Origin of the sequence: Cupriavidus pinatubonensis (assembly GCF_019602855.1) — a bacterium.
Classification (GTDB): Bacteria; Pseudomonadota; Gammaproteobacteria; order Burkholderiales; family Burkholderiaceae; genus Cupriavidus; species Cupriavidus pinatubonensis.
The window spans coordinates 229,461-344,803 of the sequence record NZ_CP080769.1; the positions used below are offsets into that span (position 1 = coordinate 229,461).

Genomic DNA, 115,343 nt, shown 5'->3' on the forward strand with positions numbered 1-115,343 from the left:
ACGATATTGCCAAATGTACAGACCTCAGTAGGTGCATTCGCAATCATGGCATGGATGATTTCCGTCAAGCCCACAACCTGCGAAGGGAAACCCCTTCTCGCATTCATCAAGCTTGATAGCGAATGTCGAAGAAAAATTTCTGCCGTCAATGCAAATCCGAACATACTGAGCCCGAAGCGAGGATCCAGGCGAGTAGCCTGACCAGTGTCTTACCGAACTGCCCGAGCGGCCTGGGGCGGGGTGAGCATTCATGCGAAAATGTCTCACCGCTCCGGTGATCGGACTAGCCGTCGCGACCCTGGCATCCGGTCCGTTCGAGATGACACTGGAGGCGGCGCCATACATTGACGCCGATGAACGCAGCGTACTCAGGACGAGCATTGTTTCGACCTCGGAGATGTCTTGCTTGATGCCGCTGCCCTTGTAGGTCAGACGCGCATAGGCCAGAAAGTCGTCCGGCAAACTCCCGGGCCGGTCAGGGCCTCTGGCTCCAGAGTCCGCCTTCCTCGCTGGGGGCTGCGCCAGCACGGTATGAGGCACCGCATGCATTCGCCGCGGACGAACCGCGACGAACGCCGACCGCTGTGGCGGACCGACGCGGCCTCGCACATCGATGCAGCATGCTGCCGCACAGCCGCGATCTGCTGCCGATTGCCCGATAACGCCATAAACAGACCACCGGCACACGCACAGATGCCGGCCACCAGCGCGTAGAGTGTGGCGAGTTGGGTTGAAAACAACGGTCGGGTCATCAAGGCCGTCCGCGATACCGCACTTGCCGTTCCGGCACATCCCGGCAGGTGCGCGCCTATCTTTACTCTGGCAGCCCCGTCGCACAGGGTGGAGATGAGATCAGGGGCCTCACATTACGACTTATGTACGCAATGACCGCTGCGTTGCTGATTTGACTGCGCAGCGCGCACGAAGCAATTCATCTCCCGCGCGTCAGAACGGCGTCCGGAACAAGATCGCCCGGTTCCGGACCGTTCTGACGCATTGGTGATCTTGCGGCCCACTCGGCGGCCGGGATGAGCCCCTGCCCTGCTGAGTTTGGTCGGAACAACAGGATAACCGTCGGTGACAGAACCCTTGATCGGTTGGAGCTGATGCTGGTTTGCGGAGGAGACGCAGGCCGGCTGACTGAATGCTGGCATTTTGCACGTTCAGTCCACTTTGATCGTCGGTCATTGCGTGCAGGAAAGTTGCCACGGCTGCGCAATTTTCAGTGCAGGCTTGATTTCCTTTGCCAAAGTTCTGAGCAATACTTTCGTGATAACAAGACGACGTACGCCACGCCGCCACTGCTGCTGCGCATACGCCGTGGACTGATACACCGGGGGTCTTATGGAAAGTTTCCTGACGCAACATGCCACGCGTAAACAGACGGTAACGGCTGGGATCACCGCATTGCTCATCCTGCTCGTCTTTGCCATTGCCGTTCCCCGCGCGACCATGACGCTACCGGCCGTCGGCCCCTTCATGCCGATGTGCGCGTTGACCGTATTCACCACAGCCGGCATCGCGACTTTCCTGCTCACCGCCCAGTTCACCGCGACCCGGCAGCCGCTCCTTGGCGCACTTGGTGGCGCTTACGCTTTCACGGCGCTGGCCGTGGCTGTGCAGCTGTTGACCTTTCCAGGTGTTTTCACGCCGACCGGCCTCTTGGGCGCCGGTCCGCACAGTTCCGCCTGGATGTGGGTATTCTGGCACGGTGGGTTTCCGTTCTTCATTATTCTCGCCGCATTCACGCGCTATCGATTGGAGCAGGCGCCAATCGGCGCTGCACGTGTCGGCTTTTGGGCGTGGTTGCTGATCGGCGGCCCTACCGTGGTTGGTGCAGCACTTTGCGTGCTCGCCATTTACGGCAATCTGCCTCCCGCCCTCAAGCCGGCGACCGGAATCAGCCCATTCCCCAACGACACGACGGCCTGGGTCACGTGGTCGCTCAACATCGCCGCAATCATCATTGTCCTGCTGACAGGCCGTCTGCGATCTGTGCTTGACCAGTGGCTGCTGATCGCCGTGCTGGCCTGTTTCGTCGATACCACCTTGAATTTTGTGAGTATGGCGCGATTCAGCGTGGGGTGGTATGTCGCCCGGATTTTCAGCATGTTCGCGCCGGGTGTGGTGGTTTGCATGCTCATCTGGGAAGTCAACCTGCTTTACCGCAGACTCTTCGATGCCCATACGTCGTTGCTACGGATATCCGTCAGTGATGGACTGACGGGGATCTACAACCGAGCCTATTTCGACGCTCAGTATCACAAGGAGTTTGAACGCGCCAGACGTACGCACGCGCTCCTGTCGCTTATTCTCATCGACATCGATCATTTCAAACAATACAACGATGCGTTTGGACATCTCCGGGGTGATGCATGTCTGGTCGCCGTGGCCAGCGCGCTTGCTCGAGTCGTCCGGCGCCCGGCCGATTTCGTCGCCCGTTATGGTGGTGAGGAATTCGTGATTGTCCTTCCCGACACAGACCTGCGCGGCGCTTCCGAGATCGCGGAACAAGCCCGCGAAGCAGTCATGCAACTGAGCCTTGAGACGCCTGCTCTCATCGGTTACGTCACGATCAGCGCCGGGTGTGCCGTGATTGGACCGGACAGCCTGCTCGCGCCCGATGATCTCGTTAGAACCGCTGATGCGGCGTTGTATCGGGCAAAGTCCGAGGGGCGGAATCAGGTTCAGCTCGCAGTGGACCGATAATCGTATTGAGAGCCGCTAATAAACCGTGTCATCGCCACATGACAGTTCCATGTGTCATGGCATGGAAGAAGTGTTCGGCGACATGGGGGTGACCGCATACGAGCGGGCACCGGCCGCGGCTAAGCGACGCTGCGCCTGCCGCGGCATCCGACGATTAGGCAGACGAGGAGCGGAAGCTGCATTGTCAACCGTTGATTCCGAATCTGGCCGCACGACTGACCCAGTCCGGCGCGAAATGGGCGCCAGTGAACTGCTGACTCGCGCTGGTGAAAACGAGATCGCAAAACGCATCGAAGGTGGCTTGCAGGACATGATTAAGGCGATCGCGGTGTGCCCGTCAGTGGTCAAGATGCTTGCAGATGTGGACCGCATCGTTACCGGCGAACTGAGTATCGATGAACCGGTCCCGATGGTATCAGCGACGACGTGAACCAAAGCGACATAACTGGAGCGTCGGATGAAGCTCAAGTGGAAGCAGACGCCTCCGACGGCGACCCGGACCGTGATGATGCTGAAATGGACGCTGGGGATTCAGAGAATGCGAAGGCAGCTTGCGTCGAACAACGCACAGCATCGGGGTCGACCCCCGGCCAGAGGACTCACGGGATGGGGAATTTGGCGCATTCAATAGTGAAAATGCCTTGGCCAATGTTGCCGCAGGAAACCCACCTTCACAAGTCTGGCAACGCATGTCGGCGGGCCATGGCATAACCGGGATGTCGAGCGGGTCGACACTTACATCGAAACCGAAGACCGCCGCATTGCCCGGCCTGAAGCTGGACGAAAGCCGACAGCGTCACGGCTTTCGACGACTTCAGCTATGACGAAGCGAACTGAGGGGAAGCAGCTGCTCAATGGCCGCCTTCAAAGAGAAAGCAAGATCCCACGGGCTTGCGCGATGCCCATACGCAATCAGGCCGGTATGCTCGCGAAACCCAGGTGCATCCGTCCAGTTCTACCCGGCCTCAGTGTTTCTGGGTATGTTTGGTAGTGTTGCGATGCATGCGATTATCTTTGGCCTTTTCGTGATTTGACCCTTCCGAACTCCTTCGGTCTTCAGCACGCTGTAAGCCTTTGTCGCGGTCGTTGGAAAATGAGCCATTGGAATTTATCGCAGCCTCATTGCTAGCGTGACCGGACGCCGCTCCGCCGAAATTGCCACCATTGCCACCCCCTCCGCCACCGCCACGCGCAGAGGCACCAAAACTTAGACCAATTAGCAGACTTCCGAGCGCAACTACCAGTGTCTTCTTCATGACATCCCCTGGGAGGTATCGAGGCAGATCCTCGTTTCGCCCCTAATATATCCTGTTGCGACGTCGCCCAGCGTAACAAACGGTAAGGGTACGTTAGCCAGCTGCAAAAGCACTTCATTGGCTGCAACGTAAGGTCCTGGGCATTGCAACTCTTTCCACGTTTTGCTTATCCCGCCTCGCGTGGGGTACGATTAATGCTGCTATGCAGCACAATTGCAAACGGCAAATCCCCGTTGCCTTTGATGGGTGTAGGCGCGGCTGTTGCAGCGCCTGCACCCTCCTTCTTTGCCGCAAAGATAACCGCGTTGAGCGGCGACTGAAGCGCACCATGAAGCAGTCATCGATCATGCCCCGTGGCTGTGAGCTGACTGCTGGGCATCGACAATGATGGGATTGCTATTAATTCGTACGCCGGACACCCAAGTAAGCTATGCGTTGTAGCGGAAGACTGATCCGATCTCCTTTCCGTCGATACCGCGCTGATCCGCCGTATCCCTCTCCCCTTATCAACACGTTGGAGACCCAGATGTCCGCAAGAACCGAGATAGCCAAAGCCCTCAAGCCATGGCTAATTCATAGCTCCTGGAGCAGTGAGCACACTCTCGATGCAAGCCGGTTTTACCGCGCAATGGCTCAGGTGATCGCGAATGCAGGTACAGTCTGGACAGAATCTGAATTCCAGAACGCAGTCTTTGACGTCATCGGTTGGGAACAGAAGGCAACCTTCGAAGAACTTGTCAACGAGTATACGAGCGTCGCCATGAACATTCGGGACTACGAAGCGGTGAGGCCTGAACTGTTGTTTCCTGATGCGCTCTGTGGGTCATACGTGCGACGCCCGTGACCGCTGCTAGACAGGTCGGCGACAAATAATCAGCGGGTGCATGCCATGGAAGCATGGGCCCAAAAAAAAGGTTCTTCACCGATTTCCGGGGAAGGCCGCCCGGATCTTCAGGAAGAAGTAATGGTCATCACGGAAGCCATAGGCCATCCGTTTGATGACCTTGATCCGGTTATTAATGCCCTCTACCAGATTGGTTCCCAACGGCCAGCGGCTATGAGCCAGGATGCCTGGCAGGTATGGCTTGAGGCGTTTGGCGAACAGGCACAGAGGTACGATGCCGCTGGCCATTGCGCGCTCGTACCACCCTTGCCAGAAGCGCCGGGCGTAGCCGGGATGCCGGTATGTCCAAAGCGTCTTGAGATCGTCCTTGAGCACGTAGACGGTCATCAGCGCCTGGTTGGCAGCCAGTATTTCATCAAGCCGGATCTGATCGGCCTCACGGGTGACGTTCTCCCGATTGCGCAGCAGTAACCAGCGAGAAGACTTCACCACCTTACGGGCGGCCTTGTCGCCGCGCAGCCGATTAGCCTCGTCCACCCTAACCCGGTCGATGACTTCACGGCCGTACTTGGCCACCACATGGAAGAGGTCATAGACGACCTGTGCTTGTGGGCAATGCATCTGCACTTCAAGGTCGTAAGCGGTATTCATGTCCATCACCGCGGCGCGAAGCTGGGCGCAGCCTTCGGGACCAAGCAGCTTGAAGAAGGGTCGGATTTCCTCTCGCGAACGTCCGCGCCCAACCCAGAGTACCCGCTTGCTCGACGGCTCGACGATGACCGTGGCATAGCGATGGCCCTTCTGGATAGCAAACTCGTCCATCGCGATCACGGTGACGCCTTTCAGGTCGACCGGCCCCAGTTCCCGCTCCAGATAGCGCAGGTCGATGCGCTTGACGGTAGTCCAGGCCAATTGGTAGAAGCGCGCGACATGGCGCAACGACATGACTTTGCACAGTCGCGCTACGCTGGCGGCTAGCCGCGTTGTCACCCGCGCATAGGGTGCGAGCCAGTCCAGGCGCTCCAGCTTCGGGCCACATCGCCGGCAAGCCAGACGAAGTCGCGGCACGACCAACTCCACCGGAATCTCGAACATTGGCAGATCCCGCACGCGCCGCTCTACCCGATCGTGGATGCTGCTAACGCCCCGACCACAGCCATCGCAGCACCGTCTCCGGCGCCCCTTAGGTTCCAGCCGGACGATGCAAATGCGCTGCCCATTACGGGTCTCCTCCCAACTATCGCGCAGGCGATAGCCTTCCCAGCAGCCGAGCTGGGCCATACAATCGCGCAGGGCCAACCTCCACCTTCCTGATTCTTGTTGTGTCGCAACTCCAAGATAACAGTGGTGGGCGTGTTGGCCCTTTTTGTTTCTAAACGGTCACGCAGATCGGCGAAGAACCAAAAAAAAGCACCGCGAACGGTGCCTCAATGGGAAAAGTGAATAAAGAAGAGAAATTATTTTCACCGATATTTTTAATTGGTGACATTGAAAGAATTTAAGATCAGCTTTTTGTGCAACTAGTGTTCTGTCCCAAAAATAACTTTCTCTAAATTCAGATTGCTCTATGATCGAATCTGTTCAGATAGGAGGCGATCATGGGGCGCAAGGGAATCGAGGTCGTGGTGTCGGAACGGGAGCGTGAACAGCTAGCGTCGATGAGCCGCTCGCGCTCTTTGCCTCATTCCCTGGTGCGCCGGGCAAAGATTGTCCTGATGGCTGCCGATGGACATAGCAACCAGGAAATTGCCCTGCAATGCGAAGTGACGTCACCGGCGATCACACATTGGAAGAAGAGGTTTGTCGCACAAGGGCTTGCAGGTCTGCATGACGAAGCTCGCCCGGGCCGGCCCCGCACGCATGACGATGAGACGGTGGCAGAGTTGCTAGCCAAGGTCCTGCATGAGAAGCCGGATGGAGCCACGCACTGGAGCGTGCGCTCAGTTGCCACGCACACAGGAATTTCCAAGAGTTCGGTGGCCCGGTATCTGTCGCTGTTCGGTGTGCAGCCCCATCGCTCGAAGAGCTTTAAATTGTCCACCGATCCGTATTTCATCGAGAAGGTGCGCGACATTGTCGGGCTGTACCTGAGCCCGCCCACCAATGCGCTGGTGCTGTGCGTTGACGAGAAGAGCCAGTGCCAGGCGCTGGAGCGCACGCAGCCTGTATTGCCGATGGGTCTGGGTTATCTCGAAGGTGTGACGCATGATTACATCCGGCATGGCACAACGACCCTGTTCGCGGCGCTGGATGCCGCAACGGGTGAAGTCATTGCGCAGTGCAAGCCCCGTCATCGGCATCAGGAGTTTCTGGCTTTCCTCAAGCACATCGAGCAGGCCGTGCCCGCTGACCTGGATGTGCACCTGATCGTCGACAACTATGCGACGCACAAGCATCCGAAGGTCAAGGCATGGCTCGTTAAACATCCGCGTTACCACATGCACTTCACGCCGACCTATTCGAGCTGGCTCAATCAGGTCGAGCGATGGTTCGGCCTTATCACTCAACAGACTATCCGACGCGGATCATTCAGCAGTGTGCGTCAACTCATTGGCAGCATCGAACGCTACGTCGAGCACTACAACGTGCACAAGCGTCCGTTCGTATGGACCGCGACCGCCGATTCCATCATCCAGAAAGTAGCCCGGATATGCAAAGTTATTTCCGGGACAGAACACTAGAATGACGCTTAACAAGCGTCCGCCCGAGTGCTTTCACCTCCGGCGAAACCGAGTCAAGCACGTTGCTCCGGTATGGGAATCACCCGTGTGGCACACCAGATTTTTCCTACGGATAGACCAAACGTTCTGGCTAAGCCGCGGGACCGTTGTCGACGGCGTTGAGGTCACGGCAGTGTCCGAAATCGCTCGCTGTCAGGCGCTTGCCTAGAAATTTCCCAAACGCATCGAGCTGAACCCGCGAAGTGAGCCCTGCGCTGCCGCCAATCGTTGGGCAGAAGATCCACGTCGTGTTCTCCTTGGAAAAGATGCGCAAGCGCCTGACTTGGTCGGCTGCCTGGAGCGCGTGCTCTTCGCTGGCGATCCCGCGTAGCGAAAAGGCTTCGACGTACTCGTCGGTATGGCGATGGCTCAGGCATACGACCACCTTCGGACGCCAGCGGGCGCAGAGGTGTGCGAGGAACCGGAAGCGTTCGCCATGCCGGCACAGGTCCAGGTAGCGCGACTGAGGGGTAAGCTCTGGTTGACCCCGAAACGCCTTGGACCAAGTCGTTCGTCCTTTGAATTGGGTCGGCAAGGGAAACAGGCTGAGCCTGAACTCGGCGCCCTCTGGTGCGTAGAGATGTCGCCAGTAGTACTGTTCCCAGTCGTTGTCCGCGGGCCGGACGCTCAGCGCTTCAGCTCGCGCGGCGGCCATAATGCGGGCAACGTATTGATGGCCGAGCCACTTGCCCATGCTTTCCCGGTGCCGGTGACGGAACACGGCGTCCCAGGCGGGCGGCGCCACACGCGGCTGCAGCGGTGCAACGAGGGGGTCCAATGTCGGTTGAGGACTTCTATCGCAAATCCAAACGGCAGCCCTTGGGTTACCTCCCTCCATCCCCGAGTACGACGCAAAATAGCGATCCAGTTCCTGACGCGCGAATACTCCTGAATACTCCATAATTTCTATCCCTTACTGCCTGGCGGGACCCCAATACAATCCAATGCCGCAGCATACCGACGCCTTTGAGGCGTGCGTGTCACTGCGGTCGTTTAGTATTCTTTTTTATGCAAACGGGAGGCGAACGGGACCGGTGCGCCGTATCTGTCACTATAGACGATTCTTAGATGGCTTTTATTTCTGACAAGTTTAAATTGTTGTCAGTGATCGTTTATCGATGTAAGCCGATAAGAAGGGAAAGAATCTGAATTTTTCAGAATGCGTCATCGATGGCGTTCGTTGCCAGCCGCAGCTCGATCCTCACGTCCCGCTTCAATTCAGCCGCCACTTTAACCAAACCTTCAGGAAATAGGAATTTCAATATTTCGATATCTGAAATAAGTGGATTTGCTGCAGTGCGGCAAACCTGGAGGTTGGTTGCTGCTTTCAATCCACGGATGGGACTGAAATGTCCGGGGCTGAGCGTGGATCGGCGGGAGATCCCTGACGATCCCCGGAAGAGGGAGGATGACTATACCAGGCCCGTCTTTGGACTAGGCATCGGGAGGGGGACCCACAGTCGTTTTCCTTCACCCAATCACGATTCAATACAAAGGGAAGGCGGATCCCGCTCTACTTTGGCAGCTGCTTCGGAGACATTCCGACTCTGCAGGCGGCGGTGCATAGCCTCGCATTGTTTCAACATCGTGGCAGTCGGGTCCTCTGCAGGGCTGGCAATGCCAGCCTCAGTAGTATCACGTAGATGTGCTTGCCGGAAGACTAGTGCCGTGACAACGATGAGGGTACCGATGCCCAGGGCTCGAGCTCCACGCTGGATGTATCGCGACATGGCAAATTGGGCATGTTGGTAAATGCTCTACGTCCGTGGAATGAGAAGAGCCGTGCCTGTATCTCAAACTCAGAACCCAGAGAAGCGAATGCCGATCGAGCCATAGCCGTAGTACCGGTCCAGCTTGCCTGCAGTCGCCGCGTTATAGAGGAACGGGATGGTGCCGACGAAGTTGTACAGCGACGCCTGCCCGCGCAGGAACACCTCAACGTTCTTCACTACTGCATACGATAGCTCCAGCCCCAGGGTATGGTTTGAGCGGATCGGAGAGTAGCCATAGGTTTGTACGCGGCTATCGACATTGCTGCGCAACAGGTATTGGAACTGGTAGCCCAGCCGCGCGCTGAAGCTCTCGTACTTCCAGCGCCATGAACCGCCCAAGTTCAGGTAGCCTGCCGTGTAGTTGAAATCGTCGTTGAAATCCAGCCCAAACTGGCTGGCATCGACAGCGAACGAAGCCGAGTTGAGGGTCACGTTGCCCGCGCGGCACGGCGCAGCCAGCGCGCCATTGGCGATGTTGTCGGAGCCAATGGCGACGTTGAAGCTGCAGTTACCTCGCTGTAGGCGCGTGTTGATGCTGCCGATGGTCACACGACTGAGTCCGAGCCCGACAAAGCCAGTAAGCTGGTTACGCTCGGTCAGCTCGCCCGAGAAGATGACGTCGGCTTGGGCCTGAACATCATTCGCGTTCTTTACCGTGAGGCTGTTGAAGGTCGTGTTGTGAACCGTGATCGGCGACGAGCGGTTGAGGCTGCCGGAGTGATCTCCCCATACCGAGAAGCGAACCATAATGCGATCGCGCGCGCCGGGCTCGGCCAGCGGGTCGTAGTGCATCGCCAGCATCCAGCTGTCAATCTGGTTGTGGTCTTGTGAGTAATCGATGCCGCGACGCCAGTAGGTAGCCGAACCCGACCAGTGTGGCGAGAACTTGTAGCCCAGCATCAGCTTGCCGCCGCTATAGTCGCCGGCGTTATCCGACACAGGGCCCTGCACCCCGCGCAGGTTGAAGACGTCTACGTTCTTGTTGACCATATCGTAGCTGGCCTCCACCCGCACCGAGCTGAACTCGCCCGTGGCGGGCTCGGCCAGCATGAACACATCGTCCGGGGCGGCACTGGCCGCGCCTGCACAGGAAAGACCCAGCACCAGGGCGCAGGCCCGGTCCAGCCGGCGCTTGCAAAACAGCTGCATAGAAGACTCCGAGGCCACTGGACAAGCCTCATGCGTGACGCGCTCCAAGGGGCCCGACGCGGACACAAAAAGAGCCCGGTCACCCGCCCCTCCCTTAAGGCGGTCGGATGACCGGGGCATGGCCTTCCCCATCCAGGCAAAAGGCAGCACTACGCGCCGGTCACGGGTTGAGCGTAACCGTAGTCTTAAGGCCTTCGCCGGTCACCTTCGCGGCGTCAGTCCGTACCGTCGCCGTCTTGGCATTCTCCACGCCGCCGTCTACCAGCACACCTACCACGACATTCTTGCCACTGATACCCGTTGCCGCAAATGTCACAGGGAATGTGCTGACCGACTTCGGCGTGAGCGCGTCAACCTGCGCCTGGCTCAGCGTGCCGGCAGACTTGAGCTTGCCGAGGAATACCGTGAACGGCAGGTTCAGCGAGCCACCGTTGGCGCTGTCGAACAGATTGTCCGCCACGCCATTGGAAAGGCTTGCCGCAGCCGACAGATTGCCGCTGATGCGGAACGAGTAGGACGTGTTCGCCGGTACCACCGCATTCGTCAATTGCGAGCCGTTGAACGTCAGCGTCACGTTCTCGATGATGACGTCGACCTGGTTGCCGCCGTAGGTATAGCTCAGGCCGGCGCGAACTTGGGACGCACCGCCCTTGAAGGCATCACCGTTCTGCGTCAACGCGACCTTGATTGAGCCCAGCGTGCCACCGGTGACGGAGATCGCGTCGGTGATCGGGTACGACAAGCCGTTGATCGTCAGGTTTGCGAGCTGCAGGTAGTCGGTCAGCTTGACTGCGTTCGCCACACTGTCGATCTTGCCGCTGTCCACTGCGCTGCCCAGGTTGCTAGCGGCGTCCTGGATCGTCGTTGTATTACCCGTCGACACGGCATCACCGAGCGCGCCCAGCTTGGTCGTGTTCGATGCGTCAGTCAACGCGGTTGGCGTCACGGCCTGGACCAGCGCCGTGGTCGTCGTGGCCTGGGCGCTCTTGGTCACGGCATTGATCGAGCCGCTTGCCTTCAGAGCAGCCAATGTATCGGCCGGGTTGCTGCTTAGCACGATCTCGTCCAGCGCTGCGTCCACGCTCGCCACCTGACTCGTGATCACCGGGCCAGCAAGTGCGGCCACGTTGGCGGCCACGGCGTCAATGTTCGCCTGCAGCGTTGCCGACAAGCCGGATTTGGCGTTCACCACGGCGGAAGACACCACACTCGTTACCAGCGTGGCGCTGGTCAGGTCAGCCGTGCCCGACGCGCCGGCCACGGTGCTCGCCACCGCCTTGGCAGCTGCTGCGGCCGCAGCGTCCGCGGTCAGCGTGCCGCCGGTGGCCAGACCCGTCAGCGTCTTGGCGACTTGGTCGATCAGTTGCTGTACCACGACTGCCGCCTGCAACACAGCCGCATCCTGCATCGGGTCGAGCGTGGCCAGGTCTTTGCCGCCCAGGCCGAGCTTCGTCGCCAGAGCCGCGGCCTGATCCGGACCGAGTTGCGCGACCAGCGTGGTCAGCGGCGAGATCACCGGTGTCACGCCCGCCTTGTAGTCCACTGCCGGTGCTTGCAGCACACCGCTGAACGGCTGGCCAGTACCGATATCGGTGCCGCCGGTCACCTTCAGCGCGCTCCTGGTGCAACCGGCCGGGAAGGTGAAGTCGCCGGTTGCGTTCGTCGTCACCGTCTTGCTGCCGCAATCGAGGAAGGTGACCGTGGCACCGGAAAGGTAAAAGTCCACCGCTTTGCCACTCACGGTGGCAGAAGGCTGGGAAGGCGTGGAGGAATCATCGCCGCCTCCGCAGGCAACCAGCGTTGCCGCGGCGGCTGCCATGAGGCCGAGGGTGAAAATGTAACGGGTATTGGTTTGCACGCTGCTCTCTCCTGTGATCGATACTTCGATACGTCGGTACATGGTGGGGAAGCCTGCGACGGATTGCTGCCGCACACAGTCTTCGGCGCCCTTCGCTGCCCTGTTGTGTCACGCTCCAACCTGCAAGCCGATCCAGCTGCAGCAGCTTGCAGCTGGCGCCAGCACACAGATAAACAAATCCCTAAAACGGTGTCACCCCTACTTGGCGGGGGAAATGTCGCGCTTGCGCAGCCGCACTACGGCATCGCTCACTCACGCACGCCGACACGCATTACGTTCTCCCTAGCAGATCTCTACGCTCGAGCAGAGCGCAGGAAAATCGGCCGGCTCCAACCAACCAGCAATGTATTGCCCCATGGCGTCAAGCAACACGTCAGACGTCAGTCCCGCCGCGCCGGCCAATGCGGGGCAGATGATCCAAGTAGTGCCGTCGTGCTTCAGCACGCGCAGGGTCTTGGGCAAGTCAGCGGGCTGCAGGATATGGTCAGTGCCGCGCGCATGTTCGAGGTCGAACGCCTGCACGAAATCGTCGATATGCCGTTCGCCCAGGCATACCACCACCTTCGGTTTCCAGTGTCGGCGGATCCCGGCGATGAAGGCGAATCGCCGACCACCTCGGCAAAGGTCGAGGTAACGTTGCTTGGGCACAAGCTCCGGCTGGCCGCGAAATGCCTTCGACCACGGCGTCTGGTTGATCAGGCGCGCCGGCAGTGGAAACAGGCTGAGCTTGAACTCAGCGCCGTTCGGCGCGTAGAGATGATGATCGAAGTATTCCTTCCAGTCCCGCTCGCCCATGGGTTCATTGAGTATGTGCGCGCGCGCTGCGCACATGATCCTTGCGATCTTCTGGTGCGACTGCCAGCGCTCCATGTGGTGGCGGTGCTTGTGGCGGTACGCATCGTCCCACGCACCAGCCTGCGCGTGCGGAACCAGCGGAGCCACCAGCGACTCGGCCCTCGGATGCGGTGAGCTGTCACAGAACCATACTCCTGCGTCCGGATTACCCCCGTCCATCCCTACGTACGACGCAAAATACAGATCCAGTTGCTCACGCGTAAATACGGTATTTAGTTCTGCTTTTTTCTTCATAACTTACCGCGTGATTGAGTCACGGGTGCACAAAATGCTGAATCACATTGGCTCTTTTTTGTGCACCACAACAAGCTATACGGCCCCGGATTTTCCGCGCGATTCCGGATGTTTTCTCCCCCCATTCGTGGGATAGGTTGTCATTACCGATCCCTTCTTGAGCGGGGTAACGCTCAATGCGTGATCACTCCATTCGCGCGCGAGCGAGAGCGACGTCAATGACCTCGTAGCGCACCGAGTGACAAGCGAGCCGGCATGTCACACGCACCTCGTACTCTTTACGCGCAAATTCTGTCGCACACCTGTCATCTCACCGGGCGACCTGCGGGCCTGGTCCTGTTCCAGTCACTCGCATTTGCCAACGCGTCTAGCAAAAAATGGTAGGCCGCGATGCAAAAGGGCCATCGAATTCGCTGCCAGGCTTTCCCTTCCGACGCAGGGTACCGACGCATCTCGCTGCACCGCACTATTCGCCCCTGAATACACGAAGCACACCGGCGCCATCTGCGCACCGGCAGTAAGAGAGCGTTGCGGCTCCATGGATGGTCTTCAAAGAAGACACCGGTAGCTAGGCGTCAGTTGACCGCTGCCACACCATGGGACCGACTGCCGCAAAGCAGTCGCGCACGACTCTGCTTCGTCCGCACCATGAGCATGCACAACCAAGATGCATGCCATGACACGAGCCTGGCCGCCACTGTGCGCGGACTGCAAGTTCGGAGGAGACAACAAGGGCATGGGCACTCGCTTGAGCGCCCATTACTCGACCGCTTTCGGGGGAAAGCATGGGTATCTATCGCGATATGTTTGCCAGGCACCACGATCAGCTTGCGTTGATGGTCCGCCTGCTCGACGCCGGCGCCATCTGGCTTGCTGCAATCCTGGCCAGCGAAGTGCGCTTTGCCACCGCGCATGCGCCCATCCACCTGTTCGTCCAGTACTTTGGCTGTGCGATCGCGTTCATCGTGTTGCCCGGGTTCGACCTCTACAGCTCGTGGCGCGGCCGCAGCCTGTTCTCCCTCGCCACGCGCCTGCTGTCGGCCTGGAGCCTGGTCTGGCTGATCAGCCTGCTGCTGACCTACCTACTGCACCAGGCCGACAACCTCTCCCGCCTGTGGATGGCGTACTGGTACGTCTTCTCCCTAGCTGGCCTGCTGGCCCTGCGTGTGGCCAGCCGCGCGGTGCTCAACCTGGTGCGCATCACCGGCGGCAACAGCAAGCGCGTGCTCATCGTTGGCTTTGGCCGTACCGGCCAGGAAATGTACCGCCGCGCGACCGCCAGCTACGCCACCGGATATAAGGTCAGCGGCATCTACGCCCCCGAGGGCGAGCCCACACCAGAAGGACGCCCGCGCATCACCGACAGCGCCCAAATCGCCGATTTCGCGCGCGACCATGAAGTGGATGAGATCTGGCTCACCCTGCCCATGAGCGAGTACCGCCTGATGCAGGAGATCAATTTCGCGCTGCGCAATGACTTCATCGACATTAAATGGATGCCGAGCGTGCTCGACTTTGACCTGCTCAACCACAACGTTGGCAACTTCCTCGGCATGCCGGCGGTGGAAATGAACAAGCCGCCCGCGCTCGGCGTGCGCGGCACCATCAAGGCCATCTTCGACCGCACCTTCGCTGCCGTCGTACTTATCGCCCTGTCGCCGCTGTTCCTGATCATTGCCGTCCTGATCAAGCGTGGCTCCCCGGGGCCAGTCTTCTTCAAGCAGGAACGCCTCGGCATGGATGGCCGCGTCATCCATGTCTATAAGTTCCGCAGCATGAAGGTCCATGCCGAGCATGGCACCGTTACGCAGGCCACCAAAGGCGATAGCCGCATTACGCCGATCGGCGCCTTTCTGCGCCGCACGAGCCTGGATGAGCTGCCGCAGTTCATCAATGTGCTCAGGGGCGAGATGAGTGTGGTAGGCCCACGCCCGCACGCCATGGCGCATAACAATATGTACAAAGAGCAGTTGGACTTCTACATGCTGCGCCACCGCGTCAAGCCTGGCATCACGGGGTGGGCGCAGATCAATGGCTATCGTGGTGAGACCGACACGCTGGACAAGATGGCCAAGCGGGTGGAGCACGACATCTTCTATATTCGGAACTGGTCGTTCTGGATGGATGTGAGGATTATTTTCTGGACGGCGTTTAAGGGGTGGACGGGGCGGAATGCGTATTGAACCGTCGCGCCCAACCCACGAAGCTACAGCGCTGGTTACGCCCCGCGGCAGGCTATGTCTGGCGGCCGCCATCGTGCTCTTTCTGACGATGCTCGCGGTGGGTAGCATCCCCGGAAAAGCGCAGGCGCTCAACCGGGAGTTTGGCGACAAGCTGATGCACCTGGTCGCGTATGGCTGCCTGGCTGGCGCTATTTTCCTGGCTTTCTCGCGGCACCGCGCGGTCATCACGCTGGCAAGCATTGCCATGCTAGGCGGCATGGATGAACTGTTTCAATCGTTGTTTCCGTACCGCTCGGCCGACCTTTCAGACCTGCTGACCGATCTGCTGGCGGCCGCCCTCGTCATTGGCGCCGTCACGGTGGTATCCGCCTTAATTGCCCATAAGACGGTGAGCCGCCAATGCACCGGCCCGGAGTTACCTGCCAGCGAAAAACCGCCTCTATCACTCGAACCTTCCGTAGATCCTGGCCATGATCCTCACGCTTATCGGGACATTACTCACATGAAGATCCTCATGTACTGCCTCAACTACGCGCCCGAACTGACCGGTATTGGTAAATACACGTCGGAACAGGCCGAATGGCTGGCGGCGCGGGGGCATGAGGTGCGAGTCATCACCGCACCGCCTTACTATCCCGAATGGAGAATTGCCGAAGGCTTTAGCGCGTCTTCGTATACCCGGGAAATGCGCAACGGCGTCACGGTGCTGCGCGCGCCCCTCTGGGTACCACGCAAGCCCTCCGGGCTCAAGCGCCTGGTTCACCTCGCGACCTTCGCCGCCAGTACCCTGCCCTTGCTCTTCTGGCAGGCGCGTTGGAAGCCCGATGCCGTCTTCGTTGTCGAACCTCCGCTGTTCTGTTCCCCGGCGACCCTGCTCTTAGGCAAGGTGTTCGGGAGCAAAACCTGGCTGCATATCCAGGACTTTGAAGTCGACGCGGCCTTCGCTCTGGGCCTGCTAAAGAGCCAGCGCGCACGACAACTTGTAGAGCGGGTCGAACGTTGGCTGCTGCGCAAATTCGACCGCGTGTCGACGATTTCGCAAGCCATGAAACGTCTTGCGCAAGCCAAGGGCATCGACGCAAACCGGCTGGTCCATTTTCCCAACTGGGTCGATGTCGCATCCATCCATCCGGGCGTGGATGGTCAAAGCATTCGAGAGGCGCTCGGCATCCCGAAAAACGCGATTGTCGCGCTCTACTCGGGAAACATGGGGCGAAAGCAAGGCCTGGAAATGCTTGGCGAAGCCGCCGGCATCCTCCGCCACTCGGAAAAGGTCCACTTCATACTCTGTGGCCATGGGCCTGGCAAGGCCGAACTGGAGGAGGCATGCGAGCAACTTCCCCGCACTCACTTCCTGCCCCTGCAACCTGTGGAGCGCCTCCCGTTGCTTCTCGCGAGCGCAGATATCCATCTATTGCCGCAACGCGCCGACGCGGCAGACCTTGTCATGCCATCAAAACTAACGGGCATGCTCGCCAGCGGAAAGGCAATCGTCGCCACGGCCGGCAATGACACCGAGGTGGCCCACGTCGTCAATGGGCGCGGTATCGTGGTAGCACCAGGCAATTCATTGGCGCTGGCGACAGCGATCCAGACCCTCGCAGACAACGATGCGCTTCGCACCACCTATGGTGCCGCCGCTCGCCAATACGCGGAAACCAACTTGGCACTGGACAGCCTGCTGGGCCGTTTCGAGGAAAACCTGACGGCAGTCATTCACGAAGGCGCCGTTGGCGGACGCCCGGCAGCTCGTAGGTCATAGGCGGAAATGAGACCGATGAGCGTATCACCTACCAGCCCGAATACCATGATCATCGAAGGCAACGACCCGACAGTCGAGCCTTCTTTCACGCTGCGCAATCGCCTGACGCGCCAGCTTTGGAACTGGGTATGGCTGTTCCTGTTCCGCCCAAGCCCGCGCCCGCTCCACGCGTGGCGCGCCTTTTTGCTGCGCGTCTTCGGTGCAAGGCTGGGTACCGACGTACACGTGTACCCGGCGGTGAAAATCTGGGCGCCTTGGAATCTCGATATAGGTAACAACGTCGGAATTGCCGATGGCGTCACCCTCTACAACATGAGCTTTCTGAGAATCGGCGACTACGCAGTCATTTCTCAGGGAGCCCATCTTTGCGGCGGATCACATGACTACAACTCGCCGAATTTCCAATTGATTGCTGAGCCGATCTCCGTGGAGAAGCATGTCTGGATTTGCGCTGAAGCCTTCATCTCGCAAGGCGTAACGCTTCCACCCGGAGCCGTCATCGCCGCGCGCTCGGTCGTTAGCAAGCCTTTGGAACATTCGTGGACGGTCTATGCCGGCGTGCCGGCTAAGCCCATTGGCAAGAGAACTCCGCATGACAAATAGCAAGCACGGCATTTCAATTCTTATCCTCACCAAGAATGAAGAACAGGATCTTCCGGGATGCCTACAGAGCGTTGCGTGGTCCGACGACATTCATGTGTTCGATTCAGGTAGTACCGACCAAACTGTTGACGTCGCCCAGCAGTTCGGTGCAACGGTAAGCCGCCGAACCTATAACTCGCCGATCGCATTTGGTGGTGATGAAGCCTCACATAGAAACTGGGGCCTACAGAATCTACCTTTCAAGCATCCCTGGGTGTTCTGCATTGATGCAGATGAGCGAATGACTGCAGCACTGGTGCAGAACCTCATCCATGCAGTTGAGTCTGCAACCGTGGAAGTCGCGTTCAGCGTAAGGCGACGTGATTTCTATATGGGTACTTGGCTCAGACACGTTCAGGCCTCGCCATACTACCTGCGCCTATTCCGGCCCGAGAAGATGCGCTATGAGCGACTCATCAATCCCATTTTGATCCCAGACGGACCCACGGCCGAGATCCCTGGCTACCTCGATCACTTCCCGTTCAGCAAGGGCTTGTATCACTGGATAAGCCGGCACAATAACTACAGCACTCTGGAAGCGAAGCAAATCATCGAGAATCGGCGACGTCAACCAACCTTCAGAATTTCAAAGGCGTTCACATGCCTCGATTTCCATCAAAGGAGATTCCACCAGAAGGAAATCTTCTACCGACTGCCGATGCGACCGCTTATGAAATTCTTAATTCTGTATTTCGGAAAGCGTGGATTTCTAGACGGTCGCGCCGGATTCACTTACGCTACACTTCAATCGATTTATGAGTACTTTATTGCCCTGAAGACTCAGGAGCTTTCATCTGAAAAGCTGGCGCAACATCCGACGGAGATCATGGTACGAGAATAACATCAGATCGCCAAATCGAAGCGCTGGATATCTGCAACGAAACACTCGCTACCTGATGCAATCCGTGGTTGTTTCGTTGCGCATTCTCAAAACTCTCCAAGTTCTCCACGCCGCTCAACCGGAGGCCCCGCTTTTCATGTTGCTAGCCGGCCAGTTGCAACCCTGTATGCGAGCGGATACCTCGAATGACATTCCGCTTGAAGAGCTCTCGAGGCAGCTCTAATTTTCGATTAACCGCCAGGTAGCTATCCTCAAATTCTTGATTTTTCACTGTGCCGCCAAAGAGGGGCTTTCCATCCCCAAAATCGCATTGCCTGATGGTATTTTTCCCCTGAACTGCCACCATTCTTCCACACTCTCCGGAAGAAACAGTTCCCACAAACTTACTTTCCATTATCTTGTTTCCGACAACGTTATTAGGGTCATCGCTCCCAGAGAAGCTGTAATAGCGAGCGCAGCGAACCCCATCATACTGCACTTGCGTGGTATTATTGGCGCAGGCAACTCTTCCAGCCCTCGTCGCATCTGAATACTGCACCACGGCGTTCTCATGAGCACCGCGGTGGGCAAGTTCGAGGCCAAGGACACTGCACTCCTCTGCATTAATATAGTTAATTAATGCCGCCCCAAGCCTCACCGATCCGAAATCGACCTTTCCGTTGCTGTAGACAATCTTCCGGCCATTCTCCTGGATACTTATACCTGTTTGCGGCCTGTCCCCGCTGCCTTTACTCATCTCGAATTTAAAATTCTCAATTCGCGTCATGAGAGAGCAAAGTGATGTCTCGCCAACTCCGTCAGCCACTTTTCCGGATATATTGGAAAATACCGTTCTTTGATATGCGTTTCCGTAAATTCCATATTTTGCAGAATCTATTCGAATGTTGTCGAATCTGCAATTTAGCGTCGCAGAGTCGGAAATATAGAAGCCGTTAGTGTGGACCCTAAAATTCCTAATCTCCCCGTTGCGCCAGAAAAAAAGAGGGACACCGTCTCGGCCGATCTGCGTTCCATCCAATCTGACAATCCCTCCCTCAAATTCCCGGTCCATACTATACTTCAATTGAACCAGATTGCCATCCACGGAGACGATTTCATTTAAAAAAATATATTTCTGAATTTTGAACTCGGAGGACATATAATATTCATCCGACATGATTATCACGCAATCATCTTGGATCAATGCGGCAGCATCGTGTGATTTTTGCAAGATTACGAAATTTCCCACCTTGATTCGATCGCACGGAATCGGCCTCAACTTCCCGACATACTCCGGGTGAAAATTCCCCGGGGAAAAAATGGAGGACATCCTAAACGAATATTCTTTATTGACATTCTTCAGTGTTGGCAGTCGTTCGTTCCCAACTAACGAAATATTTGCTCGATTTATAATAGGCTCTGTGATTCCGTAGCCACCATACGGAAAATACACCTGGCCGCCACCCATGGCTTGAAGATAGTCTTGAGCCCTTTCTATTGCTCGCAACTGGTCAACACCAAAATCGAAATTCACTACGGCGGTTCGCTGCGATTCAGACATAAAATCAAATACACTGACTGACTGTCGGGAGCCAACCAGCTCGTTTGCCTTAGAATCTACGATCCGCAGAAATGGCCCCAACGTGGTTGCGCCAAGTGTCGCACCACTCCATCGCGTTACTATTGCTCGCCTCATTCGATTCATCATAATTCAACTCCAAACGAGTTGCGCTCCACATCAATACCCGTGCGTACCTCTTCATTTTCACTAGGTGAACCGCAGATCGTTGAGTACATGCTCGTACAGGTCATGCACCTTCGAGGATACGGAATCCGTGGAGAATCGTTCCTTAATGAGATTTCTAGAGGCAGAAGACATACGATCAATATCATCCTGCGACCAACTATCCGCAATACGAAGTCCCGCCAAGATCTCCTCGCTGCTTTCCCCGATCTCCAAGGCAACTCCTTCGTCAAATCCGATCGACAAGTTGCAGGCAGCTGTCATGAGAACTGGAATACCAGCCGCCCATGCTTCTAGTACCCCCATCGGTAGCCCTTCGCTTTTTGATGGCAAGACAAATACTGTCGCGGCTTGTATTGAAGATGCCTTGTCGCCTCCGAACTGCGGGCCCGCATAGCATGCATTTTCATGAGCGAGTCGTAATGCCTCAACACGCATGCGGAAATCTTCTGACCCGTCAAGCCATCCACAAAATACCAGTTGTGAGCGCGTGGCGAACCCAGAATCCGTTCTACACAGATTATCCCAGGCCTCGCAAAGTTCCCGCCATCCCTTCTTTTCGTGAATTCTTCCGAAGAACAAATAAATTCTCTTATTCTGAAACCCGTCTTCCCACCATTGAGGTTTTTCTGATGTCAGTGTCGCCAGCGGTAGAAAATTAGGAATCACCATCGACGCGCTGTTCTGCACCATTGAGTCGACGTCAGCCCTCTCTTTCTTCGTGAGAATGTGGAAGGCGGATGCTCTCTTTAGGAAGCGGGTCTGATACATCTTCGATACCATCCATTTTTTGACTGGCGACCGTGCCACTATCCAGTGCTCCATGGTCCCATGGGGAGTTACGACATAGGGTTTCCCACGAAGCTTTGACCATAACAATATGACAAAACAGTGAAACATCCACAATCCGTGAACATGGGATAGGTCGAAATTCGCCCGAAGCATGTGGATCAGCAGTCCAGGCGAAAAGCCATAGTTACTGGGTCCAAAATAACGAAATGAAGTAACTTTGATTCCAGACCAATCTGCTATATCCGTATCAAAGTGCTCATCCTTCAAAGTAAGCACCTCAACCGAGATACGCGGGTGCTCCTTTACCGCTTTAGCCAAAAGCTTAACTGCCTCGGCAACGCCTCCGCCTTTTCGCGAAATGGATGCGACCACAAATGCTGCCCGGATCATTATTTATGCCTCACATTCAATGTTTATTGAGCGCATAATATCCTGCAGCCTCGAAAAATCCCTCTGATAAGCATCAACGGCTGAAGATATTTCCAATTCTGCCTGCGCGATGTCATTTAGATCGGCTGACAACTTCTCAACCACGCGATCCACGTCGACGTCGTCGATTGGGGTTGATCTGTTAGTCAGATGAAGGTCGCTCATAATATATTCTGTCTTCGGCAGATACGAAATGGCAAATGTGGGGCGACCCGCCATCATCGAAAAAATACAAGAATGAAATCGAGTCCCTAGAAAAATCGTAGAGCGTCTTATGAGAGCGCGAAGTATCCATGGCTCATGGCTTTTCTCATCGACAACGATTTGACTCTTAGCGCGTTTTTTTACCAACAACGCAGTCGGAAGATCATCTGAAACCTGATTAAAAATAACAGGCAGCACACCATTCTTTAATGCCATTCTGTCGGCGATTTCCGCGACCGCCGCAACATATGAATCGTAAGCGGCACTAGGCTGCGCATGTCGTGGAAACGTCCAGCCGACAACTGTAATTCCTAGAATTGGCTTCCCCTCATCGAGGCCAAGTCTCAGCAACTCAGACGTTACAGCGGCGCTATCTCCTTCCACCCTGTCATTCCAGAACGCACTGTCGCCTGTTCGGTAGACTTGCCGCTCGGGAATACCAAGGTCACGAACCAGGAAATTAGCTGAATAGCTTTCGCGTGGGCAAAGATAGGAAACCCGTGCCAGGACACGGCTGGCCAGCCATCTTGCAAAGCGGCCATGCAAGGGCCCAATACTTTGAGGACCGAGCACAACAGCCTTCCGCAGCCTTGTCGCCAGCTCAATATGGAACAGAGCGATGATGTATGCGAAGTTCGTATCGTGGATATAGCCGCCCGGTGAGCTGACGACGACGTTGCACTCCCGCATGGCATTGAGGGTCTTTTGCTGATCCGGCGGGAGCAATTTTTCCAGCCGTCGGAGGCCAGGGACGGTCGCGAGCCAGCTTGCCAGCAGCAAGCAGAGGGTGTGCACCTTGCCTCCCGGTGCATTCCCGATCCGCTCCGACCACGCGATATCTGGATGAACTCGTCTCGCATTGTCAGCCCCTTCGAACACAGCCGCGGAGATGGCTGCCTTGGGATTCCAGGCGCGGATTTCCGCAACACACTCATCCAGCAGCACGGAATCACCGCGATTCGAGCGCCCATATGCATTCACCACGAGTACTTTCATAGGTAGACGCCAAATTTTATTGCGAAATCAAAAATGACCGTCGCCTGAAACTGTCAGACAACACGGGTTCGATCGGCAAGAAAAATAATGCCGAAGCAGAAGAATGAGACACACAGCTCCATCAATATCCCCGCTACAGCACTTTCGACCCGGATGAGGAACAGAACGGACATGACCACCACCATACATGTCAGGATGGCGTGAAGCGACGGAAGCCAGTTCCACGAGACAATCTGGTAGTGATAAAAATACGAAGAACTGAGCAGCCAGCAGGCGCCGTGTACGCATACCGCAAGAATCAGGGACTCGGATAGCCCCAATCTGTGCCGGATAAGAAGCAGAGCCAGGCCGCCGCAAAGCAGGCCGATCACACCAACCAGGATGGTCGAGTATTGGGTGCTGAACGTCCTGAATCTCCGATTGCCACTATTCACGGTTGTACGGTGTAGCTTGCTGTATCCCGACCGTCTTAACAAAATCACACACTGGTTGAAGACGCCAGAAAATGACTTCATGAAATTGAACTTGGCGGCCTCTTGCCCACCGCCGGCTCCCAGAATGGAGACGGAGATCACCCGCGCTATGACTTGCCCGGGAAGAAGCGTAAGGGACACCACGAATCCCTCCTTGATCAGATAACCGATCGACCTCCGATCCAGGCTCGCGCGCTTCAGCCCATGCTGGCGCCGCGTCCAGTGCAGAGTCATCAGCGAGATGCAGGCAAGCGCTGCCCCGTTTATCCATCCGGCTATCTCTATCCGCAATGAGAACCTAATGATCAAGCTGGCCGTGACATATATGGCCACGAGAAAATAATTGAGACCGGATATCAGGCCGTATGTCGATTCGTCGTCGGCCACATCGAGGAATCCAGACATATTCGCAATGCTAAACCAGAGACCTATCATCGAGGCCAGCAAGAAGCGTTTTACCCCGGTATCGCCGTAGAGTTCCGCAGGAACTACGATCAAGGCAAACGTCACCAGCAACAGGATGGGTAGCCTCGCTATTGCGAACTCGAGCGGGTTCAGCATTTTTGCGCTGGCACTCGCAGCCTGTCGTTGCAGCACCTGTCCGCCCCAGTCGATCACGACGAGCAGAAGCGCATTTACCCCCAATGCGGTTGTCAATGCACCTGCGAGCGGGTGCCCTGTGGAGATCAAAACAAATGACGTAAGCAGCATCGATCCCTGGCCAATGAATGCTCCCATGACCAGGTTCACCAGCTTCTTATTGCGGATGAGGGACAGCAACATAGCGGGCCTTGTACACAGATTTCGACATTAACCGTTCCAATAGCAGATAAATGACGACGATCAATCCTACGCGGTACACACCGATATCCACGCCACCGCGGACCAAGATAAATCCAATCAGCGTCGAAAGGACTCCGGTACGCAGCCGGCCGAGATCCTCATTTGGTGCATTTGCGACGTAATTTTCCACCTTGGCCACGATCAACCCAAAGATCAGGGCCATCACGGCCAGGCCAAAATAGTCAAAAGCGATGACGCTTTCCCCAAACAGGCCTGGCGGCACCCCTCCGTCCGTATCGCCGAAGAACTCTTCGCGGACTCGGCGGCTCAACTGGATCGGCTTCTCAGGCCAGATCGCGCGCGGAACGAAGGCCACCACCGCGTTGAGATAGACTTCTCCATAATCATTGCCGCGGCGCTCGGCATATATTTTTGAAAGGGCGATATGATCGATGAACGGTAGCCCGGTGTAGGATGCTTCAATGATCGATGCTGCGCTCATCTCAAACTGAGCGCTCGCTCCCTGTGCCCTGTACCGTTCGTAGATGATATAACCAGAAGCTGCAACAAATGCGGCGGCCAGCGCCAGGATTCCAAGGAAGCCGGGCCCGCTGATTCTCTTGACTCGGACGATCAGCAGCGAAATCAGGAAGAGCAAGAGAATGGAGCGTCCGCCCGAAAGTGCAAGGAATATCGATTGCAGCACCAGACCGCCCAGGAACAAGCCGCGCAGCCATCGCGGCGGCTGCTTGGCTTTGATCAGCACTTGCAATACCAGGCAATAGACATTCACGCCTATCATCACCGGAAACAAAAAGTTCAGAGCGGAGCTTTCGACAACGGTACGCGCGTAGGCAGCCCTCACCCATTCCTGTACGCCCTGGTACAGATAAACTGTCAATGAAACTTCCAGGACAATCACAAATAGCTGGATACAGACGTAGCGCAGCAGCTTCCTGTTTGACGGCAAATTGAGTGCTGCTTGCCAGCGACGCGACCTGCCCTTGCTTCTTCTGAATAGCCTGTAGGAAACAAAAGCCGCGAAATTCACGGCGGCCATCGGAACCCACGGAATATCTTCCACCCTGATCAGCCACGGTGCTATCAGAATGGAGCGCGTAACCAGTTCGCTTTCAATCAGCGCACCAAGTAGCCAGCACCCGAGCAGGGTGTAGACAAAAAAGACCGTGGAAGCAGCAAATATGCCCCTCCTTGCGCACCACACAAGGGGTATCAGATAGAACGGCAGCGTGACGAGACTGTACATTCTGAAGCGCTGGAGGCTATTGGCGAACTGCACTATCCGTGCCCGTGTTCGAGCGCGCCAGGGAGGAGAGGAAATCCTCGTATGCGAGGCGAAGTCCTTCCTGGAGGCCGACTTCGGGGCGCCACCCCAGTGCTTTGAGCAGTGAGTTATCCAGAAGCTTGCGGGGCGTACCATCGGGCTTGGCAGGGTCGGTCTCGATGTTCCCCTGATAGTCTACGGCGCACTTCACCATTGCAGCCAGATCCGCGATCGAGTATTCCTCTCCCGAGCCGATGTTGATGTGGTTCTGCATCGGCAGCGTATGGGCACGATAGACTTCCGGCGACAGGTCCATGACGTGCACACATGCTCGTGCCATATCTTCGACGTACACGAACTCGCGCTTAGGCCTGCCGGTACCCCAAATGACCACCGTGGGCGCGTCATGCTGCTTTGCCTCATGAAAACGACGAATCAGCGCCGGGATGACATGGCTGTTTTCCGCGTGATAGTTATCGCCCGGACCGTACAGATTTGATGGCATGACGCTGCGGAAGTCAGCTCCATACTGCCGGTTATAGCTTTCACATAGCTTGATTCCGGCGATCTTTGCTATCGCATAAGGTTCGTTCGTGGGCTCGAGTGGCCCCGTGAGCAACGCAGCTTCGGCCATTGGCTGTTCCGCAAGTCGCGGATAGATGCAACTGCTGCCAAGGAACAAAAGCTTGTCGACCCCCGCGCGCCACGCCTCGTGGATAACATTCGCCTCGATCATCAGGTTTTCATAGACGAACTGAGCCGGGAAAGTGTTGTTCGCGTGGATTCCTCCGACCTTTGCGGCGGCCAGATATACCTGGCCGACATCTTCCTGCGCGAAGAACTGGCGCACGGCATGCTGGTCAATCAGGTCCAGTTCATCGTGACTGCGCGTCACGATTTGCACTGCACGGGAGGACGCCTGCAGCGCGCGGACGATGGCGCTACCTACCATTCCACGATGACCAGCGACGAAAATCCGAGTGTTCTTCTTCATGTCCTTTACTCCACGCTGACCGCAACTTCAAACCCATGCTGCTTCAGCAATGCATGGCGCCGGGCCTGGTCCAGATCGCTGGCGACCATTTCTGCGATCATCTCGTCCAGCGTGATCTCCGGCTCCCAGCCAAGCCTGGCCTTGGCCTTGGCCGGGTCCCCCAGCAGTGTTTCCACCTCGGCCGGACGGAAATACCGCGGATCGACCTTGACAATCACGTCACCGACGGCCAGAGCCGGTGCCTTGTCACCGCTGATCGCTGCTACCACGGCCACCTCGTCTTCACCCTTCCCCTCAAATCGCAGCCTGATCCCCAGCTGACTGGCGCTTCGGTTGATGAACTCCCGCACGCTCACTTGCTTGCCCGTCGCAATGACGAAGTCTTCCGGTTGCTCCTGTTGCAGCATCAGCCATTGCATGCGCACATAGTCGTGCGCGTGCCCCCAGTCCCGAAGTGAATCCATATTGCCCATGTACAGGCAGTTCTCCAGGCCTTGTGCGATGTTTGACAGGCCGCGGGTAACCTTGCGCGTCACGAAGGTTTCACCGCGACGCGGGCTTTCGTGGTTGAACAGTATCCCGTTGCAGGCATACATGCCGTAGGACTCCCGGTAGTTCACGGTAATCCAGTAGGCATACATCTTTGCTGCGGCATACGGGCTGCGCGGATAGAACGGGGTGGTTTCTTTTTGCGGAATCTCCTGCACCAGGCCATACAACTCCGACGTGGATGCCTGGTAAAAGCGCGTCTTCTTCTCCAGGCCAAGGATCCGGATCGCTTCGAGGAGACGCAGCGTGCCGAGCGCATCCACGTCTGCCGTGTATTCCGGGGACTCGAAGCTCACGGCCACGTGGCTTTGGGCACCCAGGTTGTAGATCTCATCCGGCTGGGTCTGCTGCACGATCCGGATCAGATTGGTACTGTCGCTCAGGTCGCCATAGTGCAGCACAAAGTTCCGGTGGCTGACATGAGGATCCTGGTAGATGTGATCCACGCGCGAGGTGTTGAACGAGCTGGCCCGGCGCTTGATGCCGTGAACGATGTATCCCTTCTCAAGCAGAAATTCGGCCAGGTAAGACCCATCCTGGCCCGTGATGCCGGTGATGAGTGCGGTCTTTTGAGTCGTCTTGGTCATTGTCGGTGTTCTGTTCTGAGATTCGGGTCAATCAGGCCAGTTCGGCCTTAGATCCAGGTGCGGGCGCGCGGCCATAAACATCGTCAAATCGGACGATGTCGTCCTCACCCAGGTAGCTGCCACTCTGCACTTCGATGAGTTCGAGGGGGACGCTGCCGGGGTTCTCCAGACGGTGGATGGTGCCCAGTGGGATATAACTGGACTGGTTCTCGCTGAGCAGGAAGGTCTCGTTGCCGCAGGTCACGCGAGCGGTACCCTTCACCACGATCCAGTGTTCCGCGCGGTGATAGTGCATTTGCATGGAGAGCTTGGCACCCGGCTTGACCGTAATGCGCTTGACCTGGTAGCGCGGGCCTTCGTCAACCGAGTCATAGCTGCCCCACGGGCGGTAGACCTTACGATGGTCCGCGGCTTCGCTGCGCCCTTGCTTGCGAACCATGTCCACGAGCGCCTTGACGTCCTGGCACTGGTCCTTGTGCACCACGAGCACCGCGTCGGGTGTTTCCACCACCATCACGTCCTCCACGCCTGCAATGGCAACCAGGCGGTGCGACGCATGGACCAGGCAATCCTTGGCGTTGTGCGTGAGAACATCACCCGTCGTGACATTTCCATCAGCCTGCTTTGTGCCGAGTTCCCACACGGCGTCCCACGCACCAACGTCGCTCCACGCGGTGGCAAACGGCACCATCTGCGCGCGCGTCGTGTGTTCCATGACGGCGTAGTCGATGGAGTTGCTTGGGCAGCGCGCGAATGCTGCTTCATCGAGACGGAAGAAATCGAGGTCCTTCTGGCCGAGGCTGACGGACTCCTGGACTGCGCGCAGGATCTCAGGCGAAAAGGCCTCCAGCTCCGCAAGGAACGCCGAGGTACGGAACAGGAAGATTCCGCTGTTCCAGAAGTAGCCACCCTCCGCCAAAAACTGGTTTGCGCGCGGCAACGAGGGCTTTTCTTCGAAGCAGGCAACCTCGAAGCTAGATTCCGTGCGGCGCGCACCTGCCTTGATATAGCCGTACCCGGTAGCGGGGGCGGTGGGCGCGATACCAAAGGTGACAAGTGCTCCGGCTTGCGCTGCGGCAACCCCTTGCGTCACGATGGTTGCGAACGCAAACGTGTCCCGGATCAGGTGATCGGACGGGAGCACCAGCATCAGCGGATCCTGCCCCGCGGCCAGCGCATGCAACGCAGCCGCGGCCAAGGCAGGGGCAGTATTCCTGGCATGCGGTTCCAGCATGAATTCGGCGTCATGGATGCCGATCTCACGGGCTTGTTCCGCCACCATGAACCGATGCGCATGACTGGTGACAAGCAATGGTGCGCCAATGCCCGGAATCTCCTGCACACGCAGCAACGTATCCTGCAGCAGCGAGCGGTTACCTAGAAGCTTGAGGAATTGCTTCGGATAGCCCTCGCGTGACAGCGGCCACAGGCGTGTTCCGGACCCACCACAAAGAACGACGGGGACGATCACGGGTGGCTCTTGCATCTGCCTCTCCTTTGCCAAATCAAATGTCAGTCAGCCTCTCAGCGTAAGCAAGACGTGAGAGGGCGCGCCGCCAGGGGGCGGCGGCTTATCCCTGTAATGGAGAAATCCCTCCGGACAACTCGATGGCCGCCTTAAGCAGCAGATCCTACTGTCCGAACGGTCGGTGGGAAGGCGGTAGCCACAGGCGCTTCATGACTGCGCTTGCCGCCTATCACGCAAATTCGCCCGCTTCCTTGAGCTGGCTGATATATGGCCGATCTCTATGCCGGCTCAGCCGCCGGTATATGCGACCGACGTGGACCTAATCCCTATCTGCTGTTCAACTGGTCACGGGCCTTCATTTGCCCTCGTCCGTCAACTGCTTTGTCGTGGTATCCGCTGCATACCCGTAGTACGCATAGCGATACCGTCCATACTTCGATCCATATCCATAGCGATACGCATTCGGATCCAGGCCATTGAACACGACGCCATTCACATCGGCATTTGTCTGGCGCAGTTGCTTGGCGGATTCTGCCACTTCGCCGATAGTGGTTTTCTCGAACCGCGTAACCAGGAGCACCGTGCCGCAGCGGGCGGCGAGGATCGCGGTATCGGAGACGGCAAGAACTGGGGGCGTATCGATCAGGACAAGGTCGTACTGGTGATCCAACTCATCAAGAAGCTTAACCATGCGCTCGTTGAGTAACAGCTCCGCCGGATTGGGAGGCAAGCTGCCGGTACTGAGAAAGTCCAGATTCTCAAGTACGCCGCGGTGAACCGCCTGCTCAAAACTCGCTTTTCCGACCAGCACTTCCGACAGCCCGTTGTTACGGGACTTGCCAAAATACTGGTTCAGGTGGCCCTTGCGCATGTCGGCATCGATCAGCAGCACGCGCTTTCCACTCAGAGCCATCACCGCGGTGAGGTTGGCAGAGATAAATGACTTGCCGACGCCCGGAGTGGGACCAGTGAGCAGCACGCGCTTGTTGTCCGCGTCGAGCATGGCAAACTGCAGCGCCGTGCGCAGGCTGCGCAGACTTTCAATTGCTGGCTCATTGGGATTACGTTCCGCGAGCACGAAGTTGCCGCGCTTGCGCTGGCGGATTTCTTCGGTGAGGAAAGTCTGGCTGCTCGATAATGGAACGGTCGCATAGACGCTCAGGCCTGTATGCTGTTCAATGTCCTGGGAGTCTGTGATGCCGCCATACAGCGCATTGCGCAAAAAAGCCACAACAATACCAATCAGAACGCCGAGGATAGCCGCCAGCGCCACGACCATGCCCTTCTTGGGCTTGATGGGCTCCTCGGGGACCGGTGCGTTGTCGAGCAGCCGTACATTTCCGACCTTGCCCGCCTTGACGAGCTTGAGCTGTTGCATGTTGTTAAGCAATCCCACGTAAAGATCGTTGTTGACCTGCACGTCGCGCATCAGACGCAGTGTGTCCTGTTCTACGTTGGGAAAGGTCTTCATGCGGGAAGCCATTCCTGCGACTTTCGCATTCAGCGTTGCAATCTGCTGATCGAGTGCTTGCAAGCCGGGGTGAGACGCCGCAAAGCGAGTTTGCATTTCCGTGCGTTTTTGCTTCAGTTCGAGCAGGCTGGTCTCAGCGGTCACGCTCTCCTGCAGGAATGCCTTTCCTTCTTCGCTGAGGTTGAACGTATTGCGCTTATTGCGCATCTCGTTGTACTTCACCTCTGCCCGTTCCAGCTCGCCCTTGAGTTGTGGCAGCAGATCCCCCAGGAACACAAGCGACTTCTCTGCCTCCGCGGCTTTGCGTTTTATGTTTTGCGCAACATACTCTTCACCAATCTCATTCAGGATGCTCGCTGTAACCTTGGGGTCGGTTCCATCGAGGGAAGCACCGATGATGCCGCTTTGTTTTCCCTTTTCGGCAATCTGGAGCTGATCCTGGAGTTTCTCGACTGTTTGCAGGTGCGAGTTACGCACTAGGTTGAACGTGATACCCGGCTTCGCCTTCATCTCCGTTACAAGGAGCGTGAAATCGCCGACAGTCTGCTCCGCAGTCAGCGGCTGACCTACATGCCCTTCAAGGGGCGCATCCAAGCTTGAATGCTCCACTCGGTAGCGGCCTTCACCCAGCGCTATCAGCTTGAACTTTTCGCCCTCAAGGGATTCCGGGACATCGAACTGCTCAACATTGATAGATTCCATGGCCCAAGCGAAGCCTCCGAATCCAAATAGACCTGGCTCGGACAGACCTTTGGCTCGGCTGGCGATGCTGGAACCGAAGAAAGGAAAATAATTGGGCTTTGCCGAAATATAGAGCCGCAGATTGTCGACCGCTTTGCTCACAACCATGCGCGAGCGGAGGATCTCAATTTCCGCCGTAGCCTGCGCCTTTACATCGAACAAACTGGAAACGTCACCCAGCAGGCTGTTGGCACTGTTCGGGTTGTCCTCCACCTGCACAAGAATATCGGCCCGGTAGATGGGCCGCGCCAGGAATGCATAAGCCACCCCCAACGCCAGCACCACAGCCGCAATAGATGCAATCAGCCAACGGCTGGCGAGCAGCACGTCAAGATACCGGACGAGATCAATCTCGTCCTCCGGAGGCGCGGCGACAACAACTGGAGGGGGAGTCTGGTTCATCTGCATCACTACTCAATCATTTATCGAAGCGCCTGGATTCGCGGCACCCACGCTTCCACGCCGCGTTGGATCAACTGCAGCACGTTTTCGAAGGAGGGACGCGCCTCGCGATAGGGATCGGGCACATCAAACCTGGCTAGCTCGCCAAGACGGAAGACCCGACCGGTGGTAGCCGGATGCAAGTGCTGGAGGTCTTGCCGCTGGGCGTTGTCCATCACGAGAATAAGGTCCGCACGCGTCGTCAAGGCGCGGCTCAGTTGCTGGGCCCGGTGGCGGGTGATATCCACGCCTATCTCGCGCATGACATCGACAGCGTGCGCATCGGCCGGCTGGCCCGTGAGCGCGCCAAGCCCAGCGGAGATGATGTTGGCATCCGGCAATGCCTGCTTGAGGAGCCCCTGTGCCATCGGGCTCCTGCAGATATTGCCGATGCAAACCACCAGTACAGTCTTGATCATTTGATCGCGTTCGCCGTGGACGTGAAGAAATTCCCGCTCGGCAGCAATTGGTTGATCACGCGGCTCCACCGGACCACCCCAGCGGCATCCACATAGACGACATCTTTCGGCTTCAGTTCGAACGATTCGGCCAGCGCAAAGGCGACAGGTGACTTGCCGTCCAGGTGGAACACCTCGGCTTCGCCATCCTTGCTCTTGCGGATGACATAGAGTTCCTTGGCATTGGCCGAGAGCGGGTTGACGCCGCCAGCTTCACCGATGGCTTCACTGAGCGTAAGCCGACCATTTCGCGGCAGCACCGGAGTCGGCTTTACCACTTCACCGGTCACGAATACCTTGCTGTCCTCACGTTGTTCCACGCGCACGATGTCACCGTTGCGCAGCAGGATGCGGGCGGGGTCGATACCCTGCTGCAGAAGCGCGGGCAGATTGACGTAGTAGCTCTTGCCCTCGCGGGAGACGCGGATGCGGCTGTTGTCGCCTGTCAGAACGTTGACACCACCGGCGCGGTTGAGCGCTTCGACAAGAGTCATGGGTACGTCGTCGATGTTCTGCGGGCCAGGCGTCTTGACTTCGCCATCCACGTAGACGCGCTTGCTGCGAAAGGCGAGCACGCGCACGGTTACCTGCGGCATCGTGACGACAGGCTTGAGCTGGGTGGTCAGCTGTCCGCGGATTTCATCGGGCGTGCGATCGAGAACCTTGAGGACACCGGCATAAGGAAACTGGATGGTGCCCGCGGGGCTCACGACGTAACCCGGCACGTTGGCCGCACCGCTGTAATTCGGAATCTCGTACGCAGTGCCAATCGAATAGGTTTGCGTGGGAAATACCAGTTCCGGGTGATCCCACACAACAATCGAGAGAATGTCACTGATGCCTACGGTATAGGGCTTTGGCTCTGCGAACAGTTCCTCCACGCCAGCGTTCGCTGGCTGTGTGGATGCCTTCAGCGATCGCACCACCGCCGGCGTGATCTGCGTGATCTTTGGCACCGATTGCGGGTCCTCCGGATCGAGCGGACGCTGCGGGTCGAAGCGCATCCCCGGTGCGAGTGCGCAGGAAGCCAGCAATGGAACAATCCCCAGGCACATTGCGGCCCTGCCAAACGTCTGCTTGCTTGAAAGCTTTAGCACGTCTCGAGTATTCCCTTGTGTTAGAAAACCGCATTGCCCGCCGTCTCCTCAGCGCGCTGTGTCGCGGTGATTCCGCTTGTTCGACATGGCACCCGCTGGTGCCTTTCCGCTTGTTTGCGCTGCCTGCGGATTTGAACTTGGCGGTGTTGGCTTCGTGCTGCTTGGCGCGATGATGCGCTTTTTTTGCACTGCGGCATTTGTCATATGACCGGCCGAAGTGTATGGCTCCAGCGGCTACAACTTCAAGGCGCAAGAGGCGTTTTTAGCGAGTTTTCTATCCCCCCTGAAGAGTGGACCCGCAAACTGGCGAGATGGTCGTGAAGCGGTATAGGGGGAAAAGACGTTCTGCGTCGAGAGTTCGAAAGTCAATTACGTGGCTGCGCGTTGAATCCTGGGTCAGCTGGCTAGTCGCTGTTGTTTCCGCATGTTCCGGTCTCTGGCTTCGATGCGCGCTGCGAATCGGATTTCCGGCCGTTTTCCCAGCTTTCCGCAATTTTTCGAGGCATCAAAAAAAGAGGGTGTAGACGCAGGGAGGTCTACACCCGTACGGGAAAAGGCAAGGGGTCAGACTTGCCGCGGTCGATTATTCATTGGGGCAGACCTGGGGCTTACCCTGCTTCGGTGGGCCCCACGCTTAAGTAGGGATTGTTTTGAATAGACGCTCAAATTGCCCGGCGTCGTCCACTGCGGTCAGTCCCAACGCTCGAGGGGTACCGCTAATGGTGCAGTGCCACACAATTCCACGCGGCTACCCCGTTGCCGCAATTAAAGGGTGTGGGCGCGTATCCCTGGCGCCTACACCCTCTTTCTTTGTTTCGTCCGATTTCCCGCTTTTGTCTTCCTGGCAGGCCAAGACTTGCCCGTCGTATGAGTTTCGATCCCCTCTTTTGAGTGGATCCAAAAAATTGGTTCGAGCACAGGTCTGCAGCGAAAATCCTCAGCGCATCGAACGTGAGGATTTCCGCCACGCGGCTCTCCCCGTCTCTTCACCGTGGACAACCTTGCGAGGAGTATGGAAGTGGATGACGCTGTACTGCAGTATCTCGCCGAGCGCCATTGCTCGCTGCAATGGCACGACTTTATTGGGGGCCTGTCGGAGGAGCTTTTTGAACAGCTCGGAGAGGCCGGGGTACGCGCGCTCATGACCAAGTCAGGGGCCCGTTTTGCCGCGCGCTTCGCGCCTGCCCAGTGCACCACACTCGAGGAAGCCGAGCGCGAGATGGCGCAGGTCTGGCTGGATATCGACTGGGGCTGGACCACGATTCGCGACACAGGCGATGCTCTATTGGTGCGGCATCACTGCGCACCCGTTGTGCGAGGGGAAAACGACGATAACGGCCAGTGGCTGGCTGATTTTCTTAAAGGGGCCTATCAGCAATGGTTCATGGCCCTGGGTTCGTCAGACGCCTTGAAGGTTTCTGCGATAACGCCGTTCGATCCGGCTGGCAGCATCGAGTTCCGGCTCGCGCGCTAAAACCCTCACCAAGAGCGCAGCAGAGCGTGCTCAAGCGTGACCAATTTCTGTGTTTCATGAGCCAGTCCGACGACCTCTCAAAACTCTTTAGCCGCTTTGGCGGACACTCACAGACCTATCGCGAAATCGTGCGCGAGGATGCTGCCGCGGAATCCGAGCAACGCTGGCCATTGTTGGCGTCTCTGCGGATGGACCGCAGCGCCACGATCCCGCCGGTGCAGTCCCTCGACATAGCGTCACCTTTACCGAGCACGGACAGGGAGGTCAGCAACAGTGCGCCTCCGTCATTGCATCGGCGCCCCGAACCCGTCCCTGTACGGCTCGGGACCGAGAGCGCGGACTCGTCCAACCAGCGCTTCGCCGGCGCGGGGTACCTTGTGGCATCTACGGCGCCGGGGTCAAGCCCGCTGGCCCAGGTCTTCGCCAGGCTGGAGGGAGAGGCCGCACCGCCGGCAAAGCCAGAGCGCACTGTAACGCGCCGGTCGTTCCTCGAGCGCGTGAAGCGCAGCTAGAAACCGTCTTTCACTAAGCGTCCGTGAAAATTGTCGCCGTTGTTTCCGCAAAAGGCGGGGTTGGCAAGACCACTCTGTCGGCCAACTTAGCTGACATGCTGACGCAGGAGGGCGAGCGCGTGCTCGCCATCGATCTCGACCCGCAAAATGCGCTACGCCTGCACTTCGGCATGCCGGTGCAGGACATTGCCGGCCATGCCCGCGCCACACTCGCCGGCGAGCCGTGGCTGGGAAGCATCTGGGCAGCCAGGCGAGCGCTCGTGATGCCGTTTGGGAGCTTGAATGAGGCAGATCGCTCAGTCTTCGAGCGGCATCTGACGACGCACCCCAACTGGCTGCGCAGCCAGTTGGACCTGCTCGGACTCGCGGAGAACGACATTGTCATCATCGACACCCCACCCGGGCCGTCGCCTTATATGCGGCAGGCACTATCGTGCGCGCACATCTGCCTGACACTGACGTTGCCCGACGCTGCTTCGTACGCCACGCTACCCCTGATGAACGACCTGATTCGCACTTACTGCGAGCACCGGTCCGACTTCCTTGGGCAGATGCTGGTGATTAACCAGGTCGATATGGCGCGCCAACTGGGCAAGGACGTGGTGCAGATTCTGCGCAATCAGCTGGGCGAACGCGTTCTTGGCGTGATCCACCAGGACCAGGCAGTTCCCGAGGCACTAGCCCATGACCGCACCATTATCGAACAGAGCCCGCACAGCCAGGCTGGTCAGGAGATCCGTCGTTACGCCGGCTGGTTACGCCAACAGCTGCAGGGCAGCCCTGGGGAAGCCGGATGAGTTCCAACACGCCGTCAAAGCACACCACCAGTCGCGAATCTTCGCAGAGCCGGCAAGAGCCGGCACTGGCCCAATGGTTCTTGGCCTTCGATGTGTGGGACAGCGCCGTTGCGCGCGTCGGCGGACTGCTTTTCGGGCTCGTTTTGTTTTTGATCATCGTGACGGTACCGCTGGACTTTTGGCAACAGGCCGGCTTCGCACTGTCCTGCTACCTGATCGCGGTGGTGCTCTCCAAGACCAGGGGCCACTTGGCCACACTGATGCTGGTCGTCTTGTCGCTGGCGGCAAGCAGCCGCTATATGTATTGGCGCGTGACCGACACGGTCGCTTTCGATTCGTGGGTCGACCTCGCCTTTGGTGCCGGGCTGCTGGCAGCGGAACTCTATGCTTTCGTGGTCCTGTTACTGGGCTATTTCCAGACTGCATGGCCCCTGCAGCGCAAGCCAATGCCGATGCCGAGGGACCTTGCCGACTGGCCTACGGTGGATATCTTTATCCCTACTTACAATGAGCCGCTTTCGGTAGTGAAGCCAACTGTCTTCGCCGCCATGTCCCTAGACTGGCCGCGCGACAAGATCAACGTCTATGTGCTGGACGATGGCCGCCGCGATGAGTTCCGCCAGTTCTGCGAGGAGGTTGGCGTCAAGCACATCACTCGCGACAACAACCGCCACGCCAAGGCAGGGAATATCAACGCAGCGCTCGCCCACACCACCGGCGAGTACGTCGCCATCTTTGACTGCGACCACATTCCGACGCGCTCCTTCCTCCAAGTCTGCATGGGCTGGTTCCTGAATGACAGCAAGCTTGCCATGCTGCAGACGCCGCACTACTTCTTTTCGCCTGATCCGTTCGAGAAGAACCTCCGGACATTCCAGGATGTGCCCAACGAGGGTGAGCTCTTTTACGGCCTGGTACAGGACGGCAACGACTTCTGGGACGCGACATTCTTCTGCGGCTCTTGCGCGATCATCCGACGGGCGCCTCTGTTGGAAGTGGGTGGGATCGCCGTCGAGACCGTGACCGAGGACGCCCATACCGCGCTGAAGCTGCACCGTCTCCAGTACAGCACCGCCTACCTGGCCATCCCCCAGGCGGCGGGGCTCGCGACCGAAAGCCTGTCGGGGCACATCGGCCAGCGCATCCGCTGGGCACGCGGCATGGCGCAGATCTGCCGGGTCGACAATCCGATGCTCGGGCCAGGCCTATCGCTGCCACAACGGCTGTGCTACCTGAATGCGATGCTGCATTTTTTCTACGGGTTGCCACGCCTGGTGTTCCTCACAGCACCGTTGGCGTACCTGCTATTCGGCGCTCACGTCATCCATGCGCCGGCGTTGAGCATTGCCATCTTTGCTTTGCCCCACCTGCTGCACGCAAACATGACCAACTCCCGCATTCAGGGACGCTTCCGCCATTCGTTCTGGAACGAGGTCTATGAATCCGTGCTCGCCTGGTACATCACGCGGCCGACGCTGGTTGCCTTCATCAACCCGGCGGCTGGTAAGTTCAACGTGACGCCCAAAGGGGGCGTGATCGAAGAAGCCTACTTCGATTGGATCATCTCCCGTCCCTACCTGCTCTTGCTGGGGTTCAACCTGCTGGGGCTGGCGCTGGGAATTGGCCAGCTTGTCCGGGGCAGCCCAGGGATGCCGCACGAGCAGACTACTGTGGTACTGAATCTGCTCTGGACGATCTACAACCTGATCATCATCGGTGCGTCTATCGCCGTGGCGAGCGAGTCGCGGCAGGTACGCGAGGCACACCGCGTGTCCATGAAGCTTCCTGCGACGCTGCGGTTCGAGGACGGCAGCGCCATCGCCTGCGAGACCGTGGACTTTGCCGAGGGCGGCATCGGTATCCGGCTGCCCGATGGCGTGAAGACGCACGTGGGTGAGTCCATTGGCATTTCGCTCTACCTACAGAACGCCGAGCACGTGTTCAAGGCTACGGTGGTATTCCAGGACCAGCAACAAGCCGGCCTGCGGTTGGAAGACATGACCCCGGCGCAGGAGATGACTTTCATCCAGTGCACATTCTCCCGTGCCGATGCCTGGCTCGATTCGTGGGGCGCCAAGCCGCACGACACACCAAGACTAGCGTTGCGCCAGATCATGCAGATTGGGATCCTTGGCTTTCGCAATGTAGCGTTCCACCTTGGGCGCGAATTGCGCAAGCTCATCAAACGCAGGGATGTGGCCCGCTCGTGAGCCGGGGTATCCAGCTTGCTGGTTCCCGTACCCCGTCCCATTTGATCCTGTCGTTCCCTTTCCAACCCGGCAACAAGGAATTCACCTGAATGATGACGCCGTTCCCCCCGGTTCGTGCCAGCTTGCTGGCCCGTTGCGTCATTTCCCTTATCGCGGCTTGTGTGGGCACCAGCGCGCAGGCACAGTCGCGTAGCCCGGCGGTCGATGTTGCCACTGTGGCCTCTCCGGTGCCGACCGTGCCCGGGGCTCCGGCGGCTCGTCCTGGCAGCCGAGTCGTGTCGATGACCCTCAAGCAGCTTGGCGCCGAGCAGCCGTTCCAACTGCGCGGCGTGGACGGCATCAACGGTGTGCCATTCTCGGTGCGCGCGGACGAGGTTGTCATCGGCGCCCGGTTGAAGCTGCGTTATAGCTACTCGCCGGCCTTGCTGCCGCAGTTGTCGCATATCAACGTCATGGTCAATGGCGAGGTCGCCCATACGGTGCCCGTGCCTCGCGAGCAAGCCGGCAGCATCCTGGAAAAGGATCTGGCCATCGAGCCGCGGCTGATCACGGAGTTCAACCACCTCAACCTGCAGCTGATCGGCCACTACACCAATGACTGCGAAGATCCATTCCATTCCAGCCTTTGGGCTACCATCAGCAACACCAGTGTCCTGGAGCTGACCGTAAGCCCCGTGGCGCTCGCCAATGACTTGGCCCTGCTGCCGCTGCCTTTTTTTGATCGCCGCGACATCCGTCGCCTGAAGCTGCCATTCATCTTCTCGGGCGCGCCATCGACTGCCACGCTGGAGGCGGCCGGCGCAGTCTCATCATGGTTTGGAGGGCTGGCGGGATACCGTGGAGCCTCGTTCCCCGTGGCACTTAACCAGGTGCCAGGTAGCGGCAACGCAGTGGTGTTCGTTACCCAGCAGGAGCGTCCGGCCGGCATCGAGCTGCCGCAGCTCAACGGCCCGACGCTTGCCATCGTGCCCAATCCAAATGATGCCAGCAGCAAACTCCTCTTGGTGATGGGCCGCGACGGCGCCGAACTGAAGACGGCCGCGAGCGCCCTCGCACTCGGGGCCAAGGCGCTGTCAGGCCCGCGCGCTACCATCACCAGGCTAGACGATATGGCGCCGCGCCAGCCTTACGATGCGCCGAAGTGGTTGCGCAACGACAGGCCAGTGCGTTTTGGTGAACTGATACCAGTCGAGCAGCTGAATGTATCTGGCTACCAGCCGGACCTGGTGCGCGTCAGCTTCCGTGTGCCGCCCGACCTGTTCGGCTGGCGCTCGGGCGGTATCCCCATCGACCTGCGCTTCCGCTACACGCCACGGCCGACACAGGACAAATCGACGCTCAACATCAACGTCAACCACCAGTTCCTGCACGCCTATTCGCTGCACTCACTAAAGGACAGTGGTGGCAAAGCGTCTGCGCTTGTTGCACGCGTACTGCCGAATGGCTCGGTGCCGGAGCGACAAACGCTCCACTTGCCGCTGTTCATGCTGCCAGCGCAGTCGCAACTGCAGTTCCACTATTACTACGACTACCCGAAGCAAGGCGCCTGCAAGGACGTGTTGGTCGACAACGTCAAGGGCGCCATCGACCCCGATTCGACCATCGACATCTCCAGCCTGCCGCACTTTATCGCCTTGCCCGACCTGGCTGCCTTTGGCAACAGCGGCTTTCCTTTCACGCGAATGGCCGATCTGTCGGAAACGGCGGTTGTGCTGCCGTCGGAGCCTTCCACGGAAGACTACTCAGCCTACCTGACCCTGATGGGTCGCATGGGCGAATCGACCGGTTACCCGGCGACCGGCGTGAAGATCGCAGCGCCGACCGACGTCCAGCAGGCTGGCGACCGTGACCTGCTTGTCATCGGCACCGCGCAGAACCAGCCGTTGTTGTCACAGTGGGCCGACCGCATGCCGATGTCACTGGCCGGCGGCGTGAAGCGCTTTACGCTGACGGAAGTCTATTCAGACCTCATGGGCTGGTGGAATGGCGCCGACGGTAACCGTAACCGTCCGGTCGAGGCCAGCCTGTCGATCGACAGTCCGGGCACCGATGCGGCACTTGCCGGCTTTGAGTCGCCGCTGGTCCCGGGCCGCAGTGTCGTGGTCATTACCAGTAGCACGCCAGGCGGGCTACAGGCTGTCACCGACATGCTGCTCGACGCCGAGCGCCTGCCGCGGGTGCAGGGCAGCCTGGTGCTGGTGCGCGGAACGAAGGTCAACAGCGTCGCGGCACAGCAGAGCTACTACGTGGGCAAGCTCAATGCGTGGACATACCTCCATTGGTGGCTGTCGCAGCGGCCGTATACGATGGTCTTGATGCTCGTCGTCGCCACGCCGCTGCTAGCCGCCGCCCTGTTCCTCACACTTCGCCGCCGCGCCAAACGGCGCACGACAGGCCAGCCATGACACGACCACGCCCAACTCTGCGCCGTCGGCGGCTGCTCGGCGCCAGCGCCTTGAGCCTGCTCGGCGCTCTTGCGCCCGTGCTGCCGGCCGGCGCGGCCACCCAGGCGCCGCCACGCGGCGCTTGCTCATGGCCCCTCTACGAACTATTTCTGAGCCGGTTCATGCAGGCCGGTGGGCGCGTGATCGACCTGTCCGTGCGCGAGCAGCACAGCACTTCCGAAGGCCAGTCCTACGCCATGATGTTCGCGTTGATCGCCAACGACCGGGCCACGTTCGACAAGGCCTGGCAGTGGAGTATTGTCCATCTTGGCGCCGGCAGCCTGACCGACAAGCTGCCCGCATGGCGCTGGGGAAAGAGAGAGGACGGCTCCTGGGGCGTGCTCGACGCCAACTCCGCCTCGGATGCGGATCTCTGGTATGCCTACGCGCTCGCCGAAGCCGCGCGGGTGTGGAAGGCACCGGTCTATGAAGACGCTGCACGTGCCTTGCTGAGACAGGTGGCGAAGCACGAGGTAGTCACGCTTCCCGGCTTCGGTCCGATGCTGTTGCCCGGACCGCAGGGCTTCGCCCACGCCAGGGCGGACGGCTCGCGCTTGTGGCGCGTCAATGCCAGCTACCTGCCCATCCCGCTGCTGCGTCGGCTGGCCACGTTCGACCCGTCTGGCCCATGGGGCGCGCTGGCCGATCATGTTCCCAAGTTGGTGGACGCGGTGGCCGGGCACGGCATCGTGCCGGACTGGTCCGCTTATCGCGTCAAGCCCGGCGAGCAACCCGACTGGGACATTGACCCGGACAAGGGCGACATCAGCAGCTACGACGCCATCCGCGTCTACCTCTGGGCCGGCGTCACCCCCAGGGGCGACGCCGCTGCACGCAGGTTGATGCGAACGCTTGCCCCGGTGGCGCAGATCATGCAGAGACGGTCCGCGCCGCCCGAGAAGATGCACGCCGCAAGCGGCGTGCTCAAGGGCGAGGGGCCGCTCGGCTTCTCGGCCGCACTGGTCCCATTCCTGCTCGCAGCCGGGTCGCCGGAAGCCGCCCTGCAGCGCATCCGGGCACAAGGCCTGAGCAACGCTGCCGTGAAGCCGGCCTACTATGACACCGTCCTCGGCTTGTTCGGCCTCGGCCACGCCGACGGCTACTATCACTTCGTCCCATCGGGACAACTGGAGCTACCTTGGTTGCAGGACGAGACCGGAGACAAAGCATGTCCGCGGGCGTGACCCGGATTCGCAAGTCCCCGCGTCGGCGTGTAGGAAGCCATGTGCTAATGCTGGCGTTACTGGCCGGGGTCACCGCGTCGGCCGGCGCACAGGACGATCCGGTTAAGGCGCTCGTCGAGCAAGGCAAGTATTGGCAGGCGCGCAGCCGACAGGACCGTGCCACCGAGGTATGGCAAAAGCTGCTGCGTATGAATCCTTCGCAGCCCGACGCGCTGTATGGCATGGGCATCGCCGAACTCGAGGCGGGGCGCGCACAGTCGGCTCGCAGCTACCTGGAACGGCTGCAGAAGGCCGCGCCGGGCTCAACGCTTGTGGGCGCGCTCAGCGATCAGATTGCCAGGGGAGGCTCCGCTGGCACGCAGCAGCAGATCGAGCAGGCGCGCCAACTCGCGCGCAGCGGGCAGGCCGAGCAGGCCGTCAAGCGTTATGAGCAGGCCACAGGTGGCTACGTGCCCCAAGGTGACCTTGCCCTCGAGTATTACCAGACCCTGGGCGGCACCCCCCAGGGCTGGGCGCAGGCGCGCCAGGGCCTGGAGGGACTCGCCCGTGCCAATCCATCTGACGCCCGTGCGCAGCTGGCGCTGGCCCAGCATCTGACCTATCGCGACAGCACTCGAGACCAAGGTATCCGCCAGCTGCAAAGCCTTGCCACTCGAGCCGATGTCGGCAAGCAAGCCACCGACAGCTGGCGCCGCGCGCTCGGCTGGCTTGGCGCCCGCCCCAGCGATGCACCGCTTTACCAGGCGTGGCTTGCCGCGCATCCCGACGACGCCGTCATCCGCGCCAAACTGGAGGCGGCGCGTCCAACCCCGGCAACCGGCACGGCGGCGCAGAAAGATCCGCTGCGCGGCAGCGTGCAGCAGGGCTTCGCCGCACTAGACTCCGGCGACCTTGTGCGCGCCGCGGAGCGCTTCCAGAGCGCCATTGCGCAACGCCCCACCGATGCCGACGCACTGGGCGGGATGGGCGTGCTGCGGCTTAAGCAACAGCAGTTTGCCGAGGCCGCCGACTATTTTGCACAGGCGTCGCGTCATGGCGCCGGCAACCGCTACCGCCAGGCCAGCAACAGCGCCACTTACTGGCTGCTTGTGCAGCGTGCCGCCGACCAGCGCAGCGCGGGCAACGCAACGGAGGCACGTCGCCTGCTCGAGCAGGCTCAGCGGGCCGACCCGAATGAAGTCACTGCCCAGGCGGCGCTGGCCGACTTGCAGGCCGATGCGCACCAATATACGTCGGCCGAAGCCGGCTACCGCCGGGTACTGCGGACGCAGCCCGGCAACGTCGACGCGCTGCGCGGGCTAGTCAACGTGCTGGGCGCGCAGAACAAGAGCACTGAGGCACTGGCGCTTGTCGAGCGTATGACGCCAGCACAGCGCGAACAGCTCGTCCCGTTCGGCAGGCTGCGCGCCGACCAGGCGCGCGCCCAGGCACACCAAGCCATGCAGCAAGGCGACGCGGCCAGCGCGCGCCGGCTCCTCGAAGATGCAATGGCTAGCGACCCCACCAATCCGTGGGTGCGGCTTGAAGTCGCGCGCCACTACATCGCGATGGGTAGGAATGACCAGGCCCGCAGCGTGATGGACAACCTGCTGCTGTCCGTGCCGGGCGAGCCGGATGCCTTGTATGCCAGCGCGCTCGCAGCCGCCGAATCGAACGACTGGCAGCGTGGCCTTGACTTGCTCGAGCGCGTGCCCGCCAACCAGCGCACCAGTGACATGGGCAAGCTCCAGAGGCGCCTGTGGGTGCACGCCGAGGCTGTGCGCGCCAGCGAGCTGGCCGCAGCCGACCAGCAGTCCGCCGCCATCGGTGTGCTGCAACAAGCCGAGCGCTATGCCGGACAGGACGCCGAGCTGACGGGCGCAATCGCGCAGGCCTATGCCGACGCGGGTGATGGCGCGCGTGCCCTGTCGCTGATGCGCACCGCGATGCGCCGTGCAGCGCTGCCCGACGTGGGCATGCAGCTTCAGTACGCCGCCGTCCTGCTCAAATCCGGACAGGACATGGAGCTCGCCGGCCTGTTGCGCCAACTCGCCAATGCTGACATGACGGCCGAACAGGGGCGCGGCTATGACGACATCCGCATTGCCTACATCGTTCGGCAGGCGGACGCGCTAACGGCGGCCGGCGACCTGGTGGCCGCCTATGACACGCTTGCCACGGCACTCTCGGAGCGCGGCGGCAATCCGTCGGTGCGTGCGAGCCTTGCCCGCATGTACGCGCGGGCCGGCGTGAACGACAAGGCGCTGGCACTGTACGAAGGCGTGCTCGCCAAGGAGCCGCGCAACCTGGACCTGCGACTCGCCGCCATTGGTACGGCCGCCGCCGCCAAGGAATACGACTGGGCCGAACAAGCGCTGCAACGGGCCCTGCAGCAAGCCCCTGACTCGCCCGACGTACTGACTACGGCGGGCCGACTGTACAAGGCGCAGGGCAAGAACGCCAAGGCAGCCGAGTATTTCCGGGCTGCCGTCGCTGCCGAAGGCCGTGTGGGGAGCGCCGGCACAGGCGTGCAGGGAGCCGGCATCGCCTTCGACCGCATACCGGCCAACCCTTTCGTCGGCCTGCCGGGCCAGCGCCAGGCGTCGACCCTGCCGCCCGCCGGGTCTTACGCACCTTATCAACCGGTGCCCATGTCAAACGCGACCGCGCCCGCCGCGCCGCGGCGACAGGTTCCCACTTCGGCTTCGGGCCAGCCTTATATATCGCAGCCTGTCGGCATGGCGACGCGTTCGCCGACAGGCGCGGCGACAGATGCCGGCGCAATCGCCATGCCGGTGTCGTATTACCCGGCAAATGCGAACAACGTCAATGTGCGAACCACAGCGCGCGCCGTCGCCTCGGGCCGGACGCCGAATGCCGTACAGCAGGGGTATCCCACCCAGCAGGCGTACCCTAAGCCTGACTTCCCGAGCTCGTCGGCCTACGCCGGCGCATCGGCACAGCCGCCGCTGGGCGCCCAGTCACGCGAGCCATGGTTCGCGGATGACGATGTGCCGGCAGTGCCCGCCGGCCCCAAGACGGCGCTCGAAGAGTTGCGCGAGATCGAACAGCGGCGCACGAGTTCTCTTGCCGGCGGCCCCATGCTGCGCGGCCGCAATGGCGACTCAGGCATGAGCCAGCTCACGGAACTGGAAGTGGTAGGCGAAGGTAGGTTCGCGGTCGGCGACGGCAAGTTGGTGGCGCGCGTGACACCGGTGGCGCTGGATGCGGGCAGCGTCGGCGCCGACTTCAACAATGGCAGTCGCTTCGGCGCCGGCCCGCTGGGCTGGGTCGTTCCAGGCACCAGCCAGAACCTGTTCGGTCAAAGCCTGAACTCGACGTCGGCGGGATCGCAGAGTGCGTTTGGCGTAGCACTGGGCGTGGCGTACGAGACCGACCGCTTCGGCGTGGATATTGGCAGCACGCCGCTCGGCTTCCGGTACATAGACGTCAATGCAGGCGCCCGCTTCAGCCTGCCGCTGACGCAGCGGACCACGCTCGGCGTGGCGGCTTCACGCCGCCCGGTGACCGATAGCCTGCTGTCCTACGCGGGCGCACGCGATGAGCGCGCGGGCTTGACATGGGGCGGCGTGATGGCCAGTGGCGGCCGCGCCGAACTTGGCTGGAGCGACGGTTCTTTCGGCATTTACGGATATGGCGGATACAGCGTGCTGACCGGCCACGACGTCGCGCGCAACAACAAATGGGAAGGCGGTGGCGGCTTCTATATGAGGCTGATCGATTCCGACACGCAGCGTTTCACGTCGGGCATCAACTTCACGTCGATGGGCTACAACGAGAACCTGCGTTATTTCACTTTTGGCCATGGCGGCTACTTCAGCCCGCAAACCTATTTCTCCGTGACGGTGCCGCTGGCGCTGGAAGGACGTAAGGGCCGGTTGTCATATCACATGCGCGGCGCCCTCGGCATCCAGGCATTTCATGAAGACGACGCGCCGTACTTTCCGACGGATGCCAGCGCCCAGGCCGCGGCCAACGCCGCCGTCGCGCTTGCCAAGGCTAACAACTTAACGAGCCTCAATTCGGCGGTCTACCCTGGACAGTCCAAGACCGGCCTCGCCTACAGCTTGGTCGGCTCGGTCGAATATCAGGCGGCACAGCAATTGTTCGTCGGTGGGCTGCTAGGCATCGACAACGCACGCGACTACCGCCAGTGGTATGCCGGCATGTACGTGCGATACGCGCTCCAGCGGCAGACAGATCCGATCGGCTTCCCGCCGGTACCGCCCCGCTCCGCCGTGGGGCCGCTGCCATTCTGAAGAAACTGAATTTCCCCCTCCCAAAAAGGCCCTGAAAAACGCTGAAGGGGGAGGGAATTCCAGCAGCGTAATACGAGTATCGCGATGCAAGTTCGTAAATCATTCGCTCCTGACGATTTTCCTGCCGAGCAAGGACGTCATCGGCGGCGTGGCATCAGTTTTGAATCCCTCATTTCGAAGGGTAGGGCCAACGAGGCAAGTGAGTAGAATCACCTTGCAGCGCAACATAAACCACCCATGCGCCTTTCAGCGTCTGCACACCTCACCGGTAATCCGCGATGGCCTACTTGCTTGCGTTCGTCGTCTTCGAGGCGGCATGGTTCGTCCCCTTCCACATGGTGTTCAGGGCGACACGTCTCAGTTCCGCCTATGCCTATATCTCGCTGGTTCCCATCCTTGGGCCGTTGGTCTGTGCCTGGGTCCTGGCGCTCAGACCTTGGCCCTTGAAAGGCAAGCTCGTGCGCGTACCCCTGAAAAGCTAAGCCATTCAATGAAACTCTCTCGCGTCAATCCCTGGCATGACGGTTGCCCATTAGCGCCGACATACTACGGCGCTGATGGGAGGGCATTTTTTTACCTCAAACGCGAGCCCCGCTAGTCTCCGGCAAGGGCTACGCCAAATCCGAAGGAAATCACTTCACGTGGAAAATCGCGTCACAAAGGCCGTCTTCCCGGTCGCGGGCCTGGGCACCCGCTTCCTGCCGGCCACCAAGGCCAGCCCCAAGGAAATGCTGCCAGTGGTCGACAAGCCTCTCATCCAGTACGCCGTGGAAGAAGCGATGGCCGCCGGCATCACCGAAATGATCTTCGTCACAGGCCGTTCCAAGCGCGCGATCGAAGACCACTTCGACAAGGCCTTCGAACTGGAGGTGGAGCTCGAAGCCAAGAACAAGCGGGCCCTGCTGGACGCGGTGCGTTCGATTAAGCCCGCCAACGTCGATTGTTACTACGTGCGTCAGCCGGAAGCGCTCGGCCTGGGCCATGCCGTGCTGTGCGCCGCCAAGCTGGTGGGCGAAAGCCCGTTCGCGGTGATGCTGGCCGATGACCTGATCGACGGCAATCCGCCAGTGATGAAGCAGATGGTGGATCTCTACAACCACTACAACTGCTCCGTGCTAGGCGTCGAGGAAATCTTGCCCGAGCAAAGCCGCTCTTACGGCGTGGTCGACGGCCGCGAGTGGGATGAAGGCGTGATCAAGGTATCGGGCATCGTCGAGAAGCCGGCGCCGAACGAGGCCCCGTCCAACCTGGGCGTGGTCGGCCGCTACATTCTGAGCCCACGCATCTTCGACCATCTGCGCCAGCTGAAGCCGGGCGCTGGCGGCGAGTTCCAGCTCACCGATGCAATCCAGTCCCTGCTCGGGCAGGAACAGGTGCTGGCCTACCGCTACCAGGGCACACGCTATGACTGCGGTAGCAAGCTGGGCTACCTGAAGGCCACGGTCGAGTATGCGATGAAGCACCCCGAAGTCGGCACGCATTTTGGAAGCTACCTCGAGCAGCGAAGCTCCTTCCCCGTAGAGAAAAGCGCAGCCTAACGGGCGGCCGGCAAATTCTCGATCCCCGCGTTTGCCGATTACAGCATTGGAGCAGTCCCGATGTCGACGTCCCTTCCCGCCTGGCGGGTCCTGTGCGCGCATGCCGCCAGGATTCGCCACATTCATATGCGCGACTGGTTCGCGGGCCCGAGCGGCCAGGCACGCTCTGAGCGTCTGACGGTTGAAGCTTGCGGCCTGACCCTTGACTACGCCAAGAACCGTGTCACCGAGGACACGTTGACCCTGCTGCTCGCACTCGCCCGCCAGGCGCGCGTATGCGAGCGGCGCGATGCCATGTTTGCTGGCGAACCGGTCAATACTACCGAGCGCCGCGCAGCGCTCCACATGGCACTGAGAGCCCACCTCGGCGACGGGTATCGTGCGCTGGGCGTGCCGGTGGAGGCAGATGTATCGGCCGTGCTGGTGCAGATGGAGCGGTTCGCGCATGAAGTGCGCAGCGGCGACTGGACCGGCTTTGATGGTCGTGCCATCACGGATGTGATCAATATCGGCATCGGCGGCTCCGACCTCGGGCCACGCATGGTGTGCCGCGCCCTCGTACAAGAGATGGAACCAGGCCCCCGCCTGCATTTCGTCGCCAACGTGGACGGCTATGACCTGGCCCGCACGCTGGCTCGCCTCGATGCCGCCACCACGTTGGTCATCGTCTGCTCCAAGACCTTCACCACGCTGGAGACAATGGCCAACGCCCGCACCGCGCGCGACTGGTTCCTGCGGCATGGCGCCACGCATTCAGACTTGGCCCGCCACTTTGTGGCCGTGTCCACCAACCGGGATGCCGTGGCGGCGTTCGGAATCGACACCGCCAACATGTTTCCGTTCTGGGACTGGGTGGGTGGGCGCTTCTCGCTCTGGTCCGCGGTCGGCCTGTCGATTGCCGTGGCAATCGGGTTTGACCGATTCCGACAGCTGCTGGATGGCGCACGCGCCATGGACCGGCATTTCACCAGCGCACCGCCCGAACAGAACATGCCGATGATCCTGGGTCTGCTGGATGTCTGGTACCGAAGCTTCCTTGGAACCGGCAGTCGTTGCGTCGCGCCGTATTGCGAGCCGCTGGAACTGCTGCCGGCCTTCCTGCAGCAGCTTGAGATGGAAAGCAATGGGAAGTCGGTACAGCACAACGGCGCGGCGCTGGAGGCCGGCTCGGCAGCGGTTGTTTGGGGCACCACTGGTACCAACGGCCAACATGCCTATTTCCAGATGGTTCATCAGGGCTCTCAACTGGTGCCCGTGGATTTTATTGCGTGCCTGCAACCGCATAGCTCACTCCCCGGCCACCATACCAAGCTGCTTGCAAATTGCTTTGCTCAGGGCGAAGCACTGCTGCGCGGGCGCACCGCCGCCGAAATACGTGCCGAGGGCCAGGCTGACGAGGCATTGGTGCCGCATTTGGTGTTTGAAGGGAACCGTCCCAGCAACACGCTGCTGCTGCAGCGGCTGGATGCGTTCCACCTTGGTGCCTTGCTTGCGATGTCGGAACATCGCACCTTTGTGCAAGGCGCCCTCTGGAACATCAATCCCTTCGATCAATGGGGGGTGGAACTCGGCAAGATGCTGGCCCGTCCGATCGAGCGCGAACTGGAAGGCGCACCGGCGCAGCCGCATGACGCTTCCACAGCAGCCCTGATCCGCCGCGCGTGCCTCGCGAGCTCCTTGGAGGAAAATTGACTATGCCTGGATTTAGCAATGCTCAAGCTGCTGTGCAACCGTGCTGACCGCAATGACAGTGGCGAGAACCGATGGGACCGACACCAATGGCGTCTCAGGCGTCGACAACGCGAACAGCGGCGGTCCTCCTCCTTGAATATGAACGGCAGAGAATCGATCTCGCTGGGCTCCTACTGCCTACCATAGCGGGTCGCGAAGGGATGATCGAACCCTGCTGACGTCGGGGCGCCTAATGAAAAAGCACATGCGTCTCGCCCTTACCGTCCGACGACGGTATGACTCACCGACCGTCGCGCCGCAACGGGAAGGCGCTTGATCAACCGCCACCGCCGAGTAAGACGTGTTCAGCATCAGAGGCCATCTTCGACTTGACGATTGTGGTGGAACGCTGGATCTTGAGTCATGCGAAATTCTCCGGAGGCAGCTAGGCGGATGGCCGATCGTAGTGCACTGAAGCCATGAGAAGCCAATCCGGCATGCCGGTGGGGGCTGCGGCAGGCAATCGGCGCTGGCCTTGCCAGTGAACCTGGCATTGCTGCTGTGGTCGCAAATGACCGGGGCGAGGGCGAAGCGGCGTGCGTGAATGGGTGGCGCTACTCGCACCAGGCGGCAGTCGCGTCAGAACTGTTCCCACCCGTCCGTAGCTATCGCACCACTAAGCGGAACGGCGTTCATCTCCATGGTTGCGCCGGCAGCGGTTTATCGAGCTTTTGCCCCAGGCACGTTAGCTTCTCGAGTCGTTGTCGCTGCATTCATAACTGCGGGCGCTCGAGTCTTGGTGATCGGCGCTCGAGACGCCTTACCCAGTTTGAACACGCTTACCGCTCGCGCGAGACCCCCTGCTTGTTCTTGCATCGACTGCGCTGCTGCCGAAGCCTCCTCAACTAGGGCGGCGTTCTGCTGCGTCACCTCGTCGATTTGCGTGATCGCTTGAGTCACTTGTGAGATTCCTGAACTTTGCTCGTGAGTAGCGGCCGTGATTTCGCCCATGATGTCAGTCACGCGCTTCGTGCTTTCCACTATCTCGGCCATGGTGCTACCAGCCTGGTGGACCAAACTGCTGCCCTGGCTAACCGTTTCTACTGAGTGGTCAATCAGCGACTTAATCTCCTTAGCCGCTGCCGCGGATCGTTGGGCCAGTATGCGCACCTCGCCGGCCACGACAGCAAATCCCCGACCCTGCTCTCCGGCGCGCGCTGCCTCCACCGCGGCATTTAGCGCCAATATATTGGTTTGAAATGCAATGCTCTCGATCACACCGATGATATCTTCGATCTTCCTGGAAGATTCGTTGATCGATCCCATCGTCTGCACCACTTGCGATACCACTTCGCCACCTTTCGCCGCGAATTCGGAAGCCGACACCGCCAGCTGACTAGCCTGGAGCGCGTTGTCCGCGTTCTGCCGGACAGTGGAGGTCAGTTCCTCCATCGAGGCGGCTGTTTCCTCCAATGAGCTGGCTTGCTGCTCCGTGCGCGACGAAAGGTCGAGGTTGCCTTGGGCAATCTGCATCGACGCGGACAGCACCGCTTCTGCTCCCCCGCGAACATCCGCGACAATGCCTTCCAGGTTGACCTGCATGGTTTGCATGGCCTTTAGAAGGTGGCCGAGCTCGTCGCGCGACTCCACCCGAATTGACGAAGCCAGGTCGCCTGCGGCAACACTCTGGGCGACCTCGACAGCATGGTAGAGCGGCCGAGTTATCGACTTGGTCATCCAGCGAGCAAAAAGCAGCCCAACAACGAGGGCACCCAATCCACAACAGAGAATGGAACGGGAGGCCGTTTGAATGCCGCCTTCGACTTCCGCGCCGCGCTCACGCGCCAGCTTCGTTTGGAGCTCTGCGAGGGTCTCGACATGGCTTTGTAAGCTATCGAGCATCGGCAGCGTCTCAGATTTCAGTACCCTGAGCGCTTCATCACGCTGATTTTCCGCTAACAGCCTGTCGACCTGCGAGAACGATTTCACATAGGCGATGCGAGCATCTTTCACCTTGGCTAGCGAGGCCTTACCTTCCGGGAGCACCACCAGTTCGTCTAGGGATTTCAGGGCGCCAGAAATAGCCCTCTTGTTGTCTTCGATCTCGTTACGGATATGAGTGACTTCCTTGTCATCCGTAGCAAAGAAGAGTTCCATGGTTCGCCGCGCATTGGCCGCAACCCTGGCGTTTATCGTGGCGGCCGCATCGGCCTTTACCCATTCATTCTGAAGAAGATTGTTGAGTGCTTCGCTAACGCGGTTGAAGTTGTTGGTCGCCAGACCGACGATTACAAGCATCAGCAGCACGACGCTGACAAAGCCAAGTGTGAGGCGGGGCCCGATCTTGATGTTTTTGAGGAGAGATGTCATGCCTTGCCTGTGGAATAAATACTGAGTGAAGACTCCTTTTGACCCGTCGACATTGGCCATGAGAGTACCGTGTGGGCGCACAGTCCGGAAACTGAACCGGAAGCTCTTCCGGGCGGACTGATTTGTTATCGCCACCAATCGATTGACGGCTCACCAACGCGAATCTTGACATCAGAATGGGAATAGCCGAATCAGGCGTGGAGCACGCGCCGGGACGATACATCGGAATCTGCATCTCCTTTTTCGTCCAAAACCTATATCCCTCCGATCGATCTGTCGGGATAGCAACGATACGTTTGATGAAGTCGGCGCCACCCCAAGTCTCTTCCACTGGAAGCGGGATCCCTTTCCGCTCTCAATGGCCAGTGAGCCGCAGGCCAAGCAGCAACATTACGCAGAGTGCGAGCAACGCCGTGACTGACTGCCAGAAGACAACCGGGTTGCGCTCCAGGAGCGCGGTCCGACGGTGATTCTCATATTGACCCCCCGGGGTGCGCAGGTCCTGGATGAACTCGGAGACCGCCTCCTGCCGCTTCCTCGCGCAGGGGTGCAACGCCCTGCGCAACACCGCGTCGATCCAAGGGGGCAGTTCAGGCCGCCGCTCGCGCGCTGCGACATATCGCAGGCGTCGTAGATCACTCTCGGTGCGTAGGCGTGTCACCTGCAGACCATAGGGCAAATGCCCGGTTAGCATCTGATAGGTGATTACGGCCAGCGAGAATAGATCCGACGCGGTGCAGCCGCGGTGCCCCAGAAAGTACTCCGGGGCGGTATATTGCAAGGAACCCACCAACGCTTGCGCGTGTCGGCTGCTTGTGCCTTCGGCCAGGCCGGCCACATGCACTGCCGCGAAGTCGATGATTTTCACGGTCCCGGTGCGGTCTATCATCACGTTCTCAGGCCGCAAGTCTCGGTGCAGCATTTCACGACGATGAAAGGCTTGCAGCCCTTTGGCGACCTGTTCGATGATCTGACGTACCGTGTCGAGGTCGGGAGTGGGATGGTCTATCATCCATTGCCGCAGCGTATGACCGTCAACATATTCCATGGCTACGTGCAAATACTGTCGTGGACGATCGATTGCATGGGGCTTGAGCACATGCGCGTTATCGATCCTGCGGGCTACCCATTCCTCCATTAGAAAGCCGTCAAGATAGTCCGGATCATCGCGCAGATCGATGGAAGGCGTTTTCAGCGCGACATGTCGGCCATTGTGCTGATCCACTGCCAAGTACACATGGCTGCGTGAACTCGCATGGAGTTCGCGCACGATGTGATAGCCATCAAAGTGCATGCGCGGTTGCAGCAGCGGGGGCAGTGTCAGGTGCCCGCGTTGACGATGAATGTCGCGGGCATCGATATCCGGCAAATCATCCACGCGAACCAACTGGACAGTAACATTATCGTTGCTGCCTCGCGCCAACGCAGTGGCCACCAGCACCCCCGAGGCGGCATCAAGGTCATCGGGGTGTGCGTCCAAGGCCTGGCGCACGGTTGCGCCATCAAGATGCTCATAGGCGCCATCTGAGGCAAGGAGATAAACCTCGCCAACTTCAGCGCGCCAACAGCGATAGTCAATCTCAACAGTGGGGCCCACGCCTAGCGCACGCCCCAGGTAAGACTCGACTGAGGACACACGGATACGATGGTCTTCCGTGAGTTGTTCCCACGCTTGTGAATGCAGCCGGTAGATGCGCGAGTCGCCGATATGAAATAGGTGTACCTCGCGCCCCTTGAAGATGAGGGCACTGAAGGTGCAGACGTAGCCGCGGTCCCGGTCGAAACGCGCATCGCTGCGCTGGGTCTGCGCGTGCAGCCACGAATTGATTGCCGCCAGCACACATTGTGCCGCGCGGCGCACAGTCCACGACTCCGCAGTGCAATAATAGTCGTCGAGGAAGGTGCGGACAGCCGCAGCGCTGGCCACGTGGCTGACCGCGCTGCTGCCGATGCCATCGGCCAGCGCGACGGCGATGCCCTTGGTGCCAAGTCGCGGTGCGTTAGGGAGCATCGCGCCATGGAAGTCCTGGTTGATGCGCTTGCGCCCCGCTTCCGAATGCTGGCCGATCGAAAGGCGCAAGGCCCTCATATCAAGCCAGGACGCGCTTGGGCGCAGTCTTGTAGTGAGTCGAGTACAGCGTTGCACCGACGAACGTCAAGCCACCTACGACGTTGCCCAGCACCGTCGGAAGTTCATTCCAAAGCAGGTAGTCCATCAGCGTAAACTTGCCGCCGAGCATCAGGCCCGAGGGAAAGAGGAACATATTTACGACAGAGTGTTCGAACCCCATATAAAAGAAAACTAGTATGGGCATCCACATGGCAATGACCTTGCCGGAAACTGAAGTTGACATCATCGCCGCGACGACTCCTGTGGAGACCATCCAGTTACACATGACGGCGCGGATGAAGAGCGTAATCATGCCTGCGGCGCCGTGGGCAGCGTAGCCAACCGTGCGGCTTTCGCCGATACCTCCGATTTTCTGGCCGATCAGGTTCGGGGCCTCGCTAAAGCCGAACGTGAAGATGATGGCCATGAACAGCGCCACAGTGAGTGCGCCCGCGAAATTGCCGCAGAACACCAGTGCCCAGTTGCGCATCACGCCACCCCACGTGGCGCCTGGCCGCTTGTCGAGTACAGCGAGCGGAGCCAGCGTAAAGACACCGGTCAACAGGTCGAAGCCCAGCAGATAGAGCATGCAGAACCCGACCGGGAACAACAATGAACCGATCAGAGGGTTGCCGGTATTGACGTTGACACTGACTGCGAACGCGGCGGACAACGCCAGGATTGCGCCAGCCATATAGGCTCGGATAAGGGTATCCCGGGTGGACATCAGGAGCTTGGATTCGCCGGCATCGACCATCTTGGCGACAAACTCAGCAGGGGCTAGATAAGCCATCGGGCATTCCTTCGAACGTTAGGGGCAGAACAAAAAGAAAAAAGGCGTCCGCATCCGGGCATCAGCCGTATGCTGTTGCCCGGGCGGGACGCCGTTGTCCACAATTTCGGTCCCCGCGTTGCCGATGATCAGGGACAGTAGAGGCCGCCGTTGGCCTGCTGATCTTGGGTTATGCATCTTCCGTGCCCGAGCGCGTAGAAGGTGTTTGTCCGTTTCCCGGGCATTTATGCCGAAGATTGGCACGGAGCTGGTGCAAGTCCGTTAGCTGGGCTCTACCCTGGTGCGGGCGCCGTGTGTCTCATGCCACGGCGATGCGCAGACAGCCTGAAAAGGACCGCAGCGGTTGCTGCCTTGATCTTTGGCACTGCAGCAATACCGGTCCGACCTATAGTGAAACTCCGGTATTGCTTCGTACACGCGCATAAGTACGCGCTCGCAGATGGGATCCACATCATCGTCTGCCTCAAGCCCTCATCGAAGCAGGCTGGCCGGTGAGTTACCACGTGCCAGGCACCGTGACCGCCGGTTGGCCCGGTGTACTATTTTGTGGAGGTCCCATGCTGGCGCCAAGCCGCCGAGGGGTCTCCCTTGGCCTGGCCTTAACCCCTCGTCTTGTGCGAGGGGTTTTTTCGTTTTATGGCTGGGTCAGAACAGTGGGCGCCTTGGGCTTCGCGTCTGTGCCAACCGAACTGCCCCCTAGCTACGTCATCGGTCCTCTGGCCAGTTTGAGTCAGTCATGGACCTCTCGTCGGAAGACTGGTTGGCACGCTTAACTGGCGCCCTCGCGGTATCTAAACAAATCACGCGGCGGTCTCGTAACAGCCACGCCAGCGGACGACTTTGCCGTCAATGACCGTGAAGACGTGAATCCACTCGGTCTCGACCAATCGCCCGTCTGGCCGGGACATGAATCTCTCGATGCCGAGCGCGGTAACGTGGTCACCTGCTTCGATGAATTCGCGTGGCTCGAACATCTGCATGTCGTCATGCTTGCGCCACTTCGGCAAAGAATCGAGCAACTCCTCCTTGGTGTTGCGCCGTCCGGCGTAGGGGATGGCGGCGGGACCCAGCGACTTCCAGTCCACCTCGTCGCAAACCGGATCAAGAAGCCGGAACATCGCCTCGCCCAAACGCATCGAAAGCGGCCTTGACGACAGAAAGTGAGTTTGCCATGGCAGATCCGTGCAAGAGTGTTGGATATGGCGACAGCGGCGATTCCAGGTTAATTCGAATCGAGCATGTGTCAAGCCATCGGAGGTTATGAGGACAATTCCGCCGTAATTGCCTGTGTTTGCTAGCATCAAGTCGAACACAGCGGCGCTGGGATACTTCAAGAGACCTATACTCGTTCGGATCATGCCGGTGTCATCAGGTTTCACGGCGGTCGCCCCCGCCCAAGCAATCGCCCACCGACAGGAGACGAGGAGGACGCCATGACTCAATTCGCCATAAAGATCGGCGTCATCGCCGAGCAGACCGGCCCGCTTTCCTTCATGGGGATCGCCGATGCCAATGTGGCGAGGATGGTGGTCGACGACATCAATGCGAGCGGCGGCCTGCTCGGCCGGGAGATCGTGCTGTGCCTCGAGGACGGCGCGACGACAGATAGCGTGGCAATAGAGAAGGCCACCAAGCTAATCGAGGTCGATCGGGTCGACGTGCTGTTCGGGGGGATCTACAGCTCGACGCGGCAAGCCATCAAAGGTCCGGTCAGGAAGAGCGGCAAGCTGTACATCTACCCCGAGCAGTACGAAGGTCAGGAGGCGGACCCCCTAGTCTTCTGTACTGGCCCGGTGCCGGCTCAGCAGCTCGAGCCCTTCATTCCCTGGCTGATGCAAACGACTGGGGCGACGACGTTCTACCTGCCGTCGGCCGACTACATCTGGCCACATGTGATGAACAGAAAAGTGCGTGACCTGGTCAATGCGAACGGTGGCAAGATCGTCGGGGAGGAGTACCACCCTCTCGATCACATGGACTATCGCGAGACGGTGAGAAAGATCGCGGCCAGCGGTGCTGACGTCGTTTTCAATACGGTTGTTCCGCCTGGCCTCACGCCATTCTTTGAGGAACTCTACGATTCCGGCTTTCAGAAGCGTGGCGGCAAGCTCGTCTGCACCTACTTCGATGAGAATTTCCTCAATCTGGTGCCGGCCGAGAAGGTCGATGGTCTCTACGGCTGCCTGGACTATTACCAGGAGGTCGACGATCCGTTCAGCCGCGATCTGCTGGCCCGCTACAACAAGCTGTTCCCCGGCGGCGCGCAGTTCACTGCCGGCAGCGCTTGCACCGGCCTCTACCGCGGCATGAAGCTCTGGGAGGCTGCGGTTCATGAAGCGGGCACCGTCGACCAAGACAGGGTGATCGCGGCGCTCGACCACGCTAGGATCGAGCAAGGCCCCGGTGGCCCGGCGGAGATGGTGCCCGGGCAGCATCACGTCCGTATGAATATGTACATCGCCCAGGCGATAGACAGCCGGTTTAAGGTCGTCAAGGCGCTGGGCGCCATCGATCCACAAGAACAGATCATGGGTGGTCTTTGAGCCGATACGGCTCGTTCGGGCCGCTTTCAGTTGCAGGGCTTTCCGGGCAGGGACGCTCCATCAGTGGTTATCCCGTGACAGGTCTCGCCCTCGGCGTCCGATTCCTCGTCGAGAGGAAACTCTCCGATCTTAGTGCAGCAATAGCGGAACTCCGGCGGGACAGCCGGTCCGCCTGTGATCGCTGGCGAAGCCATGGGTGCCTGTTCGTGCCCCGCGCCTTTCTTGATTCCCACTGCAGCCTTCGCGGGTTGTCCCTCGGCCGTTACATTGCTCGTTGTTGAGAGAGGGGTAGTCGGCCGCGCAGGTGGAGTGACAATCTTCTTTGGTGGGGAAACGCCACGAGGTGGCTTAGATATTGGATCCGTCTTCGGGGCTGAGGGAACTGGAGCCATGGAGGCCCGCCCTGTGTTCGGGGCCTCCATTGGGGGAAAGACGCACTGGGTGTTCTCACAAATCCGCTCGCCTTTGCACTGCATGTCATATTGGCATCCCAACGCGCCGGTGTGCGGCGTGACCCCCGCAATCGCAATAGCGAGAAGCAAGCCTGACGTTTTCATACTTGCCCTTGCCTCCTTTGGTCAAGCCGCGCCGCATACCAGCGAAGGGCAACCAAAACCAGTATGGAATCTGTGCGCGCCGAGCGCCAGCCACGCGTTACATCGCGAACAAGAGTTTGCAATGGGCGCGGCCCTTACGAAGCACCGCTTTCCTTTGGCTAGCATCGTGGCGCTCCAATGAGTTTTTCCGCTGCCTTGATTCGAGGGCCCGGCCGGGATTCGCAAAAGCCGCCACATCCTGGGCAGCCTCTGATTTAGCTGAAATCTTCCGCTCCCTGATACCCAGCTTTGTGCCTGAAGCCTGCTGTGGGGGCACGGCCTCGTTCCCTGCTGGCGCCAGGCGGGCCTTGCCCCGCCGTCGACCGCTGCCGTCCTGCTCGTGCAGCGCCCCGCGCATTCTGCTAGCAGCTGACGCGCAAGCGCCGCCTCGGACTCGGCGCGTAGCTGCGCCGAAGCCAGCTCGGCATTCACCCGCTCCAGCTCAAGCGCGTGCCGGCCTTGGGCCTGTTCGGCGGCCGCAAGCCGGTCTGAGAGTGCCGCGGCCTGGACTTCGAGCCGGGGCGCGGACCTCGGCCTGCGCCACCGCGACGTCGCGTGCCTCGCTGCGCGCCGCGGCCAGTTCGGCGCTGGCCGCTTCGTTGGCGGCCTGCCAGATCGCCTGGTTGGCCTCGGCGGCGATGTCCCGATATCAGGCACGCCCATTCGGTGAGTTCACCGGACTTCGCGTAGACTGCGCCAGATCCCCGTTCGCTAATGCTTGCGCTTGTGGCGACCGTCGAAGGTCTCGTTATGCAAGGAGGCGTCACGCATGCATGGAGTGCCTTTGCTGGATAGCAGTGCCATCGATCCGCCGCCCGCCAGCGCGCCCGTGCGCGACCTGCGCCGTGTACCCATCCATCCCGATCACTGGTATCCACTGGCCTGGTCGAGCGAGGTCAGGCGGGGCAAAGCCCTCGGGGTGCAATTTGCCGGCGATCCGATCGTGCTGGTGCGTACCGAGTCCGGTACGATATTCGCACTGGAAGATCGTTGCGCACACCGGCAGGTGCCGCTACACGCGGGCGTGGTGGAAGGCGAGTTCATCCGTTGCGGCTATCACGGCTGGGCCTATGACTGCACCGGCCGTTGCGTCGATGTGCCATACCTCGGGCGCGAGCGCCTGCCCAACGGCGTGCGTGCCTACCCCTGCCACGAGGCGCACGGGCTGATCTTTGTCTTTCCGGGCGATGTGGCGCTTGCCAAAGAGCGGCCGCTGCCTGCCCTGCCATCGGCGGAAGACAAGGCGTACAAGACGCGCCGCTTTGGCCGCGAGGTCAAGTGCCACTACTCTTTCATGCACGAAAACCTGATGGACATGAACCACCAGTTCCTGCACAGGCGGCAGATGGGGCAGATGCGTGCGCGCTCGCTGGGCCGCCGTCGCGGCGAGGACTGGGTGGAAGTGGACTACACGTTCGCGCACTGAAGGCAAGCAGCCTGTGGGAGAAGCGCTGGTGTTTGGCGCCACCAAGAAAAACGGCGACCAGGATGACAAGGATGTGATGACGATCCGCACCACCTATCCGCACCAGACCCTGAAGATCCGCTCGGGCGACGGTACGTTGGTGATGGACCTGTGGATATGTGCCCTTGGATGCGGCGCAGCGCACCAACCGGACGTTTGGCCTGCTTTCCATCCGCAGGCCCGGCATCCCCTTTGCACTGGACTTGGCATGGCCCCTTCTGATCTGGTTCACAGAACGCATCTTCAAGGAGGACCGCTGGATCGTCGAGCGCGAGCAAGAAGCCCACGACAAGCAAGGTGCCGACTGGAACCACGAGGTATTCCCGGTCATCAACGACTTGCGAGACCTGTTGCGCAACTGCGGCGGCCGCAACGTGATCCCGATCCGCGTGGTGACCGACACGGCCTGACGGTGAGGCCAATGGTGACTAGGGTGTCGAGGCAAGCCGCGCCGCAAAAGCGTCGATCCGCGGCCGGTGGCTGATTGAGCGAAAAGCAGGCAGCGAAACATCGTGGTCCCTTTGCCACATTCCCGACGCTTGGTGACTATCACCTGTTTGTCATTGTCGAGCTTGCCGTGAAGGCAGCGTCGGCAAGTCGGTAGCCGCATGAACGTCCAGCTCATTGCGACTGCCAGCGATCTGTGGTGGCTGCCGGGAAGCTACGTCTTTCTTGACCCCAGGGCGAATAGGCGCATGCGCCATACGGAATTCGGCTAACATTGAGCCTTCGATGCCCCATTCGGGTGAACGGATGAATGGTCGTTCGTACGTTCCTGCTACGTCGGAGTCCGCACGCAGGCAGCCGGATGCGTAGATGCGATGAGCCAGTGTAGAAGAGCAAGGGTTTAGGGCATGGTCCGCTGGTCGCTAAAATCCCGGGTAGTCGCCTCAACCGTCGTTGTGGTTCTTCTCCTCGCGGTTCTGCTGATACTGGTTGCACGTCATTACGTCTTCGCAAACCTAGAGGATTCGTTGCAGGCCCAGCAGGACGCACAGGTCAGACTGGTCGCCGAGCAACTCGACGACAAGTTCGAAGTACGTGCTGTCATCCTACGCCGGCTTGCCGACCATCTTGCCCCGCTGTTGGACCACGGCCCAGCGGAACTGAAGCGAATTGCTGAGATGGCCGCTCCAACTCCTGAGTCGTTCGATGGGGTATTTCTTGCTTGGCCGGACGGTAAGCGGGCATTCGAGACTGGGACGAGAGACGAGGGCCCTGATGTCTCGGGCCGACACTACTTTCGGGACGCCCTGCGCGGCGCGTCTGTTGTCATTGCCGAACCCGTGATGACCAAGGTAACTGGCGGGCCAGGCGTCGCCATGGCCATACCGGTGCGCTCGGTTGACGGACGCGTACGGGCGGTTCTTGTCGGGAGGCTGGACCTCCGCCGCGAAGACTTCCTCTTGGCACTGTCGCGCAGCCGTATCGGCACAACAGGAACCTATTGCCTTGTCTCGTCGGGGCGTTCCCCTCGCTACGTCGTGCACGTTGATCCGGCAAAAGTGCTCCAGCCAGCCAGCTCTGAAGATGAGTCATGCGGAACCGATACCGCACGCTCCATATGGGAATTCGCTTGGCCCACGCGACCCATCGTTGCTCGACACGGGCTGGCAAAAGTGCTCCAGCCAGCCAGCTCTGAAGATGAGTCATGCGGAACCGATACCGCACGCTCCATATGGGAATTCGCTTGGCCCACGCGACCCATCGTTGCTCGACACGGGCTTGAAACAGCAGGGTGGGAACTGGTTGCCGCACTCCCGGCAAGAGAAGCCTACTCACCCATCACCCGTGCCAGGCTCAGGATTCTCACTGCCGTGGGCGCAGCGTTGGCTATTTCTGGCTTGCTGATGTGGCGGGTAGCCAGACGCCTGGTGGCTCCATTGGAGAGCCTGGAACGTGCCGTGCAGGAAAGTGCGACGGACTTGTCGAGGTGCGCTTCACTTCCGACCTCAAGACAGGACGAAATCGGCTCCTTAGCCAGGACGTTTTCGAGAGTTATGGGCCAGCTTGCCGAACGCACGAGTTTTCTGCTGGCTGCAAGGAAGTTGGCAGAGGAACGGGAGGCACGTATTCATGCCATAGCCAATCACATACCGGACCTGGTTGCCTACCTTGACTTGGACGAACGCTACGTGTTCGTCAACCACGCGTATGAACAGCGATTCGGGGTATCTGCCGATGAAATCATCGGACTGACGCCCTTGCATCTGTGGGGCGCCGCCGTTTATGCAAAAGTGATAGGGCCGCCCCTGCGGCTCGCGCTGTCAGGCGAACTGGTTAAGTTTGAGGCTGAGCATCTCTACGAGAACCATCCTGTTTGCTTTGATGTCACTTATCAACCCGCCTGGAGCGCGACGGCCGACAAGGTGGTTGGCGTGCATGTCTTTGCCCGAGATATCACCGCAGAGCGTCAGAAGATGCGCAGCCTTGAGCAGACGACCATGTCAGATTATTTAACCGGCCTGCTCAATCGGAAGGGCTTTGACCGACGCCTGGAGTCAGCGATGGTACAAAGCGAGGAAGACTCAAAAATAATGGCGTTGCTCCTTGTCGACATTGATAACTTCAAGCTTGTAAATGACACTTATGGTCACCCCGTTGGGGATAAGCTTCTGAACGTCGTCGCGACTCGCCTGGAGTCCTGTGCTGGCGAAACTTGCGCCGTTGCCCGGGTAGGCGGCGATGAGTTTGCTGTGATTTTGGCGGACGTCTTGACGTCGGATGAGGTGCTGCGCGTCGCCCAGGCAATCCTATCGGCGACCTGCGAAACCTTCATTCTCAATGGCCACCAGATCGCATGCAGCACCAGCGTTGGCGCGGCGCTCAAAAACCCCCGCGACAACAACACTCGAAATGAACTCCTCCTGAAAGCGGACACCGCCCTTTACTCGGCAAAACATTCCGGCAAAGCCAGGTTCATTGTCTTCGGCGAGTCGCAGACGATTGCTTCGGATTCCAACGACCACCCGAGAAGTGATTGACATTGGCCTCCAATGCTGAGAGGTGTTCGAGCGGACCTTAACTACCCCATGCTGTGCACAAATTGCGGAAAGGCAGAGATGTCTGCAGTCGTTCTTGAAATAGATTCTCTTTGCGACGAGCGAACTGCCGTGCTGAGGGTCCAGAGATGCTTTGCATGCGACGAAGGGCTCATCGAAGAAGATGCTCTGCGCTCAGTACTCGCACTACTAAGCGAGGCTAGTGGGCAAGACGAATCGAGGCAACAGACTTTCACGGCGGCCCGAAACGCCGCGAACGACGATTGAATGGGCAGCCATGGTGCTGGTGCAGGCAGTGCTTTGTCGCTCCGCAGCTCCAGGTCGCGTAAGTCAAGAATTTGTGCGGCGGTAATCGAATCGGTCCACTGCACGCCTCAAGCCGAGATTAGCAGCCAAGCTCGGCGAGCGTCATGCTAGTCACTGCACGTGACCGCTGACCTCACCGATCCAGCAAACAATTGTTGAAGACGCTCTTCGTTCGGCCAGAAGGGCTTCAACAGCCTAGCCTGTTGTATGTCTACATTGAACATCTCGTTTCCCTTGGACTCCTCTCTTACACGAATGATCACCAGTGGGCATCCAAGGACGGCACCGTGAAAACAACGATGCTGGGAGCCGACTTCTGTTTCATACGATTGAATGGTTTCGGCCAGCTCTTCCACCGCGCATGTTTGACAGGCAGTGTTCGAGGAGCGCGCGGTAAACGCATAGGAAAGACGGCGTGTCGACGCGTCGGCACGGCACGGCTGAAGGTCCCATTGCGCGTGTTTCGGTTGAAGCAAGCTGGGGGCATCGTACTTTCCGTGGAGTTTCTGGCGGTATGCCCCGAGAAGCTCGTGCCTATCAAGGACTTACGAATGTTCGGTTGGTGGGAGATTCATTGCCCCGAGAAACTTTGCTCCGGGCGGCTCTTTAGTCTGCTAACGCCGTTTTTTGCATGGAAAGTACGATGACCCCGAAGAGCTGCACCGGTTAATTGATGGATCAGGAGTTTCCTCGCTGTGTGGTATGTGAGGGCTCTCGTAGATCAAGCATTCAAATTACTCGGTGTACTTCCTTGAGGACGAAAAGATTACCTCAACAAAATGCCGACATATTGTTTGAGCAAAGGAGATGACATGATGGACCTGCGCAGTCGCTTGATGCAGCAGCTGCGGGGCTGGGGGCCCGTTGGATTACTGTACATCCTGCTGTGTACTTTCACCCCATCGTCTCAAACGGTGCTGCCGGAAACATTCCTGGACAGGGCTATTCCGTTCAATCCAGCAGGTGTATGGATATACCTGTCATTCTTTATTCTGGTTCCACTGACCTACCTGGTCGTTGATACACCTACCCTGCGTTGGCTGACTCGTGCCCTGCAGGCCAGCGGGGTGGTTGCAGGAACCATATTTTTGCTGTGGCCCACGACGCTACACTACCCAACTATAGTTGACAAAAGTGTCAGTGCGCAGTTCCTAGTCTGGATGCAAAAATGGGACAGTCGTTGCAACTGCCTGCCCTCTCTGCATGCCGCCTTGACCGTATTGTGCGCGTGGGCGTTGTCGAAAACGAAGAACTTTTTGGTCACACTTGCTGGTTTTGTGTGGGGTCTGGCCATCCTTTATACGGTCATCCAGGTTCGACAGCATGTGGCTGTGGACTTGAGCGCCGGCATGCTGCTGGGTCTCCTCTCAGGAATCGGTGCGCAACTCCTCCAAAAGCGTTCTTTACCTGACGCCCACGTTGCGAGTCCTGTTTCACATGCCTCAGATTCTAAAGTTGCTCAAGGCCTAAAGTAACCGGCCGGTTGCAAGAGGACCCACACGACTTTTCTTCGGCTTGTGTGCCGATGGCTTTGGGGGTTTCGCGGCTGAACGGCGCACCTCCTGCAGGTTCCAAACTTCTATGTAGCCTCGCCGGCCAGCGCTGATGTTGCCGGTATCTTTATTACCAGCAGGACCAGTAGCTCTTTGGACAATCTCGTCTCCGCATTGTGTTGTCGCTACCTGAGCGAGTACCGCTTTTGGCCGCGGCGTTTCTCGCACACCGGCCCTGAGCTCAACGCGGGGGTCGGTCGAACGCGACCGTCTGTGGGTGCCCGACTGGAGACCGTCCGTTCAACCCAAGGCCGAGCTCCGGTGCGCGCGGTGGGCGCGGGCTGTGGCCAGGACACGAGCGACAGGGTGGACGCCGGCTGGCGATCCGAGCCTCCCGCCGAGCATGCGTCCGACGACGACGGCCCTCGTCGCCGCGTGCCCAGCCGCCCGGCCCGTACGCCAGTTCGGCGCCACCCCGCGTCGCGCGCCCTCCGGCTATTCGAATTCATCATTCATCGTCCGTGAAGGCATTGTGCAATTCACCCGCGAGAGCCGGGGGCGACGTGCCCGCCCGCCACCGGCCAGAGGGCCCGTCATCCAAGGACCGTACGCCGAACGACCGTCTGCCCACCTCGACCGGTCGTTGGATTTCGCGTTACTTCCAAGTCTTGTACCGTGCGCCAGGGAGGGTGACCGCTAGCGCATCGAGCTTAGCGGGCATGCTCTTCAACCTCCCAACCACCGCCCGCGGCAGCGAAAATTCGCACGAGGTCCGTCCGCAGGCTTGCATCCGATGTGGCCTGCAGCGACTCCGCGTCGAGCAGGTCGCGTTCGGCCACCAGCACGTCCAACAAGCCCACATAACCGAAACGGTACTGCGCTCGCGCCAGTTCGGCCGCACGCTGGTTCTGGGCCACGCCCGCTGCGAGCGACGTATTGCGCGACTGCTCGTTCAGATAGGCAGACATCGCGCTTTCCATATCCTCCAGTGCATCGAGCACGGTCTGCTGGTAAGCCAGGAAGGCTTGCGCCTGGCGCGCGTTGGCCGAATCGATTTGCGCGCGGATGCGGCCGAAGTTCAGCACGGGCTGCACCAGCCCGACTCCGATTCCCCACGGAGTCGATGAGAACGGCGTGGCGTTCTGCACGCCGAACAGCGCGGTCAGCGAAATGTTCGGGAACAGTTCCGCGACCGCTGCCTTGCGTGCGGAGATCGATGCGGCGAAGCGGCGCTCCGCCACCCGCACATCGGGCCGCGTGGCAATCACGGCGGCCGGTGCGGAGACGACGATGCGCCCATCGAGCGACGGCTGCGGCGCGGCGGCCATCTCGTGCAGATTGCCCGGCGACCGACCGAGCAGCGTCGACAGCCGGTTGGCCGCAGCGTCCCGCGCCGCCCGGAGCGAAGGCACGCGCGCCTCGGTCGCGGAGGCCTGCGCGGCCGCTCGCTGCACGTCAAAGTTGCTCACCAGCGCGCCGCGCTGCTGGGCTTGCACCAGCTTCAGCGTCCTGCGTTGCGTCTCCAGGTTGCTGGTCGTCAGTGCGATCTGCCGGTCAAGGTTGCGCAACTCGAAGTACGTGCGAGCCACCTCGGCCAGCAGCGCCACGCGCACGGCCTGCTCACTGGCCTCGGTCGATTGGAGGATCGCCGTCGCCTGTGCCGTGCGTGCCTGATTACGGCCAAACAGGTCCAGCTCCCATACCGCGGATAGCGCCGCCTGGTTCACCGTAACCGACTTGTCGTTGGTCAACAGGCCGCGATTTCCGCGCTCGCTGCTCGCCACGGCATTCACCTCCGGCGCCAGCGCCGATTGCGCCTGCAACCGTGCCGCCCGTCCCTCTACCACCCGTGCCTGCGCAATCGCCAGCGACTTGTTGCCGGCGATCGCCTCGCGGATCAGCGCGTCCAACGCGGGGTCGTGGAAATGTGACCACCATTGCTGATCGACCTGCGCGTCGTCGTGGCTGACGAGCAGGTTGGCGCTCGCCTGCGATGGCGCCAGCGTCTGCCAGCGCGGCGCGACGTCGACACCGGAGCTTTGCGGCCCCACCGGGCTCGTGCAGCCGGCTACGACGGCCGCAGCGGCTGCAAGCGCCGAGGCAGCCAGTCGTTCAAGCTTCAACATGCTGCTGCACCCTTTCCTTCCGCGTGATGCGCTTTTCGAGACTTCGGAGCAGGACATAGAAGACCGGCGTCAGGAACAGCCCAAAGAACGTGACGCCGATCATGCCGAAGAACACGGCCACGCCCATCGCGTGGCGCATCTCGGCGCCGGCACCGTGCGACAGCACCAGGGGAAGCACCCCCATGATGAAAGCAATCGACGTCATCAGGATCGGCCGCAGGCGCAGGTGCGCAGCCTCGATGGCCGCCGTCAAAGTGCCCTTGCCTTGCGTCTCCAACTCGCGGGCAAACTCGCATATCAGGATCGCGTTCTTGCAGGCCAGTCCTATCAGCACGAAGAACCCTATCTGCGTGAAGAGGTTATTCTCTCCGCCGGTCAGCCAAACCCCCGCGATGGCCGAGAACAGAGACATCGGCACGATCAGGATAATGGCCACCGGCACAAAGGGACTTTCGTACTGTGCGGTCAGCACAAGAAACACCAGCAGAATGCAGATCGGGAACACGATCAGTGCGGTGTTGCCCGCCAGGATCTGCTGGTAGGCCAGCTCGGTCCATTCAAAGGCCATGTTGCCCGGCAGCGTGTCGTTCAGGATGCGCGTGATGGCCGCCTGCGCCTGTCCGGTCGAGTAGCCGGGCGCCGGACGCCCGTTGATATCGGCGGAGCGGTAGGCGTTGTAGCGAGACGCGTTGTCTGGGCCGCTGGTGTCGCTAAGCGTCACCACAGCCCCAAGCGGTACCATCTTGCCCTCGACGTTGCGTACCTTCAGGCCGAGGATGTCATCGCGCTTCGAGCGGAACTCCTTGTCACCCTGCGCGATTACCTGGTACGTGCGGCCGAACTTGTTGAAGTCGTTCACGTAGAGCGAGCCAAGGTAGATCTGCATGGTCTTGAACACATCATCCACATCCACGCCGAGCTGCGCTGCCCGAGTACGGTCCACGTCTGCATAGAGCTGCGGCGTGGAGACGTTGTAGTTGGTGTACACACCCGCCAGTTCTGGCGCCTTGCGCGCCTTTTCCAGCACTGTGTTCACCACCTTGCTCAGCGCCAGGTAGCCGGCGTCGCCGCGATCCTCGATCTGCAGCATGAAGCCTCCGGTGTTGCCGAGCCCCTGCACGGGCGGCGGCGGGAACACGGCGATGAAGGCATCGCGGAGCGATGAGAACTGCTTCTGCAGGCTCGCCGCTATCGCCGGCCCCACCGTCCTCTGCTTGTGTAGTTCCTCGAACGACTTTTCGCCGACGAACATCACGCCGGAGGACGGGCTGTTGATGAACCCGTTCAGCGATAGCCCCGGCAACTGCACAGCGGTACGCACGCCCGACGCCGTTGATGCCACGTCGGCCATCTGCCGTACCACGGCTTCCGTGCGGTCCAGCGTCGCGCCTTCCGGCAATCGGATCAGGCTAACCAGGTAGCCCTTGTCCTGGATCGGCACGAAGCCGTCCGGCACCCGGACGAAGCCAAGCACCGTGGCCGCCAGCAGCGCGGCGTAGAACACCATGGACCTACGCTTGTGCTTCAGCGCCCGCTTCACGCCGCCGCCGTATGACTCCCCTCCGCGGCTGAACACGCGGTTGAAGCGGATGAAGAAGCCACCGAGCCAGCGGTCCATCAGGCGCGTCAGCCCGTCCTTAGGCGCGTCGTGCGAGCGCAACAGCAAGGCGGCCAGCGCCGGCGACAGCGTCAGCGAATTGAACGCCGAGATCACTGTCGAGATCGCAATGGTCAGCGCGAACTGGCGATAGAACTGTCCCGTGAGGCCGCTGATGAATGCGATGGGCACGAAGACAGCGCAAAGCACCAGCGCGATGGCGATGATCGGGCCCGTCACTTCCTTCATCGCCTTGATAGTGGCCTCGCGTGGCTGCAGCCCAGTGGCAATGTTCCGCTCAACGTTCTCTACCACGACGATCGCGTCATCGACGACGATGCCGATTGCCAGCACCAACCCGAACAGCGACAACGCATTGATCGAGAAGCCAAAGCCAAGCATCACCGCAAACGTGCCGATCACCGATACTGGCACAGCCAGCAGCGGAATGATGGCTGCGCGCCAGGTCTGCAGGAAGACGATCACCACCAGCACCACCAGCACGATGGCTTCGAGCAGCGTATGAATGACCGCCTTGATCGAATCGCGCACGAACGTGGTCGGATCATAGGCAATTCGGTACTCCAGGCCATCGGGGAAGTGCTTGTTCAGTTCGGCCATCTTGGCGCGGACGTTGTTCGAAATCTCGATCGCGTTCGCGCCCGGAGTCTGGAAGATCACCAACGCCAGCGCCTGCTTGTTGTCGAGCAGCGCTCGCAGCGCGTACTCGCTTGCGCCCATTTCGACCCGTGCCACATCCCTGAGGTAAGTGACCACGCCTCCTTCGCGCTTGACGATGATGTTCTCGAACTGGTCCACGTCGGCCAGGCGGCCCTGCACGTTGACGGGCAACTGGATCTGGACGTTGTCCTTGTACGGCGGCCCGCCTACCACGCCAGCCGCCACCTGGACGTTCTGCTTGCGGATCGCGGCGACTACCTCGTCGGGATTCATGTTGCGCTCGGCGAGCTTCTGCGGATTTAGCCAGATGCGCATCGCATAGTTGCCGGAGCCGTAGAGCTTGATTTGGCCGATGCCGGAAATCTTCGACAGTTCGTCCTTGACGTTCAGCAGCGCGTAGTTGCGCAGGTAGAGATTGTCATATCGGTCCGAGGGCGAGATGAGATGGACAACCATCGTCAGGTCCGGCGAACTCTTGACCGTGCTGACGCCGAGTTGCCGGGTCACCTCGGGCAGACGCGGGAGCGCGTCGTTGACGCGGTTCTGCACCAACTGCGTGGCGAGATCGGGGTCCGTGCCAAGCTTGAACGTAACCGTCAGCGTCAGCACGCCGTCGCTGGCTGCCTGCGAAGACATGTACAGCATGTTCTCGACGCCGTTAATCTGCTCCTCCAGCGGCGTGGCCACGGTTTCGGCGATGACCTTTGGGTTGGCGCCAGGGAATTGCGCGCGCACGACCACAGACGGCGGCACGACTTCCGGATACTCGGAAATCGGCAGCTTCGGAATGGCAAGTACACCGGCAAGAAAGATGAGTAGCGAGATGACCGCCGCGAAGTTGGGGCGGTCGACAAAGAACTTCGAGAAATTCATGCGACTACTCCGCCCCGCGCGTTGCCGTCGCGGCGGCAGTCTTCACTTCGTCTTCAGCCAGTTCTTTCGGCGTGACCGTTGCCTCGGGCTTCACGAATTGCACCCCGCGCGCGATCACGCGCTCGCCGGACTTGAGGCCGCTCACGACCACATGCCTGCCATCGAGATCCGCGCCGAGCACGACTCCCCGATAGGCCACCTTGTTGTCCTGGCCCACCACGTACACGAACTTCTTGCTCTGGTCGCTGCCGACGGCCACATCCGGTACCACCAGTGCAGACGTGTCGCCACTGCCGGCCAGCCGGATCGAGACGAACATGCCGGGGACGAGCGCTTCGTCGCGGTTCTCGAACTTCGCCCGCGCGCGGATCGTGCCACTGCGCGTGTCGATCTTGTTGTCGAACGTGTAAATCACGCCCTCGTAGAAGCGCGCCGTGTCACCCTGCACGCGCATTGTCACCGGAATGGGCTGTTCCTTGCTCGGGATCTCGGCATGGCGGCGGATAGACTGGACATAGGCCTGCTCGTCGACATCGAAGTCGGCATAGATACCGTCGTTCGACACGATGCGGGTCAGCACGGGCGCATTGGCGCCGGGCTGGACAAGGTTGCCGAGGGTGACTTCCGCCCGGCTGATGCGGCCGGCAATCGGCGCCTTGACGTACGCGTAGTCGAGATTGATCTCGGCCTGGCGCAACGCGGCTTCGGCCGCCAGCACGGCTGCCTTGGCCATGCGATCTTCGTTGGTGCGCTGATCGTGCAGGCTTAGCGGGATCGCCTCGGCGTCGATCAGGCCCTTGGCGCGCTCGCGCTCGGCGGCCGCGAATTCGGCCCTTGCACGGGCCGACGCGAGATCGGCACGGGCGCGGGCCGCAGCCGCCTCGTAAGGACGAGGGTCGATGACGAACATCACATCGCCTGCCTTCACCGTTTGCCCGTCGCGCACGCGGACTTCGACGATCTTCCCGCCCACTTCTGCTCGAACCAGCGCCTCGTCCACCGCATTGAGGCGTCCGGAGAAGTTTTCCCATACGCGCACGTTCTCGGGCGCCAGTGTCTTGACGAAGACCTCGGGCACGGCTGCCGCCGGCGGCGTCGCCGCACGCGTGTCCTTCAACGCCATTGTTGTAACCAGACTGCCGGTCGTCACCACCAGTACCCCACCTGCCAGGAGCCACCGCCGCCTGGCGGCCCCGCTGTTCTTTCTGTCTGCCATGCTCTACTACCAATCCATCGGTTGATTCATCGGTGATTCGATCCGACGGCGCGCCACGCGAGCCTGTCGGGCGCTCCTATTCAGCGCGTCGTGCCGGATGTTGTGGCGCCCACGCTGGCAGGTTGCACCTCCGGCCGGGCAATCCGCTGTCGCGCTTGTTCGGCGACGAACGCCGCCGCCGCCAGAAAGACCGCACCGACGAAGCCCAGGGCATGGCGGTCGAGCAAGGTGATGGCCGCGCCGCCGATGACGCCTGACATCGATACGCCAACGTAGATCGCCGCCGAATTCAGCCCCAGCAGCAGTGGCGCGGCAGTCGGCGTGATGCCGATGAGCCGGTGCTGCTGCGGGACCAGAATGCCCCAGCCGCACATGCCCCAGACGATGAGCGCCGGGACGGCAGTGACCAGCGATGCCGACGTCAGCGGCAACAGCGCGAAGTCGATGATCAGCGCGGCGATGGCAAAGTTAATGATGCGGCGGCTGCCGTAGCGATCGGTCAGTCGTCCGGCGGCAAGGTTGCCGGCGGTCGCCGCCACGCCCCAGAGCAGCAGCAGGCCTGCCAGCACGCGGGAGTCGCCGCCGGTGGCCCGGTCAAAGCTCAGGCCGATGTACGTGTAGACGAGGAAGAGGCCCGCATAGACCAGCCACGTGGTCAGCAATGTCAGCAATACTCGAGAATCCGCCAGCGGCGCGAGACGGCGCGACAGGCTGACCGCCGGCGGCGTCGGGATCGCCGGCAGGCGCCATGCCACGCCCAGCCCGGCCAGTGTGCCGACGGCGGCCACGAACCACATCGTCGCTCGCCAGTCCAGCGCGCCGCCGATGAAGGTGCCCAGTGGCGCGCCCAGGGCCGTCGCGCTGGACAGGCCGCCGATCACGATGGCGAGCGCGCGCCCCCGCAACTCGGGCGGCGCCAATGACGCCCCCGTGGCCGTCGCGGTCGGACTGAACATCGCCGCGCCTAGGCCTGCGATCAGCCGGCTGGCCAGCACGAGTTCGATGTTCGGTGCCACGGCGGTCACCACGTTGCCCACCACAAACACGGCGAGGCCTGTGAGCAGCAAGCGCTTGCGGGGCCAGTGGGCTGCCGCCGCGGCGATCACCGGCGACAGCAGCGCGTAGCTAATCGCATACAGCGTGACCATCTGCCCGGCCAGCGCCACCGATACGCCGAGTGAGCCCGAGACCTGCGACAGCACGCCAGCGACGACGAAGCTATCCGTGCCGATCGCAAACATGCCGCTGGCGAGGACGATAAGACGTTTATCCATGTGAGGGTCCTTCGCGGCACATCCGGCCGCCCGTTGGGGGGATTGCGGGCGTCGCAGCCCATAAAAGTTTTTTCATGCAACTCACGATAGTGCATTACGTTGCATCATGCAACTTTCTAGAGTACGATTTTGTCTATGCATCGCAAAACTTTCATCGGGATGAACTGCTCCGTGGCCGGCGCACTGGAGCAGGTCGGCGAATGGTGGAGCCTGCTCATCGTGCGAGAGTGCATGATGGGTACGACCCGCTTTGACGACTTCCAGAACCGTCTCGGCATCGCGCGAAACGTGCTAACCACGCGATTGAACAAGCTGATCGAGCACGGTGTGCTGGTGAAGGTGGTGGCCGAGGGCAGCGAACGGCGCACCGAGTACCGGCTAACGGAAAAGGGAGAGGGGCTTTATCCAATAATCGTTGGGCTAATGCAATGGGGCGACAAGTGGTGCAGTTCGCGAAAGCCCATCCGCATCGTGGAGGACAGCACCGGCAAGCCGATCGAGCCGGTCAGCCTGCGTGTGGGTCCGCGCACGCTGGGCTTGCGCGACGTGCGTCTGGAACCCGGTGAAGGCGCGACCGAGCGAACGGCCGAGATCATTGACGCCCGCAACAAGGCCATTCTCGGCAAGTAATCAAAACTCACTTCTTGGCAAGGCCACCAGGCCGAACTGCCCTGCCCCCGGGTGGCACCGCGAAGCCGTTGAACTCGTTGCTCCGGTCGTCAAATGACGTGACGTAGCCGGTTTCCGGCAGTTCCGAGAAGGCCCGTCCAATGCCTTGCTTAGCGGTCAGCCACTGCGCTTCTCGCAGTGACTGGAGACGCTGCGTGACAGAGCGTTGTTCCAACGCGGCCATGACAGCGATATGCGCGCGGCCCACGGTGCGCGTTCCCCACTTGGCTGGCGCAACGAGAACGACGGGGGCGCCTTTCGTGACGATATAGGTCGCCAGCTCCGACGCCTGCCCGGAACGCGCACTTTATCCAGGCGCTGCTCAGCAGTGACGCGACCTATGTGATGCGAAGCGCGGCAGCATAACCGCGCACAAAAAGCCGGCTAGCAAGAAAGGCGATACCCACGCAGGTTTGCGAAGCTCTTAAAGCGATGACGAAATTGGTTGAACCAGCATCCTAAAGGCTGTTTTTCGTGCCGGCGGCCGTTGTCAGGCACGGCGCGAGTTTGCTAAGGACGGGGTGCGCGGATCTCATCGAGGCTGCGGGCGTGCTTCGGCAAGCGCCCTTCGGGCAAGCCGGATACATGCATGCAGACCGTTTCGACATCATGAAAAAGAAGCTTGCAAAAGGCGTCGGGTCCATACATGCACGAAAAGTACGAATTGAAATGAACGCGTCCCACCCGTGAGCGGTGGAATCAAGGATCTTGAGGTGGATCCTCACGGGCTAACGGTATCGAGGTGGTCAAGTGGGAAGATGTACACCTTTCCCGGCAATCGGAGGATCCAGAAATGAATTGTACGGCCGTGGGTGTGGATATCGCGAAGACGGTGTTTCAGGTGCACTACATCGACCAAGCGACGGGCGAGATCGTGAACAAACCGATCAAGCGGGCCAAGTTTCTCGAGCACTTTGCGAACCGTGCTCCCTGTCTGATTGGAATGGAGGCATGCGGCGGTGCCCATCATTGGGCAAGGCAACTGACGAAGATGGGCCACCAGGTGAGGCTGATGCCGGCAGAGTTCGTGAAGGCGTTCAACATCCGCAATAAGAATGATGCGGCCGATGCCCGGGCGATTTGGCTGGCAGTCCAGCAACCAAGTAAGGCGATTGCGGTGAAGACCGAGGTGCAGCAGGCAATGCTGGCACTGCACCGTATGCGAGAGCAATTGGTGAAGTTTCGCACCATGCAGATCAACGCATTGCGCGGACTGCTGACAGAGTACGGCGAAGTGATGGGCAAAGGCCGGACAGCCTTGGATAAGACGATACCGGAAGTGCTCGCGCGGGTTGCGGAGCGCCTACCCGCGGCGCTGATCGACACATTGCGCGAACAGTGGAACGGGCTTGCAAGGCTGGACGAACAGATCGCCGACATCGAGCGGCGAATGCGCGACTGGATCAAGGAGGACAAGGCCGTGAAGGCGATCAGCGAGATTCCTGGCGTGGGACTGCTGGCGGCAACAGCGGCGGTCGCGATGATGGGCGACGCGAAGACATTCCGGTCCGGTCGTGAGTTTGCCGCATGGGCCGGCCTTGTGCCGAAGCAGACCGGATCGGGCGGCAAGGTGAACCTGCACGGAATCAGCAAGAGAGGAGATACCTATCTGCGCTCGCTCTTGATCCACGGTGCGCGCAGCGTCGTGACGCGTGGGAAGGATCCCGGTCCCTGGGTGGAGCAAATGAAAAAGCGGCGGCCTCCGAACGTGGTGGTCGTTGCGCTGGCCAACAAAATGGCGCGCATGATATGGGCGGTACTGGCCCATGACCGGTCGTACCAGAAGGATTACGTGAGCGTGAAGCCGGTTTGACTGGTGAGCACCACGTTGGAGATTGACGTTCTTACCGGGTGAAACGTCGAAGGTTGCGTTGGTAATCGAGTGTGATGACAAGTCAGGTAGGACCGGGACCTGCCAAGCCTGCGGGGTAATACGAGCCTTGAGCTCGAAGGACGAATGAGGCGCGGGTCAGCGTATTTCATAGGGGCCAGCAGCGGTATTACCGGCTGCAAGAAGGCCGGATATAGAGCTGCAGCCCATCCTGTCAGTGTCTGAACAAGCGAAAACCTAGCGCAAACGGGACGCGTTCATATAGATTACCCCGTGTCGCGCGAGCCGTAGGGTGGCTACTGACCGCCCCGTGCAAACATCGGCATGTCCCGCAGGATATGTTCGAGCAGCTTGAGCGCCGCCGCCGGTAACGGCCGCCCCGCTCTGACCAGCAAACGCGCCTGGGTCCCCCTGAACAGCGGATGCTCGATCGGCACCACCGTGAGCATTCCTGCAGCGATTTCGCGATACGCGGCGAACTCACCGCCGATCAGCGTCATGTAGTTCTCGTAGGCAACAAACTGCTTGAGCGCCGTCAGTGAATTGGTGACCAGCGTGGGCCGGATTGTGATGTTCTCCGCGAATTCGAGCATTTTGGCGGCGTGCCCGACGCCGAATGACGCCGGCATCATGGCCAGCGGCCAGGACAGGATGTCCTTGACGCTGGCCGCGCCGCCACGCAATGCAAGGGGATGGTCGCGCCGCACCAGCAGGCCGACTGGCTGCGAGGAGCTCGCCAGATACTCGATGCGCGGATGTGGCGGCGGATTGAAGGCAAGTCCGATGTGCGCGCGACTCTCGGCCACGGCGTCGAGCACCTGATCCACGCCGAGGATCTCCATTCCGATGTCGAGCAGCGGGTACTGCGCGCAGAAGGGGGCCAGCACTTCATTGACCAGTGCATCCACGTACCCCTCGCTCAGGACCAGCTGGACCTGCCCCTGGTGCAAGCCCTTGAGCGCATGAAGCTGGTCCTCGAGCTTCTCCTGATGTGATCGGTAGCCGCGCCAGAACTCGAGCAGATGCGCGGCGGCCTCGGTCGGCCTGACGCCACGTGCCTCTCGCTCGAACAGTGTAGAGCCAAGTTCGTCCTCGAGCAGCCGGATCTGCCGGGTGATCACCGACGGTGATGTGTCCAGACTCTCCGCCGCGCCCCGAATAGTGCCTTGCTCGAGGACTTCGCAGAAGTAGCGTAGCCGCTGCTGATTGATTTCCCGCATGTCGCATCCTTCACCCGGCCAATGACAGATCCACACCATACCTTATGCGTTGCCCGTAAGGCAACGAAGTGTGGACATAGTTGCTGTTGGAGATTGCCATAGTGGCTGCCAATATTCGCCTAAACGCGGTACCCGCATAAAGGCAGGAGACTGACATGTTGGTGATCCCGAGCGAGAGCGCCGTAGACGGCGCCTCCACTCTCTACAACAAGCTTCTCCGATGTCGCATATGGCGTGGGCGCGGAGATCTTCTTTATCGGCTACGTGCTGTTCGAGATACCGAGCAATCTGATGCTGCCGCGCTCGAAGGCGTGGGCGAACTGGCACGAGATCAGTTCCCGACCGGCCACGGCGCGCATGCCACACCTTCGGAAATTGCCATCACGCAGTACGCCTTCCCCGATTCAATCAAGTCGGCTGACTATGCGCCGCCCATTGCCCCGACCGGGCCGATCCGCGAAGCCCTCGACTTCCGTGCCCGCTTCCCGGACGGGCGCATTGGTTCCGATCCAGGCCTACCAACCTGCGAGAAAGGCCGCGCACTAGTCAAACTGGCCGCGCAGTCCCTGGTGCGCGAACTCGAAGCGTTCGGCCGCGAGCCGATGCCGGACTGACACCGCACCAGTCATCTTGCCCTCCACCGACGAGCATCATGCAATCACACGATATTTACGAAAGACTGAAGGCACTCGACATTGAGCTGTCCCCCGCAGGCGCACCAGCTGCCGCATACGTCATGAGCGCGCAGAGCGCCAACCTTGTTTATCTCTCAGGCCACATTGCGAAGAGGAACGGCACCGTGTGGGTTGGCAAGCTCGGCGCCACGATGTCGACGGATGAAGGCCGCGCCGCCGCCCGCGCGGTCGCGATCGATCTACTGTCGACGCTACAGGCCCATGCCGGCGATCTGAATCGCCTCAAACGCGTCGTCAAGGTCATGAGCCTGGTCAATTCAACGCCCGACTTCACCGAGCAGCACCTGGTCACCAACGGCGCATCGGAGCTGTTCGTCGACGTTTTCGGTGAGGCCGGCAAGCATGCGCGGTCGGCATTCGGTGTCGCACAGATTCCGCTGGGGGCTTGCGTGGAGATTGAGGTCTGCGTCGAGCTGGGCTGAGGTTTCAGATCGAACCAACCAGCGCGCGCGAACGAATCCTCAACATTCTTCAGCGCATCAACCAATTGCCCCCAAAGCCACACAACCTGGAAAGCAGCCAGATGAACGCTCCCACTCCTTCCTCCTCTCTTATCCCCGTCGGTCCCCGCATCAACAGCAAGCGGCTCTGGGAACATATCTGCGCCATGGCAAGGATCGGCGCCACGGCCAAAGGCGGTGTCAACCGCCAGGCGCTCACCGCGGAAGACACCGAGGGCAAGATGTTATTGCTCCAGTGGGCATCCAAGCGAGGCTATCAGACCTCGATTGACCCGATCGGCAATCTGTTCATCCGCCGCCCCGGAAGGAATCTGGACCTCAGCCCGGTATTGACGGGCTCACATCTTGACTCCCAGCCGACCGGAGGAAGATTCGATGGTGTCTACGGCGTGCTTGCAGGTTTCGAGGTGCTCGAGACACTTGACGATCACGGTGTGGAGACCGAACGCCCGATCGAACTCGTTGTGTGGATGAACGAGGAGGGATCGCGGTTCCCTCCCCCCACCATGGGCTCCGCCGTTGCGGCCGGCGCGCTGCCGCTGAACGACGCATTGGCCATCAAAGACGTGGATGGGATCGACGTGGAAAGCGCATTGAAGGCCCAGGTCGTCGAGCTTCCGATTCTGGAGAAGCGCCCGCTTGGCATGAGCGGCTTTGCCTATATCGAAGCGCACATCGAGCAGGGCCCCGTCCTTGAGAAACAGGCGTGCGATGTGGGCATTGTCACGGGCATTCAGGGACTTCATGCCTATGAGATCCAACTGCTAGGTGCCGAGGCCCACGCCGGCACGACACCGCTGCGGCATCGCAAGGATGCCTTGGTGGCCGCCACCACGCTCATCGGATACATTCGCGCCGCGATAGACGACCCCGAGGATATTCTTCGCTTCACCGTCGGAAGGCTGGAGGTTTATCCGGGATCGCCCAACACCGTGCCAGGCAGGGTGACTTTCAATATCGATCTTCGGCATCCCGACGCCGATTCCCTCCGGCGTGCCGGCGAGACGATCCTTCAACTTTGCGCCGGCGAGATCGAAGGTTGCCCGGCGTCCGCGAAGGTTCTGTTGAGGTCCACGCCGGTAACGTTCGACGATCGCGTGGTGGCAACCGTGCGCAAGGCCGCTGGCGGCCGGGCCATGAAATTCCTGAACATCGTTTCCGGTGCGACCCACGACGCCAAGTACACCGCACAACATATTCCTACCGGGATGATTTTTGTGCCTTGCGAAGCTGGCATCAGCCACAACGAGGCCGAGAACGCGCGCGAAGTCGATGTCGCGGCTGGGGCGCAGGTCCTCTGCGACGCCATGCTTGCGATCATGCCCGAACAACTATAAGCATTCCCAGCTGCCCGCGTCGATTCCGGACTAACCGCACACGGGCAGCCATCGGGTGCATGGCCACAGCGGAGTGTCGGTCGACACTTAGCGAAGTTGCCACGCAATAACGCCAGAACCAATTCGACCACGGATGCTCGCGCCGATGTGCACTGTGGCGACGTTATACACACCAACCAAAGGAGAGGTCTGTGTCTCAGATGGACCAAGTTTCAGGGAGCAGGACGGACGGTGCGTCCCTCTATCGAAAGGTAGATATACGTTTGCTGCCACTGCTGTTCATTGGCTTCATGTTCGCCTATCTCGACAGAGTCAACGTAGGCTTTGCAAAGCTTCAGATGCAGAGCGACCTCGGCTTCTCCGACGCCGCCTACGGCATCGGGGCGGGAATATTCTTCGTCGGCTATGTCTTGTTCGAGGTGCCAAGCAATCTCTTGCTGCCCAAGGTTGGCGCCCGGCTTACCTTCAGCCGCATCATGGTGCTCTGGGGTATTACCTCGATGTGCATGGTGTTCGTCAATAGCGTCCCGGTGTTCTACGCTCTGCGCTTTCTGCTGGGCGTCTTCGAAGCCGGCTTCGCACCCGGCGTCCTGTTCTACTTGTCGCGCTGGTATGGTCCGGGCCGCATCGCCGGTGCAATTTCAATGGTTTGGCTTGCGGGCCCTTTCAGCGGAATTGTTGGGGGGCCGCTGTCGGCGTGGATCATGACGGCGTTCGCCGGTACGGCCAGCCTCGCCGGTTGGCAATGGATGTTTCTCATTGAAGGCGCCCCTACCCTTGTGCTTGGTGTCGCGGCCTACTTCCTGCTCGTCGATGGTCCATCCAATGCGAAATGGCTCAACGACATGGAGAAACGTGCCCTGGCCGCGGAAACAAACACGGCTGCAGACCGGCGGCACGAATCTTTTCTCATGGTACTGCGTGATCCCAAGGTGTATATCCTGGCGCTAGCCTATCTGTGCATCATTGCGCCCATCTATGCCTTGAGCTTCTGGCTACCGACAATCATCAAATCGGCCGGTGTCACAAACACACAGGCCCTCGGTTGGTATGCGGCCATTCCTTATGTGGCAGCGGCGTTGGCCATCTTCTTCGGCGGCCGCAGCTCGGACAAGCGTCAGGAGCGCAGAATTCACATCGCCGTGCCGGCTGCCATAAGCTGTCTTTGCTTTGTTGGCTGGTACCTCGCCGACGGCAATCTCGCAGTGACACTGGTATGCGTTACCGTCGCTACCGGCATGATGTGGATGGCCAACATCGTCTTCTGGGCTGTTCCTCCCGCGTACATCAAGGGAAATGCACGAGCGGGAGCCATTGCCCTGATCAATACGATTGGCCTGTCTGGCGGCTTCTTTGGCCCAAGCATCATTGGTTGGTCGAAATCCGCGACTGACAGCATCTACCCCGGGTTCCTGCTGATGGCAGCGATGTTGCTGATGTGTGCGTTCATCATCATGCTCCTGCGCCTGAAGCCTAGCGGGGATACCGCGCTTCGCCACAAGTCGCCCTTGCGGGCCAGCGTGCGTCAAGCGAAGTAAATGCTCCGGGCCAGTAATCACACCTGCCGGTAGCTAATATGAACCAGTCGGGGCGATGCCGGACAAATGTCCCTCGTCGCCCGCGGCCAGAACAGCCAGGTGCACAACCCTGCCGATGCATGCGCTGTCCCGCTGTCTCCCTGAAAGAGAACCTCCACATGAAACTCGCCGAATATACCGCCCTTGACGGCATGGGGCTGCATCACCTCATCGCTACGCGGGAAGTGACCGCAATGGAAGTAGCGCAAGCCGCATTGGCTGCGATCGAGGCGGCTAATCCCCAGGTAAACGCGGTGCTAGATTACTGGCCCGAAGAAGCGGAGATACAGTCCTCCAGCATCGTGAGCGCCGATCCACGACCGCTCGGCGGCGTGCCGATTCTCCTCAAGGATCTCGGCGTCACCATGCAGGGACGCAAGAGCGAAATGTGCAGTCGTCTGGCGATGGGAACCATCGCGAAGGAAGACTCGTACGTGATGACGAGCTTGCGTCAGGCAGGCCTGATTACGCTCGGGCGCACAACCATGCCGGAACTGGCAGTCAGCACGACGACCGAACCTGCGCTGTACGGCCCGACGAGGAATCCATGGAGTCTGCAACATGGCGCGGGCGGATCGAGCGGCGGAGCGGGGGCGGCGGTGGCCGCCGGTATGGTTCCCATTGCGCATGCGACGGACGGAGGCGGATCGATACGGGTGCCGGCCTCCTGCAACGGGCTCTTCGGTCTGAAACCGACCAGGGGACGCGTCTCGAACGGTCCCTACGTGGACGAAGTGTGGAATGGTCTGGGCGTGCATTTTGCCGTGAGCCGAACTGTGCGAGACAGTGCTGCGCTGCTTGATGCGATCCACGGCGGCGGCGTTGGCGAGCCATACTACATTGCCCCGCCCAAAGCCAGCTATCTATCCGAGATCCGGCAACACCCAGGAAATCTGAAAATCGGTTTCATGGTGAATCCATTAAATGCCGCACGTACTGACACGGGGGTCGCTGACGCTTTGAGTAAGGTGGCCAGGACACTTGAGTCCCTAGGTCATCACGTGCATGAGGAATCGCCAGATTTGGGGGTGAGCTGGGACGCCTTCGTGCTATGCAATGCACAAATCTGGGCTGCCAACGCGGCGCTGCGGATCAACGGCATTGCCGCAGCCACCGGTCGAACGGTGGATGAAAAACACCTCGAACCTGCGACGCTCGCGCTCTATCGATACGGCATTGAGATTGGCGCCGTAGAGCTCCTGTCGGCATTACAGGTAAGGAATACGGTCACACGGGCGCTGGGCCGGTTCTTTGGCGACTACGACATTCTGCTGACACCGACACTACCCGAACTTCCGCCTCCAATTGGTGAATATAACCGGGTAGAAACGTCTGTGGATGGGCTTGGCTGGATCGCGCACGTTTTTGACCAGTCACCATTTACCGCGTTATCGAACGTCACCGGAACTCCAGCAATGTCAGTGCCGCTTTCCATTGACCTGCAAGCGGGACTGCCGATCGGGTCGCATTTTATGTCTGGCTTTGGGCGAGAGGACACGCTATTCCGACTCGCCGCGCAATTGGAAGCGGCATGTCCCTGGCGCGAATTGCGACCACCGGTATGGGCAGGATCGGTCATCAACGATGATGTCGATACAGTAACAGCCCTTTCCATGGTCGGAGCTCCCGGGATTTGTTTAAAGAACGGCTCATGGCTTCGCAATCCGTAAGGAACTTCCTCGCACTGGGCGCTGAAGTTAGCTTAAGCGTGAGCGTTATCAAAAGAATGGAGATGACGCTCGCGAAATGCCACCGCAGCCGAAGCCATCCAGGCACAAGGACACATAGCACTATCAATAACAAGTAGGAGTTTGAAATGCGACTGGATTACACGAAAGAATCCCCTGCAGGCGTAAAGGCCTTTGGCAGTGTTTATGGTTACATCATGCAGTCGGGACTCGACGATGTATTGGTCGAGTTAGTATTTCTGCGCATTAGCCAGATCAACGGATGTGCATATTGCTTGGACATGCACACCGGTGACCTTGCAAAAAAGGGCGTCAAGCTCGAGAAGCTCGCACTGGTTCAAGCGTGGCATGAAGCCGGCAAGCTGTTCAGTGACCGGGAGAGGGCCGCCCTGGCATGGGCAGAATCTGTGACCCTTGTTGCCGATACGCATGTTCCGGACGACGCGTTCGAAGCGGCCGTAGCAGTCTTCAGCGAAAAGGAACTGGCCGACCTGACAATGGCCATCAGCCTGATGAATGCATTCAATCGCCTGGCAATTAGTTTCCGCCGCGCCCCAGAAGCTTCGCTCGCGCTCAAGGACTGATTGGCCAAGCACTAGTCGCGGACAGCTTACTGACAGGTCCACCCGATGTTCTGAAGCGGCTCGAACTCCGCGATAACCCTCCATCTGTTGCTTCGAAGGCTTTCATGCTCCGCACTGCGTTGTTAAAGCCGTTTGAAGCCGCCGTTGAAAACGCTGGCATGGCGACGGACGCATCTCGGCGGCCGGCAGCGCCGATCAGCCCGGGCACCCGGAAGACTCAGCCCGCAACTGCAGGAACGTCGTAATCGGGCATGGTGGTGGCGGTTCTCATTGTGACGAACTCCTCGGCTGCCGTGGGGTGGATACCGATAGTGCTGTCGAACTGAGCCTTCGAAGCGCCGGCGCGCATTGCCACGGCAAAGCCCTGTATCACCTCGCCTGCTTCCTCACCGACCATGTGTACCCCGACTACGCGGTCGGTGTCGGAGTCGACCACAAGCTTCATCAGCGTACGTGTCGCCCTCCCACTCAAGGTATGCTTCAGCGCGCGAAAGGTACTGCGGTAGATTGCAACCCGTTTGAAGCGTGCGCGTGCTTTTGCCTCGCTCAGGCCTGCGGTCGCGATGTTCGGATGGGTGAACACGGCCGTCGGAATGGCGGCGTAGTCCATGCGGAACGTACCGCTACCGAACAACCTGTCCATGAGCACGGTCGCTTCCCTCAGCGCGACGGGTGTGAGTTGTACGCGGTCGATCACGTCGCCCACGGCATAGACCGACGGCACGCTCGTCCGAAACCAGGCGTCGACCGCAATGGCACCGTCGGGTGTTAGGGCGACGCCGACATCTTCGAGTCCAAGTCCATTCGTGTTCGGCCTTCGGCCGGTCGCGCAAAGAACGGCATCTGCCACAATCCGCTCGCCGTCATTCAACGTGACGATGCGATGGCCGGCCTCCGCCTGTACCTCACGTACGGTAGCGTTGAACCGAAACTCGATACCATCGGCGTCCATCTCTCCTTGCAGGAACTCCCGGACGTCGTGGTCGAAGCCGCTGAGCAGTCCCGTTCCACGGTGTACCAGTATTACCTCGGCGCCAAGCGCCCGGTAGATCGAGGCAAATTCGCAAGCGATATAGCCACCGCCGATTACCAGCAATCGTCGGGGCACTTGCGGAAGATCGAACATGGCATCTGACGTCATCACCAGTTCCCGGCCCGGGATGTCGGGAAGGCTCGCACTCCCGCCGGTCGCGACTAGCACATGCTCTGCTGTTATCTGTTGATTGCCAATGACAACCGTGTGCGCGTCGGCCAGCCGAGCACGGCCGCGTAGAACCTGGATGCCACCGGTCGCTAGCATATGCTCGTAGACCTCATTGAGGCGAGCGATCTCTGCCGCACGTCGATGCTTGAGTGTGGGCCAATCAAGGCGCTGGCCGGTTGGCAGCGCCCAGCCAAAGCCGGTTGCCTCTTCAAAGGCATGCGCGTAGCTCGCCGCATAGCTGTAAAGCTTCTTGGGAATGCAACCGGCATTGACGCACGTGCCGCCCATGGCGCCTTGCTCCACCAGGGCGACGCGTGCGCCGTACCCGGCGGCCAGACGAGCAGCGCGCACGCCCCCACTGCCACCGCCAATCACCAGGATGTCGACGTCGAAGGCCTGCATGGTCCTCTTATTTTGGTTCTGCATAGGAAGTTCCGTGAGCCGGTCAAACCGGCAAGTGTCGGCGAATGAGTACGCGGAATACCGGGCTGACTATCGTTGAAAGCAGAACTATCAGGCAATACCGTGGAGGTAAAGACGCTGATTAGTGTTTTGAATGACAGCCGCCGCGCTGTGGCTACTTACAGAACAATGCCATGGTGACCCCGCGCAACCAGCGGTTACCGGGGTCACCATGCTGGCTACGGTGCCAGTGCTGTTTCACGTCGTAGTGAGGGAAATCGAAGGGAGGGGCAAGCAGACGCAACTCGGCGTGATCAGCGTAGACCTCGCCGATCGACTGGCTTACTGTGGCGATCAGGTGCGTTGCGGCAACTACTTGCGGGATGCTGAGGAAGTGCGGACAGCATAGCTGCGCATTTCTCTGGATGCCGTTTTCCCTCAGATACCGCTCTACGAGATCATGGGTCCGGCTTTCGGACTGCACGACCGCGTGGGAGGCCCGGCAGTATCGCTCGCGAGTTAGGGTTCTAACGGCGAGTGGGTTGTTCCTTCCAGCAATGCAGACGAAGCCGTGAGTGAACAGACGCTGCTGGTACATGTCCGTGCCGGAAAGGTCTGGCAAGTGCCCCATTGCGAGGTCTACTTCGCCGCGCTGCAGACCCTCGCCGAGTTCGCGCGGGCTTAACGATACGGTCTTGACGCTCACACGGGGAGCCACGCCAGCCAGATGCCGTAGCAGCCGCGGCAGGAACGTCAGCTCCCCGATATCCGACATTGCAATAGTGAAGGTCCGTTTGCTCGAAGACGGATCGAATTGCGGTGTGACAAGGATACGCTCCCGTACCCCGGCGAGCATGTCCTGTATGACCGGTGCGATGTCGACTGCCCTGGCTGATGGCTGCATGCCAGCGTGGGCCTTGACAAAAAGCACGTCCCCCACCTGCTCGCGCAAGCGCTTCAGCGCGTGCGAAAGCGCGGGCTGGCTAAGCCCGAGCTCTTCCGCAGCCCTTCCCAAATGGCGGTGACGCCATAAGGCGTCGAAGATGCGCATCAGATTGAGGTCGAACTGGTCCATCCGCAGAATGCAGCGATCCGCCGCTGAGTCGATGCGCGCCGGCGCGCGCGGAACGGGAGTGTCCGCCAAGATCGCTACCGTGAAAGCCTCATGGTACCAACGCCATCGGGATCCGTGCGGAGCTTAGCATACACGCCGCAGCTGGGCAGTATCACCTCGCTTCTAGGAGGCAGCGGCGACATGCATACCATCTGCGGCAGCATCGCAATCGGGCGACGCATGCCATTGGCGAACATATGCCGGCGCGGTGAACAGCCACGCTAGCCGGTCGTAGTATTCGGAGGGCGTTCGACCCTCAAAGACCGAATTGCGTACAAGACGCTCGACGCCACCAGCGTGATAGATCCGGTCCAGCATCAGCGATGAGATCTGAACGCGTGCCGACCGTACAATCCGCACATCCTGATACCTCTGAAACGCCTGTCCGCAGGCACCATCTGCGGCGTCCAACTCCGTGGCGAGCGAGATCGCATCTTCCAGCGCCATGGCGGCACCCTGTGCAATATACTGCACCATGGGATGCGCAGCATCGCCCAGCAGGGTCACACGACCGTCGGTCCAGTTCGCGACTGGCGCCCGTTGGCGGAGCACGTAGCGCTGGAACACCGGGGCCAGTGATAACACACGCCTGGGCTCGGGGGCCCAATCCGCGAATGCGGCTGCGGCCTCCTCGGGCGACGCCTCGCCCTCACGCACTTCACTGTCACTGGTCCTGACCGTCGCGCCGACGTTGAACTCACTCCAGTCTCGTACCGGATAGTAGATCAAATGTGCATCGGGGCCGGTCCACAAGGTGGGATAGGGATGTTGCAGCTCGCGTGGCATGCGGGATACGGGCACCAGGGCGCGGTAGATCACTGCACCGATTGGCACTGAGTCGCCATCCCCGATCAGCTGTTGGCGGATCTTAGAGTGGACGCCGTCGGCACCAATAAGTGCGGCTCCATGGAGCGTTACACCGGCATCCGTTGTGATTGTAACGACATCTCCATACTGCTCGTATCTGACAATCCTGGTGTCAGTCCTCAGCTCCACGAGAGGATGCTGGTCGCACGCCTCCAGCAAGGCACTATGCACATCGGCGCGATGCGCTACAGCATAGGGGTTGCAGAAGCGCTGCTGGAACTCACTGCCGCACGGGATAACACCTACGGGCTCGCCGCTGATTCCGTCCATCATCAGCATCTGCTGGATCAACAGCGCCTGTCGTTTGATCTCGGCGCCGACGCCAAGCGCATCCAAAACCGACAAGGCATTGGGCGCGACCTGAAGCCCCGCGCCGACTTGGCCGAAGCGAGGGGCTTGTTCGCATACAAGCACCCGAAACCGCTTCTGAGCTAGCGCCAATGCGCATGCAAGGCCGCCAATACCACCACCGGAGACGATGATCGGTAGTTCGTTCCTGCTCATCTTGGTCATTGAAACTTCCTCCACCACAGTTCAATCGACTTACTAACTTCGTGCCGCCAGCCTGAGCCGGCTCGCGGCACGGTTGACTCAGGCTTCCAGCGGGCGGTAGGCCGCCGCGAACCGCTGGGAGTTGTCGGGGATGGCTTCGCGGTAGGCCGGTCGCTCCTTCGTCCGCGCAATCCAGTCCACCAACGCAGGCTTGGTGGACCAGAGGCCCGACAAGTTCAACTCCTCGAGCCGGTCGATGAACGGCGCTGCCGCAATGTCGGCCAACGAGTATTCGCGGCCGCCGAGCCAGGGAGTCTCTGTGAGCCTGTTCTCCATGCGTTCCAGAGCACGACTCATATTCAGGCGTGCGGCTTCCACCTTGGCCTCGTCGATCGGCGCGCGCGCGGCCTTAACAAGCTCTTCCGCGCGCGCTTTGTTGGGATGCGCGTCGACCATGGCAGTCAGCTCGGCATCCGAGCGCTGCGCAAGGTCGGGACTCATCATCAGCGCGAAAGTGGCTGGCCGGATCGCCGGGTGAAGCACATCATCTTCATACTTCACCCAAAAGCGTGCACGGGCGCGCTCGATCGGATCCACTGGCATCAGGCGAACTTCGGGAAAGACTTCCTCCAGGTATTCGTTGATGAGTGTGCTTTCGTGAATCGGAACGCCATCATGAACGAGCGTGGGCACCACGCCGTTTGGATTGAGGGCGAGATATTCCGGCCTGGTGTGTTCAAGCTTCATCAGGTCAACGAAGTTGCTTTCCCAGGGGAGCCCCTTCTCGGCGAGGCAAAGACGGACCTTGATTGAACAGAACGAGCGCCAATCGTGATACAGCGTGAGCATGTGAGTCTCCATGTTCGGTTGAGGTGAGCCGAGCGTACGTCCACGCCAATCTTGCGGTCAATCCACAAGCCGGTGTAAGCGACATGTGTCCGGAACTTTCGGCGCCTTTACAAGCGAAATTACCGCGTCATTACTGGCTCGCGAGGAGATCATTCGACTTCTGAATAACGGTCTTTCCCATTGCGCTATTGCCGCCCGGTCGCACTTCATCGATCGTGCACACCACGACGCGGCACACTGCACAGAACGCCGATCTAAACCTGGGTTATGCGCTTCTGGAGGATGGGTAAGTGAACGCAGATATTTGAAGAACAATAGATGAGTCACCTATGAGTGAACCTCAGACGGTGGCCGTGATCATCCGCATCGTGCTGAACATGCTCGATGGGTTCGATGTATTGGCCATGGCATTCACAGCGGCCCCCCTGGCGTGAGTGGCAACCAAACAGCAAGGAGCTCGGCATGCTGCTTAGCGCGGGGCTGATTGGCATGGGTGCCGGATCAACCTTAATTGCCCCGCTTGGTGATCGCTTTGGCCGTCGCAAGCTCTGCTCATGCTCGGCTTCGGTGCCCACATCATGTCCGTCAAGATCACTATGGGAATAGCCGTGGTACTTGGTGTAGCCCTTACGGCATCCGTTGCTGGAATGTATGCCGCCTCTTTAACGATCTACCCGCTGCAGATACGAGCTACAGGCATCGGCTTTGCGGCCGGTATCGGCCGGGTTGGCGGAATGCTGTCGCCAATCGTGGCTGGGGCGTTGTTGGACATCGGGTGGAGTGTTCCGAACCTGTACTTGCTCTTCCTTCTGCCCATGGCCGGTGCCGCAGTTGCAGTGGTCCTATTGCATGTACAGCTTCCAGCGCCGCGTGACCAACGCCGTGCGACAGTGTTCTGAGAATAACGGCATAAGGAAGAGGAGACCTATGAAGTTCAATAAACTGGCGCTGGCATGCGCCGCCGCCTTGCCCGTGCTCGCCTGCGCGCAATCCGTCACGCTTTATGGCGTCGTCGATTCCGGGGTCGAATACGTAAATCACATCGGTGCCGCAGATAGCAGTGTGGTCCGCATGAACACCTTGTCCGGCACCGTGCCATCCCGCTGGGGCGTGCGCGGCAGTGAAGATGTCGGCGGCGGAATGAAGACAAACGTCGTCCTTGAATCCGGCTTCGCGCCCGACTCAGGCCTCAGCAATCAGGGAGGGCGACTGTTCGGACGGCAGGCATGGATCGGCCTGTCGGGTAGCTGGGGACAGGTATCGCTGGGTCGTCAGTACACGATGCTGTTTTGGGCGATGCTTGACCCGGACATCCTCGGCCCGAATACATTCGGCTCCGGCTCGTTGGATAGTTACATTCCGAACGCACGCGCTGACAATGCCATTGCTTACAAGGGAAAGTTTGGAGGCCTGACAGTTGGCGCGACATACAGCCCTGGTCGCGACACAGTGAACGCTGGGCCGAGCCCGGCGGGCACGAACTGTGCCGGCGAGAACCCGGCCGACCATTCTGCCTGCCGCGAGTGGTCGGCATTGGTGCAGTACGAAACCACGCAGTTCGGCGTGGCCGCTGCCTATGACGTGATCCGCGGCGGATCTGGTGCGTTCTCCGGACTGAACGCCAGTGGAAGATCCGACGAACGATTGTCGCTCAGTGCGTATGCACTAATGAACAGAACGAAGGTCGGTGTCGGCTGGCTGCGCCGCGACAACGAAGGCACTCCCACAGGGCTGAGCGACCTTTGGTATGTCGGCGCGTCGCATGACCTGACCCCGGCCATCAACGTAGCCGGCCAGGTCTACTACCTGCGCTATCACGCCAGTGGTAACAGCGCAATACTGTACGCGCTGCGTGGCGTCTACAACTTCTCCAAGCGCACAGCGGTCTACGGCACGGCAGGTTACATCAACAACAACGGCCAGTTGTCTCTTTCGGTCAGCAGCGGATCGGCCGGAGCCAACCCCGGACCAGGTGCCTCGCAGTTGGGTGCGATGGTCGGCATTAAGCACGTCTTCTAAACGCGGCCTCGGTCCGCCCCACTGGTCTCGCTCACGCTATCTGCGCAGCGAAGCTTACACTCATGGAGTACCAAATGACGTTCGTAGTTCCTCCCCATCCCGCCGTCACGATTCCCGTAGCCAATGGCGATGGATTGTTTCCCGTTCGCCGCATCTACTGTGTTGGCCGCAACTACGCTGCGCACGTACGCGAGATGGGCATGGACCCTAGCCGGGAGGCGCCGTTCTTCTTCTCCAAGCCTACCGATGCGATCGTGGTCGCACCAGGGGGCGCTGGCGCGCAGATCAGCTATCCACCGGCGACTGGAGAGTTCCATTTCGAGATCGAACTCGTGGCGGCAATCGGGCACGCGGGCCGGGACATACCGGTCGGGCAAGCCAATTCGCACATCTGGGGCTACGGCGTCGGCATCGACATGACCCGCCGCGACCTACAGATCGCGGCGCGTGACCGCGGCCGACCCTGGGAACCCGGCAAGGGCTTTGATCAGTCCGCGCCAGTTTCGCTGCTGCATCCTGCCAGCGCGGTCGGCCATCCCGTCGACGGAGAAATCTGGCTGCAGGTCGATGGACAGGACCGCCAGCGCAGCAACCTGAAGAACCTGATCTGGTCGGTCCCTGAGATCATCGCAAACCTGTCGACGCTCTTTGAACTTCGGCCTGGCGACCTCGTCTTCACCGGCACGCCAGAAGGCGTTGGTCCGGTGCGCAGCGGCGATGTCATGCGTGGCGGCGTTGCCGGGCTTACCGATGTTGAAGTGAGCGTAGCCTGAAGGCGGCCGGAGCATGGATCTGCACAACTTCTTCAACAGTTCTGCGGCGTATCGGGTGCGCATCGCCATGGCGCTGAAGAACATCCCCTGGAACCATATCGGCGTGAACCTCCGCGCCGGCGAGCAGAATCGGCCTGAGTATCAGGCGCTCAATCCGAACGGGCTGGTTCCGACGATGCACGATGGCGACCAGACCATCACCCAATCACTGGCGATCATCGACCATCTCGATCGCAAATGGCCTGTGCCGCGGCTAATTCCCGCCGATGGTCCGACTCGCATACGTGTACTGGAGTTCGCGCTGACCATCGCCTGTGACTTGCACCCGTTGAACAATATGCGCGTGCAGAAGTATCTCAGCACCCGCCTTGGTATTGCCGACGCTGACAAAGCAGAATGGGTCGCACACTGGCTTACGGCCGGCTTCAGCGCCTTGGAGCCGTGGTTGGCCGCGGACGGTGGCTGGTGTGTCGGCAATGCGCCCACCCTGGCCGACTGCTGCTTGATTCCGCAAGTCGCCAATGCGCAGCGTGCGGCGTTCAGCCTCGATCCTTTCCCCCGCGTGCGCCGTGCCTATGAACACTGTATGCGTCACGAGGCCTTCCGAGTGGCGGCGCCGAGTGCCCAGCCAGATTACGTATCTGCCCACTGATATCGATGCAACATCCGATCATGACGACCAACCCCGCTCCTGACCTGTTGACCCGGCGCGACGCGTTCTACCGCGAACTGGAACCCCATGCCATGGCCGCCCTCTGGACGCGGCTGCGCAAGCTGATCCCTTCGGAACCCACACCCGCTGGCGTGGCGCACCGCTGGTCATACGCCGCGGCCCGTCCATACCTGATGGAATCGGCGATGCTGATTTCGGCCGAGGAAGCAGAACGACGCGTGCTGTTGATGGAGAATCCGGGCCTGCCAGGCACCTCGTGTATCACCAGCACGATGTATGCCGGGCTTCAACTGCTCCTGCCTGGTGAGGTCGCCCCCGCGCACCGCCATACCCAATCGGCACTGCGCTTCATCCTCGAAGGCTCGGGTGCCTACACTGCCGTGGACGGCGAGAAGACCTATATGGAACCCGGCGATTTCGTCATCACGCCCGCGTGGACATGGCACCATCATGGCCACGAGGGCAACGCGCCGATGGTATGGCTCGATGGCCTCGATATTCCCATCGTATCGTTCTTCAACGGTGGCTTCCGCGAGGAGTTCGATTCTGTCGTGTCGCCGGTCACGCGACCCGCAGGCGATGCACTCGCACGCTACGGCACAGGCCTGATGCCGGTAGGCTATCAGGCGTCCACGTTGAATTCCCCTGTCTTCAACTATCCCTACGCCCGCACGCGGGAGGCGCTGTTCGCGTTGCCACACGCTGGCGCGCCCGATCCCCACACCGGTTACCTCATGCGCTACACAAATCCCGTGGACGGTGGCTGGGCCATGCCGACGATCGCCACCATGATCCGGCTGCTGCCAACCGGCTTCGCGACGTTGCCGTATCGCTCGACCGACAGCACGGTGTTCGTCTGCGTGGAAGGCAGTGGCCATGTGATGATCGGCGATCAGCGGCTCGAGCTCGCGCCGCACGATATCGCGATTGTGCCGGGCTGGAGCCGTTACACGCTGCATGCCAGCCAGGACCTTGTGTTGTTCTCCTACTCGGATCGCGTCGCGCAGGAGAAGCTCGGCCTGTTCCGCGAGCAGCGCTTCTGAAGCGGGGTGGCCGGCATCATGACCACCGTCGTTTCGTATGGAGACTTTGTCGACAGCATCGCCGCGGCCCTGCAGTTCATCAGTCACCATCACCCTCCGGACTATATCCGGCACCTCGCTGCCGCCTACGAACGCGAGGCCAGTGAGCCGGCGAAGCAGGCGATCGCCCAGATCCTGATCAACTCGCGGATGTGCGCGGAAGGCAGGCGTCCGATTTGTCAGGACACGGGCATCGTGAATATCTTCGTACGCGTCGGCATGGACGTCCGGCTCGACGGATTCCCCTCGAGCATCGTTGACGCTGCCAATGCAGGCGTGCGTCGTGCGTACCTCGACCCCGACAATACGCTACGCGCCAGCATCGTCGAAGACCCACTGTTCGTGCGGCGCAATACCGGCGACAACACTCCGGCGGTCATCCATGTCGAACTGGTACCTGGGAACACCGTAGCGGTCGACGTGATGGCAAAGGGCGGCGGCAGTGAGAACAAGAGCAAGTTCGCGGTGCTGATGCCTAGCGATTCGGTCGCGGACTGGATCGTCAGCATGGTGCCGTCGATGGGCGCCGGTTGGTGTCCACCGGGCATGCTTGGCATCGGCGTCGGCGGTACAGCCGAGAAAGCCATGCTGCTGGCCAAGCAGAGTCTGACGGAGCCGCTCGACATGCTTGAGCTCAAGGCTCGGGGCCCGCGGAACGCGTTGGAAGCACTACGCATCGACATCAATGACCGCATCAATGCGCTTGGCATCGGGGCACAGGGCCTCGGCGGATTGACCACCGTGCTCGATGTCAAGATCGCCACCTACCCCACGCATGCGGCGAGCATGCCTGTCGCCGTCGTGCCGAATTGCGCGGCAACGCGGCATGCCCGCTTCGAACTCGATGGCAGCGGCCCGGTCATGCTGACGCCACCGTCCCCCGACCTCTGGCCAGACCTGCCTTTGCCCGATGGCACAGCGAGCCGCCGGGTCGATCTGAACACCCTGACCCGGGAGGAAACCTCCACCTGGTTAGCCGGCGAGACCCTGCTTCTGTCGGGACGCATGCTGACCGGACGCGATGCCGCACACAAGCGGATCGATGAGATGCTCTCGCGTGGCGAACCCCTACCCGTGGACTTCCGCAATCGCATGATCTATTACGTCGGGCCCGTTGATCCTGTGCGTGATGAGGTAGTTGGCCCCTGTGGCCCGACCACATCAACACGAATGGACAAGTTTGCGGACCGCATGCTTGCGTCCACCGGCTTGATCGGCATGATCGGCAAGGCCGAGCGCGGACGGGATGCGATCGGCGCGATCGTGAGAAACGGCTGCGTCTATTTGGCGGCGACCGGAGGCGCCGCCTATCTGATCTCCAAGGCGGTCCGGTCCTCTCGCGTACTGGCGTTTGGCGACCTCGGCATGGAAGCCATCTACGAGTTCGATGTGGAGAACCTGCCCGTCGTCGTCGCCGTGGATACCCACGGCGATAGCGTCCACGAGAGCGGACCGCGCATCTGGCGCATTGCGTCGGGTGCGACGGCCGTCACAGCTTGAGCTCCCGCAGATAACAGCGGCCGGAGAGATCATCACAAATGGATTCATGGATGTCCTTGACAAAAATACCGATTGGTATCGTCATGGCTCCATGAATGAAGCTCAACGAACCCGCCCGTTCATCTTCGAGAAGACAGCCCCGCTCTTCAACGCCAAGGGCTATGCCGGTACGTCGCTGGCCGACATGACGCAAGCTCCGGGCTCACGAAGGGCAGTGTCGACGGCACCTTTGCCAACAAGGAAGAAGCGGCGGTTGCTGCTTTCGATCACAACTGGAATGAGGCGCAGGACGCAGGCCGGGCCGTCATGGCCATGAGAGAAGCCAGCAAGGAGAAGCTGCTGGCGTTGACGGGCGTGTACGAAAACCTGCCTGAGGATTTCCCGGAGGGAGGATGCCCGCTGCTCAACGCAGCCATTGAAGCCCGCCAGAGGAAGTCACCCATGACCGGGCAAGCTGACATTCAGCGGCGCCGCCAGAAAGTAGGCGTCTCCGCCCTGGCCGGGATTCACTTCAGCCTCAACGGCCGCGTCGGCCGGAAGCGCGACCTTGGCCGCCCGTGCCGCCGTGGCAATCAGCAAGTGGTGACGTCCTCGCGATTGGCCTCAGCGTCTGAGTCCCAGCCCAGGCTTTACAGTTTGCGCACCGCTGCATAGCGGCATCCGTGCTAGAGGTGCCACGTGGCGCCGCGGAGTGCCTTGATCAATGTCGCGTTGCTCGGGCCATCCCTATGTGCCGGGCAGGCCGTGATCATCCTCGAGGTTCTGTACCCGCATAGCAATGTGAAACCAATCCAGGATGCACTCACCCCGCGCTCAGTCAAACGTGACGAATGCTATTTGCTGTGCGCACCGGGACTTCCCCTCACTTCTGGTGCCCACTTCTGCCATCACAATTGGCTTGCAGTTTGGATCATTCGATTTCCGAATCACGGTCTTTTCCTCCACGATATTGCGACACAGTCGCACTTCGTCGATTGTGGAGGTCCACAAAAGTCGCAGAGTATGGCCGGCTATCAGCGTGAGCAGGCCCGGTTGTTGGCCAACGCAGGGCTAAACCCTCGTCCACAATATTCAGGAGACAGACGTTGGCCGCAGTCACCACATCTTTGTGTAAAGATCGACGACGCAGCATACGACCTCTGATTAGGAAGCCGGAATGGATGGCAGGTTCCCAATCCGCGGCCACTCTCGGCGCCTGTAACCATACAAGGGCCCTTCACTACGCCATAAGCTGGGACGAGTACCTACGGGCCTGACCAAAAAAGATCGCCAGCACTACAGCGGCCAGCCGAAATCCCAAGTGCGAAGCTGCCCGTTCCCTTATTCCATATGTGCCGAGTCTCACCCTCGGAGGAAACGAGGGAACAAAACTAAGGGCCGCTGCCGCACTTGCTACGCACAAATTAGACAGATCATTAACCTTCAGGAGGATGGGGAGTGAGCACAGATATTCGGAAGACGATCGATGAGTCACCAATGAGCACGCTTCAGACAGTGGCCGTCATCGCATGCATCGTTTTGAATATGCTCGACGGCTTCGACGTACTGGCGATGGCATTCACTGCGCCACATCTCGCCGCCGGGTGGAGACTTAATGGCAAGGAGCTTGGCTTGCTTCTTAGCGCGGGATTGGTCGGAATAGGCGTGGGGTCAGTCTTGATCGCTCCGATTGGCGATCGGATCGGCCGCCGAAAGGTCATCCTGTGTTGTCTTTGCATCATCGGGAGCGGGATGCTTGTGAGCTCGGTCACGCAAAGCGTGCTGGAGCTTGCCGCAGCGCGCGCCTACACAGGGCTTGGAATTGGAGGCATGGTGGCCAGCATCACGGTAATTGGTGGGGAATACGCGTCAAACAGATGGCGCAGCGCTTCCATTAGTTTTCAGTCTACCGGCTATGCCGTGGGGGCTACCGCAGGCGGTGTCATTGCCGCTTACCTGATGTCGATCTGGGGATGGCGCAGCGTCTTCGCATTCGGCGGCGTCGCCACGCTTCTGGCTATCCCGATGGTACTTGCCGTGCTCCCCGAGTCTCTCGACTACCTCCTCACCAAGCGTCCCGCCCATGCGCTTCGAACAATCAATCGGACGCTTGTCAGAATGAAGCGCCCGCCGATTGATACGCTTCCCGAGGTGGCCGACACAACCGAGGCCGCTGAACAATCTGATGCTTGTGCCGCGCTCCTTAAGGCGCCGCTGCTTCATCGGACGCTGGCATTGTGGGCGGCTTTCTTCTGTGTCCTGGGAAGTTTCTACTTCGTCGCCAGCTGGACGCCAAAGCTGCTAGTCCAAGCCGGCATGTCAGCCGACCAAGGCGTTACCGGTGGGGTGTTGCTCAATCTTGGAGGCATTGCCGGATCAGTGCTATTTAGTTTGCTATCCGCCAGATTTGGCTTGCGTCCTCTTCTCATCGCCAGCCTGGTAGCCGGTGGCGTGCTTATGTTCGCCTTCGGGACCCACACCGCCTCTCTCAGCGTGGTGATGGCAATCAGCATTCTACTTGGCGCTGTTCTCACTTCATCCGTCGCAGGCATGTATGCCTTGTCGCTGACAATTTATCCGACCGGAATCCGGACGACTGGCGTCGGTCTCGCGGCCGGCGCCGGACGAATTGGAGCGGTACTTTCACCTCTGGCAGTTGGCGCGATGTTGGACGGAGGATGGTCCGTTCCCGACCTCTATTTCGCTTTCGTCCTGCCCATGGCCGGCGCTGCAATAGCAGTCGCCATCGCTCGCGTAAGTGTTCCCGACTCGCGTGACCGACGTGAACCAGCAGTGTCATAGCTGGTGCACCGGGTGCGTGGCGATATGCGATATAGGCCTGGAAGTTTGATAGCCATTCATTGCTCGGCATCATTAATTTCGCGCATGATGACATTCAATCCATCAAACATTAAACAATTGTATCTATAGGAGACACGGATGACTTCACTGTCAAAGACACCGAATTTTCCCATGAATGCGTGGTATGCGGCAGCATACGATGTCGACGTCAAGCGCGCGCTTCTCGCGCGTACTATTTGTAATAAGAAATTGGTCTTGTATAGGCAAACCGACGGCACCCCAGTAGCGCTGGAAGACGCCTGCTGGCACCGTCTGCTTCCACTGTCGATGGGGCGCCTAGAAGGCGATACAGTGGTTTGTGGTTATCACGGGCTAGTATTTAATTCCAGCGGTCGATGCATTGAAATGCCATCGCAGGAAACTCTGAACCCATCAGCCTGCGTCAGGTCCTATCCGGTGGTGGAAAAACATCGCCTGATCTGGATTTGGCTAGGAGAAGCATCCAAAGCTGATCCGGCGACGATTCCGGATTTCCACTGGAATGAGGATCCTTCCTGGGCCGGCGACGGCGAAACCATTCACGCCAAGTGCGATTATCGTCTGGTAGTGGATAACCTGATGGACTTGACGCACGAGACTTTCGTTCACGTCACCAGCCTGCACCAAAGTGAGCAAGCCGAATCCCCGTTCGAGGTGACTTACGACGACAAGTTCGTCACTATATCGCGCTGGATGCACAACGTCGATGCACCGCCGTTTTGGGCCGTGCAATTGCGCAAACATAATGGCTGGACCGGCAAGGTCGATCGCTGGCAGATTATCCGCTTCGAAGCACCTTGTACGGTCACGATCGATGTTGGCGTAGCGCCCGTAGGAACAGGTGCGCGCGAAGGCGACCGTTCGCAGGGCGTCAATGGTTATGTGCTGAACACGATCACACCAGAAACCGATACCACGTCGCATTACATTTGGGCTTTCTGTCGCAATTATCGTATTAACGAACAAAGCATCACGCAGCAGTTCCGTCAAGGTGTGCGCAGCGTATTCCGAGAAGACGAAATGGTGGTCGAGGCACAGCAGAGGGCGATTTTGGACCACCCTGATCGCGAATTTTACAATCTAAATATCGACGCCGGAGCGCTATGGGCACGGCGATTTATTGACAGGATGATTCAAATGGAAACTGCTATTCATTCGACAGTTATTCCAATTCGCGTCGCTAACTAAATGACGAATCGTGTGAAGTACGACCTAATTTCGCGAATTAACAAAAATTATTCACAGGAATTCAACCAATGAAATTCCGAGACAACTGGGAAATGGTTGCTATTGAACGTGTTGAGAACGTTAGCCCATCCATCCGATTGTTAGAAATCGCCGCCAACAACCACTTCAAAATCTGGACACCCGGCTCTCATTTGAGAGTGCGGGTAAAGGTGGAAGAACGAACCGAGATTCGGACCTATTCGCTCATCGACATCGGAGATGACGAAAAGAAATATCGAATTGCGGTTAAGTTAATGGATGAAGGATTAGGTGGTTCGCGCTACATGTGGAGTCTGCAAGTCGGTGATACGCTCGAAATCTCGCAGCCGCATAATCATTTCGAGTTGAGCCGCTACGCGCCTTCTTATACGCTGGTCGCCGGCGGCGTCGGGATTACACCGATGATTAGCATGGCATATGCCTTGAGAAATAGCGATAAGCCGGTGCGGTTGTTCTACGGCGTACGAGACCATACCGAGGCAGCGTTTGCGAAATTGCTTCGAGGCTGGCTGGGCGACCGGCTGAAACTATGCGTGGCCGAAGAAACAGGACCCCTCGATCTGAAGAAGATTGTCGATAGCGTGGCGGGTGATGGTGAACTGTACATCTGCGGGCCGATTGCCATGCTTGAGACAGTCAGCCGAATTTGGAAGGAGAGCGGCAGATCGATGGGCACATTACGCTACGAGACATTCGCCTCCAGCGGACATTATCCGACTCGCCCGTTCACCGTCGACCTTCCGCGGTTCGGCAAGACAATTGAGGTTGCTGCGCATCAGACGCTACTCGCGGCGCTTGAAGCGGAGGGACTGGAAATCATTTCAGACTGCAAGCGTGGCGAATGTGGACTATGCGTGGTCAATATACTGGAAAGCGATGCCCCGGTGGATCATCGGGATGTATTCTTAAATCCCTCTGAAAAGGAAGACGGGAAGAAGCTATGCGCTTGCGTATCGCGAATTTGCGGCGGCACGTTGACCCTTGATACAGCCTATCGCGGTCCATGCTAAACACCTAATGGCATAAATCTGTATTAAATACATAATCAATCTGCTTTAAATGTTAAAAACAACATAAATCAGGAGATCTGCATGGTGGAAAACCGTGGTGTCGCATACATCGGACAAGGTGTAGTCGAAGTGCAAAGTATCCCATTTCCAAAGCTGGTCGATCCACGTGGTCGCCCCATCGGGCACGGCGTCATTCTCAAAACACTTTCGACTAATATCTGTGGGTCGGACCAGCATATGGTGCGCGGTCGCACAACCGCGCCCGCTGGCCTCATTCTTGGCCATGAAATTACCGGTGAAGTGATCGAATTGGGACGCGATGTCGAAACCCTTAAAGTGGGTGATATCGTGTCAGTACCGTTCAATGTGGCTTGCGGGCGCTGTCGTACCTGTAAGGAGCAGGATACCGGCGTTTGCCTGACGGTAAATCCTTCCCGCGCCGGCGGAGCCTATGGCTACGTTGATATGGGTGGATGGGTGGGCGGTCAGGCAGAATATGTGATGGTGCCCTACGCAGACTTCAATCTGTTGAAGTTTCCAAACAGGGACGTTGCGCTGGAAAAAATCCGTGACTTGACGTGTTTGTCGGATATTTTGCCAACTGGATTTCACGGCGCCGTAACGGCTGGTGTTCGGCCTGGAAGCACGGTATATGTTGCGGGGGCGGGGCCAGTCGGGCTTGCCGCAGCGGCATCGGCGCAGTTGCTTGGTGCTGCTGTGGTCATCGTGGGAGATGTAAACCCCGCCAGACTGGTGCATGCGCGCAAAGTTGGGCTCCAGACAGTCGACTTGACGCAGGACGTGCCATTGGCAGATCAGATCGCACAGATACTTGGCACATCTGAGGTTGACTCCGCAATCGATGCAGTTGGTTTTGAAGCGCGCGGTCACGGGCATGAAGGTGCGCAACACGAAGCGCCAGCTACCGTCCTCAACTCGTTAATGGAAGTGACGCGCGCAGCCGGCAAGATCGGCATTCCCGGCTTATATGTTACGGATGACCCTGGTGCTACAGATAAGGCAGCCAAGAAAGGGGCATTATCGATTCGATTAGGCCTCGGCTGGGCAAAATCGCACAGCTTTTTTACGGGCCAGACGCCGGTAATGAAATATAATCGTGCGTTAATGCAAGCTATTCTTTGGGATCGTATAAAAATTGCCGATATCGTTGGCGTGCAGGTGATTTCGTTGGACGATGCGCCAGAGGCGTATGCTGAGTTCGACGCGGGGGCGCCGAAGAAATTCGTTATTGATCCACATCGGCAGTTTATGGTCAATCGATTTATTCCGGCAAACTAACTTTGCTTTATTTATCCGAACTATGGTCGCATATTAACGGCAAATATACTCGGATCTTTTAAAACCAACTTAACACTTGCACCAATCAATGCCACTAGTTCAAAAACGCCACGACCACTTTTTCTACGGAGTCATCCAATCCTGTTTGACGACCGGCATTACCGCCTTCATAGCAAGTCTTTCGTATTGGGGAACTGTTAATTTCATGATGCACTGGGCCGGACTGTGGCTGCTTTCCTGGGTTGCGATGTTGCCCGTGGTAGTGTTTGCTGCACCCTTCATTCGCAGAATAACGGATCGCCTGACCGACAGTGTCTGAACCTCAGTCCAGGTTGTATTGCGCATTGCATTTTGTTCGGGGCTCAGCGTCGTGGGCCCCTGAGTCGAATGTTGGCGGTGCAAGGTAACCTGATGCAGTTGGGTGCGACGGGCAATTTCCAGGGCACGCTCAGGCGAGCAAGCAGACTCACGCGCTTTCTGGCGCATGTGCAGCGTCCCTGCTGATGGCGATGCCCTCGCGCTTGAGCACCACGCCCGTTCCATCATAGGGTAGGTATGATCCCTCGGGGATGCCGGAGTTTGGTAGAAATGCATCCGTTTCGGAATGCGTTGGGCGAGACGGTCCGAATGGCGCGACCGCCCCATCGATGCTCCCGGCGGCTAGCTACGACGCCTATTACTTGACTGGCACAACGAGCGGGGCATCCTTCGTGACGATGTAGGTCGCGAGCTCCGAGGCCTGCCCGTCGCCGACGTTGCGGGCCGAGTGAGGCGTGCCTGCGGCGATGAACAGCGAATCCCCCGCTTTCAGCCTGACCGGCGGTTGATCAGCAAGCTGGTACTCAAGGGTTCCCTGCAGCACGTGGGCAATCTCCTCGCCCGGGTGAGCGTGCTTTGGCGCAAAGGCACCCGGGTCGAAGTCCACGCGGACCTGAATGCCTTCCCGGCCGGGGACACTCAGCTCATGGCTGACCAGATCCGTTCGATGGACTGCAAGCGTCTGCGCTTGCGCGCTGTGGATCGCGGCTCCGAGGCATGCGACGGCCATGACGGCTGTGGCGATCTGGGCGAATTTCATGTCAAATTCCTTTGTTTCTGCATTGCGATTTGCGTAAGCGGTCCGGGTCACCGCGCACCGAACGCCGCCCGCACCTCCGAGATCGTCGCGGCCTGGTCCTGAAGGTGCGGATAGTGGCCGAGCCCCGGCAGCACCTTCATGTCGAGCTTCGCGCGTCCGGCCAGTTCCTCGCCCATTTCCTTGTGGATATAGATGTCCTTTTCGCCCCAGATCACGCTGACGGGGGTCGTCAGCTTGCCCAAGTTGGCTTCAAAATGGTCCTGGTCATGCGTGAAATGCGAGTAGTACTGATAGAACGCGTCGGCCGACGTCAGCGCGCCGTTCTGCCATCCATGTACGATGTCGGCCTTGAATTCCAATGTCACTTCATAGCGTAAGGACTCGGGAAGCCCGCGGGTAAAGGCGTTCTGCAGGATTTCGTCGCGGGTCCGGTTGAAGGCGGCATGGACCGCATCAGCTGTCGCGGGATCCTTGAGTGCCTGCAGGCGCTCCTGCATAAATTGCGGCCGGTTGAAGGGCGCGAAGTCGCCGACGATTATGCGCTTCGCAATGGCCGGCTCGTCGAGGGCCGCCAGCAGCGCTGGCAGCGCGCCAATATCGGTCGCGTAGATCACAAGATGCTGCTTGTCGATGCCCGCCGTCGCGATGTAGTCCTTGAGCACCTTTGCATAGTCGCTGGGCGCGTAGGCAAACTTGTCGACGCCAGGACGCGACGACTCGCCATAGCCGGGCCAGTCGAACGCGTGGACTTCGTAGTCCTGGCCTAGCGTCGACGCGATGTCTTTCCACGCGTACAGCGTCTCCGGGAATCCGTGCAGGAACAGCACGGTGCCCCTGGGGGCGGCATTGTGCACGACCAAACGCCGCAGCTTGATATCTGGATTGACCTGGACGAAGCCGATATCCGGCGTTGCCGGTTGCGGCGCAGCCGCGTGCGCAGAGCCAATGAGCAGCGTGGCAACCAGGGCCGCGGCGCCGGCGGCAGCCGTGATTTGGAGCGCGCTGCGCACTTTATGTTTCGTTGTCATCTCATCGACCTCTTGCTTGTTGGTCTGCAAGCACCCCAGCCGACGCGGCGGTATCTGTTGCAGATGCTGCATTAAAGGATGGACTTGTATCTCCGGTGTAGTGAATAGCGGGGCAAATGTATCGGTTCGTATCGGCCGCCATGAGCCATACGTTGCCATACATAAAATCCGGCTGTGCACGGTCGACTTGTGCTGAGATGCAACGCCTATCCTCAATTTGCACGTCACGTCCCTGGTGGATCTGCGTGTTTCGAGGCAACCCGTCTGCATAGAAGGACAACACCATGCCCCCCTTCCTGAAATACTTCTCGGCCACTCTCGTTGTCGCGGGATTCTGCGCGAGCGCGTCTGCGCAAGTCGCGAAGGATGCCATTCGCCCGCCAGCCATTCTTCCGCTCAATGCCGAACCTGCGCCAAAGCTGATCCCGTACGCGGCCTTGCCCGAGCCGCTTGCGCGCGGCGTGGTCATCGTCCAGTTCCGCACCGAGAATTTTCGCGTCATGCCGGTATTCGGCAAGACCGCCGTCGACATTTCGCCCCGTATAGGACACCTGCACGTGACGATTGACGATACCCGCGGCACCTGGGCTCACACGAGTGAAGACCCGATCATTGTGGTTGGGCTCACACCCGGGCCGCACAAGGTTCGCCTGGAACTGGCCGACCCGAGCCACAAGATCCTCGCCACAGAGGTGGTTGCCGTCACGGTCCCCGATGTGAAGGTATCGGACTCACCCGCTGCCTCGCCTTCCGCATCACATCAGCATTGATCGTATTTGTACCCATCTGTATCGCTGGCGCGCGTTGACTCGTTTCAGGACCAATTAATGCCGGCGGCGATACGAACAGATTGCAAGCGCCGCGTTAGATCGTGCTGAGAAGAACGGTAGGCCGCAGGCCTTCGGGGTACAGCGCGCGGGTCTCGGCAAAGCGCCTTCGCAGTTCGTGCCATCGGCCACCCCTCTCATCAGTTCTGAAGGGGTTTCCAAAACCGGTCGGGCTTCGTGGTCGCAGGGGTGGTTCTGTTGCGCAGTTCCGCCAGCGTCCGCTCGGATTCGGCCACATTCGCCAAGTCGTGAGCTTCCGCGGTAGCGCGGCCAGCTCGCTGCTGGCCGCTTCATTGGCGGCCCGCCAGATCGTCTGGATCGCCCCGCGGCGATGCCCTTTAGCGCCTGGGGGCAAGTCCGGGTGGTCGATCGTGACGCGCGTGCGCCCACGCAGCTCCTGCCAGAACGCCTGCAGCACCTCGGCGGGCGTGCCCATGCTGCCCTTACGCACCAGGCTGTAGAGCTAGTGCAGCGTGTAGAGAGTCTGCCGCCCCTCGGCGTAGAGGGCCATGGCGATCTTGAGGATCTCATTGCGATGCCGGTCGAAGGAGGCCAGCACCCCGGCTTCGTCAGAACCGAGAGTGGAGTCGAAATTCATCAGTACGCGGTCTTCCACAAGGAAGGTAATCTCGCGTGCGTTGTCGTAACCCCAGAACCACACGCCATGTCTGGTTCCATCATAGCTGCGGCTGGGGTTGGGAAAACTGAGTGCCATGTGTCGTCCTGCGCTCTACGCCTTTGATGGGCCGGATTGCACGCTCACTACCAGCGCGAAGCGCTCTCCCGCTAATGCGTATCGCCTTTCATGCTCTCGGCTTCCATCGCGGCATGCAATTCCTCATATGCCTCGACTGGCTCCATGTCCTGATCGACGAACGCGGCTGCGCGCTCGGCGGCGGCCACCGCGTCGGGCGGGATGTCGCTCTCTTCAGGATTCATGGTCGAGCGGCGGCTTGGGACTGCGTCAGGGACGTTCGCCGTTAAAAGTGAGAGTCGTCGGCCTCACTAATCGGCCGCTCAGCCAATCGAACAAGCATCCGTCGTCTCCGAGCTACTGCAGAGAGTAGTGCAAGCCGGCGGGGCGTCTCAATCCGCCGAAACCCGCAACTCATGCTCACCAGCGCGTACAGCGTGGGTCCCGGACGAACGCCCTTCCCGCCTCAGCATGGCCAGCAACCAGTCCAGGTCTGACTCCGGTGCATAGCCTAAACGGAACTGCTTGCGCATGAGAGCCACCAGCCTGAGTTGGACCGGGCCGCCACCAGTGGGATCGAGCGTCACGAAATACATCAGCGCGAGGTCGGGACGATAGGTTTCGTAGCCGCTGATTCCTTCGTAATCGTTGATGAAATCCCCACAGCCGTAGAGGATCGGCTTGCCTCCATGCAGCTCGATGGCCATCGGGTGGTGCGACGAATGGCCATGCACGACGTCCACGCTGGCTTGGTCGATCAGGGCTCGCGCGAAACGGCGCCGCTCCGCATCCACCTCGTAGCCCCAGTTCGGCCCCCAGTGGATCGACATGACGACCACATCACCGCTGCGGCGCTCCACGCTGATCCGGTCGCGAAGGCGCTCGACGCTCGCCGCGGAGCAGTCGTGCAACAGCGCAACGCCTGACCGGTTGCCGGTAGCTTCCCAGTTGGACGGTGTGCCGGCACTCGTCATGGCGAAGGCAAAAACCAGAATGCGTCCACCATGGGGAACTGGGAGCACGGCCGGTAGTGCAGCCTCTCGCGAATCGCGCCCTGCCCCTGCAACGGCGATCCCGGCCGCCCGCAGTGATGCCAGTGTTTGTGCCAGTCCCGCCCGCCCCCAGTCCAGCACGTGATTGTTCGCCAGCACCGCACAATCCACGCCTGCCGCGCCGAGACAGATGACATTTGCGGGATGCATTCGGTAGTGAACAGCCTTGCCAGGCCAGGCGTCATCGCTGCTGGTAACCGCGGTTTCCAGATTGACAATGCCTACGTCTGGCTGGTGACGCTCCAGTTCGGACAGTGCCTCCCCCCAGATATATCCGGGCGGTACCGGCCGTGCAATTGCCCCACTACGGCGTTCGGCGAGCTCGACGTAGTCGAGGGCCGAGCGGACGAACGACTCATGCAGCCCTGGCTGGCCGGGCGACGGCAGAATCTGGTCGATGCCGCGCCCGGTCATCACATCACCGCAAAGGAACAACCGAATCATGCTCATTTTTGGCTCCGTCCGGGCATCTCTTGCCCCAGTTCTCAGGCACAGGATATCCCTCGGTAGCCATGCCGGAATACAGTCCCGAAATTGAACTCAGGGGGATAGCGGCCGGCGTAACTGCTGAAAAGTTGCGCAGGTCGCCGGTGCAGGTATCGTGTGATGCACACCGTTAGTCTACAGTTTCCTTGGCCGAGCTGGAGGTGGTGGACCGAGGCAATGGTCTCGCTTACACCGGGTCCCGCAAATGATGGAAGTGTTTTGCTTAGGGGCATACCGGCGAGCCAAACAAATGGATCTCGAATCCAGCCCAAGGGACATTCACGAAGGTGGTCAGCTACTTTGAGATTCGCCACGAATACATGGCTATGACCCGCGACCAGTTGGCCATGATCTACCCTTATGAAGACCGCTCACGCCGGGCTGCCAGAGGTGGATTTCATCCCGAACAGCCTCGTCCGCTACGGCGTCATCATCGGCGCCGAACCGGCCAGCCACAACGGCGGCGCAAAACCAGACCTTATCGGCCACGCAGACCGGCAACAGGCTGACGACGGGCTTCCCGACGGTGCCGCGCGGTGCAGCTATCCATGGGAAGATCGCAAGCACCAAGGACGCGACGCCGGTGCTGTACGTGTTCGATGCGAAGGCCGGTGAGTAGCTCGATATCACGGCGACAGCGCCGAAGTTCAACCCGGGTTTGGCGACCTATAGGGGCGACGATCAGCAGCGATGACCTGTTTGCGCACTTCTCCGAGATTCAGGGAAACGGCTTCAAATCGCTTCAGGAAGGCCAGAAGGTCAGTTTTGAAGTCAAACAGGGCCCCAAGGGGAAGCAGGCAGCGAGCATCAAGCCGCTGTAAATTTGCCGCACCGGGAACGCGTCCTGTCTGGAAGCGATCAGGCCTATGCTCGATCGCTGCGGGTCTGGAGCAGGGCGTCGAAAGGGGCGCGCGCCTCCGTTTTTGCTCAATGCTCGAGGAAGGGCCTCAACTCGTCAGCGCGACTGGGGTGCGTCAGTTTGCGCATCGCCTTGATCTCAATCTGACGGATCCGCTCCCGGGTCATGTCGAACTGCTTGCCGACCTCTTCAAGCGTGCGATCCGAGGTCGTATCGAGCCCGAATCGCATCCGCAGGACCTTGGCCCCGTGCGGTGATAACCCGTCGAGCGCCTGATCGATCGCGGCACGCATATTCGCGTGCATCGCGGCCTCAGCCGGTGAACTCGCAGTGACATCCTCAATCATCTCGCCGAGCGTCTCGTCGGCGTCGTCGCCCACAGGGGTCTCGAGTGAGACCGGTTGCCTTGCGCTCCTGAGGATTGCGCACTTTTTCCTCGGACATCTCCATCCGCTCGGCGAGGACGGCGGCATGCGCTTCCTGTCCCGTCTGTTGCAGGTATTCGCGTATCGGGTTCAGCTTGTTGATCATCTCGATCATGTGGACCGGCACACGAATGGTCCGCGCCTGATCGGCAAGCGCACGCGCGACAGCCTGCCGGACCCACCAGGTGGCATACGTCGAAAACTTCCAGCCGCCGGTATTCGAACTTGTCTACCGCCTTCATCGGGCCGATATTGCCTTCTTGGATGAGATCCAGGAACTGCATGCATGGACAGATGCTTCCCGGTGGCGTTGATGCAGGGTGGGACGTTACTCCGGAGACCATGGCTGGCGCGTGAAGCGTGAGTCCGTCCCCTGCTCTATCGTTACCTACCGGCCCAGAAGGCGACGTTGATGCACTTACAGCGACTGTGATGGGCTCGGTGCCGGGCGACCAGACAGGCATCGCATCCGGCATCAGCAATGCGGTTGCACGCGTGGCAAGCCCGCCGGTTGAGCTCGCAAGCTGACGTTGAAATGGTGCCCACGCGAGCTGCCGTGCAGGGTCGGGTTTTGAAAGGGGACGTTTCCTTGTACAGGGGAGGAATCCGGGCTAAGTTGGAACAGCCATCATGGGCCGGTGGGGGCAGATATGGTGCGTTTGGCACATCTACCGAGATTGCTGGCCTTTGCGGCCATGCTGTCCGGACCAGCGCTACTTGCCCAGCAGAGGCCATCCATGCCGCTCATACTGACATCCTCCGCGTTTGCCCAAGGCGGGGAGATTCCCACTGTGCACACGTGCGAAGGCGCCGATGTGTCACCGCCCCTGACGTGGTCAGGGTTGCCCCCCTCCACTGCCAGCCTGGTCTTGATTGTCGATGATCCGGATGCGCCGGACCCGGCGTCACCGCAAATGACATGGGTCCATTGGCTCGTGTACAACCTACCTCCGCTGCCCGGCTCGCTTGCACAAGGGATGAGCCGGCATAGCTTGCCGGCCGGCGCTCGCGAAGGAATCAACGACTGGCATCGTGCCGATTACGGCGGCCCGTGTCCTCCAATTGGCCGGCACCGGTATTTCCACAAGCTATATGCCTTGGACGTCGTGCTGCCAGATCTCGGCAAGCCGGACAAGGCGGCGCTGGAACAGGCGATGCGGGGGCATATTCTGGCGCATGCCGAACTCATTGGGACCTACCGGAAGCATGCGCGCTGACGTAGTCGTGCAGGCGGGACCATCAATCTTTCACCTTTACCTCACCTCCGTCGGGGCTTTTGCATTCCTGGAGCTTTCCAAACACCTGCGCGATTAACGGCACTGTTGTGATCACTCCTACGGCAAGCAGCGTCCATCCAATGGCGCGGCGTTGATTCGGATCAATTCGGTTGCTTAGCAACAGTGCGAGACCCGCCGCACCCGCCGCCCGTGTCCCGGCAATCAATCCAATTTCAGGAATGGTCAGTGATACCTGTTTCATCTTTGCCTCCTCGATGAGTTGGATGGGTCTGGTAGTTTGTGGCGCGAGCGGCGGGCGTCTGTACGCAAGCAAACCCGGCTGTGAAGCGATGGCAGAACGGCCGCCCTCACCCTCCCACGAGAATCTTTTGCCTTCGTCCCGATCCAATCGCTAAACGGGCGCAACACTACTCAGGAAAATATCACTTCTCCCTATTGAGCATGCAACGCACGCTGATCATTCTCGGTGGCCTGCTGATGATCGCAGGAGTCGCGTGGCCATGGCTGTCCAGGCTGCCTTTCGGGCGCCTTCCCGGAGATATCCATATCCTCCGCGACGGCTTCACGTTCTACTTCCCAATCACTACTTGTATTGTGATCTGGCTGTTGCTGTCGGTCCTGTTCTGGTTGCTTCACCGCTAACGGCGATCCCTTGTGGCGCCCTTGAGACGCCCCGCCGTTACGTCGTCCGGTCGGGCAGCCGTGGCTCGAATTGGCTATGCGTATCCCCGGCCCACGCAATCCGTACTTCGCACGAACGGGACGCCGCGGGAGCCGCACGCCTTCAAGTCAGAACCGGTGCACGATGCCCGTATAGACACCCTGCTGACTTGCACCCGCCACAGGCCGGTTGCTGCCAGCCTCGACGGAGAACGCCGCATTTCCGCCGTTCATGACGGTACCAACCGTCCCGTACAACAGGGTGCGCTTTGAGAAAAAGTAGTTTGCGCCGAGTGCAAGCAGGGTTCCGTTGCCGGCAGAGTTGTTCCGGATTGCCCTGTATGCACCACCGATCAACGTCAGCGCTGGGGATACCTGGTAGTTCGCGCCAAGCCAAAACTGTTGCTGCTTATTGGCGGCCATGGGATTGTCAGCGTCTGCCACCGTTGCGCCGCCGGAGCGAGTAAGACTATAGCCCCCGAACAGTTTCAAGCCGCCTACCACATACGCGGCGCCGGCCTCATAAAGGCGTGAGGCAGTGTATAGATTGGTAAATTCCCCTTTGGCATCTCGAATTTCTTCATAAATCGCCTTGATCAAAATGGGGCCGTTGTCGTAGCTCAAGCTACCAGCTAACTGCCTGCCGGCGTTGAAATTTCCTGCGACACCATTGAGGCCTGCCTGCGCCCGGAACGAGAGTCCTCCCCAGTCCGGTGAAGCGTAGGTGATGGCATTACCACGGGACCCCCAACTTCTGCCATTTTGAAGTGTGCCAATGCTGATGGCCTGCATACCCATCGGATCGACGGTCCAGCCCTCCGAGTCAGGCAAGCCCATGGCGCGACCAAGCCACAGGGTTCCGTATGTGCTGCTGGAAAGCCCGACAACAGCATAGCGACTGAAGAGGCCCACGCCCGCTCCCTGCCCGTCACCCGATGAGAATGCGCTCTCCAGGTTCATCACCGCACTGAGACCGTCACCCAGGTCCTCCTTGGCCCGGAGCCCCCACAGGCTTACCCCCCATTGATTGCTGCCGTAACGCAGCAAATCGGCGGTTTTCCCATTTCCGGTGGCGATCTTGTTCATATAGTCGACGCCGCCTGCAACTCGCCCATAAAGGGTGATACTGCCCTGCGCATGGGCGACCGCCGCCACTAGCAACATGATCGCCGCCGCCGCGGCCCGGGCACACAGCCACTTATTGCGATACCCCAGAAACATCTGTCCCTCCACTACTGCTTCAATTTCCTGAATTAGCTTTGAAAATGATCCCATGCTGCGCGCCGCAGAATCTCGTCATGGCAGAAAAGAGGCAATAGCATCCCCGCCCGTTCGTGAAACTCGAACAGACCTCATAGCCTGACTTACACTTTGTGGCTGGCCGCTCCGACAGCGCCTCAACGGCCTATCTATCGAAGCGACCTCGCGATGGAATCGCTCACGTCATTCGGCGTCAGCCTGATGGAATTACCCCGTTGTCGAACGCAGCCGAGTGCTGGGAGGGGCGGCCGATAGCGTGCTCGTTGGCCCGTCTCGGCAGCCCCTTCCGTTGAATAGAGGCATCCATGTCTTGTCTCCTTCGGTTGCTCTTCCTGGCTGCAAGGCGATGTGAGAGTGACCCTGCCGGCGCGGGACAGGAAACAATCCCGGGAAGCAGCCAAGAGGACTGAGTACCGCTATCACCTCTTCAGATTCGCCGAGACAGGCTCCGGCTTCGTCGAAGTTTGTCGTATTATTTAATTCACGTTGAATTAAATAATAGTGAGACATAGAACTCAACCGAGGGAATACCCGTGCGGCGAATAAGACGCTCGGGGCGGCGCGCTGATACCTCCGGTCTTGCAGCTGGCAGTCGTCGGCACGACAGCTACGGCAATCAGCGCCATCCTGCATTTCATTGCCTCAATGCGGTGCGGTCAGGTCTCTGTCGCCACTGCGGCTGGCGCAGAGCAAGAAGCGCCGGGAGAATGACCAAGCTCAGCCGGAAGCCATATTCAGATTGGGTCGAACACGCCGGGCTGATCTTCTTCTCGGGAAAGACCGGCGCAAACGCGGATGGGACCAGTGGCCACGTGAACATCGGAGAATCGGCCGTCACGAAGTTGCCGCCCGAAGGCCACGGAACCTAAACCTTCAGCGCACGGCCTCATATGGTCCGACGCTGTTTCCGTCGTTGTCTACGTCATCGCGCAGCCGTTCGTCGGGCAACCACTTCAATTGCGACTGCTGCGCCCGTGCAGGCCGACGAGAGCCACGCAGGAACGAGCCGGAAATGCGTCGAGATATTAGGGGTGATGGTGCTTTCGGTGCTGATTGACACGGTTTCAGCAAGGAAACCGCTCTGTATCAATGATCTGCGCAAAGAGCCTTTCGTGCATAAGCCGGTGTGTGCAAACTATTGATTTCAAACACGATTTTGCCGACCGGCGTATCATTTTACTGAGATGGACCCGGCGCCTCCCTTCGGGGGACACTGTCGGCCTAACCTGACACGCGGAGGTTCATCATGGAAATCGACATCCTCGGCATCGATCTCGCCAAGCATGTGTTCCAACTACATGGCGCCGACCGCCGTGGACAGGCTGTGCATCGAGCGAAGGTCTCGCGTGGCTCGCTCCTGGAGGCCATGCGCACACTGAAGCCGAGGATGGTCGTCATGGAAGCCTGCAGCACCGCCCATCACTGGGCACGGCGCTTCCAGTCGCGCGGCATTGAGGTCCGGCTGATCAGTCCACAGTATGTGTCGCCCTTCGTCAAGACCAACAAGAACGATCGCAACGACGCCGAAGCAATTGTCGAGGCCGCCAGCCGGCCCGTGATGCGTTTCGTTTCAGTCAAATCGGTTGAGCAACAGGACATCCAGGTTGCGCACCGCATGCGTGCAATCCTGCTACGCCAGCGTACGGCCATGATCAACCGAATGCGCGGACTGCTCGGTGAGCGTGGACTCACGATTTCTCGCTCACCCGAGGCGTTCAAGCGAGCCATCCCGGACCTACTCAGCAAGAGTGCCGACGAACTGACGTCGTTCTGCCAGACGCTGATGACTGAAATGTTGCAGCACCTGCAGGCGATTGAGGAACGCGTGCATCTGATCGAAGCGTCGATCCAGTCGTTTATGAAGCGATCCGCGCTCTGCAAGAGGATCGCGGAAGTGCCTGGCATTGGTCCGATTACCGCCACGGCCATGGTTGCTGCTGTCGGCGACGCGAAGCAATTCAGGAATGGCCGACATCTGGCGGCGTGGCTCGGCCTGGTGCCGCGCCAGTACTCGTCGGGCGGTAAGGCTCGTCTGCACGGCATTAGCCGGCGCGGCGACACATACTTGCGGACTTTGCTCATTCACGGGGCGCGGGCGGTCCTCCGCTACGCAACAAAAAAGGTTGATCCGCTAAGCATCTGGCTGCAGCAGCTGATCGCGCGGCGCGGGCACAATTGCGCGGCAGTGGCGCTGGCCAATAAGAACGCGCGCGTGATCCGAGCGCTGCTCAGCAGTGACGCGACCTATGTGACGCGAACCGCGGCGTAACAGCCAAAGCCGCTTGCAAGGAGGGAATACCAACGCAGGTTTGCGAAGCTTCTCAAAGCGATGACGAAATTGGTTGAACCAGCATCCTAAAGCCTGTTTTCGCTGCCGGCTGTCATATTCGACGAGCCGTCATTTTGCTAAGGACGGGGTGCGCGGATCTCATCGAGGCTGCGGGCGTGTCGGAAAGCGCCCATCGGGCAAGCCGGATACATGCATGCAGACCGTTTCAACATCACGAACAAGAAGCTTGCAAAAGGCGTCGGGTCCATACATGCAGCGAAAGCACGATCACCCCTACTTGGGCGAGCACGCGCCCCGCCGGCACGCCGCTTTAAGCTCGGCGATCTCATCATGGTGGGTATCGGTCTGGACGCGCGTGAGCAGGCGCACGCTGCCGGCGTCGATCCGCAACGCATCCACTTCCAGGTATTTTCCCGAGCCGGCGGTGAGCTTGGAGATAACCAGCGCCTGGGTGCCGTCTCCGGTGATGTCCGCGAACTTCACGCGCAGCTTGCCGTCATCCCGAAAGATGGTGCCGTTGCGCGAGAAGACCGCGCCGGCGTCGAAATGCAGGAGCAGCGCATCCTTGAACACGGCGACGCTGTAGCTGCCCATCGAGGCAGCTTCCAGATCGCCCTCGGACAGCACAGCGACCCGCTGGTCCGGCAGCGCGATCGCGACGCCGTCTTTCGCCATCGCGGGCAGGCCCGCGAACCCGATCGAGGCGGCAGCGCAACAGATCAGAGCGCCTTTCTTCACGGAATCCTCCTTCGGCATGGCTCAGGGTCATGCTCGGCATTGCACACGTAGCCGAACGAAGAATCAAGAGGCGCGCGGACTCCGGGGCCAGGTCATTCGCATGCTGCCATCGATGCCAAGCCCTCAAATGAACAAGGGCCCCCGAAGGAGCCCTTGTCAGTAACTTTTCTGTTTCGAGGTCAGTTACAACCCAAGGCGGCTGTTAGGCGGCCAATGCAAACTTTTCGTCGTTAGCATTTACTTCGATTTAGTTTTAACGTCTTCTCTGACGAGTTGCCTCACGACCCTATCTCCCCCTGTCGAAACCAGGTCAGGCCCATCAGAAGCGCACTGCCCGTCCAATGTGCTTCTGGTGGACCTGGGCGGAATCGAACCGCCGTCCAGAAGGCCTTCAAGAAGAAGGTTCACAACCATTATCGGGAACCGTGCAGCACCCAACAGTCTAAATTCTACGCGTCCTCCCGGCAGCGTCAAGGCAGTTTGCGTGGGGCTCGACAAGGACCCGACCCGGTAAAACTCCAACGACTGCCCCGCATTGACCGCCCGCTTGAGCCACGAGGGCATCTCGCCCTGCCCGTCCCAGGTCAGCCCTTCCGCGTTGCGATAGCAGACCACCGGCGGCGGCGGCGGCCGCACCGCGTCGAGCTCTTCGAGGGTGAGCCCGTAGTCGTCCATCTGCGTCTGGATCCAGCGGATCGCGTCCGTCCGCTCGGTTTTTGCTGTCATCGCTGCCGTCACTGCTGTCGTTGCCTTCGTCCTGGATGTTAGCCAGCGCCGCCGCCCCCGAGTCGTTGCCCGGCTCTTCCCCTTGGGCTTCCTGCGCAGTGGTCGCCGAACTTCCGGCCTGCCAAGTTTGCTAGATCAGAATGGGGGCGGACCGGCCGCGCCCGCCAACCTGTCGTTCAGTACAAGAGATCGATTAGAAAACGCTCGGGCTTCTTGCCAATCCACTACAAGGGCTTCCCCGTTGGCGCAAGCGCCAATCAGTTTGTCTGGAGCACCCATTTGCCGTGCCGGAGCTATGTGAGAAGGTGAAGGACTGCAGTACTACAAACGGTCATAGTGGGCCGCTGGCCCGGACCCTGATGTAAGACGCGCTCGAGGGCCTCGTTCGATTATCGGGCTTGGCGTCCCCCAACTTTTGCCAGGCACGCCTCGCGCGGGTCCAACCCGCTTCACATCACCGCTGGCAGTGCAAAGTGATCTAGCTGCTCATGTGTTCCGCTGTAGCTCTTTGAAATCCGGTTGATCGAGTTATCTGCGCTTAAGCATGTTTGAAGGTATCGCCATATTTCAACATAGCCCACGCCATTCTCGCCTTCTTGGCTGCAATGGCGATGGCTGCTCGCCAGTATCCGCGACGTTCTATGAGGTCTCTGACCCAACGGCCATATCGATCCTGCTTGTCGCCCAGGTTTGTCATGACCGCGCGAGCCCCGAGTACCAGAAGCGTGCGCAAGTAAGCGTCTCCGGCTCTGGTGATGCTGCCTAGGCGCTGCTTGCCTCCACTGCTGTGCTGTCCCGGCGTCAACCCTAACCAGGCCGCCACCTGGCGGCCATTTCTGAAGTCGTGTCCCGCCCCGATGCTATCTGGGCATCCGCGCGCCTTTTGCCCGGGTGCAATTCGATTTCCATCTCCAGGATGCAGCCAGCGACCGCGAAACGCGCGCCGCCAGCCGCTACGAGACCGCACTCGGCTAAGCGTCCAGCGCATGCCCGGGGCAATCGTTCGACACGTGCAAGATGTAACGGTGATTGCCCGGGAAGCCGCTTCGATCAAGGCTTTCCGGTTTCGCTGCAATTGAGAAATCGCTTCTTTCCGAACCTCTTGAATTACAGGCGTTTTTCTGGCTCAACCGTATCAATCTGCATGGGAAGGACGAATTACCCTGATCGCACCAAGCCGTGGCGCCGACCGCCCACACGGAGACGCCGTGGTTACCGCGGGCATGCAGCCGCCGATAACACAGTGCTTCATTACGAGGCGAACGCCAGTTCCGAGCTCAAAAGCGACGATTCGGTACTCGAGCGACGGGAACGGGTCGGCTACAGTCCTGGACTATCTCAAAGCGGTGTTCGGCCTTGGACCACTGCCGGACTTCTGCGTGTGAGCCTGCCCGCCCCCGCCTGGCTAAGCGGCAGGCGTCTCCCAATGTCCCACGTGATTGGAACCATACAGAATCGGGTAGGATGGCTCCAGGGCGGGTTCTTAGCGCCCGGAGCTGGGAAGTTCCCTCTGCGATCCACGGTGCGGTTCAATCCTCGCACAGGCGCATCGCTGCCAGGGTCAACGGCTTCGCCACCATTGTGGTAGCCAATGCCATTAGCAACAGGCCAGAGAAGGCAGCGGTGCTGATCAGCCGGTTCTCCAGCAAGATCGCCAGAACCACCACTTCCATCAACCCTTTCGTTTGGGCCAGTGCGCCCAGCGTCCACGCATCGCGCCGCCCAAGGCCAGACCAACGCGCGGGCAATGCGGTCCCCGCCATCTTGCCGATCACGGCGACGACCGTCGTCAATGCAAAAACCAACACGGCATCGCTTCCTGCCGCATTAAGGTCCGTCCGCAGGCCCGTCATCAGGAAGAAAAACGGCATCAGCACCACCACAGTGGTGGATTCGAGCCGGGCCTCGAGATCAGCGGCAATGTGGTGCGGTACGACCACGCCCGCCAAAAACCCGCCGAGAATGTAGTGCAGGCCGATCAGTTCAGATACGCAGGCGGACGAAAAGATCAGCACCACCGCGGCCGCGAGCCGCGCGTCGCCTGCGCGCAATGTCGGCAGCCAGCGCGCTAACAGTGGCCTTACGATGACGAACATGGCCGCCACATAGATGGCACCGCCGATTGCCAGTCGCAGCGGATCCTGCGCTGCCTCCCCGGTACTTGCCAGGATGCATGACAGCACGACCCAGATCGCGGCATCGCTGACCGCGGAGCACGCCAGCGCGAGGCGGCCGGCAGTTGTATCGGTCATCCGCATTTCGCGCAGAATGGCACCAAGCACCGGGAGCGCGGTCACTGCCATTGACACGCCCACCGCGATCGCGAACTGCCAACGCGTGGCCAGCTCACCGGCCAACGCCGGTCGCAAGCCATTCAACACCCAGCCCGCTCCGAAGCCCAGTACGAACGGGACCGTCACGCAGCCGACTGCAGCGCTAATCGCGATACGTCGTAGCCCGGTAGCTTGGGCACCGCTGATATGCAGGCCTGACAGAAAGGCAAATAACACTACCGCCAGCCATTGCAGGCCCATCAATGACGCTAACCTTTCCGAGCCAAACAGCGCGTGCCAATGCTCCGGCCAGAGCGCGCCCAGCAAGGACGGCCCCAGCACTATGCCGCCAACGATCTGCATTACCACCAGGGGTACGATGCCTCCCAGGCGGAACGTGCGCCAGAGGATCAACGGCGTGGCGACAACCAGGCATGCCTGGACGAAGAAGATCGCAATCGGAGAT

The 115,343-nt window shown here is 59.9% G+C and carries 87 protein-coding genes, 1 other RNA gene and 9 pseudogenes (2 of these 97 cut by a window edge); 50 read left to right on the plus strand and 47 right to left on the minus strand.

Going from position 1 to position 115,343, the window contains the following annotated elements; genetic code table 11:
• Positions 1-68, minus strand: the 5' end (the start) of a protein-coding gene (locus K2O51_RS32960) for a hypothetical protein (RefSeq protein WP_220632216.1). It extends 235 nt beyond the left edge of the window; the window shows 68 of its 303 coding nt (coding positions 1-68); its start codon is at positions 66-68; its stop codon lies beyond the left edge, outside the window.
• A gap of 1,276 nt (positions 69-1,344) precedes the next feature.
• Here K2O51_RS32960 and K2O51_RS32965 point away from each other — a divergent pair.
• Together K2O51_RS32965 and K2O51_RS32970 are read left to right on the plus strand one after the other, a co-directional pair.
• On the plus strand, positions 1,345-2,709 hold the full coding sequence (locus K2O51_RS32965) for a GGDEF domain-containing protein (protein ID WP_220632217.1): 1,365 nt from the start codon (positions 1,345-1,347) through the stop codon (positions 2,707-2,709).
• 61 nt (positions 2,710-2,770) lie between these two features.
• Complete coding sequence (locus tag K2O51_RS32970; protein ID WP_425333019.1) at positions 2,771-3,139, plus strand: sigma-70 factor domain-containing protein; 369 nt, start codon at positions 2,771-2,773, stop codon at positions 3,137-3,139.
• 535 nt (positions 3,140-3,674) lie between these two features.
• On the opposite strand, the gene K2O51_RS32975 is transcribed toward K2O51_RS32970, so the two are convergent.
• Positions 3,675-3,965, minus strand: a complete 291-nt coding sequence (locus K2O51_RS32975) for a hypothetical protein (protein ID WP_220632218.1) — start codon at positions 3,963-3,965, stop codon at positions 3,675-3,677.
• 526 nt (positions 3,966-4,491) lie between these two features.
• Here K2O51_RS32975 and K2O51_RS32980 point away from each other — a divergent pair.
• The gene (locus tag K2O51_RS32980) at positions 4,492-4,809 is read left to right on the plus strand and encodes a hypothetical protein (protein WP_220632219.1); all 318 of its coding nucleotides are present in this window, start codon (positions 4,492-4,494) and stop codon (positions 4,807-4,809) included.
• A gap of 75 nt (positions 4,810-4,884) precedes the next feature.
• Here the strand turns inward: K2O51_RS32980 and K2O51_RS32985 are convergent, their stop codons facing one another.
• Positions 4,885-6,090 carry an ISL3 family transposase gene (locus tag K2O51_RS32985; protein WP_011295769.1) on the minus strand — a complete coding sequence of 402 codons (1,206 nt, stop codon included), beginning with the start codon at positions 6,088-6,090 and terminating at the stop codon, positions 4,885-4,887.
• A 317-nt stretch (positions 6,091-6,407) separates the two neighbouring features.
• Between K2O51_RS32985 and K2O51_RS32990 the strand changes: the two genes are divergently transcribed.
• Positions 6,408-7,490: an IS630 family transposase gene (locus K2O51_RS32990; RefSeq protein WP_220632220.1), complete on the plus strand. Its 1,083-nt coding sequence runs from the start codon at positions 6,408-6,410 to the stop codon at positions 7,488-7,490.
• 130 nt (positions 7,491-7,620) lie between these two features.
• Here K2O51_RS32990 and K2O51_RS32995 read toward each other — a convergent pair whose 3' ends face one another.
• From K2O51_RS32995 to K2O51_RS33015, 5 genes are all read right to left on the minus strand, one after another.
• A complete protein-coding gene (locus K2O51_RS32995) occupies positions 7,621-8,223 on the minus strand; it encodes a transcriptional regulator (protein ID WP_245002031.1) in 603 nt (200 codons plus the stop codon).
• Between the two features lie 460 nt (positions 8,224-8,683).
• Entirely contained in the window at positions 8,684-8,860 is a 177-nt protein-coding gene (locus K2O51_RS33000) for a hypothetical protein (protein ID WP_220632222.1), read from the minus strand.
• A gap of 468 nt (positions 8,861-9,328) precedes the next feature.
• Positions 9,329-10,450, minus strand: a complete 1,122-nt coding sequence (locus K2O51_RS33005) for a hypothetical protein (RefSeq protein ID WP_220632223.1) — start codon at positions 10,448-10,450, stop codon at positions 9,329-9,331.
• Between the two features lie 160 nt (positions 10,451-10,610).
• Positions 10,611-12,308, minus strand: coding sequence for a hypothetical protein (locus tag K2O51_RS33010; RefSeq protein WP_220632224.1), 1,698 nt, complete (start codon positions 12,306-12,308; stop codon positions 10,611-10,613).
• Positions 12,309-12,590: 282 nt separating this feature from the next.
• The gene (locus tag K2O51_RS33015) at positions 12,591-13,397 is read right to left on the minus strand and encodes a transcriptional regulator (protein ID WP_220632225.1); all 807 of its coding nucleotides are present in this window, start codon (positions 13,395-13,397) and stop codon (positions 12,591-12,593) included.
• An 803-nt stretch (positions 13,398-14,200) separates the two neighbouring features.
• Here K2O51_RS33015 and K2O51_RS33020 point away from each other — a divergent pair.
• The 5 genes and pseudogenes from K2O51_RS33020 to K2O51_RS33035 all read left to right on the plus strand — a co-directional run bounded on the left by K2O51_RS33020 (position 14,201) and on the right by K2O51_RS33035 (position 18,825).
• Complete coding sequence (locus K2O51_RS33020) at positions 14,201-15,580, plus strand: undecaprenyl-phosphate glucose phosphotransferase (RefSeq protein WP_220632297.1); 1,380 nt, start codon at positions 14,201-14,203, stop codon at positions 15,578-15,580.
• A 154-nt stretch (positions 15,581-15,734) separates the two neighbouring features.
• Positions 15,735-15,878, plus strand: a pseudogene (locus K2O51_RS35905) (VanZ family protein); the annotation flags it as partial.
• Between the two features lie 204 nt (positions 15,879-16,082).
• Positions 16,083-17,342 (plus strand): glycosyltransferase WbuB, encoded by a 1,260-nt coding sequence (locus K2O51_RS33025; RefSeq protein WP_425333022.1) that lies wholly within the window; start codon positions 16,083-16,085, stop codon positions 17,340-17,342.
• 45 nt (positions 17,343-17,387) lie between these two features.
• Positions 17,388-17,945: an LbetaH domain-containing protein gene (locus tag K2O51_RS33030; protein WP_220632227.1), complete on the plus strand. Its 558-nt coding sequence runs from the start codon at positions 17,388-17,390 to the stop codon at positions 17,943-17,945.
• Positions 17,935-18,825: a glycosyltransferase family 2 protein gene (locus tag K2O51_RS33035; protein ID WP_220632228.1), complete on the plus strand. Its 891-nt coding sequence runs from the start codon at positions 17,935-17,937 to the stop codon at positions 18,823-18,825. The genes K2O51_RS33030 and K2O51_RS33035 overlap by 11 nt, the downstream gene beginning before the upstream one ends.
• A gap of 142 nt (positions 18,826-18,967) precedes the next feature.
• On the opposite strand, the gene K2O51_RS33040 is transcribed toward K2O51_RS33035, so the two are convergent.
• From K2O51_RS33040 to K2O51_RS33090, 11 genes are all read right to left on the minus strand, one after another.
• Positions 18,968-20,512, minus strand: a complete 1,545-nt coding sequence (locus K2O51_RS33040) for a glycosyl hydrolase family 28-related protein (protein ID WP_220632229.1) — start codon at positions 20,510-20,512, stop codon at positions 18,968-18,970.
• A gap of 60 nt (positions 20,513-20,572) precedes the next feature.
• Positions 20,573-21,730, minus strand: a complete 1,158-nt coding sequence (locus K2O51_RS33045; RefSeq protein ID WP_220632230.1) for a glycosyltransferase — start codon at positions 21,728-21,730, stop codon at positions 20,573-20,575.
• A 3-nt stretch (positions 21,731-21,733) separates the two neighbouring features.
• Positions 21,734-22,969, minus strand: a complete 1,236-nt coding sequence (locus tag K2O51_RS33050) for a polysaccharide pyruvyl transferase family protein (RefSeq protein ID WP_220632231.1) — start codon at positions 22,967-22,969, stop codon at positions 21,734-21,736.
• Between the two features lie 53 nt (positions 22,970-23,022).
• The gene (locus K2O51_RS33055) at positions 23,023-24,225 is read right to left on the minus strand and encodes a hypothetical protein (protein ID WP_220632232.1); all 1,203 of its coding nucleotides are present in this window, start codon (positions 24,223-24,225) and stop codon (positions 23,023-23,025) included.
• Complete coding sequence (locus K2O51_RS33060) at positions 24,200-25,492, minus strand: O-antigen polymerase (RefSeq protein WP_220632233.1); 1,293 nt, start codon at positions 25,490-25,492, stop codon at positions 24,200-24,202. The genes K2O51_RS33055 and K2O51_RS33060 overlap by 26 nt, the downstream gene beginning before the upstream one ends.
• Before the next feature lie 16 nt (positions 25,493-25,508).
• Positions 25,509-26,504 (minus strand): GDP-L-fucose synthase, encoded by a 996-nt coding sequence (gene fcl, locus K2O51_RS33065; protein WP_220632234.1) that lies wholly within the window; start codon positions 26,502-26,504, stop codon positions 25,509-25,511.
• 5 nt (positions 26,505-26,509) lie between these two features.
• Positions 26,510-27,640, minus strand: a complete 1,131-nt coding sequence (gene gmd, locus K2O51_RS33070) for a GDP-mannose 4,6-dehydratase (protein ID WP_220632235.1) — start codon at positions 27,638-27,640, stop codon at positions 26,510-26,512.
• A gap of 31 nt (positions 27,641-27,671) precedes the next feature.
• A complete protein-coding gene (locus K2O51_RS33075; protein ID WP_220632236.1) occupies positions 27,672-29,126 on the minus strand; it encodes a mannose-1-phosphate guanylyltransferase/mannose-6-phosphate isomerase in 1,455 nt (484 codons plus the stop codon).
• Positions 29,127-29,463: 337 nt separating this feature from the next.
• Positions 29,464-31,728: a polysaccharide biosynthesis tyrosine autokinase gene (locus tag K2O51_RS33080; RefSeq protein WP_220632237.1), complete on the minus strand. Its 2,265-nt coding sequence runs from the start codon at positions 31,726-31,728 to the stop codon at positions 29,464-29,466.
• Between the two features lie 14 nt (positions 31,729-31,742).
• Entirely contained in the window at positions 31,743-32,180 is a 438-nt protein-coding gene (locus K2O51_RS33085) for a low molecular weight protein-tyrosine-phosphatase (RefSeq protein ID WP_220632238.1), read from the minus strand.
• Positions 32,177-33,316 (minus strand): polysaccharide biosynthesis/export family protein, encoded by a 1,140-nt coding sequence (locus K2O51_RS33090; RefSeq protein WP_220632239.1) that lies wholly within the window; start codon positions 33,314-33,316, stop codon positions 32,177-32,179. The genes K2O51_RS33085 and K2O51_RS33090 overlap by 4 nt, the downstream gene beginning before the upstream one ends.
• A gap of 1,012 nt (positions 33,317-34,328) precedes the next feature.
• On the opposite strand from K2O51_RS33090, the gene bcsD reads away from it, so the two are divergent.
• The 9 genes from bcsD (at position 34,329) to pgi (ending at position 49,426) form a co-directional block, all read left to right on the plus strand.
• Entirely contained in the window at positions 34,329-34,790 is a 462-nt protein-coding gene (bcsD, locus tag K2O51_RS33095; protein ID WP_245002032.1) for a cellulose biosynthesis protein BcsD, read from the plus strand.
• 56 nt (positions 34,791-34,846) lie between these two features.
• A complete protein-coding gene (bcsP, locus tag K2O51_RS35910; protein WP_425333023.1) occupies positions 34,847-35,302 on the plus strand; it encodes a cellulose biosynthesis protein BcsP in 456 nt (151 codons plus the stop codon).
• 23 nt (positions 35,303-35,325) lie between these two features.
• A complete protein-coding gene (bcsQ, locus tag K2O51_RS33100) occupies positions 35,326-36,099 on the plus strand; it encodes a cellulose biosynthesis protein BcsQ (RefSeq protein ID WP_220632241.1) in 774 nt (257 codons plus the stop codon).
• The gene (gene bcsA / locus K2O51_RS33105; protein WP_220632242.1) at positions 36,096-38,309 is read left to right on the plus strand and encodes a UDP-forming cellulose synthase catalytic subunit; all 2,214 of its coding nucleotides are present in this window, start codon (positions 36,096-36,098) and stop codon (positions 38,307-38,309) included. The genes bcsQ and bcsA overlap by 4 nt, the downstream gene beginning before the upstream one ends.
• Positions 38,310-38,590: 281 nt before the next feature.
• The gene (bcsB, locus tag K2O51_RS33110) at positions 38,591-40,714 is read left to right on the plus strand and encodes a cellulose biosynthesis cyclic di-GMP-binding regulatory protein BcsB (protein WP_245002033.1); all 2,124 of its coding nucleotides are present in this window, start codon (positions 38,591-38,593) and stop codon (positions 40,712-40,714) included.
• Positions 40,711-41,937, plus strand: coding sequence for a cellulose synthase complex periplasmic endoglucanase BcsZ (gene bcsZ, locus K2O51_RS33115; protein WP_220632244.1), 1,227 nt, complete (start codon positions 40,711-40,713; stop codon positions 41,935-41,937). Before bcsB ends, bcsZ begins: the two co-directional genes overlap by 4 nt.
• Positions 41,938-41,984: 47 nt before the next feature.
• Complete coding sequence (locus tag K2O51_RS33120) at positions 41,985-46,196, plus strand: cellulose biosynthesis protein BcsC (RefSeq protein WP_245002034.1); 4,212 nt, start codon at positions 41,985-41,987, stop codon at positions 46,194-46,196.
• A 641-nt stretch (positions 46,197-46,837) separates the two neighbouring features.
• The gene (galU, locus tag K2O51_RS33125) at positions 46,838-47,734 is read left to right on the plus strand and encodes a UTP--glucose-1-phosphate uridylyltransferase GalU (RefSeq protein WP_220632246.1); all 897 of its coding nucleotides are present in this window, start codon (positions 46,838-46,840) and stop codon (positions 47,732-47,734) included.
• Positions 47,735-47,794: 60 nt separating this feature from the next.
• A complete protein-coding gene (gene pgi / locus K2O51_RS33130; RefSeq protein WP_220632247.1) occupies positions 47,795-49,426 on the plus strand; it encodes a glucose-6-phosphate isomerase in 1,632 nt (543 codons plus the stop codon).
• A 699-nt stretch (positions 49,427-50,125) separates the two neighbouring features.
• Here pgi and K2O51_RS33135 read toward each other — a convergent pair.
• The 4 genes from K2O51_RS33135 to K2O51_RS33150 form a co-directional block, all read right to left on the minus strand.
• Complete coding sequence (locus tag K2O51_RS33135; RefSeq protein ID WP_280640426.1) at positions 50,126-51,835, minus strand: methyl-accepting chemotaxis protein; 1,710 nt, start codon at positions 51,833-51,835, stop codon at positions 50,126-50,128.
• A gap of 295 nt (positions 51,836-52,130) precedes the next feature.
• Positions 52,131-53,864: a bifunctional protein-serine/threonine kinase/phosphatase gene (locus tag K2O51_RS33140; protein ID WP_220632248.1), complete on the minus strand. Its 1,734-nt coding sequence runs from the start codon at positions 53,862-53,864 to the stop codon at positions 52,131-52,133.
• Position 53,865: 1 nt separating this feature from the next.
• Positions 53,866-54,678 carry a formate/nitrite transporter family protein gene (locus K2O51_RS33145; RefSeq protein WP_220632249.1) on the minus strand — a complete coding sequence of 271 codons (813 nt, stop codon included), beginning with the start codon at positions 54,676-54,678 and terminating at the stop codon, positions 53,866-53,868.
• An 800-nt stretch (positions 54,679-55,478) separates the two neighbouring features.
• Positions 55,479-55,814 (minus strand): nuclear transport factor 2 family protein, encoded by a 336-nt coding sequence (locus K2O51_RS33150; RefSeq protein ID WP_245002035.1) that lies wholly within the window; start codon positions 55,812-55,814, stop codon positions 55,479-55,481.
• A gap of 297 nt (positions 55,815-56,111) precedes the next feature.
• Here K2O51_RS33150 and K2O51_RS33155 point away from each other — a divergent pair, with 297 nt between their 5' ends.
• From K2O51_RS33155 to K2O51_RS33175, 5 genes and pseudogenes are all read left to right on the plus strand, one after another.
• Positions 56,112-57,221 (plus strand): substrate-binding protein, encoded by a 1,110-nt coding sequence (locus K2O51_RS33155; RefSeq protein WP_220632250.1) that lies wholly within the window; start codon positions 56,112-56,114, stop codon positions 57,219-57,221.
• A 1,365-nt stretch (positions 57,222-58,586) separates the two neighbouring features.
• Positions 58,587-59,692 (plus strand): annotated as a pseudogene (locus K2O51_RS33160) (Rieske 2Fe-2S domain-containing protein).
• 444 nt (positions 59,693-60,136) lie between these two features.
• Positions 60,137-62,266 carry a diguanylate cyclase domain-containing protein gene (locus K2O51_RS35405; RefSeq protein ID WP_245002036.1) on the plus strand — a complete coding sequence of 710 codons (2,130 nt, stop codon included), beginning with the start codon at positions 60,137-60,139 and terminating at the stop codon, positions 62,264-62,266.
• 479 nt (positions 62,267-62,745) lie between these two features.
• Positions 62,746-63,237, plus strand: coding sequence for a hypothetical protein (locus K2O51_RS33170; RefSeq protein ID WP_220632251.1), 492 nt, complete (start codon positions 62,746-62,748; stop codon positions 63,235-63,237).
• 165 nt (positions 63,238-63,402) lie between these two features.
• Positions 63,403-64,065, plus strand: coding sequence for a phosphatase PAP2 family protein (locus K2O51_RS33175; protein ID WP_220632252.1), 663 nt, complete (start codon positions 63,403-63,405; stop codon positions 64,063-64,065).
• Between the two features lie 728 nt (positions 64,066-64,793).
• Here K2O51_RS33175 and K2O51_RS33180 read toward each other — a convergent pair.
• The 4 genes from K2O51_RS33180 to K2O51_RS33195 all read right to left on the minus strand — a co-directional run bounded on the left by K2O51_RS33180 (position 64,794) and on the right by K2O51_RS33195 (position 71,850).
• Complete coding sequence (locus tag K2O51_RS33180) at positions 64,794-66,209, minus strand: efflux transporter outer membrane subunit (RefSeq protein WP_220632253.1); 1,416 nt, start codon at positions 66,207-66,209, stop codon at positions 64,794-64,796.
• Positions 66,196-69,360, minus strand: coding sequence for an efflux RND transporter permease subunit (locus K2O51_RS33185; RefSeq protein ID WP_220632254.1), 3,165 nt, complete (start codon positions 69,358-69,360; stop codon positions 66,196-66,198). Before K2O51_RS33185 ends, K2O51_RS33180 begins: the two co-directional genes overlap by 14 nt.
• A 4-nt stretch (positions 69,361-69,364) precedes the next feature.
• Positions 69,365-70,483, minus strand: coding sequence for an efflux RND transporter periplasmic adaptor subunit (locus K2O51_RS33190; protein ID WP_220632255.1), 1,119 nt, complete (start codon positions 70,481-70,483; stop codon positions 69,365-69,367).
• A gap of 173 nt (positions 70,484-70,656) precedes the next feature.
• Positions 70,657-71,850 (minus strand): MFS transporter, encoded by a 1,194-nt coding sequence (locus tag K2O51_RS33195; protein WP_220632256.1) that lies wholly within the window; start codon positions 71,848-71,850, stop codon positions 70,657-70,659.
• Positions 71,851-71,985: 135 nt separating this feature from the next.
• Here K2O51_RS33195 and K2O51_RS33200 point away from each other — a divergent pair, with 135 nt between their 5' ends.
• Both K2O51_RS33200 and K2O51_RS33205 read left to right on the plus strand, forming a co-directional pair.
• Positions 71,986-72,480, plus strand: coding sequence for a winged helix-turn-helix transcriptional regulator (locus K2O51_RS33200; protein WP_245002037.1), 495 nt, complete (start codon positions 71,986-71,988; stop codon positions 72,478-72,480).
• A gap of 832 nt (positions 72,481-73,312) precedes the next feature.
• Positions 73,313-74,332, plus strand: coding sequence for an IS110 family RNA-guided transposase (locus tag K2O51_RS33205; protein WP_220632257.1), 1,020 nt, complete (start codon positions 73,313-73,315; stop codon positions 74,330-74,332).
• A gap of 314 nt (positions 74,333-74,646) precedes the next feature.
• Here K2O51_RS33205 and K2O51_RS33210 read toward each other — a convergent pair whose 3' ends face one another.
• Entirely contained in the window at positions 74,647-75,570 is a 924-nt protein-coding gene (locus tag K2O51_RS33210) for a LysR family transcriptional regulator (RefSeq protein ID WP_220632258.1), read from the minus strand.
• 302 nt (positions 75,571-75,872) lie between these two features.
• Here K2O51_RS33210 and K2O51_RS33220 point away from each other — a divergent pair.
• The 6 genes and pseudogenes from K2O51_RS33220 to K2O51_RS33245 form a co-directional block, all read left to right on the plus strand.
• A pseudogene (locus K2O51_RS33220) lies at positions 75,873-76,184 on the plus strand (creatininase family protein); the annotation flags it as partial.
• A gap of 38 nt (positions 76,185-76,222) precedes the next feature.
• Positions 76,223-76,687 (plus strand): RidA family protein, encoded by a 465-nt coding sequence (locus K2O51_RS33225; protein ID WP_220632259.1) that lies wholly within the window; start codon positions 76,223-76,225, stop codon positions 76,685-76,687.
• Between the two features lie 101 nt (positions 76,688-76,788).
• The gene (locus K2O51_RS33230) at positions 76,789-78,063 is read left to right on the plus strand and encodes a M20 family metallo-hydrolase (RefSeq protein WP_220632260.1); all 1,275 of its coding nucleotides are present in this window, start codon (positions 76,789-76,791) and stop codon (positions 78,061-78,063) included.
• 200 nt (positions 78,064-78,263) lie between these two features.
• Complete coding sequence (locus tag K2O51_RS33235; RefSeq protein ID WP_220632300.1) at positions 78,264-79,601, plus strand: MFS transporter; 1,338 nt, start codon at positions 78,264-78,266, stop codon at positions 79,599-79,601.
• Positions 79,602-79,759: 158 nt separating this feature from the next.
• Positions 79,760-81,310, plus strand: coding sequence for an amidase (locus tag K2O51_RS33240; protein WP_245002038.1), 1,551 nt, complete (start codon positions 79,760-79,762; stop codon positions 81,308-81,310).
• 146 nt (positions 81,311-81,456) lie between these two features.
• Positions 81,457-81,912, plus strand: coding sequence for a carboxymuconolactone decarboxylase family protein (locus K2O51_RS33245; RefSeq protein ID WP_220632261.1), 456 nt, complete (start codon positions 81,457-81,459; stop codon positions 81,910-81,912).
• A gap of 217 nt (positions 81,913-82,129) precedes the next feature.
• On the opposite strand, the gene gorA is transcribed toward K2O51_RS33245, so the two are convergent.
• The 4 genes from gorA to K2O51_RS33265 all read right to left on the minus strand — a co-directional run bounded on the left by gorA (position 82,130) and on the right by K2O51_RS33265 (position 86,840).
• Positions 82,130-83,518, minus strand: a complete 1,389-nt coding sequence (gorA, locus tag K2O51_RS33250) for a glutathione-disulfide reductase (protein ID WP_220632262.1) — start codon at positions 83,516-83,518, stop codon at positions 82,130-82,132.
• A 175-nt stretch (positions 83,519-83,693) separates the two neighbouring features.
• A complete protein-coding gene (locus K2O51_RS33255; protein ID WP_220632263.1) occupies positions 83,694-84,593 on the minus strand; it encodes a LysR family transcriptional regulator in 900 nt (299 codons plus the stop codon).
• 162 nt (positions 84,594-84,755) lie between these two features.
• A complete protein-coding gene (locus tag K2O51_RS33260) occupies positions 84,756-86,012 on the minus strand; it encodes an FAD-dependent monooxygenase (RefSeq protein WP_220632264.1) in 1,257 nt (418 codons plus the stop codon).
• Positions 86,013-86,090: 78 nt separating this feature from the next.
• Entirely contained in the window at positions 86,091-86,840 is a 750-nt protein-coding gene (locus tag K2O51_RS33265) for a glutathione S-transferase family protein (protein ID WP_220632265.1), read from the minus strand.
• A gap of 329 nt (positions 86,841-87,169) precedes the next feature.
• Here K2O51_RS33265 and K2O51_RS35915 point away from each other — a divergent pair.
• The 8 genes and pseudogenes from K2O51_RS35915 to K2O51_RS33300 all read left to right on the plus strand — a co-directional run.
• A pseudogene (locus K2O51_RS35915) lies at positions 87,170-87,389 on the plus strand (MFS transporter); the annotation flags it as partial.
• A 29-nt stretch (positions 87,390-87,418) separates the two neighbouring features.
• Entirely contained in the window at positions 87,419-87,739 is a 321-nt protein-coding gene (locus K2O51_RS33270) for an MFS transporter (RefSeq protein WP_220632266.1), read from the plus strand.
• Between the two features lie 28 nt (positions 87,740-87,767).
• Complete coding sequence (locus K2O51_RS33275) at positions 87,768-88,859, plus strand: porin (protein ID WP_220632267.1); 1,092 nt, start codon at positions 87,768-87,770, stop codon at positions 88,857-88,859.
• Positions 88,860-88,933: 74 nt separating this feature from the next.
• On the plus strand, positions 88,934-89,632 hold the full coding sequence (locus K2O51_RS33280) for a fumarylacetoacetate hydrolase family protein (protein ID WP_220632268.1): 699 nt from the start codon (positions 88,934-88,936) through the stop codon (positions 89,630-89,632).
• 13 nt (positions 89,633-89,645) lie between these two features.
• Positions 89,646-90,284 carry a maleylacetoacetate isomerase gene (gene maiA / locus K2O51_RS33285; RefSeq protein WP_220632269.1) on the plus strand — a complete coding sequence of 213 codons (639 nt, stop codon included), beginning with the start codon at positions 89,646-89,648 and terminating at the stop codon, positions 90,282-90,284.
• Positions 90,285-90,304: 20 nt separating this feature from the next.
• Positions 90,305-91,348, plus strand: coding sequence for a gentisate 1,2-dioxygenase (gene gtdA / locus K2O51_RS33290; RefSeq protein WP_220632270.1), 1,044 nt, complete (start codon positions 90,305-90,307; stop codon positions 91,346-91,348).
• Positions 91,349-91,366: 18 nt separating this feature from the next.
• Positions 91,367-92,887 (plus strand): fumarate hydratase, encoded by a 1,521-nt coding sequence (locus K2O51_RS33295; protein WP_220632271.1) that lies wholly within the window; start codon positions 91,367-91,369, stop codon positions 92,885-92,887.
• A 46-nt stretch (positions 92,888-92,933) separates the two neighbouring features.
• Positions 92,934-93,203 (plus strand): hypothetical protein, encoded by a 270-nt coding sequence (locus K2O51_RS33300; protein ID WP_220632272.1) that lies wholly within the window; start codon positions 92,934-92,936, stop codon positions 93,201-93,203.
• 128 nt (positions 93,204-93,331) lie between these two features.
• Here the strand turns inward: K2O51_RS33300 and K2O51_RS35410 are convergent.
• A pseudogene (locus K2O51_RS35410) lies at positions 93,332-93,451 on the minus strand (peroxiredoxin); the annotation flags it as partial.
• An 873-nt stretch (positions 93,452-94,324) separates the two neighbouring features.
• Between K2O51_RS35410 and K2O51_RS33310 the strand changes: the two are divergent.
• From K2O51_RS33310 to K2O51_RS33330, 5 genes are all read left to right on the plus strand, one after another.
• A complete protein-coding gene (locus K2O51_RS33310) occupies positions 94,325-95,668 on the plus strand; it encodes an MFS transporter (RefSeq protein ID WP_220632274.1) in 1,344 nt (447 codons plus the stop codon).
• Positions 95,669-95,806: 138 nt separating this feature from the next.
• Complete coding sequence (locus tag K2O51_RS33315) at positions 95,807-96,895, plus strand: aromatic ring-hydroxylating dioxygenase subunit alpha (protein ID WP_220632275.1); 1,089 nt, start codon at positions 95,807-95,809, stop codon at positions 96,893-96,895.
• 68 nt (positions 96,896-96,963) lie between these two features.
• Positions 96,964-97,944 carry a PDR/VanB family oxidoreductase gene (locus tag K2O51_RS33320; protein ID WP_220632276.1) on the plus strand — a complete coding sequence of 327 codons (981 nt, stop codon included), beginning with the start codon at positions 96,964-96,966 and terminating at the stop codon, positions 97,942-97,944.
• Positions 97,945-98,025: 81 nt separating this feature from the next.
• Positions 98,026-99,243, plus strand: a complete 1,218-nt coding sequence (fdhA, locus tag K2O51_RS33325) for a formaldehyde dehydrogenase, glutathione-independent (protein ID WP_220632277.1) — start codon at positions 98,026-98,028, stop codon at positions 99,241-99,243.
• 88 nt (positions 99,244-99,331) lie between these two features.
• The gene (locus K2O51_RS33330) at positions 99,332-99,562 is read left to right on the plus strand and encodes a DUF2798 domain-containing protein (RefSeq protein WP_220632278.1); all 231 of its coding nucleotides are present in this window, start codon (positions 99,332-99,334) and stop codon (positions 99,560-99,562) included.
• Between the two features lie 357 nt (positions 99,563-99,919).
• Here the strand turns inward: K2O51_RS33330 and K2O51_RS33335 are convergent, their stop codons facing one another.
• Positions 99,920-100,321 (minus strand): cupin domain-containing protein, encoded by a 402-nt coding sequence (locus tag K2O51_RS33335; RefSeq protein ID WP_220632279.1) that lies wholly within the window; start codon positions 100,319-100,321, stop codon positions 99,920-99,922.
• A 47-nt stretch (positions 100,322-100,368) separates the two neighbouring features.
• Positions 100,369-101,349 carry an alpha/beta fold hydrolase gene (locus K2O51_RS33340; protein ID WP_220632301.1) on the minus strand — a complete coding sequence of 327 codons (981 nt, stop codon included), beginning with the start codon at positions 101,347-101,349 and terminating at the stop codon, positions 100,369-100,371.
• A 284-nt stretch (positions 101,350-101,633) separates the two neighbouring features.
• Here K2O51_RS33340 and K2O51_RS33345 point away from each other — a divergent pair, with 284 nt between their 5' ends.
• Positions 101,634-102,119: a DUF6130 family protein gene (locus K2O51_RS33345; RefSeq protein ID WP_220632280.1), complete on the plus strand. Its 486-nt coding sequence runs from the start codon at positions 101,634-101,636 to the stop codon at positions 102,117-102,119.
• Positions 102,120-102,385: 266 nt separating this feature from the next.
• On the opposite strand, the pseudogene K2O51_RS35920 reads toward K2O51_RS33345, so the two are convergent.
• The 4 genes and pseudogenes from K2O51_RS35920 to K2O51_RS33365 form a co-directional block, all read right to left on the minus strand.
• Positions 102,386-102,639 (minus strand): annotated as a pseudogene (locus K2O51_RS35920) (DNA-binding protein); the annotation flags it as partial.
• Positions 102,640-102,891 carry a DUF1488 family protein gene (locus K2O51_RS33355; protein ID WP_220632281.1) on the minus strand — a complete coding sequence of 84 codons (252 nt, stop codon included), beginning with the start codon at positions 102,889-102,891 and terminating at the stop codon, positions 102,640-102,642.
• 71 nt (positions 102,892-102,962) lie between these two features.
• A complete protein-coding gene (locus tag K2O51_RS33360) occupies positions 102,963-103,115 on the minus strand; it encodes a hypothetical protein (protein WP_220632282.1) in 153 nt (50 codons plus the stop codon).
• A gap of 147 nt (positions 103,116-103,262) precedes the next feature.
• On the minus strand, positions 103,263-104,372 hold the full coding sequence (locus K2O51_RS33365) for a CapA family protein (RefSeq protein ID WP_245002041.1): 1,110 nt from the start codon (positions 104,370-104,372) through the stop codon (positions 103,263-103,265).
• Between the two features lie 396 nt (positions 104,373-104,768).
• On the opposite strand from K2O51_RS33365, the gene K2O51_RS33370 reads away from it, so the two are divergent.
• Positions 104,769-105,023, plus strand: a complete 255-nt coding sequence (locus K2O51_RS33370; RefSeq protein WP_220632283.1) for a hypothetical protein — start codon at positions 104,769-104,771, stop codon at positions 105,021-105,023.
• A gap of 53 nt (positions 105,024-105,076) precedes the next feature.
• Positions 105,077-105,229 carry a cold-shock protein gene (locus K2O51_RS33375; RefSeq protein ID WP_220632303.1) on the plus strand — a complete coding sequence of 51 codons (153 nt, stop codon included), beginning with the start codon at positions 105,077-105,079 and terminating at the stop codon, positions 105,227-105,229.
• A 106-nt stretch (positions 105,230-105,335) separates the two neighbouring features.
• Here the strand turns inward: K2O51_RS33375 and K2O51_RS33380 are convergent.
• Positions 105,336-105,976, minus strand: a pseudogene (locus K2O51_RS33380) (sigma-70 family RNA polymerase sigma factor); the annotation flags it as partial.
• Between the two features lie 453 nt (positions 105,977-106,429).
• Here K2O51_RS33380 and K2O51_RS33385 point away from each other — a divergent pair.
• Positions 106,430-106,909 (plus strand): YbhB/YbcL family Raf kinase inhibitor-like protein, encoded by a 480-nt coding sequence (locus tag K2O51_RS33385; RefSeq protein WP_220632284.1) that lies wholly within the window; start codon positions 106,430-106,432, stop codon positions 106,907-106,909.
• Positions 106,910-106,931: 22 nt separating this feature from the next.
• Here K2O51_RS33385 and K2O51_RS33390 read toward each other — a convergent pair whose 3' ends face one another.
• The gene (locus tag K2O51_RS33390) at positions 106,932-107,171 is read right to left on the minus strand and encodes a hypothetical protein (RefSeq protein WP_220632285.1); all 240 of its coding nucleotides are present in this window, start codon (positions 107,169-107,171) and stop codon (positions 106,932-106,934) included.
• A gap of 200 nt (positions 107,172-107,371) precedes the next feature.
• Here K2O51_RS33390 and K2O51_RS33395 point away from each other — a divergent pair, with 200 nt between their 5' ends.
• Entirely contained in the window at positions 107,372-107,572 is a 201-nt protein-coding gene (locus K2O51_RS33395; RefSeq protein ID WP_220632286.1) for a DUF2905 domain-containing protein, read from the plus strand.
• 147 nt (positions 107,573-107,719) lie between these two features.
• Here the strand turns inward: K2O51_RS33395 and K2O51_RS33400 are convergent, their stop codons facing one another.
• A complete protein-coding gene (locus K2O51_RS33400) occupies positions 107,720-108,811 on the minus strand; it encodes a porin (RefSeq protein WP_220632304.1) in 1,092 nt (363 codons plus the stop codon).
• A gap of 1,285 nt (positions 108,812-110,096) precedes the next feature.
• On the opposite strand from K2O51_RS33400, the gene K2O51_RS33405 reads away from it, so the two are divergent.
• Entirely contained in the window at positions 110,097-111,119 is a 1,023-nt protein-coding gene (locus K2O51_RS33405; RefSeq protein WP_220632287.1) for an IS110 family RNA-guided transposase, read from the plus strand.
• A gap of 294 nt (positions 111,120-111,413) precedes the next feature.
• Here K2O51_RS33405 and K2O51_RS33410 read toward each other — a convergent pair whose 3' ends face one another.
• The 5 genes and pseudogenes from K2O51_RS33410 to K2O51_RS33430 form a co-directional block, all read right to left on the minus strand.
• Positions 111,414-111,815 carry a PliI family lysozyme inhibitor of I-type lysozyme gene (locus tag K2O51_RS33410; RefSeq protein WP_425333024.1) on the minus strand — a complete coding sequence of 134 codons (402 nt, stop codon included), beginning with the start codon at positions 111,813-111,815 and terminating at the stop codon, positions 111,414-111,416.
• A 191-nt stretch (positions 111,816-112,006) separates the two neighbouring features.
• Positions 112,007-112,366: a transfer-messenger RNA gene (gene ssrA / locus K2O51_RS33415) on the minus strand.
• A gap of 13 nt (positions 112,367-112,379) precedes the next feature.
• Positions 112,380-112,604, minus strand: a pseudogene (locus tag K2O51_RS33420) (H-NS family nucleoid-associated regulatory protein); the annotation flags it as partial.
• 538 nt (positions 112,605-113,142) lie between these two features.
• Positions 113,143-113,466: pseudogene (locus K2O51_RS33425) on the minus strand (transposase); the annotation flags it as partial.
• A 667-nt stretch (positions 113,467-114,133) separates the two neighbouring features.
• Positions 114,134-115,343: the 3' portion of a cation:proton antiporter gene (locus K2O51_RS33430; protein ID WP_245002044.1), read on the minus strand. Its footprint extends 17 nt past the window's final position; the window shows 1,210 of its 1,227 coding nt (coding positions 18-1,227); the start codon falls outside the window, past its right edge — the gene reads right to left on this strand; its stop codon occupies positions 114,134-114,136.

Coding starts and splice junctions, on each gene's coding strand:
- K2O51_RS32965 (WP_220632217.1), top strand. CDS start 1,345: ATGGAAAGTTTCCTGACGCAACATGCCACGCGTAAACAGACGGTAACG.
- K2O51_RS32970 (WP_425333019.1), top strand. CDS start 2,771: ATGGAAGAAGTGTTCGGCGACATGGGGGTGACCGCATACGAGCGGGCA.
- K2O51_RS32975 (WP_220632218.1), bottom strand. CDS start 3,965: ATGAAGAAGACACTGGTAGTTGCGCTCGGAAGTCTGCTAATTGGTCTA.
- K2O51_RS32980 (WP_220632219.1), top strand. CDS start 4,492: ATGTCCGCAAGAACCGAGATAGCCAAAGCCCTCAAGCCATGGCTAATT.
- K2O51_RS32985 (WP_011295769.1), bottom strand. CDS start 6,090: ATGGCCCAGCTCGGCTGCTGGGAAGGCTATCGCCTGCGCGATAGTTGG.
- K2O51_RS32990 (WP_220632220.1), top strand. CDS start 6,408: ATGGGGCGCAAGGGAATCGAGGTCGTGGTGTCGGAACGGGAGCGTGAA.
- K2O51_RS32995 (WP_245002031.1), bottom strand. CDS start 8,223: ATGGGCAAGTGGCTCGGCCATCAATACGTTGCCCGCATTATGGCCGCC.
- K2O51_RS33005 (WP_220632223.1), bottom strand. CDS start 10,450: ATGCAGCTGTTTTGCAAGCGCCGGCTGGACCGGGCCTGCGCCCTGGTG.
- K2O51_RS33015 (WP_220632225.1), bottom strand. CDS start 13,397: ATGAAGAAAAAAGCAGAACTAAATACCGTATTTACGCGTGAGCAACTG.
- K2O51_RS33020 (WP_220632297.1), top strand. CDS start 14,201: ATGTTTGCCAGGCACCACGATCAGCTTGCGTTGATGGTCCGCCTGCTC.
- K2O51_RS33025 (WP_425333022.1), top strand. CDS start 16,083: ATGAAGATCCTCATGTACTGCCTCAACTACGCGCCCGAACTGACCGGT.
- K2O51_RS33030 (WP_220632227.1), top strand. CDS start 17,388: ATGATCATCGAAGGCAACGACCCGACAGTCGAGCCTTCTTTCACGCTG.
- K2O51_RS33035 (WP_220632228.1), top strand. CDS start 17,935: ATGACAAATAGCAAGCACGGCATTTCAATTCTTATCCTCACCAAGAAT.
- K2O51_RS33040 (WP_220632229.1), bottom strand. CDS start 20,512: ATGATGAATCGAATGAGGCGAGCAATAGTAACGCGATGGAGTGGTGCG.
- K2O51_RS33045 (WP_220632230.1), bottom strand. CDS start 21,730: ATGATCCGGGCAGCATTTGTGGTCGCATCCATTTCGCGAAAAGGCGGA.
- K2O51_RS33050 (WP_220632231.1), bottom strand. CDS start 22,969: ATGAAAGTACTCGTGGTGAATGCATATGGGCGCTCGAATCGCGGTGAT.
- K2O51_RS33055 (WP_220632232.1), bottom strand. CDS start 24,225: ATGTTGCTGTCCCTCATCCGCAATAAGAAGCTGGTGAACCTGGTCATG.
- K2O51_RS33060 (WP_220632233.1), bottom strand. CDS start 25,492: ATGTACAGTCTCGTCACGCTGCCGTTCTATCTGATACCCCTTGTGTGG.
- fcl (WP_220632234.1), bottom strand. CDS start 26,504: ATGAAGAAGAACACTCGGATTTTCGTCGCTGGTCATCGTGGAATGGTA.
- gmd (WP_220632235.1), bottom strand. CDS start 27,640: ATGACCAAGACGACTCAAAAGACCGCACTCATCACCGGCATCACGGGC.
- K2O51_RS33075 (WP_220632236.1), bottom strand. CDS start 29,126: ATGCAAGAGCCACCCGTGATCGTCCCCGTCGTTCTTTGTGGTGGGTCC.
- K2O51_RS33080 (WP_220632237.1), bottom strand. CDS start 31,728: ATGCAGATGAACCAGACTCCCCCTCCAGTTGTTGTCGCCGCGCCTCCG.
- K2O51_RS33085 (WP_220632238.1), bottom strand. CDS start 32,180: ATGATCAAGACTGTACTGGTGGTTTGCATCGGCAATATCTGCAGGAGC.
- bcsD (WP_245002032.1), top strand. CDS start 34,329: ATGGAAGTGGATGACGCTGTACTGCAGTATCTCGCCGAGCGCCATTGC.
- bcsP (WP_425333023.1), top strand. CDS start 34,847: ATGAGCCAGTCCGACGACCTCTCAAAACTCTTTAGCCGCTTTGGCGGA.
- bcsA (WP_220632242.1), top strand. CDS start 36,096: ATGAGTTCCAACACGCCGTCAAAGCACACCACCAGTCGCGAATCTTCG.
- bcsB (WP_245002033.1), top strand. CDS start 38,591: ATGACCCTCAAGCAGCTTGGCGCCGAGCAGCCGTTCCAACTGCGCGGC.
- bcsZ (WP_220632244.1), top strand. CDS start 40,711: ATGACACGACCACGCCCAACTCTGCGCCGTCGGCGGCTGCTCGGCGCC.
- K2O51_RS33120 (WP_245002034.1), top strand. CDS start 41,985: ATGCTGGCGTTACTGGCCGGGGTCACCGCGTCGGCCGGCGCACAGGAC.
- pgi (WP_220632247.1), top strand. CDS start 47,795: ATGTCGACGTCCCTTCCCGCCTGGCGGGTCCTGTGCGCGCATGCCGCC.
- K2O51_RS33135 (WP_280640426.1), bottom strand. CDS start 51,835: ATGGCCAATGTCGACGGGTCAAAAGGAGTCTTCACTCAGTATTTATTC.
- K2O51_RS33140 (WP_220632248.1), bottom strand. CDS start 53,864: ATGAGGGCCTTGCGCCTTTCGATCGGCCAGCATTCGGAAGCGGGGCGC.
- K2O51_RS33145 (WP_220632249.1), bottom strand. CDS start 54,678: ATGGCTTATCTAGCCCCTGCTGAGTTTGTCGCCAAGATGGTCGATGCC.
- K2O51_RS33150 (WP_245002035.1), bottom strand. CDS start 55,814: ATGCGTTTGGGCGAGGCGATGTTCCGGCTTCTTGATCCGGTTTGCGAC.
- K2O51_RS33155 (WP_220632250.1), top strand. CDS start 56,112: ATGACTCAATTCGCCATAAAGATCGGCGTCATCGCCGAGCAGACCGGC.
- K2O51_RS35405 (WP_245002036.1), top strand. CDS start 60,137: ATGGTCCGCTGGTCGCTAAAATCCCGGGTAGTCGCCTCAACCGTCGTT.
- K2O51_RS33175 (WP_220632252.1), top strand. CDS start 63,403: ATGATGGACCTGCGCAGTCGCTTGATGCAGCAGCTGCGGGGCTGGGGG.
- K2O51_RS33180 (WP_220632253.1), bottom strand. CDS start 66,209: ATGTTGAAGCTTGAACGACTGGCTGCCTCGGCGCTTGCAGCCGCTGCG.
- K2O51_RS33185 (WP_220632254.1), bottom strand. CDS start 69,360: ATGAATTTCTCGAAGTTCTTTGTCGACCGCCCCAACTTCGCGGCGGTC.
- K2O51_RS33190 (WP_220632255.1), bottom strand. CDS start 70,483: ATGGCGTTGAAGGACACGCGTGCGGCGACGCCGCCGGCGGCAGCCGTG.
- K2O51_RS33195 (WP_220632256.1), bottom strand. CDS start 71,850: ATGGATAAACGTCTTATCGTCCTCGCCAGCGGCATGTTTGCGATCGGC.
- K2O51_RS33200 (WP_245002037.1), top strand. CDS start 71,986: ATGCATCGCAAAACTTTCATCGGGATGAACTGCTCCGTGGCCGGCGCA.
- K2O51_RS33205 (WP_220632257.1), top strand. CDS start 73,313: ATGAATTGTACGGCCGTGGGTGTGGATATCGCGAAGACGGTGTTTCAG.
- K2O51_RS33210 (WP_220632258.1), bottom strand. CDS start 75,570: ATGCGGGAAATCAATCAGCAGCGGCTACGCTACTTCTGCGAAGTCCTC.
- K2O51_RS33225 (WP_220632259.1), top strand. CDS start 76,223: ATGCAATCACACGATATTTACGAAAGACTGAAGGCACTCGACATTGAG.
- K2O51_RS33230 (WP_220632260.1), top strand. CDS start 76,789: ATGAACGCTCCCACTCCTTCCTCCTCTCTTATCCCCGTCGGTCCCCGC.
- K2O51_RS33235 (WP_220632300.1), top strand. CDS start 78,264: ATGGACCAAGTTTCAGGGAGCAGGACGGACGGTGCGTCCCTCTATCGA.
- K2O51_RS33240 (WP_245002038.1), top strand. CDS start 79,760: ATGAAACTCGCCGAATATACCGCCCTTGACGGCATGGGGCTGCATCAC.
- K2O51_RS33245 (WP_220632261.1), top strand. CDS start 81,457: ATGCGACTGGATTACACGAAAGAATCCCCTGCAGGCGTAAAGGCCTTT.
- gorA (WP_220632262.1), bottom strand. CDS start 83,518: ATGCAGGCCTTCGACGTCGACATCCTGGTGATTGGCGGTGGCAGTGGG.
- K2O51_RS33255 (WP_220632263.1), bottom strand. CDS start 84,593: ATGGACCAGTTCGACCTCAATCTGATGCGCATCTTCGACGCCTTATGG.
- K2O51_RS33260 (WP_220632264.1), bottom strand. CDS start 86,012: ATGACCAAGATGAGCAGGAACGAACTACCGATCATCGTCTCCGGTGGT.
- K2O51_RS33265 (WP_220632265.1), bottom strand. CDS start 86,840: ATGCTCACGCTGTATCACGATTGGCGCTCGTTCTGTTCAATCAAGGTC.
- K2O51_RS33270 (WP_220632266.1), top strand. CDS start 87,419: ATGTCCGTCAAGATCACTATGGGAATAGCCGTGGTACTTGGTGTAGCC.
- K2O51_RS33275 (WP_220632267.1), top strand. CDS start 87,768: ATGAAGTTCAATAAACTGGCGCTGGCATGCGCCGCCGCCTTGCCCGTG.
- K2O51_RS33280 (WP_220632268.1), top strand. CDS start 88,934: ATGACGTTCGTAGTTCCTCCCCATCCCGCCGTCACGATTCCCGTAGCC.
- maiA (WP_220632269.1), top strand. CDS start 89,646: ATGGATCTGCACAACTTCTTCAACAGTTCTGCGGCGTATCGGGTGCGC.
- gtdA (WP_220632270.1), top strand. CDS start 90,305: ATGACGACCAACCCCGCTCCTGACCTGTTGACCCGGCGCGACGCGTTC.
- K2O51_RS33295 (WP_220632271.1), top strand. CDS start 91,367: ATGACCACCGTCGTTTCGTATGGAGACTTTGTCGACAGCATCGCCGCG.
- K2O51_RS33300 (WP_220632272.1), top strand. CDS start 92,934: ATGGATGTCCTTGACAAAAATACCGATTGGTATCGTCATGGCTCCATG.
- K2O51_RS33315 (WP_220632275.1), top strand. CDS start 95,807: ATGACTTCACTGTCAAAGACACCGAATTTTCCCATGAATGCGTGGTAT.
- K2O51_RS33320 (WP_220632276.1), top strand. CDS start 96,964: ATGAAATTCCGAGACAACTGGGAAATGGTTGCTATTGAACGTGTTGAG.
- fdhA (WP_220632277.1), top strand. CDS start 98,026: ATGGTGGAAAACCGTGGTGTCGCATACATCGGACAAGGTGTAGTCGAA.
- K2O51_RS33330 (WP_220632278.1), top strand. CDS start 99,332: ATGCCACTAGTTCAAAAACGCCACGACCACTTTTTCTACGGAGTCATC.
- K2O51_RS33335 (WP_220632279.1), bottom strand. CDS start 100,321: ATGAAATTCGCCCAGATCGCCACAGCCGTCATGGCCGTCGCATGCCTC.
- K2O51_RS33340 (WP_220632301.1), bottom strand. CDS start 101,349: ATGACAACGAAACATAAAGTGCGCAGCGCGCTCCAAATCACGGCTGCC.
- K2O51_RS33345 (WP_220632280.1), top strand. CDS start 101,634: ATGCCCCCCTTCCTGAAATACTTCTCGGCCACTCTCGTTGTCGCGGGA.
- K2O51_RS33355 (WP_220632281.1), bottom strand. CDS start 102,891: ATGGCACTCAGTTTTCCCAACCCCAGCCGCAGCTATGATGGAACCAGA.
- K2O51_RS33360 (WP_220632282.1), bottom strand. CDS start 103,115: ATGAATCCTGAAGAGAGCGACATCCCGCCCGACGCGGTGGCCGCCGCC.
- K2O51_RS33365 (WP_245002041.1), bottom strand. CDS start 104,372: ATGAGCATGATTCGGTTGTTCCTTTGCGGTGATGTGATGACCGGGCGC.
- K2O51_RS33370 (WP_220632283.1), top strand. CDS start 104,769: ATGAAGACCGCTCACGCCGGGCTGCCAGAGGTGGATTTCATCCCGAAC.
- K2O51_RS33385 (WP_220632284.1), top strand. CDS start 106,430: ATGCCGCTCATACTGACATCCTCCGCGTTTGCCCAAGGCGGGGAGATT.
- K2O51_RS33390 (WP_220632285.1), bottom strand. CDS start 107,171: ATGAAACAGGTATCACTGACCATTCCTGAAATTGGATTGATTGCCGGG.
- K2O51_RS33395 (WP_220632286.1), top strand. CDS start 107,372: ATGCAACGCACGCTGATCATTCTCGGTGGCCTGCTGATGATCGCAGGA.
- K2O51_RS33400 (WP_220632304.1), bottom strand. CDS start 108,811: ATGTTTCTGGGGTATCGCAATAAGTGGCTGTGTGCCCGGGCCGCGGCG.
- K2O51_RS33405 (WP_220632287.1), top strand. CDS start 110,097: ATGGAAATCGACATCCTCGGCATCGATCTCGCCAAGCATGTGTTCCAA.
- K2O51_RS33410 (WP_425333024.1), bottom strand. CDS start 111,815: ATGGCGAAAGACGGCGTCGCGATCGCGCTGCCGGACCAGCGGGTCGCT.